Raw genomic sequence first — 115,343 nt, forward strand, 5'->3', positions numbered from 1 at the left:
GTATTAAAAGAGAACTATGAAGTATTATCTGTTCATAAAGGCGAAGAATTATTAAACACATCTTATACAGCGCCATTTCCGATGAAAGAAGTTACAAATGGTTACCGCGTTATTGCAGCAGATTTTGTAACGGGAGATAGTGGTACAGGACTTGTTCATATTGCTCCAGCATATGGAGAGGACGATTATAGAGTTGTCCAAAGTGAAGGATTGTCATTCTTGCACGTTGTAGATGAAAAAGGTGAGTATACAGAGGCAGTACCATTTTTGAAAGGGAAATTTGTAAAAGATTGTGACGTGGATATCGTTCGTTATTTAGCGAAGGAAGGTTTACTGTATCATAAAGAAAAATATGAACATAGCTATCCGCATTGCTGGCGTTGTGATTCACCACTACTTTATTATGCAGGAGAAAGTTGGTTAATCCGAACAACTGCAATTAAAGATACATTTTTACAAAATAATGATTCTGTTACTTGGTATCCGGATCATATGAAACATGGACGTTTTGGTAAGTTTTTAGAAAATATGGTAGATTGGAATATTAGCCGAAATAGATATTGGGGAACGCCATTGAATGTATGGGAATGTGAAAGTTGTGATCATCAGTTCGCACCGAAAAGCATTGCCGAATTAAGAAAGCATAGTACGAAAGAAACACCAGAAGATTTGGAATTGCATAAGCCTTATGTAGATGAAGTGCAAGTCTGCTGCGGGAAATGCGGAGGCACAATGAATCGTACACCAGAAGTGATTGATGTTTGGTTTGATAGTGGTTCTATGCCATTTGCACAATATCATTACCCATTTGAAAATAAAGAGTTATTTGAAGAGCAGTTTCCAGCGGATGTTATTGCAGAAGGAATTGATCAAACACGCGGCTGGTTTTATAGTTTATTAGCAGTATCAGCACTATATACAGGAAAAGTACCGTATAAACGAGTGTTATCACTAGGGCATGTTTTAGATGAAGAAGGGCAGAAAATGTCTAAAAGCAAAGGAAATGCACTAGATCCAGTTGATTTAGTAGATAAATTTGGTGCAGATGCGCTAAGATGGGCTTTACTTGTTGATAGTGCCCCGTGGAATGCGAAGCGTTTTTCTGAAAGAACAGTACTGGAAGCGAAATCTAAATTTGTAGATACATTAGTGAATGTGTATAGCTTCTACGTTTTATATGCAAATTTAGATGAGTATAATCCGAAAGAAACGTATGATGTAAAGCTTACGAAATTAGACGAATGGGTATTATCAAGATTGCATAGTACAACGAAAAAAGTGAGAACTGCACTTGATGATTATCAATTTACGAATGCAGCTCGTGAAATTGCAGCACTTGTAGATGAAGTGAGTAACTGGTATGTAAGACGCTCACGTAATCGTTTCTGGGAATCTGGTATGAACGCTGAGAAAGCAGCTGCGTATGAGACACTTCATGAAGTGCTTGTAACAATTAGTAAATTAATTGCACCATTTACACCGTTTGTTGCGGAAGACATTCATCTGAATTTAGAAGGAAGAAGCGTTCATTTAGCCGATTATCCAGTTGTAAATGAATCACTACTTCAACCGAAATTAGAAGCGGAAATGGATGCTGTTTTACAAGTTGTTGAACTTGGAAGAAGTAACCGTAATCAGCATTCTTTAAAAGTAAAACAGCCGCTAGCAGAACTTGTATTACTTGAGCATAACGAGAATGATATGGATTGGGAATCTTATCGTGATATCGTTATGGATGAGTTAAATGTAAAAGCGTTCCATGTTGAACTCGATGAAACAAAATACACATCATATCAATTGAAGCTTAATTTTAAAACAGCGGGGCCAAAATTCGGTAAAAATGTGAATGCAGTGAATGGTTGGCTAAAACAATTATCACAAGAAGAAGTACAAAACTTTGTATCAACAGGAAGAGCAGTTTACGAAGCAACACTAGGAGAAGAAGTAGTTGTAACTGCTGACGATGTGTTAGTTGAGAAAGTTGCAAAATCAGGATTCTCTAATACGACTAACGGACAATATACAGTTATGTTAGATACGAATGTAACGGAAGAATTGTTACAAGAAGGAGTAGCGCGTGAATTCATTCGTGCGGTTCAAGAATATCGTAAACAGTTGAATTTACCAGTTAATTTACGAGTCGATATTATTCTTGATACAGAAGAAGAACTACAGCGAACGTTAACGAACCATAAAGATTTATTGGAAGAAAACTTACTCGTTAAACAATTTACATTTGGTAACTTAACGAACGAAGACGATGAACTTTCTTTAGGTGAAACAAAACTTAGAATTAAATTAAGTGCAGCTAATTAAAGAAAAAAGGAAGTTGGAATGATTCCAACTTCCTTTTTTGTATGATTAGAATTTATTTGACTATACATTCGATAGGACCACTAGCAATTGTCTTTTTTCATAGCGTACCGAACACAATACCGTAGAAATATATTTCTACAGTATTGTGTTCAATTCATACATAAATATTGAGAAAATTTCACTTACTCTAAATGGAAAGGTAATAGAAGTGTTCATAGAGAATTACTCGTAGATTCAATTTTTATCCATCCGTTTTGCGGGGAATGATTGCCTAGTGGTAATGGGATAAGGTTGAGCTACTTTATTAGGGGGAGTGGTTCTATGTTTAATAAAAAAATGGTGGCAATGGCAATGACTGTGCCGTTAGTAATGGGGACAATTTCTACGGTTTCGGCATTGGAAAAACAACAGCAAGTAAAGTTAGAAGCTTATTCACCGCAGAAAAAAGCAACTGAATATTTAAAAGAAAATGCTGCGCAGTATGGATTGAAAACAGATCTTTCAGACTTGCAATATATTTCTACAACAGAAACATCAGTAGCTTCATATGTTAGGTTCCAACAAGTTGTTAATGGTGCACCTGTATTTTCAAAACAAATAACAGTTACGCTTAACGGAGAGGGAAAGGGAGTACTCGCTGTTTCTGATTATCAGCCTGTTACAGGTGTGAAGGAAGTAACGACAAAAATTAGTGAAAAAGATGCAATACAAAAATCAATGGCGTATGTTGGAGAAGCAAGTGAGCAAAATTTATGGGCTCCTACAGATAAAGAATTCGGATATATTGTTGAAGAAGGAATTGCTCGTCCAGTATACAAAGTTGTAGTCCATTCTAATAATCCATTTGGTGCGTGGGAAACATTTATTGATGCAGAAAATGGAAAGTTAATTAAAAAAGTTGATATAAACCGAAAAGTAGAAGGAACAGGAAAAGTATTTTTACCTAACCCTGTCGTATCAAGCGGGAGTTTAGTGGGATTAAAAGATAATAATGATGCAGATTCTACAGCGCTAACGAACCAATTAAAAACTGTTACTTTAAAAGGCTTAGATGGGACAGGTTTTTTAATTGGAGAGTATGTAACGATTTCTTCAAAAGCGAGAACAAAATCTACAAACTTACAATTCAACTATACACGTGCAAATGATAGCTTTGAAGATGTAATGTCATATTATCATATTGATACATTGCAACGTTATATTCAAAGTCTAGGGTTTAAAAATATTAATAATCGTTCGATTAAAGTGAATGTGAATGGAACAACAGCTGATAACTCATTCTATTCACCGACAACGAAAGCTTTAACATTTGGTACTGGCGGTGTTGATGATGCAGAAGATGCTGGAATTATCGCACATGAATACGGACATTCGATCCAAGATAACCAAGTTCCTGGCTTTGGTAGTTCAACAGAAGGCGGAGCGATGGGAGAAGGATTTGGTGACTTCTTAGGTGCTACGTATGAAGATGCTGTATCGACAACAGGATATGGAAAAGCATGTGTTGGAGAGTGGGATGCGGCAGCTTACTCTAGTTCAGATCCAACGTGCTTACGCCGATTAGATACGAATAAAGTGTATCCGAAAGATATAAAAAATCAAGTACATGCTGACGGTGAAATTTGGTCACAAGGTCAATACGAAATGGCACAAGCTTTTGGCCGTGATGTAGCAACAAAAATCATTTTACAATCACACTGGTCATTAACACCAAACTCTAAATTCAGTGATGGAGCGAAAGCGATTAAGCAAGCGGATGCTCTTTTATATGGCGGACAACATGCTGCTGATATCGATCGCATTTGGGCAGCGAGAGGCATTAGTACGAATTAATATAAAAAGTCGTGGCATTTATAAGCCACGACTTTTTAATTTGCTTAAGAGCTGGTACTAGTAAGTAAAGCTATATCAATGATAGTGTGAATATATCCGTATCCCATTTACTTTTTAGCTTCTTTAAAAACAAAATGCTCTTTAAATTTTCTAGATTCAACTTTTTGACCATTTCGCATCGATCGGAATGGGTGTTCTTGCCATGTAATAATAACATCAACTTCATCTGCTTTTGTAGCAACGGGTAAATTAGCGTGTTCAAATCCAGTTTTTCCACTTGCCAAACGACTTTCCTTTAGGGAAAAGAGTTCATATTTCGTTTTCTTATTTGGTTCGTTGCGGAATACTTCGACATTTACATTATATACTTCACTATTCCCGACATTCTTTACTGAAAAATGATATGTTTGAAATTCCTCTTTTTTAGCTTGAAGCATATTCTTGTTTGTTTTTTTCGGTTTATCAATATTCACTTGCCATTGATCAGAGTTTTGAGAGATTGGTAAAGATTTTGGTGAATAGGCATACGTTTCGTTTACTACAATTAAGCAAAACAAAAGGAGAAAGAAACTAATTGCTTTTTGCATATACACACCTCGCTTTAAAATTTTTATTAATATGCGTAAATGAATTAGTTTTTATGTAAAAATTGGAAAATATGAAAGGTGTAATTTTGGATTTAATACATAAGAATATGTATTACAAAATTAACTTTTCACACTTTAGAAGAAGTTAGGAGTTATAAAACCAGAATGTTTCAAAAAAAGCTTGCGTTTTATAAGGTAAGGAGTTAGAATACTCTGTAAATATAAAAAGTGATGATCAGGAAAAGTACATGGTGCAAAGGTCTACAGAGAGCAGCCGGTTGCTGGGAAGGTTGCGATACCGCATGATGGAAAGACACCTGTGAGTGTTGCTTTGAACGTGATTATTAGTAAAAGCAAACGGTACCTACCGTTATCAGGGCTAAGATGGTCAGTATGACAATTTGGGTGGTACCGCGGAAAAAATCCGTCCCTATTTATAGGGGCGGATTTTTGTATTCTTTGAAAGGGGGTGAGTGACCGTGGATGATGACGATGACAACAATAACGTAAATAAATATAAAATTACTGGAGGGAAAAATAATGGATTCAATAATGAAGCGTTCACTCACAAAAGAATGTACAAAGCAAAGTGGAAAGGTTGTATTACTTCAAGGATGGGTAAAAAAGATTCGACATCTTGGAAATGTTAGTTTTTTATTATTACGGGACAGAACAGGAGTAATTCAATGTGTATTAGAAAATGAATTGGCTGGATATAAAGTTGATGTAGAAAGTATCGTCCATGTAATTGGTGAAATAGTCGAGACGTCGAAAACAGAATTAGGTGTTGAAGTACTTGCTCATGAAGTGAAAGTAATAAACGGTGCAGAACCACTTCCATTTGAAATAAATAAAAAGAAGTTACAAGTTGGCTTAGATCAATTATTGAATGAGCGGGTACTCTCATTAAGACATGAGCGAACTGCAGCGATTTTTAAAGTAAAATCTACACTCGTTCAGAGCTTTAGTGAAGTTCTAATAGAGAACGATTTCACACGAATATTTACTCCAAAAATTGTTTCGCAAGGGGCAGAAGGAGGAGCGAATGTTTTTAAGCTTCCATACTTCCAAAGAGAAGCTTATTTAGCACAATCACCACAGTTCTATAAGCAAATGATGGTGGCTGGGGGACTAGAACGAGTTTTTGAAATTGCACCTGTATATAGAGCGGAACACCATAATTCTTCCCGTCATTTGAATGAATATATATCGTTAGACGTAGAGCTTGGATTTATTCATGATTTTTATGAAGTGATGCAACTAGAAACGGATGTTTTACGATATATGTTTCAACAAGTAGCAAAAAAATGTGAAAAAGAACTACAACTATTACAAATAGAAGTACCTGTTATTACTGAAATACCGAAAATCACATTGTTAGAAGCACAAGAAATTTTGAAAAGTAAGTATCGTAAAGAATCTCCTGTAGAGGATTTAGATACAGAGGGTGAGAAGTTACTAGGGAAATATGTGAAGGAAATATATAATAGTGAATTTGTTTTCATTACACATTATCCGAAAGAAGCGAGACCGATGTATACGATGCCGAATAAAGAGAATCCATCTATTACTGATTCGTTTGACTTATTATATAAAGGGTTAGAAATAACATCAGGGGCACAGCGGATTCATAATCATGAAATGTTACTCGCTTCGTTTAAAGAAAAAGGATTACATCCAGAGAAATTTCAATCTTATTTAAACACATTTCGATATGGTTGTCCACCACATGGAGGTTTCGGAATTGGGTTAGAAAGGGTTGTATATAAACTTTTAGAATTAACAAATGTACGAGAGGCTAGTGCTTTTCCGAGAGATTGTACTCGTCTTATACCGTAAAAAGAATCTTCGCGATTGTCGCGAAGATTCTTTTTTTATAGTTCGTTTGAAAAGGTGAAAATATAGACTATTTCTTTTGCTAATAAGCTTAGTAAAAGTCAGTTGAAATATGAACCATTTCGACAAAAAAATCAATATATCCCTTGACAGTTACAAATATAACAGATATACTTCATAGTAATTTCAAAAGAAAATATATTCTAAATATTAAAATGTGTTGAATAGGAGTAGTAAGGTCATGTATTTGTACAGAGAGCTATGGGTTGGTGCGACATAGTCAAATGACATCCTGAACTCGCCTAGGAGCAGTAAGGTGGAACGGAATCACATTCTTAGTAAATCTTAACGGTTAACCTTCGATATTAGGTTTGTAATCAAACGATTACTACTAAGGTGGATTCATAATGGAATCAATAAGGGTGGTACCGCGTTAAGTAAATGGCTTAGCGTCTCTTTATATAGAGATGCTAGGCCATTTTTTTATTATATGGAAGAAGAAATGGAGGGTTTATTTGAATAGGTTTATAAAATTTATTTATTTATATAAAAAGATTTAATTAGGAGGAAAATGAGATGAAACAGACGGAGCAATGGACTTCGAAATTAGGTTTTATAATGGCGGCAGCCGGATCAGCAATTGGACTTGGTGCGATATGGAAGTTCCCTTATATCGCTGGGAAGAGTGGGGGAGGAGCGTTCTTTTTAATATTTATATTATTTACTGTTTTAATTGGACTACCGCTACTTATAGCTGAATTTATGATTGGACGCAGTACGCAGAAACAAGCAGTTGGAGCATTTAAAAGCATCGCACCAAATACAGGATGGCATTGGATTGGACGCCTTGGTGTTGGAACTTGTTTTATACTACTTTCGTTTTATAGTGTTGTAGGTGGATGGGTATTAATTTATTTATTCAGAGGAATAACTGGACAACTGATTACTCCAGGACAAAATTACGGTACATTATTTACTGAAACAATTGGGAATCCTGCTTGGGCTATTATGGGACATTTCGCTTTTATGTTCATTACGATATGGGTTGTATCAAAGGGTGTACAAAACGGAATTGAAAAAGCAAGTAAATATATGTTGCCAGCATTGTTCGTTTTATTTGTCGCTCTTATTATTCGTTCGTTAACACTTGATGATGCAATGAAAGGTGTGAAGTTTTTCTTACAACCAGATTTCTCAAAGATTACTTCGGAAAGTATTTTGTTCGCAATGGGGCAATCATTCTTTGCAATTAGTATCGGGATTTCAATTATGGTTACGTATAGTTCCTATTTAAATAAAAAAGAAAGTTTACCAAAATCAGCAATAACAATTGTTGGATTAAATTTATTTGTTTCATTATTTGCAGGTCTTGCTATTTTTCCAGCCGTATTTTCATTAGGAATGGAGCCAACAGAAGGACCTGGATTACTGTTTATCGTATTACCATCTGTATTTAGTCAAATCCCATTCGGTGGATTTTTCTTAACAGTATTTCTTGCACTATTTACATTTGCGACATTAACATCAGCATTTTCTCTACTAGAAACTGTTGTTTCAGCATTAGCAAATGGTGAACAAGAAAGAAGAACGAAATTATCATGGATGATCGGCTTCTGCATTTTCTTAGTAGGTATACCATCTGCGTTATCATTTGGAGTATGGAGTGATATTACGATTTTTGGAAAGAATATTTTTGATGCAGTAGACTTTTTATCTAGTAATATATTAATGCCACTTGGAGCACTATTTATTAGTATTTTCGTTTCATTCAAAATGGAGAAGAAGGTACTAGAAGCAGAGTTTTTTGTAGGTGGAAATTATGGAAAGAAAGTATTTACTTGTTGGGTATTTTTACTTCGATTTGTAGCACCGCTCGCAATCATTATCGTCTTTTTAAATGTAATAGGGATTATTTAACAATAAATGTTATAATATTCAGTAAAAAAAGAAGATGGTGATGTTTATGGCGAATTTGATAGAAACAGGAGAGTATATGAATATTAGAGGGAAAAAGCTATACGTTGAAACACATGGAAATCCTAAAAATAAGCCAGTCTTATACTTGCATGGTGGACCAGGAGAGAGTTGTTATGATTTTTCATTTCATCAAGCGGAACGTTTAAAAGATTCTCTATATGTAATTATGATAGATCAAAGAGGTGTTGGTCGTTCAGAAGAAATTACTGAAGACGAAGCTTTTGGATTAAATGATTTGATTGAAGACTGTGAGGAATTAAAAAAAGTATTACAAATTGAGAAGTGGTCTATAATTGGACATTCTTTCGGTGGATATGTAGCATTGCTTTATGCGTCGATATATCCAAGTTCAATAGAGAAAATAATATTTGAAGGACCAACTTTTGATTTTGCATTAACAAGTAGAGCTTTGTTGCAAAAGACAGGGCATTTATTAAAAAAGTATGGAAAAGAAGAAGTAGCAAAAGAGTGCTTTGCTTATTCATCTAGCGATGCTAGTTCAGAAGAGTTGTTAGAAGCTTATATAAGATTAAGCGCTGAATTAGAAGAAAAAAGAATGGAGATTTACAATAATAAGGAAGATAGGACAGATGAGAGTTTATACAGTGATGAAGAGTGGGAAATATTTTCAAATCGCTCCAAAATGCACTTTGATAGATTAAAATTAGAGGGAGCATGTCATACATCATTATTATCAAAAATAAAAGATGTACAAAATCTAATGTTATTAATTGTAGGAAAACATGATGTAGTAACGTGTGAAGAACAAATTAAAACATTTAATAAAGATGCCCGAAACGGCAAGTATATCGTATTTGAAGAGAGCGGCCATTCACCTCATTATGAGGAAGCAGATAGATTTGCAGAAACAGTCATACATTTTTTGAAATGAAGAAAAGGGTGCTTCTATAAATGAGAGGCACCCTTTCTAAATTTCTGAATATGTGATTGTGATGTTAGGCCACTTACTTTGCCAATTCTTTTTTATAACTCTGTTTTTGTACATATGTAATCGTTCTTTCGATTCAAGAAAGTGAGCTGTTGGTTTCACTTGTAAGGAAAGGACATCTTCAATACCACATGGGGCTGTTAAGATAACGTTGTTTAGTTCATCAAGTGTAACTCCTAAAGCCGTTGCTGTTTCAGGGAATTTAGAAATAGCATTAACAGAAGAAGAATATGGTGGCATATTATTCACTACATGCATACGAGCTTGATTTTTTACAGACCAAGGGATAGTAGCATCAATATTCATTAATTTCGTTTCTAATGATTGTTCGTATATCTCATCTTGATGTAGACTATCATAATAAATCACATCAACATCAGGCATAGCCGTTTTCGCTTCATAGTCATGTAAAGTATCCCAAATTTTAGAACGAACAAATCCGGCACAAATCCACCAATCAGGTAGCTCTAGTGATTTTGCCATTTGTAATACATTCATCATCCATTCGTCGTTTTCTATTAAGCGAATGATATCTTGTTCTGTTTGTATAGTCATTTGTTATCTCACCTGCTTTTTTTTAGAGAGTAAATTTAATTCATAAGCTTTATAATCCATGTAATCCAGTAAGCACCTGGTATGAATAACAGTTGAGCTAGTAATGTACCAAAAAGTCTAGAAATCATTAGCCAAGCATACATTTTACTCATTGCTTCAGCACCTTCTTCTGATTGAAGAGCTCGCTCTGTTAAAAGAGCAATACGTGGATCTAGTAGCACTGTTAATAAAATAGTAGCAAAACCATTAATAAGACCGGAAGCTGTAGTGGCTTTTGTTGCGAAAGCTGGAATTAAAAAAGAAGCATATAGTGCGGAAAGAACTCCCGCTGTATAAATAGCAGTAGCAAACATGTTAATAAGCATAATACGCTTTGGAATACCACCGATACGCAGTCTATGAATCATTTCTAACTTTGGAAAGCGGACATATTTTTTTGTGTACTTTAATTTTTGAATGTTATTCGTTTTCATCATTCGAATGAAAGAACCGTCTGTTTCAAAGTTTTGAATGACATATCCAAATAGTTTTGTCAAAGTTGGATACAGTATAATCGCAAGCAATGTACCGATAGAAGCAGATAATAGTACAAGACGTATAATATGCTCTAAATTAATAGAAGAATCTAGTTTTGCTTCATCGACAATACCACCGATTAAAAAGGCTTGTAGTAAGTTTGATGTTCTTGAAATAAGTAACACCATTCCTACAACAGACAAGGCAACCGCAATCTTCTTTAAACGTACTCCAGCTAATCGAATACTATAAGAGCTTGTTTCAACTGCGTGAATCACAATTGTGAAAGCCATTATAAAAATTAACGTAATTGACATTTGTTTCACCAGTTTCTATTAAAATAATTGTAACTTTTTTACTTTATCATATCTATCGTATTTTGTAACTGAAAGTATGTGACATATGGAAATTGATTTTTCGAAAAATAGATAATGATAGTATAATAGGGAGAAGTGGAAGAGATGTTAGCACTTATTTATACCGTAAATTAAGTGGAGGAAAGAAGCATGTATAAAACATTTCTATTTGATTTAGATGGAACTTTAACGGATCCGAAAGAAGGGATTGTAAACTCGGTTTTATATGCATTAAAAAAAGTAGGAATTGAAGCAGTACATATAAGTGAGCTAGATTCATTTATAGGTCCTCCTATTCAGCAATCATTCATAGAGAGATATAATATGAGTGAAGGAGAGGTTGAGCGTGCTGTTTTTTACTTCCGTGAGTATTTAAAGCAGCGTGGATTGTTTGAAAATAATGTATACGAGGGGATTCTGAAGCTCTTGCAACAATTAAAAAGTTCAGGGAATCGCATATTCGTAGCAACTTCAAAGCCCACTGTATTTGCGAAACAAGTTATAGAGCATTTTCAATTAACGAATTATTTCGAAGACATCATTGGAAGTAATTTAGATGGTACGAGAATAAAAAAAGAAGAAATAATTGCTCATATTTTACAAACACATGAAGAACTAAATAAAGAAGAAATGATAATGATTGGTGATAGAAAGCACGATATAATAGGTGCAAATCAGAATGGAATTGCTTCAATTGGTGTTTTATATGGCTATGGCTGTGAAAAAGAACTGACTGAAGTTAGTGCGACCTACATAGTGAAAGATGTTGAAGAACTGTATCATTTTTGTGTAGAGAAAAATTTAATACAGCAGTAAATATAGATTCTAGCAATCCCTTTATAACGTATGACGATGAATTCGTTTCTGTTTAAAGGGATTTTTCATATGTAATCGAATAATTATAATTAGACATTTTTAGCATAAAAATTTGTATGAATAAGAGGAGGGATGTCAGAATTAAAAGGTTAGTAGAAATTTATCAATAAAATTTTGAATATTCTGTTTAATGGAGGGGTAAAATTGGAGTTAGTTATTATATTATTAGCACTAAGTTTACTTATGTTCGTAGCATACAGAGGTTTTTCTGTTATTTTATTCGCGCCGATATTTGCATTATTTGCAGTATTTTTGACAGAACCTAGTTATGTATTACCTTTCTTTTCTAATATCTTTATGGAGAAAATGGTTGGATTTATAAAATTATATTTTCCTGTGTTTTTATTAGGAGCAATATTTGGAAAAGTAGTGGAAATGTCAGGAATTGCAGATTCTATCGCAAAAACAATTATTGAGTTAGTTGGTGAAAAACGTACTATATTAGCGATTGTATTAATGGGGGCTATTTTAACGTATAGTGGTGTTAGTGTGTATGTAGTAGTGTTTGCTGTTTATCCGTTCGCAGCTAAGTTGTTTCGACAAGCTAATATTCCAAAGCGTTTAATCCCTGGAACGATTGTTCTTGGAGCAGTAACGTTTACAATGGATGCGCTACCTGGATCACCACAAATTCAAAATGTAATACCTACAACATTTTTTAAAACGGATATTTATGCTGCACCGATACTTGGGATTGTAGGAGCAATTTTTGTTCTTACATTAGGTTTACTATATTTAGAGAGTAGACGTAAGAAGGCAAAAGCAGCAGGTGAAGGATACTTTGGTTTTAATGATGGAAATACTGAAATGGCAGCATCTGTGCAATTAGAACAAAAAAATATGCCATTAATTAATAACATTGAAATTACAAGAGCACAACAACTTATTGCATTTATACCACTTATTTTAGTAGGTGTAATGAATAAAGTGTTTACTATTATGATACCGAAGTGGTATCCAAGCGGTTTTGATTTTTCTGCAATTGGTATGAAAGCATTTGGAAAAGTAGAATTAAGTGCAGTAGTAGGAATTTGGTCTGTAGAATTGGCACTTATTATAGGGATCTTAACAACGTTATTATTATATTGGAAGCGAGTAGTAACAGGTTTCCAAGCTGGATTGAATACAAGTATTGGTGGAGCGCTACTTGCAACGATGAATACAGGAGCTGAGTTTGGATTCGGTGGTGTCATTGCAGCACTTCCAGGCTTCGCAATTATGAGAGATGGCATCTCTGCTACTTTCACAAATCCGTTAGTGAATGGTGCAGTAACGACGAATATTTTAGCTGGAATTACAGGCTCGGCATCAGGAGGAATGGGAATAGTATTAAGCGCAATGGGAGATAAATTTATTGCAGCGGCCAATCAATTTGATATTCCATTAGAAGTTATGCACCGTATCGTATCAATGGCATCAGGAGGAATGGATACACTACCACATAACGGGGCTATTATTACTATTCTTACAGTAACGGGATTAACACATAAACAGTCATATAAAGATATATTTGCTATTACTATTTTGAAAACGGTTGCTGTATTTTTAGTTATTGCATTCTATACTTTAACAGGACTCTATTAAAAAATTTGAATCGTAAAGATTCATCAAATTGATAATTTATATTATGAAAAATTAATTTTGGTAAGAAGGGGTGGAGTACTTGCAACAAATTTCTGAGTTTCGTATGCCAAAGTCGGTATTATATGGAAGGAATTCGCTTGAAAAACTGGGAGAACAATCAAAAAAGTTAGGGAAAAGAGCTTTTATAGTTACTGATACAATTATGGAGAAATTAGGATATGTTGAAAAGTGTATGCAACAACTAAATAAGAAAGGTATTACTGTTAGTACATATAATAAAGTGGATGCTGAGCCTACAAATATACACGTATTAGAAGCGTTATCTCTTTGTAAAGAGGAAAAGTGCGATTTTATTATTGGTATTGGTGGTGGAAGTTGTATTGATGCTGCGAAAGCAGTAGCGGTTTTATATACAAATGGTGGAGAAGTTGAGGATTATGTCCAAAAGGATATTGAAATAGAAAACAATCCACTACCACTTATTGCAATTCCAACAACTTCTGGTACTGGTTCGGAAGTTACAAGTGTAGCAGTAATTACGAATAAAAAAACAGATGTAAAAATGATGATGAAGCATCCTAGTTTTATACCGAAAGTAGCAATTATAGATCCAGTTTTGACAAGTTCGTTACCACCACAAATTACGGCAGCAACAGGAATAGATGCGTTATGTCATGCGATTGAAGCTTATATTTCTAAATTTTCACAACCACTTACAGATGTACTTGCTCTTTCAGCTATTGAAAGTATTATGAAATATTTACGTATAGCATATGAAGATGGACATAACATGGAGGCAAGAGAAGCGATGATGATTGCTTCCTTACAAGCTGGAATTGCATTTTCTAATGCATCAGTTACATTAGTTCATGGAATGTCAAGGCCAGTGGGAGCATTATTTCATGTACCGCATGGAATATCAAATGCCATACTATTACCTACAGTGTTAGAGTTTACGAAAACAAGTGCAGTGAAAAGGTTAGCAAAAATTGGACGTAACTTAAATAAGGATTTGTATTCGAATTCTGATGAGGAAGTAGCAGACTATACGCTTTGGGAAATAAAAAAGCTTTGCTATGATCTTCGTATTCCAAATTTAAAAGAATACGGAATCGATGAAATTGAATTTGAAAATGCTATTTCTAAAATGGCATCAGATGCAATTGAAAGTGGTAGCCCAGCTAATAACCCACGTGTTCCATCATATGATGAAATCAAAGAGTTGTATCGAGAGTGTTTTAATTATAAGTATAAAGAATTTATAAAAATATCAGATCGTTAATTTCAGAATATTCTATAAAAATTTCCTTGGAAATGAAAGTACAATTATTCTATATTTACGTTAAAACAAGACCTTATATTCCAAACTTAAAGTCTTGTTTTATTGTGTATAATATACATAATAAAATGTTGTTATTAGTTTTATAAAAAAGTTTAGGTAGGTGTTGTTTATATGAAAACGATAGGTCTTATAGGTGGTATGAGTTGGGAATCAACTTCAGAATATTATCGAATTATTAATGAAGAAATAAAAGAGAGATTAGGAGGGCTACATTCAGCAAAATGTTTGATTAATAGTGTGGATTTTGAAGAGATTGAACGATGTCAGTCTAGCGGAGATTGGGATGGTGCTGGAGAAATTCTAGGGAATGCGGCATATTCATTACAAAAGGGAGGAGCAGACTTTATAATTATTTGTACAAATACAATGCATAAGGTAGTTGGAAAAATAAAGGCGAAAATTGATATTCCAGTCTTACATATTGCTGATGCAACTGCAAAAGAAATTAAAAGAAAAGACATTCAAAAGGTTGGTCTGCTTGGAACTAAATATACAATGGAGCAAGATTTCTATAAGTCACATATAGAAGAAAATAATATAAAAGTAATAGTACCATCAGAAAAAAATAGAAAAGAAATAAATAAAGTAATATATACAGAATTATGTTTAGGAAAAATAGTATCTCAATCTAGAGAATATTATAAAAGAGTCATCGAAGAGTTAGTGCAAAAAGGAGCACAGGGAATCATATTAGGTTGTACAGAAATAGGATTATTAATAAAGCAAGAAAACGTATCTGTCCCGATATTTGATACAACTCATATACATGCAATTGAAGCAGTCAAGGTAGCTCTAGATAGAGTATAATTATATTATGTAAACTTGATTCGTATATCTGGAAAACATTCAGAAAATATTTTATAATGTAAGTGGTTACATTTAAGGGGGAATGCGTATGTTTTCAGTTCAACCAATCGCATTTGTACATAATGAAAGAAAGGAAATAAAAGATGATGAGTGGGGGAAAGTAAGATCCCGTATAACTTTAACTGAAATGTATGCAGAAGAAAGTATACAAGGGATTGAAGATTTTTCTCATATTGAAGTTGTTTTTTATTTTCATAAAGTAACTGACGAGCAAATTCAGTATTTTGCTAGACATCCTAGAAATAATAAGGATTATCCTGAAGTAGGTATTTTTGCACAGCGCGGGAAAAATCGTCCGAATCGCATAGGTGTAACAATTGTCAAGATGATCAAAAGAGAAGGTAAATCAATTATTGTTGAGGGATTAGATGCTATTGATGGCACTCCTATATTGGATATAAAACCAATAATGAAAGGGTTTATGCCGACAGAAGAAATACACCAGCCTAAATGGGCAACGGATATAATGAGACAGTATTGGAAGGGGAATGGAGTAAAATGAGAATATATGAGGCAACAATTGCAGATTTAGATGGACTAGCATCAGTTTTTAATAACTATCGCATATTTTATAGACAAGATTCTGATTTAGAAGGGGCAAAAGTATTTTTACGAAATCGAATTGAGAGAAAAGAGTCCGTTATTTTCGTAGCAGTTGAAGACGGCGAATATATTGGGTTCACGCAACTATATCCATCATTTTCTTCCATTTCAATGAAAGAATTATGGATTTTAAATGATTTATTTGTACAAGCGGCGAAGCGTGGAGCCGGAACAGGTAAAAAATTATTAGAAGCTGCTAAAGAATACGCATTAGAAAATGGAGCAAAAGGTGTAAAATTGCAAACAGAGATTGATAATTTATCAGCACAACGATTATACGCTGAAAATGGCTATTTGAGAGATAATCGTTATTTCCATTATGAATTAACGTTTTAAATAATAATAGATTAAAAGAGGCGCTTTCATTTTGAAAACGCCTCTTTTAATTTGTATTATAGTTGATTTAAAATCCAGTTTGTTGCATCTTCAAAGTTATCTGCAATGTAGTTTGGTTCAATATGTGCCCATTTGTCTCGGTACGTATGCAAAGCATCATACCCAGCGCCTGTTCGGACTAGAATCGTTGTCGCATTTACTTTTGCCCCTGCAACAATATCAGTCCAGCGATCGCCAACTACAGCACATTGTGTTAAATCAAGTCCATGTTTTTTTGCTGCTTTAAGCAGCATGCCTGTACTCGGTTTACGGCATTCACAACCATCACCGTGTTTATGAGGACATACATAAACATCATCAAAACCGAAGCCTTCTAATTCTTGTACAAAATCGGCTACAGTTGCTATTCCATCTGCGATACCAGGTTGATTTGTGAAAGAGAAAATTTTTATATTTTTAGCTTTTAGTTTTTGCAAGGATGTTTTTGTGAATGGAAATAATGAAAAAGATCCTGGATAATGTATTGTAGTGTCACCACCAATTGTACCGTCACGATCAATGAAAATTGCTTTAATGTTTGTCATAGTTATAGTCCCTTCAATTTATAAGTAGTTTAAAAATGTTTTACAAATCGGTAGCCATTTACCTCATAGCCTAATTTTTTGTAAAAAGGATGAGCTTCTACTCTTTTTGTTCCACTAACTAGCCATGTGCCAATGCAATTATGTTTCTTTGCTAATTGTTCTGCATAATCCATCAAAACTTGTCCAATGCCTTTACGTCGTATGTTAGAATCAACGCTAATAATTGAAATCTCTCCATAACGTGTTACATCTTCTAAATTTTCACGTATACGAAATCCAAGTAATCCAAATATAGCTTCTTCTTCCTCGTAAACATATAAAAAATCAAACGGACTCATTTGTACGAATTGTAATCGATTGTTCATATCTTCATAGGAAATAGAGGAACCTTTTAATTCTTTCGTTAAAGAACAAAGTGCGTCTATATCATCTATCGTTGCTTCACGAATTTGAAAAGACATATTATCCACTCCAATAAAATGTAATCAAACATTTAATATTCTGTTAAAAAATGTTTTTTCCTGCCATAAAAATAAATATTTTATAATGATATATAGATAGTTATATGTTATTCTTTTCCTTGATTGTAACAGTTATATTTTTACAGTTTTATTTATTGCCAGCTGTGGTAGGCAGTGTTGTTTTTATTTTATTAATTGTATGGATTGTATTTCTACCATTAAAAAAGAGCCATTGACGGCTCTTTTTCTAGTCTGTAACACATTGATAAATAAAATATACTAAAACGAGTATACTTGCGGCGGAATACATGACATCTAAAGTCATCTGATCGCCTCCTTATTGTTGTTGTATTTTTATTGTATGAAATCTTACAATTTCATATTCAAGTGAAAAATATGTGAACGTTAACAAAATTGTAAAGTGCAAAAATTATAATCATTTTGTATAATAGAAGAAACCACCGTTATATAAAAAATAATGAGTGAAAGGGGAGGGAACATAAATGCCAAATTGGTTTAGAAAAACCTTAGTCGCATTAATTACCGTATTTACATTTGGTTTAGTGACGCCTCCTTCCATATTACTTGATAATGCCAAAGCTGCGGACAAGCCTACGAGCACAGCTGGGCAACAAAGTTTGGAGAGCACGTCCTATACATATGAAGAAACGAATGACAGGTTAACCACCGATACTTTTATTACTTATGCAATGCAAGAAGCAGAGAAGCAGTCGATGCAAAAGTTTGGTACTAAAATTGGTCCAGTAATTGAAGATGAATTTAAAGATGTAATATTACCAAAAATTGAAGAGGCAATTGCTGAGCTTGCTAGTGATGTACCAGAAGACTCACTACAATCATTAGCGATTTCTCAAAAACCAGCTGGTGGAAATAATGAAAAGATTTTTCACGTCTACGATACGAAATCAGGAAATGATTTATTGCGTTTCCATGTAAGAAGAGATCATCCACCACAAGATGGTTATTATTTTAATTTCCATTATCACCGTTTTGATGATGGATACTCTGGACATCATGAGTTAGGAAATATTTATTGGAATACAAATGTACCGCCGAAATGGTTGTCTTAAAAAGAACAAGAGAAAATCTTGTTCTTTTTTATTTTTATAGAAGGGACAGACAACTATGTTGTTGAATAACATAGGTTTAGAAAAAAGAAGCAAAAGGAGTATGGAGATGCAAAAATATATTGTTTTTGACTTTGATGGCACATTAGTAGATTCACAAAATATATTTGTACGGATTTATAATCAACTTGCTGAAAAACATGGGTATAAAGCAGTAAAGGAAGAAGAAATTGAGCATTTACGTAAATTAACGATGCCAGAGAGATGTAAACAACTTGATGTACCACTGTATAAATTACCGATATTAGCGTTGGAATTTTATAAATTATATCAGCCTGCTATAAAAAATCTCGTTTTGTTCCATGGAATGAAAGATGTATTAGATAAACTACATAAAAAAGGCTACGGAATTGCAGTCATATCATCGAACTCAGAAGAGCATATTCGGGCTTTTTTACACAAGAATGGTATCGAAAATATTCAAGAAGTGTATTGTTCTAAAAATTTGTTTGGTAAAGATAAAATGATAAAAAGGTTTTTAAAATCGAAAAAAGTAACAGAGAAAGATATGTTATACGTTGGTGATGAACAGCGAGATGTAGCAGCGTGTAAAAAGGCTGAAGTGAACGTAATTTGGGTATCTTGGGGATATGATGTTATTGAAACAGTGAAAAAAGATGCACCAGATTATATGGTTCATAAGCCGATGGAAATTGTGGAAGTAGTACAAGGAGCGTATTCTTAATATGAATACACTTCGAGCAGGCATTCATCATATTGAATTTTGGGTAGCGAATTTGGAGGAGTCCATTTGTTTTTATAATAAGTTGTTTTCCATAATTGGATGGAGAAAGTTAAATGAAGTAGCATATAGCACAGGAGAAAGTGAAATATATTTTAAAGAAGTAGATGAGGAAATCGTAAGGACGTTAGGGCCTAGACATATTTGTTATCAAGCTATTCATAGAGAGGTAGTTGATGAAGTAGCAGATTTTCTTTCTAGTACGAAAGTGAAGGTAATACGTGGTCCAATTGAAATGAATCATTATTCGGAAGGTTACTATACGATTGATTTTTACGATCCAAATGGATTTATTGTAGAAGTTGCCTATACACCAAATGCAGAAATGTAAGGGGAATAGATATGAAGATAATTACAGCACGGCAAAACAATATACAAATTGTAAAAGATGCAGTGGATATTAAAGAAATTTCTAAAGGTTTTTCGCCTGATAAGAAATATATAATTACGAGTGCGAATAATGAAAAATATTTATTGCGGACAGGCGATATAAAAGAGTATGAAAGAAAGAAAATAGAGTTTCAAATTTTAAATGAAATGCAAAACCGTAGTGTGCAAGCACAAAAACCAATTGAAATGGGTTTGTTGGCAGAAGAAGGTTTATGCTATGGTATCTTTTCATATTTAGAAGGGGAGGAGGCGAAGAAGCTATTGCCTACGTATTCACCAAAAGAACAATATGATATTGGTATAGAGGCAGGAAAAGATTTAGCAAAAATGCATACATATGAAGCTCCTAATGATATACTTCCATGGTATGAAAGAGCAATGAAGAAACATAGTAAATATGTAGAGGCATACAAAACATGTGGAATAAAAATAAAAAACGATGATAAAATCATAAAGTTTATAGAAGAAAATGAAAAATATTTAAAGAACCGCCCGAATCGATTTCAACACGATGATTTTCACTTAGAAAATATAATTGTACGGGATGGAAAATATGTAGGTGTTGTTGATTTTAATGGCTACGACTGGGGCGATCCACTTCATGATTTTGTAAAAATTGCACTGTTTGCAAGGGACATTAGTATTCCGTATTCAATCGGACAAATAGAAGGATACTTTAATAGGAAAATACCAGAGGAGTTCTGGAAATTATACACGGTGTATGTTGGCATGACAGTTTTCTCCTCGATTGTCTGGACATTACGAGCAGCGCCGCATATGTTAGATGATATGTTAGAGCGTCTTACTATAGTTTTAGAGGATCATAATAACTTTGAGTTATCGAAGCCAATTTGGTTTCAACTAGATAAGATTGATAAGGAATAGAAAAGGTAGGTGTAATTCGCACCTACCTTTATTTTTTACCATCAAAATACTTATTTAATTTTCTTAAATGTAAGCGGCTGAGTACTTAATGTAGCTGGTACATATAACTGAAGGGATGGGAATTCACCACTTACATTCATTTCATAAGCGAATAATAAGCTCATTTTCATTTGGAATAAGTCAACTTTTGCAGAGAAGATGTCGTAATGATGATGCCCTAATTGAATATCCATTTCCATAAATTGTACATATAACGAATCATCTCGTTTGTATACTTGTAATGTTCCGTATGCAGGATGTTCAAAAGTACCAGTATAATCCTCTAACTTGTGCGAAGGTGTAGTCCCTTTAATTTGTTCAGGGAGGGATTCAGTTGCTTCTTTCATCATTTCCTTCATTTTTTTAGTATCTTCTACAGCACGTTTATGCCAATCAATGGATTCTAATTCAAGTAGTTCGTCATAAATTTGATTAGCCAGATAAGTAGGAAGTAATGTTCCTCCAGCATTCGTTAAAATGACAAGGCCTATGTTTTCTGTTGGTATGAATGAAACAAGCGCTGAAAATCCATCGATATTACCGCCATGATGAATCACTTTTTTACCACGATAAGCGCTAATAAACCAACCAAGACCGTAACTATTTAATGGAGATTCAGGGAGTGATAAAACCGGTTGATCTGGAATTGAATTGTGTGGTGTATACATTTGTTGTAATAATTCAGAGGAGATTAATTCATGATCTCCAAATTTTCCTTCATTTAAGTGGAGAAGTACCCAATTTGCCATATCTTCAATTGTAGAATTAATACACCCAGCAGCGCCAACTGTATCGATGTTATGGAATGGAACTTCTTTTATTTCACCTTCATTTTCAACGTAAGGTAAAGCATAATCATCTGTAGTTTGTGAATCTGTAACAGAGAAGTTTGTTTGATTCATATTTAAAGGCTCTAAAATATGTTCTGTAGTGTATTGCTCCCACGTTTGATTTGTAATGTTTTCAACAATGTAGCTAATTGTTGCATACATTAAGTTGTTATATAGAAATGCAGTCCGGAACGGTGCATCAAGTGGTAAATGTTTTATTTTTTCAACGAGATCTTTTCGAGATAAGGAAGAACTGTACCAAAGGGCCTCATGACGACTCACTCCAGTTCGATGAGAAGCTAAATCCAGTCCTGTAACTTGTGAGCTAGCAAGTAGTTCAGATAAAGTAAAGTTAGGTATATAAGACTGGATAGGGGTATCCCAATTAAACTTTTTTTGCTGTGCTAACAAACTTAATGAAAGTGTGCCAAATGCTTTCGTTGAGGAACCGATTGCGAATCGAGTATTCGGTGTAACAGCCTCTTTTGTTACTATATTACGATAGCCAAAACCTTCTGAAATAATAACGTCACCGTCTTTTATAACAGCGACAGCAGCACCAGGAACATTTAAATCCTTCATCATTTTTTCAACCGTTGTTTGTAAAGAAGTCATAACAGGCGTTCCAAGTTTAGACATACTTCTAACCTCCAAATATAAATTTTGTTCTACCGCACTATACTTTCGGTAATAGAAAATGAAAACCTTTTAAAATATGGAAAGTTAATAATTTTGTAAGAATTAATGTAAGAAATTTTATTAATTAAGATTATTAAATTTACCATTTTTCATGTTATGATAAATTGCATATACGATTGAAAGAAGGTTTTCCTACATATGAAACATGCTGAAAATGAATACTTAAATTTATGCCGCCATGTAATGGAACATGGTACGAAGAAAGAAGACCGTACAGGGACAGGCACTGTATCTGTATTTGGATATCAAATGCGTTTTGATCTAAGTAAAGGTTTTCCTTTATTAACAACAAAGAGAGTACCGTTTCGCCTTGTAGCAAGTGAACTGCTTTGGTTTATGAAAGGTGATACAAATATTCGCTATTTATTGCAGCATAATAATAACATTTGGAATGAATGGGCGTTTAAGAGCTGGGTAGAAAGTGATGAGTATACTGGTCCTGACATGACTGATTTTGGTCTTCGCTCACAACAAGATGAAGAATTTAAAGTACAGTACGATGAGCAAATGGAATTGTTTAAAAAGAACGTTTTAGAAGATGATGAGTTCTCAAATAAATATGGTTATTTAGGAGACGTTTACGGTAAACAGTGGCGTGCTTGGAAAACGACAGCTGGTGAGACACTTGATCAATTAAAAGATGTAATTGAAATGATTAAAAAAACACCAGACTCACGTCGTTTAATCGTTTCTGCTTGGAATCCTGAAGACGTACCAAATATGGCATTACCCCCTTGTCATACATTATTCCAATTTTATGTAGCGGACGGAAAACTTTCTTGTCAGCTATATCAAAGAAGTGGTGACATATTCCTTGGAATTCCATTTAACATCGCAAGTTATTCACTACTAACACATTTAATTGCACATGAATGTGGTCTTGAAGTAGGAGAATTTGTTCATACAATTGGAGATGCACACATTTATACGAATCATTTTGAACAAGTAGAAAAGCAATTGGCACGTGAACCACGTCCATTCCCGAAACTTACATTAAATCCAGATGTGAAATCTGTTTTCGATTTTGAAATGGAAGATTTAACGATTGAAGGATACGATCCGCATCCAGCAATTAAAGCACCGGTTGCAGTATAATTGTAGAGGAGATGAAAAAATGATTGTTTCATTTATGGTCGCTATGGACGAAAATAGAGTAATTGGTAAAGATAATAATTTACCTTGGCGTTTACCGAGTGAATTACAATACGTGAAGAAAACAACGATGGGTCACCCGCTTGTTATGGGAAGAAAGAACTATGAAGCGATTGGTAGACCACTGCCTGGAAGACGTAATATTATTGTAACTCGTAATGAAGGGTATCATGTTGAAGGCTGTGAAGTTGTTCATTCTGTAGAAGAAGTGTTCGAACTATGTAAAAATGAAGAAGAGATTTTTATTTTTGGCGGAGCGCAAATTTACGATCTCTTTTTACCTTATGTAGACAAGTTGTATATAACAAAAATCCATCATGCATTTGAAGGAGATACATTCTTCCCAGAAATGGATATGACAAATTGGAAAGAGATTTTTGTAGAAAAAGGTTTAACGGATGAAAAAAACCCGTATACGTATTATTACCATGTATATGAGAAACAACAATAATAATAAAGATTGATGTGAGAATTCACGTCAATCTTTTTATTTATATTCACCAATATAAGTTTATAGATGAGATTCGATAGTGCTATAATGAGAGGTAGCATGTAAAAATGCTAAAATTTTCAAAAGTACTAATATAGAAAGAGGAGGAGAATCGATTGAGAAAGATATGGGGGATTCTTTTTCTTTGCTTAACATTCATGTTAGTTGGATGTGGTAAAGAAGAAAAACCACAAGAAGTGTTTGATACATATGTAAAAGCGTGGAATAAACAAAAATTTGCAGATATGTATGATCAACTATCAAAAAATGCAAAAAAAGATATTTCAAAGAAAGAGTTTACTGAAAAATATGAGAAAATTTATTCTGGTATCGAAGTGAAAGACTTAAAGGTAGAAACAGGGGAAGTAAAAGAAGATAAAAAAGATGAAGGCCCTGTTCCTTTTAAAGTAAGCATGGATACAGTTGGTGGTAAAATTACATTTGGTCATGAAGCAAAAATGGTGAAAGAAAAAGATGGAGATAAAGAATCTTGGAAAATAGATTGGACTCCTGATTTTATTTTCCCTGGCATGACGAAAGATAGTAAAGTGCGTATGCAGACAACACAGCCAAAACGTGGTGAAATATACGATCGTAATGGAAAAGGTCTTGCAACGAATGGGAAAGCTTCTGAAATCGGATTGATTCCTGAAAAGTTAGGCGATACTGCTCCGCAAACGAAAGAAACAGTAGCGAAGTTGTTAAATATGTCTGTAGAAGAAATTGATCAAAAATTAGCTGCTAAATGGGTAAAACCAGGGTATCTCGTACCAATTGGAATTTTGCCTGAAGGGGCAACACAAAATACGTACATTGATTTACCAGGTGTTTCAACAAAACCTGTAAATGTTCGTACATATCCGTTAGGGGAAGCGGCAGCTCATCTGACTGGTTATATTGGAAAGGTAAATGCTGAAGATTTAAAAACGCTACAAAAGAAAGGCTATCAAGCTGATGATCCAGTTGGTAAAGCTGGTTTAGAGCAAGTATTAGAGGAAAAGCTACGCGGTAAAAAAGGTGGCCGTGTCTTTGTAGAAGATGCGCAAGGAAAAGAAATTAAAAACTTGGCAAAAACAGATGCTGTTGATGGAGAAAATGTAACTTTAACTATTGATAGTGTTGTTCAAGAAAAAACGTATAATGAAATGAAGGGCGAAGCTGGTTCAAGTGCAGCAATTAATCCGAAAAGTGGAGAAACAATTGCACTAGTAAGTAGTCCAGCATATGATCCTAATATAATTGCACGAGGGACATCAAAGGCACAACGCGAAGCGTGGAATAATGATCCGAAAAAACCAATGACAAATCGCTTTACACAATTGTCGGTACCAGGTTCTGTATTTAAACCTATTACAGCTGCAATTGGTCTTGAAACGAAAACGATTGATTCAAAAGAAGAGTTGAAAATTGAAGGATTAAAATGGACAAAAGATTCTTCTTGGGGTAATTACTATGTAACGCGTGTGAAAGATGCAAATCCGATTGATCTTGATAAGGCGATGAAATACTCGGATAATATTTACTTCGCACAAGAAGCTTTAAAAATCGGAAAAGACAAGTTTATGAGTGAGGCAAAAAAATTCGGATTCGATGAGAAACTACCAATTGAATATGGATTCCCTGCTTCTAAAATTGCAAATGACGGTATTAAAAATGATATTCAAATGGCAGATACAGGATATGGACAAGGACAAGTATTAATGACTCCTCTTCATTTAGCTTTAACGTATGCGCCAATTGTAAATGATGGAGCGATTCCGTCACCGTATATTATTAAAACAGATAAACAACCAAAAGCTTGGAAAGAAAATGTAATTTCTAAAGGAAATCAGGATATATTAAAAACTGCAATGACGAAAGTAATTAATGATCCAGATGGTACAGGGAAAATTGCTAAAATTGATGGCATGACTCTTGCTGGAAAAACAGGTACAGCGGAATTAAAAGTATCAAAAGAGGCCGAAGGAAAAGAACTAGGTTGGTTCGCTGCATTTGATTTAAATTCACCAGATGTGGTCATTACAATGATGATTGAAGATGTAAAAGGTAGAGGTGGAAGTAACATTCCAGCTGAAAAAGTAAAACATGTTTTTCAAAAATAATATGTAATAAAAGACTATCTCTATAATTTATAGAGATAGCCTTTTTGTGTGAGAAGTCTTAATATCTGTATACTAAATTTTAAAGAAACAAAATAAATCATTAACTTACGAAAAAAAAGTAGCTATTTTTTATTGACATCGATTGAAACTTTTTGTATCATACTTACATAAGGTAAGTTATTAACTTTCGAAAAATAAATCTTGAATTAAAGATAAAGAGAAAAAAGGGAGAGAATACAATGACAAAAGTACTATTTATTACAGCAAATCCAAATTCAGCAGAAGGTTCTTTCGGAATGGCAGTAGGGGAAGCTTTCATCGAAGCTTATAAAAACGAACATCCACAAGACGAAGTTGTAACAATTGATTTATTCAACACTACAGTACCAGCAATTGATGCAGATGTATTTGCTGCTTGGGGTAAATTTGCAGCAGGTGAAGGCTTTGAAGCTTTAACTGAAGTTCAACAACAAAAAGTAGCAGCAATGAACACAAACTTAGAAACATTTATGAATGCAGATCGTTATGTATTCGTAACTCCAATGTGGAACTTTAGCTATCCACCAGTAGTAAAAGCATACTTAGATAACGTAGCAATCGCAGGTAAAACATTCAAATATACTGAAAATGGTCCAGTCGGCTTATTAGAAGGTAAAAAAGCACTTCACATTCAAGCAACAGGTGGTGTATATTCTGAAGGAGCATACGCAGCTGTAGACTTCGGTCGCAATCATTTAAAAACTGTATTAGGATTTGTTGGTGTAAATGATACTGAATATATTGCAGTTGAAGGTATGAATGCAAACCCTGAAAAAGCACAAGAAATTAAAGAAGCCGCAATTGCTAATGCTCGTGAATTAGCAAAACGTTTCTAATATAGAATGCTTAAAAAGTCCAAACACTTGCTGTTTGGACTTTTTTTCTTCTTTTTCCTTCGTTTGTCTAGTATAATGAAGGTCGGAATGATAATAGGTGGGGGTTCTGTATGATTCAAACGTTTTTTAAAATCTTTTATTTAATTTTAATTGTAATTGCGATTACACCAAGAATGTGGCGTCTTAAAAGACAAGTAAATATGATGGCGCCAAAAGAAAAAGATAATGCTGTGTACAAAACGACAAATTGGTTTGGTAAGAAAATGGTACGTGTAGCTGGAGGGACAGTAGAAGTTAAAGGACTTGAAAATGTTCCGAAAGACAAGCCGGTACTAGTTGTAAGTAATCACCAAAGTAATATGGATATCCCTGTTTTACTAGGTTACTTAAATAAACCAATTGGATTCGTGTCAAAAGCAGAGATTAAAAAGTTCCCAGTTGTACCAACTTGGATGGAACTGATGAATTGTGTATTTATGGATCGTAGCGATCGTCGTCAATCTCTTAAAGCAATTAAAGATGGAATCGAACTATTAAAGAATGGACATTCTATCGTAATTTTCCCAGAAGGAACGAGAAGTAAGGGTGGGGAAGTTGGAGAGTTTAAGGCTGGTAGTTTCCATCTTGCAGTAAAGTCAGGTGTAGCAATTTTACCTGTAACGTTAGATGGTACATATAAGATGTTTGAAGCGAATGGAAATCGTATGAAGCCAGCTCATGCAATAGTAACAATTTCTAAGCCGATTACACCTGAAGATTATGCGAATATGGATATTAAAGAATTAACGAAGCATACACAGGAAGTTATCGCATCACAATTACATAAGTAATAAAAAAGGTTTCAGCTTATAGTAAGCTGAAACCTTTTTTATTATGCTGTAGGTAAGACATAAAAGAGTACACAGAAGAACATCATCGCACTACCACCTAAAACGAAAAGATGCCATATGGCATGGTTGAAAGGTAGCTTTTCCCAAAGGAAGAATATAGCTCCGACAGAATATAAAATTCCTCCTGCTAAAAGTAGTGAAAAACCATGTCCAGTTAGATTTTCATAAAGTGGTTTAATGGCAACGATTATGAGCCAGCCCATAATGATGTAACATAAAGTTGATGCCTTTATAAAGCGACGTACAAAGAAAATTTTGAAGATGATACCTCCGATTGCAAGTGTCCATATAATAGCAAGCAACGTCCATCCTAATGGCCCACGAAGTGTAATAAGTAGAAAAGGAGTATACGTGCCAGCAATTAATAAGTAAATGGCTGAATGATCTAAAATAGTAAATACTTTTTCTACTCTAGGATGATGAATGCTATGTAGCAACGTTGAAAACAAGTACAGTAAGAACATGCTTACACCATAAACAGTAAATGCAACTACAGCTGATGCGGTACCATGCTTTGAAGCATGAATAATCAATATGATTAAGGCAGGGATGCTTAAAATGGCACCGATACCATGTGTAATTGCATTTGCAATTTCTTCTTTTACAAATTGGGTCATTCGTGTCATTTTTTCAGTCATAATGCAAATCCTTTCTACTATCATAAAGTGAAACTTTAATCAGTGGGGGGCATCCCCCACTGATTATTAGTTGAACCAATCGGGCTTTTACGGGCAGTTGAGCCCCCACGTAACTTCTTGGCTTGCATTGAATTTTGAGGTGGTGGTTCTTACTGCCCGTTAAAGCGGGATAAAATAATATGTCATTTCCCTTACCATATCATACACAAGAGCAATAGAAAATGAAATTTGTATAATTGATTATATTTTTGAATTTTTTTGACAAAAGACAATGGATTTGTTGACGTTTTCAAACTTTTTTGACAAAATAAAATTATGTAATAGTAGGACAAGGAAACTACTAATAAAGGGGATGGGGAAATGTTTTCAAATATTGGCTTTCCAGGGTTAATTTTAATTTTAGTAGCAGTACTCATTTTATTTGGACCTAAAAAATTGCCGGAAATCGGGAAGGCTTTAGGGGAAACGTTAAAAGAGTTCAAAAAATCAACGAAAGAATTGACAGATGACGCATTTCAAGAAAAGGAAAAGAAAGAAAAAATGTAGTGTATTTTCCTTGTAATGGATAAATAAAGTGTGGTGAACGAGATGGAAGATCGGGAAATGAGCGTAGTAGAACATATTGTTGAGCTTCGAAAAAGAGTAATATATACGGTGTTATCCTTTGTACTATTTTTAATTATTGGATTTACTTTTACAAAGGATATTTATTTTTGGCTTGTAAAAGATTTACCAATGAAATTAACTGTTCTCGGTCCAAGTGATGTATTGTGGATTTTTTTCTCGATTGCTACAGTATTTGCTATCGTTTGTACAATTCCTTTTGCTGCTATACAAATTTGGTTATTTGTAAAACCAGGTTTACATCCAAATGAACAAAAGTTGACAATAATGTATATACCGGTATTGTCTATATTATTTATTGCAGGTTTATGCTTTGGATATTTCGTTGTAATGCCGTTTTTATTTCATTTTTTAACTACGATAGGTAATGAAATGTTTAATACGATGTTTACGACAGAAAAGTATTTTCATTTTGTTCTTAATTTAACAGTTCCATTTGCTGTAATTTTTGAATTGCCTGTAGTAGTAATGTTTTTAACGAGTATTGGACTATTGACGGCGGAACTTCTAATAAAAATAAGAAGGTATGCTTACGTAGCATTGATTATCATTGCGTCGTGTATATCACCGCCAGATTTTTTATCTCATAGTTTAGTTGCGGTACCGCTTATTTGTATTTATGAAATTAGTATTGCTTTATCAAAGATTGTTAGTAAGCGAAAAAAGAAAAGAGAAGAAGAAATTCAGTCGAAAAGTGCCTCGTTATAAAGGCACTTTTTTTATTTATTTGTTATACTCTAGCTATAAACGTATACAATATAGAGAAGAAAAAAAATATAGAATCTCCAAAATTTAGACAAACTTTGCGCTTTTATAAGTTTATACTAAATATATTAAGCAATATACGGATAACGAGTCCTCGTCTTATTAGAAATTTAGGATGAGGGATGGATTAGGTGGAGATGAATAGAGTATAAATCTTCTAACCATAAGGACTACAGAGATTGTCTAAGGATACTTTTGTATTCATGGGAGTCGCCACTTTAAACAACGTGTTACAAGCGTAAAGTAGAAGTTCAAAAATCCAATGAAAAAGAGGATTGATATTGTGATTACGAAAAGTTTTTATTTCACTCATTCAACAGGGGATTGTATTAAAATATTTGAAATCCCTGTCCTACAGGCACAGCATCCATTATCGTTTCTAATTCAGTCTCGTCTTCAATTATTTATTGCAAAAATTCAAAAACAAAAACACCCAAGATTTTCATATTCTTTCCGTGAATATTTACAAAAATGTTTGAAGTGGAATGATTATTTAAATGTATATAAAACAAATACCCTTGAAAAAAATGCATGATACGAAGTACGGACAGGGTTAGTAAACTCTGTCTTTTTCATTTTAGGTATGAAAATATAATTAATTTGATGAAATTTCGTTCCAAATTGTTGAAAGCAATGGGAATACTAGTATAATAACAAGGAGAGCGTATTGGAAAGGGAAGAAGTATAGTATGCAAAAAATTAAAATTGTAACAGATTCAACGGCAGATTTATCACAAGACGTAATCGAAAAATATGACATTCATGTTTTACCATTATCAATCTCTGTAAATGGACAAACATATTTAGATCGCGTTGATTTACAACCTGACGAATTTATTGAAGAAATGATTAAATCAGAGGAATTACCAAAAACATCACAACCAGCTATGGGTACATTTGTAGAAATGTATGACAAGCTAGGGGAAGATGGAAGCGAAGTCCTTTCTATCCATATGACAAGTGGAATGAGCGGTACTGTAGCAACTGCAAATAGCGCTGCATCAATGACCGATACAAAAGTAACAGTTGTTGATTCTCAATTTATTACACATGCTTTAGCATATCAAGTAATTGAAGCTGCAAAAATGGCAAATGACGGACGCTCACTAGAAGAAATTTTAAAACGTGTAGATGAAGTAAGAAAGAATACTCGTTTATATGTAGTAGTGGATACATTAGAAAACTTAGTGAAGGGTGGACGTATCGGTAAAGGAAAAGCGTTTATCGGTTCGCTACTTAATATAAAGCCAATTGCTAGTCTTGAAGACGGTGTTTATAATCCTGTAACGAAAGTTCGTAGCCAAGGCCAAATTGTAAAAACATTAGCTAAGTTATTTGAGCAAGATACGGCTGGAAAAGTTGTAAAAGCTGTTGCAATTCCGCATGCGAAAGCAATTCCTTTAGCTGAAAGTATGAAAGCGGCGGTTGAAAAAGTGAGTGGATTTGCTCAATCAGAAATTTTCTATACAACGCCTATTATTAGTACTCATACAGGTCCGGGCGCAATCGGATTTATGTATTTAGCAGAGTAATAAAAAAGCTACTTGAAAATATATTTCAAGTAGCTTTTTTATGTAAATAGAAAGTAAGAAATAAGAAGAGCTACACAGGCACTACCGCTAATGATATAGCGAGTCTGTAAATATTCATTCATAGAAAACACCCTTTATCCCGCTATTTGCGGACAGTAAAACTCTCTACCTCAAAATTAGCTGGAGCAAAGAGGTAAGGTAGCGGGCTGCCCGTAAAAGCTTGATTATTTGCCTTCACTATAGGATTTTCTATATTATATGTTGGATATAGAAAATCAGTCATTACGTTACACATGTAAAGTTTCAATTTTTTCGTTTATTTGCTTATCATTTGTTGCGTTACTATAAATAAAAGTTTGGCCTAAAAAGAGTACATGCAGTTGTTCCCATGGTAACATGCGCAAATTCCAATTATTTCGAAGTCTAGTTATTGCCTCGCGGGGTGTTTCATCGGCGAGTGCAAAAGCTCCGTAATGCATCGGTATAAAATGCGTAGCGTTTAAATCTAAATAAGCTTGCACGGCCTCTTCAGGTGAAACATGAGATACTTTCATAAACCATTCTGGTTCATAAGCGCCAATGGGCATAAGAGCAATATCAATTAAAAAGCGTTCACCAATTTCTTTGAAACCTTGGAAATAGCCACTGTCGCCACAAAAATATATGGTTTCCATATTCGTTTCATTATCAATAATCCATCCGCCCCAGTGAGACGTATTCATATCAAATAAGAATCTTCTTGTCCAGTGCTGAGCAGGTACGAAGTGAAAAGAAACTTCGTTAATTATCGTACTTTCCCACCATTTATACTCTTCTACATGTTTAAATTTCTTACGAGTAAATAATTTTTTTAATCCAATAGGTACAAGATATAGAACATCATCATTCAACTGACGAAGAGTTGAAAAATCTAAATGATCATAATGACCATGTGAAATAAGGACAATATCAATTTTAGGTAGTTCTTCTATAGAGAGTCCAGGTTCGGTAAGTCTTGGAACTAGCTTTAATTTATTAGCCCATACTGGATCTGTTAATATATTAAGTCCATTCGTTTGAATAAGAAAAGTGGAATGCCCAATCCATGTGACAGTCGTTTTTTCAACATTGCTTTGCAAAAATGCACTTTGTTTAACGGGTGATTGTTCTACTAAGAAAGAAAAATCTTTTTTGTTTTGCTTTCGTTCTTTACGCCAGCGTAAAAAAGAGCGAATTGATTTTTTTGTACTAACATTATCCATATTTTCATAGCGCTTTGCCATGAACATCACCTCATTTAAAATCGTTGTATTTGTATTGTACCGAAATGTTGTTAAGGAATACAGTGTAAAACATGGATTAATGTTTAAGGAATTGTTAAAAAATAGGGAGAGGTATTTACAAAAGTAACAATAAAATTAGTTTTATCAATTCTATTTAGAGAAATAATAGTAAAAAAATATATTTTGTCTAGTAATTCGCTTGAAATAAAGAAGTAACATGCGTAAAATCGTACGATTTCGTGAACAAATGTAGTAAACAATTTTCTCGTAGTGTTAACTTTTGTTATTATAAACATAACCTATTTAAATTTAGGATAGAGAAAAGAGGTTTATAAATGAAGCGTTATCAAAAAATAATTGGTCTTATGGTTGTATTTTGTCTCTTTGTACTTGCCGGATGTAGTGAATCAGGTTCAAAGCTTCGTAAACCATTAAATTGGGATTTAGAAACTTTCCAATTTACAAATCAAGATGGAAAGCAATTCGGTACAAAAGATTTAAAAGGGAAAGTTTGGGTTGCAGATTTTATGTTCACAAATTGTCAGACAGTTTGTCCGCCAATGACTGCAAATATGGCCAAGCTGCAAAAGATGGCAAAAGAAGAGAAATTAGACGTTCAGTTTGTTTCATTTAGTGTAGATCCAGACCTTGATAAGCCAGAAAATCTGAAAGCTTTTATTCAGAAGTTTACAGAGGATACTAGTAACTGGAATTTATTAACAGGGTATTCGTTAGAAGATATTACAAAGTTTTCAAAAGATAATTTCCAATCACTTGTAGATAAGCCGGAGAACGGTCAGGTCATACATGGTACATCATTTTATTTAATTGATCAAAACGGAAAAGTAATGAAAAAGTATAGTGGCATTAGTAATACGCCATATGAAGACATTATACGTGATATGAAGCGATTAGTGGATTAAAAATAAGGGTGCATAGCACCCTTATTTTTTTGCATTAGTCTATGGATAAAATGTCATGTTGCTGGGGAAGTTTCGGCGCTCGAATTTCTAATACGCCGTTTTGATAAGAAGCTTTTGCCGCTTTTTTATTAATTGAATACGGTAACTTAATCAATCTTGATGCTTCTGAAATGGAACGTTCTCGGCGATAATAGTTATGGGATGTTTGTTCTTCTTCCTCTTCAAGTATCTCTTCTTTTACAGAGACTTTTAAGTATTCACTTTGTATTTCAATTTGAATTTGTTCTTTTTGTATACCTGGTAGTTCAGCTGTAACAACGAGTTCTTCACCAACTTCATATAAATCTACAGGGAATGTTAATAAACGGTTTCCTTTTTGGAAAAAATGATTTAAATCAGCGATTACATTGCGAAGAGGTGTTTGCTCGAAGAAATCATCAATTTGCTTTAAGTAATTACGAACCGGTGGGCGAGAAGAATCTTTTTTTTCTTCACTCATGGTATTCCCTCCTAGAAATCAATTTGCAATATCATATGACAAAAGCGGAGAAAGGTGAGTGCCTAGTTTTCATGTTTTCATAAAAAATTGTTAAAAATGTGAAATGGAGTGATTTTTTTATAGTTTTTGGTCGCCATATTCAGTTGATTATGCTAGTATAAATAGGGTTGATATAGTAGTATAGAGACAGAATGAAAACTGAAAGAGGGTAAGAAGTATGTGTGGTTTTGTAGGATGTTTATGTGAAAACCCTAGAGAGTTTTCAGAAACAGAAAAACATCAATTTGAAAATATGAACACGATGATTTTCCACCGTGGTCCAGATGACGAAGGATATTTTCGTGATGAACATGTACAATTTGGCTTCCGCCGTTTAAGTATCATTGACTTAGAGGCAGGACATCAGCCGCTAACTTATGAAAATGATCGATATGTAATTATTTTTAATGGTGAAATTTACAACTATGTAGAATTACGTGAAATGTTACTTGAAAAAGGTGCAACGTTTGCAACGCAATCTGATACAGAAGTTATCATTGCATTGTATGCACATATGAAAGAAAAATGTGTAGACTACCTTCGTGGTATGTTTGCATTTATGATTTGGGATCGTGAAGAAAAGAAACTTTTCGGTGCACGTGACCACTTCGGTATTAAACCTTTATACATCGCACAACAAGGTGATACTACATTCTTCGCATCTGAGAAGAAAAGTATTATGCATGTGATGGAAGATAAAGGCGTTAATCCAACGTCACTACAACATTACTTTACGTACCAATATGGTCCAGAGCCAGAAACGTTAACAATTGATGTTAATAAAATCGAGCCTGGTCATTATTTCGTAAAAGAAATCGGTAAAGAGATGGAAATCCATCGCTACTGGAAACCTTATTTCAATGCTTCAAGTGCAACGAAAGAGGAGCATATCCAAGCGATTCGTGATGTGTTATATGATTCAGTAAAAGTGCATATGCGTAGTGATGTACCAGTAGGTTCATTCTTATCTGGTGGTATCGATTCATCTATCATCGCTTCTATCGCAAGAGAAATGAATCCAAATCTTTTAACATTCTCTGTTGGTTTTGAGCAACGTGGTTTCAGTGAAGTTGATGTTGCGAAAGAAACTGCTGAGAAATTAGGCGTTAAAAACCATAACGTATTCATTTCAGCGAAAGAATTTATGGATGAGTTCCCAAAAATCATTTGGCATATGGATGATCCTTTAGCTGATCCAGCAGCTGTACCATTGTACTTCGTTGCGAAAGAAGCACGTAAACATGTAACAGTTGTTCTTTCAGGTGAAGGCGCAGACGAGCTATTTGGTGGTTATAACATTTACCGTGAGCCAAACTCACTAAAAATGTTCTCTTACATTCCTAGCCCAGGTAAGAGCGTTCTAAAAGCATTAAGTGGTGCTCTTAAAGAAGGGTTTAAAGGTAAGAGCTTCCTAGAGCGTGGATGTACACCAATTGAAGAGCGTTACTATGGGAATGCTAAAATCTTCCGTGAAGAAGAAAAAGCTGAATTAATGAAGTATTACAATGAAAGTGTTAACTATATGGATATCACGAAACCATTGTATAATGAGATTAAAGATTATGATGATGTAAGTAAAATGCAGTACATTGACATGTTCACATGGTTACGCGGTGACATTTTATTAAAAGCTGATAAAATGACAATGGCAAACTCATTAGAACTTCGTGTACCGTTCTTAGATAAAGAAGTATTCGATGTTGCATCTAAAATTCCAACTGAATTTAAGATTGCTAACGGAACTACGAAAGCTATTTTACGTGAAGCAGCACGCGGAATCGTTCCAGATCACGTATTAGATCGTAAAAAACTTGGATTCCCAGTACCAATTCGTCACTGGTTAAAAGACGAAATGCATGATTGGGCTATAAATATTATAAACGAAAGTAAGACAGAGCATTTAATCGACAAACAGTATGTATTAAACTTACTGGAAGCACATTGTGCAGATAAAGGCGATTATAGCCGTAAAATTTGGACTGTACTTGCGTTTATGGTATGGCACCAAATTTATGTTGAGCATAAATACGATACGAATAAGTTCCATGAAGAAACAAAACGTGCGTATAGCTTAGTTTAAATAGAAAAACCTTAAGATCGCATACGGTCTTAAGGTTTTTTTCATAAATAGGAAGTATTATTGATACAATAATAGTAAAAGGATGGACAACATATGATTACGTTTGAGAAAGTTACTGTAGAAAATGAAAGCGTTGTTAAAGAAATGTTTAAATCGCATAGTTTAGGTGAGAAAAAGGTACAGTACTGTGTAAAAGTTGATGATACATATATTGGTGTAATAGATTATAGTGTACAAGAGGAACAGGCTGTTTTATCACAGCTAATTATTCATTTTGATTACCAAGGTTACGGTTATGGTACAAATACGTATTTTACATTTGAAGAAATGATGAAACAAAGAAATGTGAAAGAAATAAAAGTGCTACAAGAGAAATTAACAGAAAAGGCGAAGTCTTTCATAGAGAGTTTTGGTTTTGCTTCAGAAGATGAAGAGTATGTAAAGAAAATATAACGATGATTATTTATGCGATACAATAAACATAAGGCAGGTGGATGTATGACGATGACTTCTGGTCTTGTATTAATTGGAGGGTGCTTTATAGTAGCAGAATTATGTCATATAATCATTCGGAAAAGAATGAGTAAGAAAAAAAAGCCGTATGAATTACAATACGTCTCTGTCTTTTTCATTATGTTTTGTATGCTTAGTACATTACAAAATCTAATGAACTTTCCACCACTTTTAAATGTTTTTTTAAAGTTCGGTTTACTTTATAGTGGTGTTGGAATAGCACTTTTATTTATTTTATTTTGCATACGTTATGTTCACTATCAATCGTATATATTTATTTTAAATTGGTTAAAGCAAGATGATAGAAACCGCCTTACATAAGGCGGTTTTTTTATTTGCAATTGTAACAGAACTTGTACATTTCACATAAAATAGGACGAGTAGAAATGCAAACATATTACAAGAAAGGGGCGGGGCAATAAAATGAAACTTGTTATAGACGCAGGGCACGGTGGATATGATTCTGGTGCTGTTGGTAATGGTTTAGTAGAAAAAAACTTAACACTTCAAATTGCTAGACGCGTTCGAGACATTTTAACGGTAAATTACCCAATTACAATTAAAATGACACGTGATAGTGATGTGTTTATTTCTTTATCGGAACGTGCTAATATTGCTAATGCTTTCAGTGCGGATTATTTTATTTCATTTCATATTAATAGCGGCGGGGGTACAGGTTTTGAAAGTTATATTTATAATGCGTTATCCAATACCAGCACTGCATATGCAAAGCAACAAAAAATGCATACAGCTGTCAATCCTGTATTAACAAAATACGGTCTTCGTGATCGAGGAGCAAAAAAAGAAAATTATGCGGTATTAAGAGAAACCACAATGGATGCAATTTTAACTGAGACTGCTTTTATTGATACAGCGTTTGATGCAAATTTATTAAAAAATCCACAATTTATTGAAGATCTAAGTCAAGCGTATGCAAATGGAATAGCAGCTATTTTTGGAGTAGATCCAAATCCACAACCGACACCTCAAACGAAGGGAATCGCTTATATTCTTGGGAAAAATGTAAATTTAAGAAATGGTCCATCAACTTCTTCCTCAGTTATTCGTCAATTAAATTCTCCAGAATCTTACGTTGTATATCAGGAAAGTAACGGATGGCTAGATTTGGGGAATGGACAATGGGTGTATAATGATCCTTCTTACATTAATTTTGTAAAGACAAGCAACAGTGATGGAAGCCCGATTGGGGTTGCATATATACAAGGGATGAATGTAAATTTAAGAAGTGGTCCATCAACTACATCTGCAGTTATTCGCAAATTAAATTCTCCAGAATCTTATTTAGTATATATAAATGAAAATGGTTGGTTAAACCTTGGTGGAAATCAGTGGGTATATAATGACCCAGCATATATTAAATATACTCAATATTAGGAATTAAAATGATAATGCAATATGGATGCGTATTCTTGTTATGTATAACAAGAATACGCATTTTAATAACAACATTTATTTTCATACTTATGCACTATGTTTTAAAAAGAAACATTAGAAAAGCGGATAGAATCTAAATAGTATATATTAAAAAAGTTTTCTGATATACATTGACAATGTATGTAACATCCATTAATCTTTAATTGTTAATGATAATCGATTTCATCTAGGGAGGACATATGATACATACTAAAAAACTAATTATGTTCTGCATTACGATACTCATGGTTGTAATTGCAGGATGTAGTAAAGAAGAGAAAAAAGAAAATAATATATCAGCGAAAGCAAAAGATTCATATACGATAAAGCATGCAATGGGTGAAACGATAGTAAATGGTACACCTAAAAAAGTTGTTGTTTTAACAAATGAAGGCGCAGAGGCTCTCCTAGCTGTGGGCGTAACGCCAGTGGGGACTACGAAACCACGTGCTGGTGATGAATGGTATCCTCATATAGCGAAAGAGTTAAAAAACACGGAAGTTGTAGGAACTGAACGTGATATTAATTTAGAGGCTGTAATGAAGCTTAAGCCAGATTTAATTATCGGAAATAAAATGCGTCATGAAAAAATATATGATCAGCTAAAAGAAATCGCACCAACTGTTTATGCAGAAACATTACGCGGTGATTGGAAAGAAAACTTTACACTTTATACAAAAGCTGTAAATAAAGAAAAAGAAGGGCAGAAAGCTCTTGATGATTATAAAAAACGTATTGAAGGAATGAAAGAGAAGTTAGGCGATAATTTGAATTCTAAAGTTTCTATTATTCGTTTCGTACCAGGTGACGTTCGTATTTATCAAAAAAACTCATTCTCGGGCGTTGTTTTAAATGATATTGGATTTAAACGACCACCATTACAAGATAAAGATGATTTTGCGATAAAAGGAATTACAAAAGAGCAAATTCCAAATATGGACGGAGACTACTTATTCTATTTCACGTCTGATAAAGATGCAGATAAGAATAATGAAGGAAATTCGTTAGCAAAGGAATGGATAGAAGATCCACTCTTTAAGCAACTACAGGCTTCTAAAAATAATAAAGTATTCCAAGTAGACGAGGTAATCTGGAATACAGCAGGCGGTATTAAAGCTGCGAACCTTATGTTAGATGATATTGAAAAATATTTCCTTAAATAAATGATAAAATACATCACTTTTACGAAGTGATGTATTTTTTGTTTGTGAAAATACAGAAAATTCCTTCTTTCAGGGTGTCATAAGTTGTACAATAAAATCAATCATGTGATAAAGGAGTGGGGAAGAATGAAAGCTACTCATAAAGATTGGATCTTGTTTAATGGGAGAATGATTAATACGAAGGAAGAACAGCCGATGGTCGCATTAGAAGAGCGAGGCTTCCAATTTGGTGATGGGATTTATGAAGTATTTAGACTATACGACGGCAAGCCTCATTTATTAGATTTACATTTGAAAAGATTCTTTAACTCTATGGCAGAAATAAAACTAATTCCACCATTTACGAAGGAAGAATTAGTAGAAGAGTTATATCAAATGATTGAAAAAAATCAATTTCAAGAAGATGGGAATGTATATTTACAAATATCAAGAGGTGCACAACCGCGCAATCATGTATATGAATCAGATTTACAACCGACATATTTTGCAAATCTTGTTTCGTTCCCAAGACCAGTTGCTTCAATGGAGGCAGGGATTAAGGTGACAGTAGAAGAGGACATCAGGTGGAAGTTTTGCCATATAAAATCTTTAAATTTGCTTCCTAATATCATGATCAAAAACAAAATAAATGAACAAGGTTATCAAGAAGCAATATTAGTACGAGATGGTATTGTGACTGAAGGATGTCATTCCAATTTCTTTATCGTGAAGAATAATAAGTTAATTACACATCCAGCGGATCATTTCATTTTACATGGTATTACACGTCACTACGTAATTACATTAGCGAAAGAGTTACATATCGATGTAGAGGAACGAGAGTTTTCATTACAAGAAGTATATGACGCTGAGGAGTGCTTCTTTACAGCGACGCCACTTGAAATATTCCCAGTCGTTCAAATTGGTGATGAACAGTTCGAGGCTGGTGAAAGAGGACCAATTACGAAAAAACTACAAGCTGCATACGAAGAGAGTATTCGTTTGTTTAAAGTGACAAATTAATCATGAAGAAAAAAGCTGGTATTCTTCCGGCTTTTTTTCATGATATAATTCAAGCATAGGACAAGTTTTGAAAACGCTGTAAAAAGGGGATTTAATATATGAATTATGAAGATTTTAAAGAAGTAATTCACGGAAGACGAAGTGTTAGAAAGTTTACAGATCAAGAAGTATCTACTAATGATATAAAAGAAATAATTGATTGTGCTCGTTACGCACCGAGTGATACCAATTCACAAACGTGGGAATTCTTAGTTATCATGAATCGAGAGAAGATTAAAGAAATTGAACAAATGACATGGGATGCATTACATAAACTTGCGGCAAAAGCAGCAGAAAATGGAGAAGAGAAAGCAGGGAAATTACTTACACGTTCTTTCGGACCATATGCAACAGCTTTCTCGGAGGCACCAGTATTAATCGTATGTTTGGCAACACCATATGAATCAAAGTTCCGTGAAAAGATATTTGATCCAATTGCTTTTGTTCCAAATTCAGTTTGGGAAGAAGAAGGCATTAAGAGTAGTTGTTTAGCGGCACAAAACTTAATGTTAGCTGCACATGCAAAGGGGCTTGGTACTTGTCCAATGACAGGGCCAGTATTGCTAGCTCAAGATGAACTGCGCCAATATTTACAAATTGAGCTTGAAAAACAAATAAATATGGTTATTTCACTCGGATTTCCGAAAGATAAACCGAAGAAACTTCCAAGAAAAGAAGTAGATGAGATTACAACGTTTGTTTTTTAATTGCTGTATAGAAAAGACATTGAACTAACAATGTCTTTTTATTTTTGAGGGTATGTAATTCATATGTTGGGCTAAAATGATAGATAAGAGGAAATTACTATTTATTTCATAAAAAAAATTAATGTTCTATTAAGGAAAGTATGATACATTAATCGTGAGCAAGATTCTATTTGTTCATGAAAGTGTTGAAAGTAGTCTCAAAATTTAAAAGTTATTTTTGTATAATAAATTATAATGAAGTTACAGGGGGGATGAATTTTGAAAAAATTCATAATCACTGGATTGTCTGTATTGTTATTAGTTGGTTGCGGTGCTCCACAGGAAAAAGAGGACGCGCAATCAAAACAGGAAGAACAAGTTGTAAACGCAAGTGATGAGAATATGGTTGAATTTCCTGAAGGAGCAATGTCAATTGGAGAAGGGAAAGTAAAAGTTATTACTCCAGATGGTACTTCAGAAAACGGCAATATACCGACTGTATTCATCAAAAAGGATACGTTAATTCAGCAAGTTGAATTAGAACTTTCTAATTTTCAAAGTGATAAAGAAACATTCGTATTTGTAGATCAAATGTATACGGATAAACATCAAGTAACTAGTACAACGCAGACAACAGTGCAGTTAAAAGAAAAAACGCTGGAAACAGGTAGTCATACAATTACTGCAGTTCAGTATGAAAACAATGACCCGAAAGGAAAGGTTATTAGTTTTAATCAAGCAACATTTGAGACAAAACCAGCGTCTTAATATGAATAAAAAGTACATTACTCAAAAAGTAGTGTGCTTTTTTGTTTGGACTAGAGTGTGCAAGAGTGAATAACTTATTTCATTTTCTAATACGATTAAATAGGAAGTAATCACTTGTTACTACTATGACAGAGAAAGAGGTTGAAGATGTGAATCGGTGTATTCGTATCATTTTGATTAGCCTAATGATGGCAGTAATTTGGTTTACGATACAAGAGATGATTCAAGCTACGCTCAATTATCAAATTCATGACTTGTTAATAGGAGCTATTTGTTTTACCATTGTTTATCTATTATATGATAAACTCGGACTAAGGTAAGTTTCAGAAGAAAAATGTAGGTATTTCATTTAAAATGTCGAATAGTACACATGATGTCGTAATAACAAATTTTCTATTGTTTACTGTGAAACAGAAGAAGGAGAGATGGTGGTTATGAAACGAGCTCTTATTAATATTGATTATACATATGATTTTGTAGCGAAAAAAGGTGCTTTAACTTGCGGAAAACCAGGACAGGAAATTGAGAAGGAAATTGTACATATAACGAAGCAATATATTGAAAATGGAGATTACGTTGTCTTTGCTATTGATAAACATGAAGAAAATGATGTATATCATCCAGAATCAAAGTTATTCCCGTCTCATAATATAGCTGGTACAAGTGGAAGAGATTTGTTTGGTGAATTACAAGATGTGTACGAAACATATAAAAATGCAGAGAATGTATATTACATGGATAAAACACGGTATAGTGCATTTGCTGGAACGGATTTAGAGATGAAGCTAAGAGAAAGAGGAATTGAAGAGGTTCATCTTGTAGGGGTATGTACTGATATTTGTGTTCTTCATACAGCAGTAGATGCGTATAATAAAGGGTTTAAAATTGTTGTTTATGAAAAGGCAGTTGCATCTTTTAATGCGCAAGGACATGAATTTGCACTTGGACATTTTAAATCTTGTTTACATGCAGAAGTGAAATAAAAAAAAGGCCTTTAAAAAGGTCTCTTTTATTTGTCCTTGTTCATTGAAAACAGCTACCGCAACGCCTAATAAATTGAGTGGTCTTGATCCGACAACTTTTCTAAGTTCTTCAATATATCCCATTGTATGTAACCTCCGTAAGAAAAAATAAGAGCAAATAAACTATTCGTTATTATGTAAATATATTCCTCTTTATAAGGGGAGAGATGACATATAACTTATTTGTGTTATTTGGTAAAATATACATCAAAAAAGGTCAAACAAAATCTTTGACCTTTTTTGACCAATTGTTATAATAAAGGCAGAAAGAGATAATCTTTCATTCATAAATAATAAGGAGGAAAAAATATGCGTAATTTATTTCCAGAGATAACAAAACGTCAAAATGGTATTTTTGATTTTGGGCCTTCTTTATTAGAAGGGATGACAGATGCTTTCTTTAAGCCACTGAACATGGATACTTTTAAAGTAGATGTTCATGAGCAATCTGATAAATATACTGTGAAAGCAGATTTACCAGGTTTTCAAAAAGAAAACATTCAAGTTGATTTTGAACAAGATGTATTAACGATTCAAGCAACTAACCATAATGAAGTAGAAGAAAAAAATGAGAATGGCACATATATTCGTAAAGAACGTTCTATAGGTTCTGTAACTCGACGCTTTAGTTTTAAACAAGTTGAGGCAGAAAATGTTAGAGCAAATTATAAAGATGGCGTACTGACAATAGAATTACCAAAATTGAAAGAAGAAAAAAACAGTAAGACAACAATTAACATCGAATAAAAGAGCTGATGATTTCAGCTCTTTTTTGTACTTAGTTAATAAATTAATTGAAATCTTAATGAGTAGAATAAAGTTGTAATATTAAAAAAATCACTATTAGCTCCCTTTAGATTATTAAAAAGGGTATATTTAAAGGGAAAGGAAAAAGAACACCTAGACATACTGTTTAAAGTGAATTAGTAATAGAGTCAAAATACATAGTAAGGGTAGTGGCATTTAAGATTAGGATAATAGATTTTTCTAGAACAAACTTAGGCGATTACGAATTTTTTAATTAGTAAGGAAGTGGTTAAATGAGCTTATTAACGCATACTGAAGAATTTTTTAATTATGTAAGAGAGTTTTTACTTTTAAGATTTTTACTATTTGCTTTAGTTTTAATCATTATTTCTTTTGTAATAAACCGTATTATTGATTGGTTTTTTAGGAAATCAAGCTTTTTTGATGAAGAGGTAGAGCAGACGATTCAAAGTGTAATTCGATCTATTTTTAGATATATCATTATCATCAGTCTTATCATATATTTAATTAGCCAATTTGTAGATATAAAAAGTATTATTGCAGGTGCAGGGATAGCTGGAGTTGTCATCGGTTTTGCTGCACAACAGATGCTAAAAGATGTTATATTAGGCTTTGCAAGATTAGCGGACAAAGAGTTTCGGGTTGGTGATTTTGTAACTTTTAACGGAACAAATTCAGGAACTATTGAAGAGATTAGTATTCGTTTTATGCAAATTCGTGAATGGTCAGGAAAACTACTTACCATCCCGCACGGAGAGATTAGAACGATACAAAATTTTAATAAAGGATGGATGCGTGTAATTGAACGCATCACGGTAAGTTATCAGGAAGATCCAACAAGAGTGAAGGAATTATTAGAAGAAGTATGTGTTATATGCAATGAAAAATTGAATCAAACTCTTTATAGAGTAGAGGATGAGGCTGTTGAACCATTTAAATACGTCGGTGTTACAGACTTAAATCCTAACTTGAAATATGTTGGGTATGAATTTTGTATTACAGGTTTAATAAAGCCAGAAGATTATTTTGAAACTTCTAGACAAGTAAGATTTGAATTAATGTCTATGTTCCATAAAAATCAAGTGCAAATGCCAGCAGCGAATATGGTTGTTACTACTGAAGGCTTACAGCATATCCATGGTGGACAATCTTTATCGGACAGCTAAAGTAGAATCATTTGTTAACAAAAATTTTGCTTCCAACATTGGATAGAATAACAATAATAAAATGATTGATATAAAGAAAGGGCTGAAGGAATTCGGTTCTTTTTTTATTTATAGAATTTAGAAATTTCTTAATGTTATAATTGTAGTTGGTGATGAGAATGAGCTTTGAAGAAAAAGAGATGCATCGTTTAGAAGCATTAAAAGAAATTGCTGAATTATTAAATGAAGCAACAAACTTACAGGATATGTTAGAAAAAGTGTTGCATACATTGTTACAAGTTATGAATTTACAAACAGGGTGGATATTCTTTATTGATGAAAGTGGAAAGCACAGCATGCTTGTAGACGAAAATTTACCAGAGGCTCTTACGTGGCAAGAGAAGAAGCCGATGTGTGAAGGAAACTGTTGGTGTGTAGAACGTTTTGTGAATGGGAGATTGGAAAAAGCGACTAATATTATTGAATGTAAGCGAATAGAAGATGCAATTGAATGTAATTGGGGAGAGACAGAAGATGTTACACATCATGCGACAATTCCGCTTAGGTCTGGATTGGAAAAATTTGGTATACTAAATGTGGCTGCACCTCACAAGACTCATTTTTCAGAGGAAGAGTTAGCGTTATTAGAATCAATTGCATTTCAAATTGGAACGACAATACAACGTATTCAATTAGTTGAGAAAGAACGTAAATATGTAGTGGTAGCGGAAAGAAATCGACTTGCACGTGATTTACATGATTCAGTAAAACAATTGTTATTTTCTATTATGCTAACAGCGAAAGGTACTCTGAATATGACGCAAGATAGAGAATTGCAAGAGATGTTAAGTTATATTGGAGAATTATCACAAGAAGCATTACAAGAGATGACGCTATTAATTTGGCAATTAAGACCTGAAGGATTAGAGAAAGGATTAGCAGAAGCAATTCAAAATTACGGGAAGTTATTAGGAGTTCAAGTGGAAGTTCGAATTGATGGGATGGTTTTAATTGGGGATGAAATAGAAGAAGTTTTATGGCGTATTAGCCAAGAGGCGTTACATAATTGTAAAAAGCATGCTTCGTGTGAAAAGGTACATGTTCTTTTAAAAATAGAAAATAACCAGTTACATTTTTACATAGAAGACAATGGAATAGGATTTATACAAGAACAAGTAAGGGAATCAGCACTTGGTCTGAAAAGTATGAAGGAACGTATTCAGTTAATGAAGGGATCGTTTCAAATTACAACAGAGCTGAAAAAGGGTACAAAAATAGAAATTCAATTGCCGATTTGAAGGGGAGAATAAGGTTGAAGATTAAACTGCTACTAGTTGAGGATCATCATATCGTTCGAAGAGGACTTGTATTCTTTTTGAAAACGAGAGAAGAATTTGAAATTATTGGGGAAGCGGAAAATGGCGAAGAGGCATTACATTTCGTGCAAAAAGAAAAACCGGATGTCGTACTAATGGATGTATCGATGCCGAAAATGGATGGAATTGAGGCAACAAAACGTCTAAAGCAATACGATGAGACGATAAAGGTACTTATATTAAGTAGTTTTTCAGAGCAAGATTATGTTATACCAGCACTTGAAGCTGGAGCAGATGGTTATCAATTAAAAGAAGTACAACCTGAACAACTTGTCGCTTCTATTATTGCAGTATATCAAGGAAATGCGAATTTTCACCCGAAAGTAACACCTGCATTAATAGGGCGTTCCGCAGTAAAGAAGGAAATAGAAAATCCTTTTTCAATGTTAACGAAAAGAGAGCAAGAGGTACTTCGCGAAATTGCGAAAGGAAGAAGCAACAAGGAGATTGCAGCAGAACTTTATATTACAGAACAAACTGTGAAAACACACGTTTCAAACGTTTTAGCTAAATTGGAAGTGGACGATCGTACGCAAGCCGCATTATACGCAGTTAAACATGGGGAGAATTATTCATAAGTATGAATAATTCTATTATATCGTATGACAGAATACATAGGAGCAATTAAATTTATAGTAATCCCTAATATAGGTTTTTCTTCTTTCAATAATTAGGTACAATAAAGTGAAACTCTAATCAGTGGGGGACCATCCCCACTGATGATTAGTTTAACTAATCGGTTTTTACAGGATAAAGCTACGATGGAAGGGGAGGATATGCTATGCCTGATACAAGAAGTGGGATTGGAAAGATTCAGGCTTCGTTAAATGGTTTATCACCGAAATTGCGAAGTATTGCCGAACATATTTTGAAACATCCACAAGATGTTGTACATAAATCTATTACAGAATTAGCTGAAGTTACGAGTAGTTCCGAAGCTACGATATTCCGCTTATGTAAACACCTTGGTTTGCAAGGTTTTCAAGATTTAAAGATTACATTAGCTCGTGAAATTGTACATACACCGATGCAAAATATTCATGAAGAGGTATCAGCAGAAGATAGTATGGTAACTGTTGCTAAAAAAGTTTTTCATTCGCATATTACAGGACTGCAAGATACTTTACATTTGCTAAATGAAACGGTACTTGAGCAGGCTGTACGAGCCTTGCAAGAAGCAAGTCGAATTGAGTTTTATGGAAATGGTGGCTCTGGTATTATTGCAATGGATGCGTATCATAAGTTTATGAGAACGGGTATTTCTTGTATCGCTCATACTGATTCGCATTTTCAAATTATGGGAGCAGGTTTACTCTCAAAAAACTCAGTTGTTATTGGTATTTCTCATTCTGGTAGCAATAAAGGATTACTTGAAGCATTAGAAGTAGCGAAAGCAAGAGGGGCCAAAATTATTGCGATTACGAGCTATAAGAAATCAGCATTAAGTCAACTTGCTGATATAACGTTATATACATCAACACGTGAGACTGAATTCCGCACAGAAGCAAGTTCATCCAGATTAGCACAGTTAAGCTTATTAGATACTTTGTATGTAGGGTTGTCGTTGCAGCGACAAGAGGAAACTCTAAAAAATTTACAAAGTATACGTGAAACGATTTCGATGAAGCGAATATAAAAAAGCTCTTCAAATGAAGAGCTTTCAGACTGTAGACAAACTATTTTTGGAGAGTTCAAATGCTAAAAGTAGTTTGTTTCTTATTTTAGGGATAATTTATCCAATGACATTTATATGTAGTGCTTTCTATACTATAATTTACTATAAGTGAGGAAGGTGTCTTATGAAAATATCTGTTTATGTTGCAAGTGCATTTAGCAAGGATCATAAAGGCGGAAATAAAGCAGGAGTGGTATTTATTGAGGATACATTGACCACTACTCAAAAAATGGAAATAGCCAAACAACTGGGCTATGCGGAAACCGCATTTATATCAGAATCTGAACTTGCTGATTATAAATTTGAGTATTTTACACCGAAAGAAGAAGTTGATTTATGTGGTCATGCCACAATTGGCTCTTTCGCGATACTAATGCATTTAAATAAACTTTTCAGGAATCGCTATACGATTGAAACGAACAGCGGTGTTCTTACTATTACTATAAAAGATGACATTATATTCATGGAACAAAATAAACCGATATTCTATGATGTTGTATCTCCAAACGAGTTCACCGACTGTTTTGATAGTAAAGATATAGACAATAAATACCCAATTCAAATTGTCTCCACGGGCTTAAAAGATATTTTAATTCCTATAAAAAGCGAAACACAATTACATGCACTGCAACCTAATTTTGAAAAAATTAAAGAAATCAGCAAGTATTATAATGTTGTCGGGATGCATCTATATACTTTTAATGACAATCGAATTATATGCAGAAATTTTGCTCCGCTATACGACATCAATGAAGAAGCAGCGACTGGAACTTCGAACGGTGCATTAGCTTGCTATCTTTATGAACAGGACTACTTGAAAAAAGAAGTCTATGTATTTGAACAAGGTTATTCTTTACACTCGCCTTCTGAAATATTAGTTAAATTAGCAACCAATAGCAAAAATAAAATAGAAAAAGTTTATGTTGGTGGCAAAGGATATTACTGTGAAACTAAGTGTTTACATGTAGAAAATATTGAGTGAAGAGCTTTTTTATCGGTGAGAAGTTTGTTAATTTATTTTGTTTTAGAAATATGTGACTTACTTATAGTCAATGATAAACTCTCATTTTTAAAAATTTAAAATAAAGACCGATTTGTGTAATAATTCAAATATTGTTCATAATTTCACAAGCTGTTTATGAAGTGTCATGTTATGATGAAGATGTAATGATGATTGAACACTTAAATTTGGTACAATAACTAGCCAAAGTAGTGAAGAAAGTAGTTGTGAGATAAACTCATTAAAATGCTAAAACACTAAAGGGGAGATCACATATGAAAGCAGTAGTGGTTAATAAAAACAGCAAAGCAAACATCGAAGTGATTGAAAAAGAATTACGTCCGTTACACTCAGGTGAAGCGTTAGTAGATGTAGAGTATTGTGGAGTTTGCCACACTGATTTACACGTTGCAAATCATGATTTTGGTAACACTGATGGCCGTATTCTTGGTCATGAGGGTGTAGGTATTGTTACGAAAATAGCTGATGATGTTACTTCACTAAAGATAGGTGACCGTGTAAGCATTGCATGGATGTTCCAATCTTGTGGACGTTGTGAATATTGCGTAACTGGTAGAGAAACATTTTGCCGTGAAGTTAAAAATGCTGGTTATTCAGTGGATGGTGGTATGGCTGAACAATGTATCGTTACAGCTGATTATACGGTAAAAGTACCAGAAGGATTAGATCCTGCTCAAGCATCATCAATTACTTGTGCTGGTGTAACTACATATAAAGCTATTAAAGTATCAGATATTAAACCTAGTCAACCTATTGTAATCTATGGCTGCGGTGGATTAGGTAACTTAGCTATCCAATATGCTAAAAATGTATTTGGTGCAAAGGTAATCGCAGTAGACATTAATGATGACAAATTAGCCTTAGCAAAAGAAGTTGGTGCTGATATGACTATCAATCCAATTTCTCAAGGTCCTGCTGATAAAATTGTGCAAGAGGAGTTTGGTGGCGCTTATGCTGCGGTAGTAACAGCAGTCTCTAAAGTAGCCTTTAACTCAGCAGTTGATGCAGTACGTGCTTGCGGTAAAGTAGTTGCAGTAGGGCTACCAGTAGAAACAATGGACTTAAACATCCCACGACTTGTACTGGATGGAATTGAAGTAGTTGGTTCTCTAGTTGGTACTCGTAAAGATTTGGAAGAGGCGTTTATGTTCGGGGCAGAAGGAAAAGTAGTGCCGGTTGTTCAAACTTGTTCTCTAGATAAAGTACAAAATGTATTCGAAGAAATGGAACAAGGTAGAATTCAAGGGCGTATGGTAATTGATTTTAAAAAACATAATAATTGTGATTGCAAATAATTCACTTTAAATATAAAAAGCATGAGTCTAGCAAATACATGTAAAAAAGTTAGACAGCATAAGAAGATGATCCCTGTATTTAATAGGAATCATCTTCTTTATTTTCTAATAATATCAATGCAAATTAATACTTGATTAATGAGAAATGATTAAAGGTTTACTTTATTTGCAAACGAAAAAGAATCTTTATGTTTAACAAATTTTTTATGATCTGGAACGTTTTGAATTGCTACAATTTGCGAATCTCTTGCTTTCAGTGAATCTTGAATCCCGATGGTCATAAGCTTAATAAATAGAATGGTAATAAAGAATGAAGCGAGAGTATAAAAAATAATCCACCATGAAAGATTCATTTCATTACGATTTAATCCAATAAGGCCTGCCCAATCATTAGATAGAGAAACAGGTTTGAGCACTCCGTCATAGAGTTCACGCATTTGTATGCCGCCAATTACAATGTTAAGCAACGCTAAATGGATAACGAGTATGAGTGTTTGGACGATATGTTCCATAAATAATACAAATAAGCGGTCAAGTAATAAGACTCGTAAGTGTTTTTTAATAATATGAAAACGACTAGCCCCCAGTAATTGTGAACTTAAGATGTAATCTTGTTTCATAAATTCATCAACCTCTGAGGATATGTATAAAGAAAGTGTAGGCAGAGCGACAAAAATAAGTACGAGTACTTGATAAAACGTAAATGAAATATTTGGATCTACCCCATCAGCATTTGATGTAATTATAATATTAACGGGCGTGATGAGTATGAATGCGATAAATAGAGTTGGAATATAATAAAAAACTTCTGAGCATGACTGGAAAAATCTCTTGAGTTTTGGAGCAAATAAACTTAAGAGGATTCCTATACATGTTCCGCATAAAATTCGAAAGAAGCTAATTGCCACGGCTAATAAAATAGTGAATTTTGCTCCTTCTACAATTTGTAAGAAAACAGACTCTCCAAAACGATCAGATCCAAAAGGTGGAATTAACGATGGCGGAAAGGGGGCCTTTCCAAGTAATTCGTTATTGTCATTGTAAAGTAACTGAGGAGGTTTTGGGATGTTATCTTTAAAGAACCAACTATAAATAAAACTAGCTGAAATAAGTATGAATAGATAAGCAAAGCCGATTAAAAAGCGTTTTGATTTCCAAATAGATTTCATAATGATACTCCTTTCAATTGCTTTTTCCATCTATTCATCATGAATGAGGCTATTTGGAAAATGGCGTAAAATGGTAAAATTATCATAACAAGTATGATAAATGCAGCTGGAGGTGAAACAAACGCCTTATTAAATAAAAATTGAATAATGCCTTCCATATTAAAAACAAATTCTAAAATGAATAAATTAGAAAGTAAGAAAACAAAAATTGTTTTTAAATGGTGGAAGAAGTGGATAGATATATTTTTGAATAAATGGATGCATAGTATATAACTTGAGGTAAGGCCTTTTCCATATGCAACCTCTACGTAATGTTTTCCTTGCTCTTCTTTTATGTATAACACCATCATCCGAAACATTTGTAATGTAGGTAAGACAGCTAATGATAAAATAGGGAGTAAATAAGCTCGATTTTCATTAAAAGAAATAATAGTGACAGGAGATTCCCCAAATTTCTGAAGTACCCATATGAAAAATATTTGCAAACAAATCATCATCATCATATCAGGGACAGCTTCTAATATGAACACAATTCGGTTTATCCATTTTTTTATATAATCTTTTGCTAAAAAATAAAAAAATGCCATGCTAGATGATAAAAAGAGAGCAAGAAAAAAGGCTGAAAATAATATAGTAAATGAATATAGGTAAGGTTCTAAAACAGTTGGAAATAATGGTGTTTTTTTGAAATGGCCAAACTTCGGGTCTGATCCTATAATCACTAATGATTCAGGGGAAAAAACCTGTTTTAACATAGTAACGGTCTGATTAAAAAAATAAATTGGTTGAAAGGTAAATCCTTGTTGGGTGATAAATAAATAAGGTAAATTTAATAATAGTAAGAGTGATAAAAGAATTGATGAAAGCTTAATTGTGAATTGAGATATTTTATTTAACATTAAATCCCTCCGACATCTTTTTACAACATTATACAATAAATTCCGTGTTATTGTTTTTATTTTTCTGAAAAATAAAAATACTTTTGGTTTTATAGTATGCAAGATATATTTACAAGATAAAAAAGGGTTAGTAGGGGGCCGCGCTCTATGTTTATCAAGATAAAAGACTAGTGAACCTAAAACAATAAATAAGAGCAAAATGCACAGAATTCTCATTCTGCGGTTAGTTACTTTTCTTGGCTTGATGGTGATGTTACGTGACCGCTAAAAATGAATATTGTTTTTCAACTCTTTCTTCAAGCAAATAAGTAGAACGTATGGAGGACTATGTATGTGTTGTTAATGAGAGGAAAGAGTGTATTGCGTAACGAATATAACGTAATTTTACCGCATGGAAAAGCTAAATTTAGTATATAAGTGAAATGGAATGAGGGGATTTATTTTTCGATATGAAAAAAATTTTCTTTTTATAACTTGATAAATGAAAAAATATTTTATATACTAATTCATGTAAACGGTTTACTAAATCGTATTTTGCTAGAAATGAAGGGAAGATTCGCATGGAAACAAGGGGGAGAGTAATCGGGATTGATATCGGTACCACAAGTACAAAAACGGTTGTGTTCACAGAAAAAGGAAAAGTCATTGCATCACATGCAATCGATTACCCAATTATTCAACCGAATGTAGGATGGGCTGAGCAAGATCCTGATGTAATATGTGCCGCTGTATACAAAAGTGTAAGCGTTGCCATTGAAAAGGGTAATGTATTACCAGAAGATATTTCTTCAATCGGTATTAGTACAGCTATGCACGCATTAATTGCAGTAGATGAAAATGGTGCGCCATTAACGCGTTCTATCATTTGGGCAGATAATCGAAGTACGAAGCAATCAGAAAAATTATTACAACAAATGAATGGGCATGAAATTTATAGACGTACAGGTACACCGATTCATCCGATGTCACCACTTTCTAAATTGTTATGGATGAAAGAAGAGGAACCAGAGTTATATACAAGTGCCTATAAATTCATTTCCATTAAAGAGTATGTGATTTACCAATTATTTTCACGCTACGTAGTTGATTATTCGATTGCTTCTGCTACGGGGTTATTTAATTTAGAAACATTAAACTGGGATGAAGATGTTTTAACTATGTTACATATGTCACCAGAACAATTATCAACCCCTGTACCAACTACATATATTTTATCAGGTATGAAGCCAGAATTAGCACAGAAGATGGGGATAAGTGCAGAAACACCAATTGTCATCGGAGCAAGTGATGGGGTTCTTGCAAATGTAGGAGTTGGTGCGATATCACCGGGTGCGGCTGCAATTACGATTGGAACGAGTGGTGCGGTTCGAACAATCTCATCAAATATAAATACAGATGAGAAAGGGAGAACGTTTTGTTACGCATTAACAGATGAGCACTGGGTAATCGGTGGTCCAACGAATAACGGTGGAATATTACTGAGATGGTTACGTGATGAATTTGGTAGTCCAGAGCAAGAAGTAGCAAGAAAGCTCGGCATTGATCCTTATGATTTATTAATTAAATATGCAGAAAGCGTACCAGCTGGAGCGGATGGACTATTGTTCTTACCTTTCTTATCTGGAGAACGCGCACCTTACTGGAATGCAAATGCTCGTGGTACATTCTTTGGAATCAATCTTCAACATAAGCGAGAACATTTTATACGTGCAGTGATGGAAGGTGTTTGTATGAGTGTATATTCAGTAGCACTCGCAATCAGGGATTGTACAGGGCCACTTACTGAAATACGAGTTTCAGGAGGGTTTGCAAAATCTGCATTTTGGAGACAAATGTTGTCCGATATGATGGGAAAAGAATTGCTTGTACCTGAAAGTCATGAAGCATCTGCGCTTGGGGCAGCAGCAGTTGCTTTGTATGCTGTAGGAAAAATTGATTCTCTTGAAGAGGTAAAGGATTGGATTGATATTGTCCATCATCATGTACCGAATAAAGAAAATACGGCTATATATTTAGAAATGTTTTATATGTATGAACGACTTTACAATCGCTTGAAAGAAGAATTTGATTGTATAGCTGCTTTCCAACGTAAACAATAGGGGGATTGGGAGAAATGGTAGTTGGGATCGTACTAGCGGCAGTTGTCATACTACTTTTACTTATTACGGTAGTAAAATGGCATCCATTTGTCGCATTAATTTTAACAGCAATTGGTGTAGGATTAGCAATGGGAATGCCTTTAATTGGAACTTCACCAAAAGATCCAGGGATTATTGATTCTATTAAACTAGGGCTTGGTAATACGTTAGGATTTTTAGCAATAGTTTTAGCACTAGGAACGATGCTTGGAAAAATGATGGCCGAATCTGGTGGTGCTGAACGTATCGCTAACACATTAATTAATCGTTTTGGAAAGAAACGAGTTCATTGGGCGATGATGTTCGTTGCATTTTTAGTAGGGATTCCGGTATTTTTCCAAGTTGGATTTGTACTATTAATTCCGTTAGTATTTACAATTGCGTTAGAAACTGGGGTATCACTTATTACAATTGGTATTCCGCTAGTAGCAGGACTGTCAGTCGTACACGGACTTGTTCCACCGCATCCAGCGGCAATGGCGGCAGTTGGTATTTTTAAAGCAGATGTAGGGAAGACAATTTTATATGCGTTAATTGTCGGACTTCCAACTGCAATTATTTCAGGTCCACTTTACGGGAAATGGATTGGTGCTCGTATACATAAGGAAGTACCATTAGATATAGCGGAGCAATTTATTGAAAAAGATAATAAAAAAGAGCTTCCTAGCTTTTGGAATACATTGTTTACAATTTTACTTCCAGTATTTCTTATGCTTGGTGCATCAATAGCAGAAGTTGCATTAAATAAAACGAGTCAACTAGCACAAGTATTACACTTTATTGGAGATCCGATTGTGGCTTTATTAATTGCAACCATTTACTCTTTCTTTAGTCTTGGATATGCAAAAGGTTTCTCAAAAGATAAAGTGTTACAATTTACAAATGATTGCCTTGGACCTATTGCAAACATATTGTTAGTGATTGGTGCAGGCGGTGCATTTAATAAAGTATTATTAGATTCTGGAATTGGAACGACAATTGCAGATATGGCGAAAGAATCACATATTTCACCGATATTATTAGGGTGGGGAATTGCGGCACTAATCCGAATCGCAACTGGATCGGCAACTGTTTCTATGATGACAGCAGCTGGTATTGTTGCGCCGATTGCAGCAAGCACACCAGGTGTAAATGTTGAATTATTAGCACTTGCAACTGGTGCAGGGTCATTAATTTTATCGCACGTGAATGATTCAGGATTTTGGATGATTAAAGAGTATTTCGGAATGACTGTGAAAGAAACGTTATTAACATGGACTGCAATGGAGACTATATTATCTGTAGTAGCACTTGGGCTAATTTCGATATTAAATATATTTGTATAGAATAGGAGATTGATTAATATGAAACTAGGTTTAATTGGATTAGGAAAAATGGGATTCCCATTAGCTGAACACTTACATGAAGACAAGCATGAAGTAGTAGTATACGATGTAAATAAAGAGCTTGTTGAAAAGGCAGGAAAACTAGGAATTACTGCACGTCATACATTAAAAGAAATGATTGCTGAACTAGAAGCTCCTCGTACAATTTGGGTAATGGTGCCTGCAGGAGAAGTTGTAGAGTCAGTATTAAAAGATGTTTATCCGTTATTAGATGAAGGTGATATCGTTATTGAAGGCGGAAATTCATTCTATAAAGATACGTTACGCCGTGCTGAAGAAGCAAAAAGCTTCGGATTACATTATGTAGATATCGGTACATCAGGCGGTGTAGAAGGAGCTAGATACGGTGCTTGCTTAATGGTTGGTGGAGAAAAAGAAATTTACGACCAATTAGAACCTTTATTTAAAGATTTAGCAGTAGAAAATGGCTATTCTTATGCTGGCCGTGTTGGTAGTGGTCATTTCTTGAAAATGGTTCATAACGGTATTGAGTACGGCATGATGCAAGCAATCGCTGAAGGATTTGAAGTACTAGATAAGAGTGACTTTGATTTTAATTATGAAGATGTTGCAAAAGTATGGGCGAACGGATCAGTTATCCGTGGTTGGTTAATGGACTTAACTGAAAAAGCATTTGCAGAAGATCCGAAACTAGATGGCATTAAAGGTGTAATGAACTCTTCAGGAGAAGGAAAATGGACTGTTGAAACTGCACTTGAACTTCAAGCTGCAGCACCAGTTATCGCTATGTCATTATTTATGCGCTATCGTTCTCAGGAAGATGATACATTCCATGGAAAAGTAGTTTCAGCACTACGTAATCAGTTCGGTGGACATGAAGTTGTGAAAAAATAAGGATGTTTTTGAAAAGAAACTTGTGCATAAGCGCAAGTTTCTTTTTTATAGTTTAAGAAATTACTAATTTAAAAATACCAATTAATCATCGTTTTTTTGTCACAAATGACAGCTTCAACGTTCATTGAATGAACAATATATTCTATATTTTCTTCTTTAGCTAATAATAAGGTTGTAAAGGAATCGAATATACTCATAAACGCATACTCATTGTCTTCGCCATTAATAATTAACTCATTATTGCTAATGTCCCAAATATCTAATGGAGTAGTATTATTTACCTCTAATAATCCGTTTGTATCAAGAATTGGTTCAGAGAAATATAAATTTTTTGCACCTTTAGAACCGAGGAGTTTAAGTAATTTATGTAATAAAAATATAGACGTATAATCTTCTGTTGGATAATAAAGATCTTTTTTTAAGTTTGAATACAGCTTTTCAGCTAAATCCTCTCTTTTATATTCTTCTGTAAAAGCACCAATGGAAGTCAACATGGCCATTGCTAATTCTGCGTATGAATGTAATCCACTATAAGACATCATTTCCTTCCAAGAAACGGATTTCCCATTATGAATGATTTCTTCAGCGCTAGGATAGATGTGCTCATATGGTCTTTTTCTCACAGACTTTTCCCATCCTAAAGGCATTTGGACAAAAGGGTGTAGCAATATAGCTGCAGATTTAAAGGTGCTTGGTAGTTGTTCTAAAATTGGTGATTTGTCATCTAGCCAAATGTAATCCAACAAAATATAACCTCCTCTTAGACTTTGAAATGTACGGATTCCCGCATTATGTTTTTTGTATTGATTGTATCAAATATAAAGCGCTGCATGAAATATGTCCCAACATAAAAGTAAGAATAAATAAAATGAAGTTTTCATAAATAGTAAAAGGGTGCTTATGTCATCAGTATAGCTAGGAAATGTTGTTACATATGAGAAGAGCGTGTTAATAAAATATGAGGTGGTTAAATGGGAAATGAGAAAGTGAAGTCCGTAAAGGAAGAAAAAAAGTTATGCCTTTGTATGATCGTCAAAAATGAGTCTAGAATTATGGAAAGATGTTTAAATGCAACAAAATCAATTGTAGATTTTGTTTCTATTTGTGATACTGGATCGACGGATAATACGCCTGAAATTATTGAAAATTGGTGTAAGGAAAATGAGATACCTGGGACGGTTCATCATGAGCCGTTTAAAAACTTTGGTTATAACAGAAGCTTAGCTGTTTCGTTAGCGCAAAAAACATACCCAGAAGCAGATTATTTATTAATATTAGATGCAGATATGATTTTAGAGGTTGGTCCGAATTTCGATAAAACGAGCTTAACGGAAGATCATTATCTTACACTGCAATATGATGTTCATATTAAATATTGGCTTACACGTCTTTTAAAAGCTTCTTTACCATGGAAATCTGTCGGTGTTACTCATGAGTATTGGGATATAGATCGTTCAAAAGTTGGAGCGAATTACAATACGAGGGTAGCTCGGTTAGAGACTCTTGTCGTAAATGATCCCGGAGATGGCGGGAGCAAAGCTGATAAATTTGAAAGAGATGAGAGGTTGTTGTTACAAGGAATAAACGACCCAGAAACAACGCCAGATTTGCATATAAGATATTTATTTTATTTAGCTCAGACTTATTTTCATTTAAGTCAATTTGAGAATTCAATTAAATGGTATAAAAAACGAGTGGAAGCAGGGGGATGGGTTGAAGAGGTATTCTATTCGTTATTGCGAATAGGATTTTGTTATGAGCAGTTAGCAAATCGTTCAGCAAATAAACAAAATGAAGTGACAGATGCTGATGAAAAAGAAACTGTTAAAGGGCAAGAAGAGCAATATTTAGCATTAGCTGTTTTTTATTTTCAAAAAGCTTGGGAATATAGACCAACCCGGGCTGAACCATTATACCAACTTGCAAGGTTGTATCGATTACGATCTCAAAACAATATTGCTTTGATGTATGCTCTGCAAGGGAAGGAAATTCCTTTTCCAAAGGATGATCTACTATTTGTAGATTATCATGTGTATGATTACTTATTTGACTATGAAATTTCTATTAGTGCTTTCTATATACCTCATAAAAAACATTTAGGGGCGGTGTCGCAAAAGTATTTGGAATCGATAAAAGAAAAGATTCCATTTCATATAGCAAATATAGTAGAGAATAATGCGAAATTTTATTAAATACATTTTCGGTTAAAGGAGTAGTGGAGTAATCATGGAATTAATGCGATGGGCGATTGAACTAGGAGAATCGGTGCATGGAAATACGTATGAAGAATTGATGCCACTACTAGACTATTATTATGATCGTGATCATTTAAAAGCGTATTGTATCGCAAATCTTCTTTTAAACATGGATGTATTAGATGAGGATCGGGAAAGAATCGAATTAAGAAGATGCATCGCTGCTTATTATGCTGGATTATATAAAGTAGCAAGAAAACATGCAAATGAGTTGGTACTTAAACATCCAGATGTAGATTTATATAAAAATAATTTAAGATTAATGGAAGTTTATTTGAATAAAGAATATGATTATTGTCTTTTTATATGCCCAAAGACATACGGTAGTTTCATAGATGTTGCGCGAGCTTTAAAGTGGCGGTTGGAGCAGGAGGGAAATACCGTAATTATATCAGAAACAATACTGGAAAATGTAAAGAATACAGTTGTTTTTGGAGCACATACATACGCATATAACCCGAACCTTCTTCCGAAAGATGCAATTATTTATAATTTAGAACAGCTATACGAAGGAAGTCCATATGCGCACCCCCTTTATTTAATATTATTAAAAGATAGAGTGATTTGGGATTATAGTAAACAAAATATAGAATGGCTTAAACAAAAAGGGGTAGGAAAAGAAATAAAACATGTAGAAATGAACTATGCTCCCACTTTGGAAATAAAAAAAGATGCATTTGAAGATGAGATTACTGAAGATATTGATATTCTGTTTATAGGTGCTCTTAATCCGAGGCGGCAAGCTATTTTTGACCACCTAAAAGCGGTTGCGCCGAATTTAAATATAGTTTTTAAAAATAATGCGTGGGGAATTGTTAGAAATGAATTGATTGCTAGAGCTAAAATTATATTAAATATTCATTTTTACTTATCAGGAATTCTTGAAACACCTCGCGTGTCTTATGCAGTCGCAAATAAGAAATTTATTATTTCCGAAAATAGTAATCCAGAAGATGAGGTAGAGTGGCCAGGAATTGTATTTACTCCGTACGAAAAAATAATTGAAAACGTAATGAAATATATAGAATTACCAGAAGAACGGAAAAAATTAGCGGAAAAAGCATATAATCATTTTGAAGCAAATGAAAGTTTAGGTACGTTGAGTCTGAGAGATGAAACAAAGTAATTGTACGAAACTCATACGAAAGTATGAGTTCTTTTTTGTTTATCATACTATTTTATGAAGCAAGTTAACTCTTTATATTGTGTTTTGTATAGAAATTTCTGATAATATATAAGTAGAACTTGAAAACAAAGGGGAGAAATAATCATGAAACTAGTCGTTATTAACGGTACACCAAGAAAATTTGGTAGAACTCGCGTGGTGGCGAAATATATTGCGGATCAATTTGAAGGGGAATTATATGATTTAGCAATTGAGGATTTACCTTTATACAATGGAGAAGAGTCACAACGTGATTTAGAGGCAGTAAAAAAATTAAAAACGTTAGTGAAAGCTGCGGATGGGGTTGTATTATGTACACCAGAATATCATAATGCGATGAGCGGTGCGCTGAAAAACTCTTTAGATTACTTAAGTAGTAGTGAATTTATTCATAAACCAGTTGCGTTGTTAGCGGTTGCTGGTGGCGGTAAAGGTGGAATAAATGCATTAAACAGCATGCGAACGGTCGCTAGAGGTGTTTATGCAAATGCAATTCCAAAACAAGTTGTGCTTGATGGATTACATGTGCAAGATGGTGAACTTGGGGAAGATGCAAAACCATTAATTCATGATGTAGTTAAAGAATTGAAAGCATATATGAGCGTATATAAAGAGGTGAAAAAACAACTAGGAGTGGAGTGATATGTCCTCACTTTATCATGATTCTCGCTTGTATTACATTCTAGGAGCCAATAGTCTATCTGCTATTGGTTCCGGGATTGTTATGATAACGATTCCTTGGCTGTTAATTAAAGAGAGTGGAGGAGAGACAACATTTGGTTATGTTTCTATCATTGCAACCCTCATTATGTTTTTATTAACACCATTCATTGGGCAAAGTATTGATCGTTTTTCAAGAAAATCTTTATTGCTATGTAACGAAGGAATCGGAATAGCCGTAATCGGAATAATGGTTATATGGGGATTTGCTGGGCAACCTTATCATTCTATTCACTATATTCTTATTTATATAGCCGGATCATTCTACTATTTATTATTTTATCCTACAATATTTGCGTTCAACCAAGAGATATTTCAAGCAGAACATTATAAAAGTTTAAGTGGAACGATGGAAATACAAGGACAGTTAACACAAGTTATTTCTGGAGCGGCCGCGAGCTTCTTAATTGAAATTGTATCTTTGAAGTGGATTTTATTAGTAGACATGTTAACTTTTGCTGGAGCATTTTTTCTTTTCTTATGTATACCGTACGTAAAGAAAAAAGAAGTGAAAAGAAAAATAACATTTAAGAAGCAATTGTTTGAAGGAATTCACTTTATGAAAAAATGTCCTAAGCTCTTTTGGTTCTTACTGGCCACTTATATGCCGTTTATAGGTGTCATGATGGCAAATTATTTAATACCAGTGTATATTTCGGATATACTAAAAGCCAATGCCTCTGTATACGCAATAGAGGGCACGATGTACGGTGTCGGAGCGGTTGTTGCAGGGATCTGTATTCCACTCATAATGAAATATATCAAAACAGAAGTTTCAATCGTTATGACGATGTTCATTTATGTAATTTCAATTACTGCAATGAGTATTGAACCTTCTGTATTGTTTTTATATGGACTAGCGATTTTTCATGCAATTGGAAATGCGGGTACAAGAGTGGCGAGAAATGTATTGATGATGGAGGAAATTCCAAATGAAGTAATGGGACGTGTAGACAGCTTATTTCGCCTAATTGGTACTGGAATACGAATTGTATTATTAATGTTGTTTACAGCGGGTGTATCTAAAGCCGGAGTAATGCTTCCATTTTACGTATTAAGCTGCATATTGATCTTCTCATTAGGAATAGCTATTTATTATGTACTATCACAACGTAAAGTAGCGGCGAATGTTTCTAATAAATCAATCGTTTAAAAAAACACTTCTGCCTCCCTTTCTTTTTTTATATAATAAAAAGAAAGGGAGTGCAAACTTATTTATGAACAAATGGATCTTTCTTATAATTTTATTATTACCGCCACTATATATCATTTATATGACGTTTAGAATGAACAAAGTTGCTCGTGAAAAGTTGAGCTATCACTCTCCGTACGTTCTTATACTGGGTGCAAAGTTATTTGGAGATAGACCGTCTTTATCTCTTCAAAATCGTTTGGATGTAGCGTTGGAGTATTTATTTTCCCATCCTGAATCGAAAGTAATTGTTTCAGGTGGTCAAGGAGAAGATGAAGATATACCGGAAGCTCACAGCATGAGAAACTATTTAATGGTACACGGTATAGATGAGAGTCGTATTTTAATAGAAGATCAATCTACAAATACGTATGAAAACTTAAAGTTTAGTATGGATTTATATAATGTGAAACATGCAGTAGTTGTAAGTAATACGTATCATTTATATCGAACGAAAATAATTGCAAAGCGTTTAGGCATGAAGATGGAGGCACTAGCTGCTGAAACACCAATTCGTTCTAAGAGAAAAATGTATGTTCGCGAATATGCTGCTATTATGAAAACAATATGGTTCGACCGTTAGAGCTCAAATGTGAGCTCTTTTTTAATTTAAAAGCGTATCATTTGAAATGAATGCCATATTCCATCAAAATAAAGGAAACAACAGTAAAGGAGTTGTATTTGTGATTCAATTTAATCATGTGTCAAAATCGTATGAAGATGGCACGAAAGCAGTGGATTCATTGCATTTAGAAATTAAAAAGGGAGAATTTTTTGTTCTTATCGGTCCGAGTGGTTGCGGGAAAACAACGACAATGAAGATGATTAATCGTTTAATCGAAACGACTGAAGGATCGATTTTAATCGATGGAAAAGATATTCAACAATATAATATAAACGAATTACGTTGGGATATAGGATACGTGTTGCAACAGATTGCTTTGTTTCCTCATATGACAATCGCTGAAAATATTGCAGTTGTTCCTGAAATGAGGCAATGGAGCAAAAAGGAAATAAAAGCACGCGTCGATGACTTGTTACATATGGTTGGATTAGATCCGGATATATATCGAGATCGTATGCCTGATGAATTGTCAGGAGGACAAAAACAACGTGTCGGTGTCGTGCGAGCATTAGCCGCAAACCCGAAAATCGTTCTTATGGATGAACCATTTAGTGCGTTAGATCCATTAAGTAGGGAACAGCTTCAGAAGGATATTGTACAGTTGCAAAAAAAGATTCAAAAAACAATCGTGTTCGTAACACATGATATGCAAGAAGCATTATCACTTGGAGATCGCATTTGTATTATGAAAGAAGGAAAAGTTGTTCAACTAGATACACCAGAAGGAATTATACATAATCCGAAAAATGAATTTGTAGAGGAGTTCATTGGAAATCGTGGGCGAACTTGGTATGAGGGGAAAAGTGTAGCAGATGTATTGCCACTTGATCAAAGTGTGCAATTAGAAGGGCAGGCGCTATCATTACATTCTTCCTTACAAGAAGCACTAGTTCGTGTGCGTGATGAAGAGGTCGTTCCAGTTGAAGAAAACGGTCAATATATTGGAGCGTTAACAAGTCGTCATATTGTCAATTACATTGTTGAACAAATGAAGGAAAGAGGCTAAACAGTGACTAATTTTATACAAACGTTCCAAGAACGAAAAATAGAATTACTAACTGCATTAAGTGAGCATTTACAAATATCGCTTATTTCATTATTTTTTGCAGTAATTATAGCAGTGCCACTTGGCATCTTATTAACAAGAAAAGAACGAATGGCTGAATTTATAATAGGAACTTCTGCAGTAATGCAGACAGTGCCATCACTTGCATTGCTTGGACTCTTAATTCCGTTAGTAGGAATCGGAAAACTTCCAGCGATTATCGCATTAGTTGTGTATGCACTATTACCTATTTTACGAAATACATATACAGGAATAAGGGAATTAGATGAATCTCTAATAGAAGCCGCGAAAGCTATGGGGATGAATAGTTGGAGAAGATTGTGGAAGGTAGAACTTCCTCTTGCATTGCCAATTATTATGGCCGGTATTCGTACAGCGATGGTATTAATTGTTGGAACGGCTACATTAGCAGCTCTCATTGGTGCTGGTGGGCTCGGTAAGCTTATATTATTAGGTATAGATCGAAATGATCATGCACTTATCATTTTAGGGGCCGTACCAGCCGCGTTACTCGCTTTATTCTTTGATATAGTACTTCGCATACTTGAACGACCGAAAAGCTCTTCTAAGCGTGTTATATTGATGATATGTATTGTTTGTATAATGATTGCTTCTCCATTTCTTTGGAGTACAGAAAAGAAAGATATTGTTATTGCGGGCAAACTTGGATCAGAACCTGAAATTTTAATTCAAATGTATAAGCAGCTTATTGAACAAGATACAGATTTACACGTACAATTAAAACCAGGTCTTGGGAAAACAGCATTTGTATTTGAAGCGTTGAAATCAGGGGAAGTAGATATATACCCAGAATTTTCAGGAACAGCTTTATCTACTTTCGTGAAAGAAGAACCAAAGAGTACAAATCGTGATGAAGTATATGAGCAGGCTCGCGTTGGAATGGAAAAGAAATATAATATGATTATGTTGAAGCCAATGGAGTATAACAATACATATGCACTAGCCATGCCGAAAAAAATAGCAGATCAAAAGAATATAAATACAATTTCTGATTTAGGGAATGTTGCGCAGGAAGCCAAAGTAGGATTTACATTGGAATTTGCTGATCGTGAAGATGGTTATAAAGGAATGCAAAAATTATATAACTATAAGTTCTCGAATGTTAAAACGATGGAGCCGAAGCTGCGTTATAGCGCAATTGAATCTGGAGATGTTAACGTAATTGATGCATATTCAACAGATAGTGAATTGGAGCAATACGGACTGAAAGTGCTAAAAGATGATAAAGGGCTATTCCCACCTTATCAAGGAGCACCATTATTAAGAAAAGAAACGTTACAGAAATATCCTGAACTTGAAAAGGTATTAAATAAATTATCTGGAAAGATTACAGATGAAGAAATGCGAAAAATGAATTATGAAGTTAACGTAAATGGTAAAAGTAGTGAAGAAGTCGCAAAACAATTTTTACAAAAAGAGAATTTACTTCGTTAAATTTACAAGGAATATACAAATTTATATGTTTGAAATGACCGTTCATTACAAAATGAGCGGTTTTTTGTGCATACTTATACATTTTTTCAAAAAAGTATTCCATTTTTGCTCATTTTCTTTTAGAATAAGTAATGTTTTCCTGAAAAAATATAAGAGAAACGTCTATTAGAGAAAAAGGTGACTTTAATAGTTGAACGAACATAACACCTAGAATGACAGATGGGGTGGTACAAATAGAAAAGAAGTTAGGATTTTTTCCATTAATCGCATTAGTAGTTGGAACAATGGTTGGTGGCGGTGTTTTTAGTTTACCGCATGATTTAGCAGTAGGAGCAAACAGTGGTGCAATAATAATTGGCTGGTGTATTACAGCGATGGGAATGATTCCCCTTGCGCTCGTATATCAAACGTTAGCAAGACAAAAACCGGAACTTGAAGGTGGAATTTATAGTTATGCACGTGCTGGTTTTGGTGAATATATTGGATTTAATAGTGCTTGGGGATATTGGCTAGCAGGAATCTTAGGTAATGTCGCAACAATTATGTTACTGTTTAGTACATTAGGTTATTTCTTTCCAATTTTCAAGGGAGGAAATAATGTTGCGTCTATCGTTGGGGCATCACTTTTATTATGGACACTTCATTTTCTAATTTTATTTGGGATCCGTGAAGCTTCTATTATGAATGTTATCGCAACAATAGGGAAGTTAGTTCCAATCGTTTTATTTATTGTTGTAATGGTAACAGCCTTTCGCTGGGACACATTTACACATGATTTTTGGGGAGAAGGAACGATCTCACTTTCCGCTATACTTGGTCAAGTGAAAAATACAATGCTTGTAACACTTTGGGTTTTCATTGGAGTTGAAGGAGCGGTTGTATTATCTGGAAGAGCGAAGAATAGTCGAGATGTTGGTAAGGCAACAGTATTGGGACTTATTTTAGTAATGTCCATTTATATTTTAATTTCTGTCCTGTCAATGGGAGCTATGACAAGAGGCGAACTTTCTGTGTTAGAAACTCCGTCAATGGGACATGTATTAGAGCACGTTGTTGGTCCATGGGGTGCAGTTGCGATTAACATCGGATTAGTTGCTTCACTTGTCGGTACATTAATTGGCTGGTTTTTACTTGTTTCTGAAATTTCTCATGTAGCAGGAAAAGATGGCGTATTTCCGAAAGTCTTTACGAAAACAAATAAAAAGCAAACACCGCACATGGCATTATGGATTTCAAATGGTGTTGCCCAAATTATATTTATCATCGTTTTGTTTTCGGAATCAACATATCAAATTATGTATTTCATTGCATCAACATCAATTTTATTACCATATTTATTATCAGCGTTATTCCAATTTAAATTAGTCATTACAAACGAGCTAAGGGACGCTAAATTCAAAAACGGAGCGTTAGCTTTAATTGCTTCTATTTACTCTGTATGGCTTCTTTATGCAGCTGGTTTAAAGAATTTACTACTCGTTTCAATTGTGTATGGAATTGGAATTATTGTTTACACGTTTGCAAGAAAAGAACAAGGGAACCGTTGCTTTGCAGGTGCAGAGAAATATGTGATGTGGGCAATTATTATTGCGGCTATCACATCACTGTATATGTTATTAACTGGAAATATAAAAATGTAAAAAGTCCTTTTCATTTAAAGGGCTTTTTTCTTCGTTTAGAGAATATTTACTACATAAGATATTCAGGAGGGATGAGAATGGAAAAAAAAGAACAGTTGTCTAGAATAATTGATTTAGCTAGTGAGTTAAGGAAAGTATTAGTGCAAGAATCTTTTTTTAATCATCATCCTGAACTGAGAGGAGTCATTGAAAATTTAGCAAGTTCTGTTGAAAATTTGGCGGAATTACAAACAAGTAAAGATGAAAACGCTGAAGATCGATTACGTTACGTACTTGCGAAAATGAAAATTGCTCATAATGCAATTTTACAAGAGAAAAAAGCATTTCCTTCTCATTAATATAAGTTTTCATTTTGAACCTGGCGGATAATGTCAGGTTTTTTATTTCTAGTTTTTCGTTTCTTTCATACACTAAGAATAGTATGAAAAAAGAAGGTGACTATGGTGAAATTACATAAAGCTCTTCAACCAAGTTTTATAAAACGAATGTACTATATGAGATTTTTAGGGAAATTTACAAAAGCTGAGAAAGAGAAGAGTGGAGAAAATTTCTTTGTACAATGCTTATCGCCAATACCATTCACTTTACAGGAACAATTTGCAAATGAACTATATGTATTTGAAGGGTTATGTAGCAATAAAAAGAATGAAAAAATCTTTTCGGAATTAAAGAAGAGGAAATTAGAAAAGCAACTAGTAATGTTTCGTCTTTATTATGAAAGAGGAAATGTATACGTGGAGTTAATATGTACAGAAGAACCGAAAGAAATAGCAAGTAGCTATAAAATGATTCCGGCACCTAAAGTTACAAATAATAAAAAAAGAGAATCTTTAGAACGAAAACTTAGCAACGGTTATTTATCATTTCTTATGCCAAAATTTCCGAAAGACTTTGAGTCTCCCGAATTATTGTGGCACGATGGAAGACTGTATGGAAACATATCTTTAAAGTCATCAATTAGCTCAATTGCCTATTTTGAACAGAAACGTGAATGTAAATATATAAACTGCAGTGACTGGACGAAGTATGTAGAAATAGCGGTAGAGGATCAATTATATTTTGTAAGTGATCATGTGTATGAGCACTTACAAAAACGAATGCATGAAGAAGGTAAGCTAGTTGAAGTAGAGGATATAAAAGTGCAAAAAGATGAATGGGAATGGGATGAGCGTGAATCGTCTTTTTTACAGTATGTACAAAGTATGGTGCATAATAAAGGGTTATATTTGGATGAAACGGATATTTATAATTTCCATATAAGTGTAAAAACAAATATGTTAACGATTCTTGGTGGTATACCGGGTGTTGGGAAATCGCGTTTTGTGCAAACTTATGCAGAAGCATTAGGGTTACAGTATGGGGAAGAGTTGGTTTGGATTCCAATTTCGCCATCGTATCAAGAACCACATGATTTACTTGGTTACCTTCATCCAAATGGTACTTTTATTGAAAGTGACACGAAGTTAGTTAGGACGTTAATGAAGGCGAAAGAAAATCCAAATCAACTGTATATAATCGTTTTTGATGAAATGAACATGTCTCATATTGAGCATTGGTTTACTCCGTTTCTATCTGTTCTTGAACTTGAAACAAAAAATCGTATTTTAAACTTGTATGAGGGTGTACAGGACATAGAGAGTTCAATTCCATCAACAATTGAAATTGGAGAAAATATTATATTTGTAGGTACTGTGAATTTTGATGAAACAACGAAAGAGCTCTCTGATCGATTATTAGACCGAACGAACCTAATAACGTTACAGAAAATTCCGTTTTGTGAGATGGGCCTGGAACAGGGGAAAGTCGTATTACATCCACCTTTGAAAGTAACAGCGGGAGAATTTCGGATAAATTGGATGAGAAATAAAGCGATGATTGAAGTATTTTCTGAAGAAGAATTAGAGCTATTAGATAAGTTGCATGTCGTATTGTCATCACATGACGCGTCTAAGGGAATTTCTTTCCGATGTGCAAATGCAATTGCGACTTATTTGCAAAACATACCGTTCCAAAATAACCATACCTATATGATCAGTAGAGAAGAGGGGTTTGATTTACAAATAAAGCAGCGTGTATTGACGAAAATCAGAGGGACCGAAATGATGGTTGGGCCTTTACTTTCTGAAGAAGCAAAAAGGGGGGCGACCTTAGTACCTCTTTTGCAATCTGCACTTGCTAACAGAGTATCTACATTTGAACACTCTTTAGCATATATACGAGAAAAACGTAGAGAACTGGAGTTGTATGGATATGCAAAATGAAGGGCGTTACGAAACAAAAATCGTTGATACGAATGAAACGCTCCCTTTTGTATTAAAGCTAATCATTGGAAATGAGGGGAAAGGAGATTATATTTTATTAAATCGTCTTTGTACATCTACTACAGCATTAGTTCAATGTATTTATAAAGTACAAGAATTAAAACCAATAAGATTGCAGTACAATTATGAAATCCCAATGAATATTACTTTTATATGGAATAAAGTATATGAGGGACAGAAAAATATAAAAGAGGCTCAATATGAAATAAATGAAAAAAAACAAAGAGTATTAATATATGAACATGGGAAAACAGAATTCTTTTATCCATGGCGCTGTGGTCTATACCATTTTGAAGTGCGTATAGAAGATACAACGTATTATGGCGCATTTCAAATCGTACCGAAAAATTTTTTTGATGATCAATTTGAAATGATTCAAGACTATGTGAAGTCAATTTTAAATGAGTTGATTTTGGATAGAGGTTACTATAAAAAGACTTTCTCTGCACTTAGCGATATTGAGGATTCTTCTTATTTAGTGTTACTTAGAAAGTTACCCCAAAAAATGAAAATGATAAAGCCAATTTTTAAGAAAATAGAATCAAGCTCAAAATTTATAAATGAATATAAATGGGAAGGAAAAGAGCGAAAGCCAACAAGAAAAGGAACTATAGTGGCAGAACGAAAACCTTATGCCAAACATTATAATCGTAAGTTTATGGAACAAAAAAATAGTAAGGAAAATGCATTTCTTAAATATAAAGCGATGCAATTTTATCATTATTTAATTGAAGCTAAAAGCTTTTTACGTCAAACAATTGAAATCTTAGAAAGAGAAAAAAAGAAAAAATCAGAAGAGTTTCAAGCTGTAAAAACGATTATACAAACAATTGAGCGTAATGGATCAGTAACCGATAGAGAGAAGCAAAAATATAAAAATATACATTTACTAAAAGAAGCCGATTTACGAAAGAGCTCAATGAAAATACAAGAATATAAAATATTGGCGCATATTGTGCATGAAAATGTACAATACTTTCAAATGTTAATGCACTCTTCGTTTTGGAGGGAAGTTACTGAAACAAGTAATATGAACTTACATGATTTACCGATACCACATCAACAATTACTACATCATTTAGAAGTACTCCCGCAATATACGGATCAATCTCCATCGTTATTATTTGTTTATAAGCCAACGTTTTTAGTGTATGAATATTACGCTTTTTTTATCGTTATTTCAATTTTAGAGCAAATTGGTTTTGAGGCTAGAAACTCCATTCGTGAACAAATACAAGAACATTTTTATGTAGATGGATTACAAGATGGAACGACAGTAGTTTTAGAACGAGATGATATAAAGGTGCATGTCGCATTTAATGACTTAATTGAAACACATCCTCTTATTGCATTAAGTAAAGGTAGTAATTTTTACAATGGTGAGGATACGAAGAAGCCAGATATTCGCTTAGACTGTTATGTAAAAGAAGGTGGGAAATACGTATATAAATCTTCTATTATTATTGAAGTGAAGTATAGTCCAATGTACAATATTTTTCAGCATGTCGGAAATACGAAAGCAACTGAGCAAATGTATAAGTACTGGTCTATAAAGTATGTAGAAGAACAGGATGGAAAGCGAGTCTATTATCGAAGGTCAATTTATGAAGTCATTTGTGTATATCCAGGAAGCCATATGCATAGTAAAAAAATTGAGTCTGGATGCGGTGTTTTCTTGCAGTTATATCCATATAAGACGAAACAAGGGGAAGAGAAATTAGCTGGAAAACATGGGATGGTACAAATTTTTGAAAAATGGTTAAAAAGCATTAAGAAGTAAAAGAAATCCTTTTTCATAAAGGATTTCTTTAGATTAAGAAGAATTATATGCTGTATAGAAAGAAACATAATGTAATTTAGATTTGAAAAGTGATACAAATGTGTTATTAAAAGGAATGTGAGCGCGGGATAAAAGTCGATTAAATTGGAATCTAATTCATTTTGCAGAATATAATAAGTCATAAATATTTTTAGTTGCATACGAAGATTTGTTCTTATATGATAGATAGTGAAAGCGTTATCAAAAAACAGAGCGGCGATGGGAAAGGCGGTTAAATATGTTCCAGCGTGTTCAAACAAAGGAAGAACATTTTGGGTTCGAACAACTATGGGGAGATTTTTGTGAAGAAAGAAACTTAATGTTCGTAGAACGTAATTTAAATCCATCACGATTTTTATTAATAGAAGATGAACATCCTATTGGTACAGTAGAATGTATTAAGTATACGGTACCTGAGCAATCGAATTCTGAGTTTTTCTATCCGTTTTCTAAAAATGATTTAGTAAAAGATTTGAAGAATGTGTATGAAATAGGCAAGTTAAGTATTTCGAAAACGTCTCGTGGGAGAGGACATTTCAAAAGGCTAACAGCTATTTTATTTATACATGCGTTAGAAACAAAAGCTGAATGGTACATTGCAGCAGTAACAAAAAGAATGTATATGTATTTACTTACACTTGGTTTTCCAATTGAACCGATAGATAATCCATTTCAGTTTCATGATACTTTACAAGGTGTACCAGTAAGAATTCATGCTCGAAAAGGGGTTACGCATTTGTATTCTTTAAAAGAATTTCGTGATGTGATTCAAGGGAATGCTCATGCACAGGCATTAATTGCAGAATACAGTAAAAATATTATGTTAACGAAATAAAGCGAAGTGAATATGTATAATAAAGAGAATAATATTTGTATAGGATATAACTCTTCATTAAAAAAGACCCTTATTATTTTAATAAGGGTCTAAAAATTATAATCCAAATATACTAAAAATCATTTTGCGGCGCTTCGGTTTCTTTTCTCGTTCATATGTTGGTTTTGAATCAGGAGTAATATAAATGGGTTCTTCTTTCGTTAGGGCAGCTTCTAACTTTTGAATTCGCTCTAACATTTCCTCCATTTCACGACGGTGTTGTAAAAGTTGGTACGTGACGACATCATTTGCCTTATCTTGCATTTGTTCTTCCATTCGATCAAGTCTTCTCGTAATAGTGTTTAATTGATTAGTTAATTGCTCAAAATCATTCGATGATATGTTTTGAACAATTGTATTAACTTGAGTTTTTAATTCCTCAACCTCATCTGAGGAAGCTTTTTGAGTAGATTGAGAATTTTGAGATTGCTCTATTTGAAATCGATGGTGTTCTAACATTTGATCGACATCCTCTTGTGTGAAAATAAAGTGGCCATATTTGTTTTTCTCTATCGTAAGATTTAATTGTTGCGCGATCCGAACAACAGCCTTTGGGCTAACACCTAATTTCTTTGCGATAAATGGTGTTTTATATTCCAAAATAATCCCTCCTATATATATCCTGTTGAATGATTTCGAGCTATAAAGTAAGTTCCCTTCTAGTGCGACAAAAGAAGTGTGGAATCGGCAAAGAAAGTGTTTTTTCACGAAATTGAGTTAAGAAGAATAGTTCGTTTAAATAAAAATGTCTTATCGTAGCATTTAGAATAATTTGACGAGTGTAAATGAATTAGATTATCATAATGATAAATATCTTTTTTATGTATGCATATAATATATAAAAAGGTGGTTGCTAATGTAGAATTTTGTTAGAGTATTAGAATGCTTACTTCACTTGAATAAAATTAAGTAGGAGGTGGCTTCCTTGCTTACAATGTAAGTAAGGAAAAGTATTTGGACATATATAGTATAAGTATAGTGATTGTTTTAATTGCCTTAACGGCATTTTTCGTTGCAGCAGAATTTGCAATTGTTAAAGTGAGAAGTTCACGAATTGACTATTTAATTGCAGAAGGAAATAATCGTGCAACATCGGTCAAAACAGTCATTACAAACTTAGACGAATATCTATCTGCTTGTCAGCTGGGAATTACTGTTACAGCTTTAGGAATTGGGTGGTTTGGTAAACCTGCGTTAAAGCAAATGTTTGATACGCTTTTTGCAAATTGGAATATCTCTACTCAACTAGCAGACATTTTTGCTGTAATTTTAGTGTTTTTGTTAATTACTTTTTTACATGTTGTAATAGGGGAATTGGCCCCAAAAACATTTGCAATTCAAAAATCTGAACAGGTGAGTTTACTTGTTTCTAAGCCGTTAATTTTCTTTTATCGTATTGCATTCCCATTCATTTGGCTATTAAATGGTTCAGCTCGAATCATTACGAAGCTGCTAGGGCTGAAACCGCCGAAGGGGCATGATGAGGTACATTCAGAAGAAGAATTACGGTTGTTAGTTTCAGAAAGTTATAAAAATGGTGAGATTAATCAATCTGAATATAAATATGTGAATAAAATTTTTGAATTTGATGATCGGATTGCAAAAGAAATAATGGTACCTCGAACTGAAATGAATATTATAAGTAAAGAGATGCCTGCTGAAGAAGCTTTGCAAAAAATGTCTCGTGAAAAATATACAAGGTATCCAGTTGTTGATGGCGACAAAGACCATGTAATAGGTTTTGTGAATTTTAAAGATATTTTTACTGAATTTGTACAACATAAAGCTGCTAATAAGAAGACAGTAGAGCAATATATGAGACCAATTATTTTAGTTATCGATTCTATTCCAATTCATGATTTGTTTTTAAAAATGCAAAAAGAAAGAACACATATTGCTATATTGATAGATGAATATGGTGGAACATCTGGACTTGTTACTGTTGAAGATATTCTGGAAGAAATTGTTGGAGATATTCAGGATGAGTTTGATACGGATGAGCAGCCAGAAATTCAAAAGGTTAGTGAAACGAAGACGATACTAGAGGGAAAAGTACTTGTTAGTGAAGTGAATACGTTATTTGGTTTAGGGATTGATGATGATGGTGTTGATACAATCGGTGGTTGGATTTTAACGAAGAATATAGAGATTGCTGAAGAAGATTCCATTGAAATTGAAAATTATAAGTTTTGTGTGAAAGAATTAGATGGACGATATATAAAAAGATTAGAAGTTACAAAGATAGTAGAATCGATTGTTATTTTAGAAGATGAAAAACAAATTTCGTTACAAGAGCAAATTAGCTCGTAAACTCTGCTATATAGCAGAGTTTTTTTGAGCATAATGTTTTTTGAGGGATAGGGGCTATGATACAATGAAATAAGTCAGTTCTTTCACTAGGTGAAATATTGTTGTATACATATATTTGGAAGGAGAAGAAGTATGAAAAAGCATTTATATATAAATGGAGATTGGAAAACTGTAAACACGTATAAACCATTATACGCACCATATTCTGAAGAAACATTAGCGGAAATTGCACAAGGAACGGAAGAAGATGTAAAAGAGGCTGTTACTGCTGCAAAAAATGCAATGACAAAAATGAATAAATTATCTGCATATGATCGTGCGACTATTTTAGAGAAAGTTGCACAAAAAATGGATGAAAGAAGAGAAGAATTTGCAGAGATTATTGCAAAAGAAGCTGCCAAACCAATACGTGCTGCAAGGGGAGAAGTAGATCGTACTGTTCAAACGTACAAATTTGCAGCTGAAGAAGCGAAGCGTATATATGGTGAAACATTGCCATTAGACGCCGCACCTGGTGCGAATGGGCGTATTGCATATACAATCCGAAAGCCGATTGGGGTTATAGGGGCTATTACACCATTTAATTTCCCATTAAATTTAGTAGCGCATAAAGTTGGACCAGCAATTGCTGCCGGAAATACAGTTGTATTAAAGCCAGCTGATCAAACGCCATTATCATCTTATGCATTAGTTGAGTTATTTAAAGAGGCAGGATTGCCAAATGGAGCTTTAAATATCATTTCTGGCCCTGGCTCCACGGTTGGTGAGGCAATCGTCAAAAATGATTATGTTGCTTCTATTACTTTTACCGGAAGTCCAAAAGTTGGAATCGGAATAAAACAAAAGGCTGGGCTAAAACGAGTTACGTTAGAACTAGGCTCAAATGCTGCTGTTATTATTGATGAAGATGTAGAGTTAACAGATGAAATAATTGAACGTGTAAAATGGGGAGCATTTGTTAATAATGGGCAAGTTTGTATTTCCGTACAACGTGTTTTTGTACATGAAACGAAAATACATGAATTTCTTTCGAAGCTAAAGAAAGCGATGGAATCAGTTGTTGTTGGTGATCCACTGCTTGAGGAAACGGATGTATCAGCTTTAATTTCAAAAAAAGATGTAGAGCGAATTGATATGTGGGTTCAAGAAGCAATTAAGGAAGGAGCAACTGTTTTATGCGGTGGTAAAAAGCAGGATGCAAGAATTTTTGAACCAACTGTATTAACAAATGTTCCAGATCATGTATCTGTGCAGTGCCAAGAAGTATTCGGTCCACTCATGACAGTAAATACATTTAAAGAATTTGATGAAGCGATTGAGCAAGTAAATAATTCGCGTTACGGCTTACAGGCAGGGGTATTTACAAATAATTTATTTAAAGCAATGCGTGCAATTGATGAGCTAGAGGTTGGTGGTGTCATGATTAATGATATTCCAACGTTCAGAGTAGATCATATGCCTTATGGTGGCGTGAAAGAAAGTGGCACGGGGCGCGAAGGAATTAAATATGCAATAGAAGAAATGACAGAAATGAAATTAGTATGTATTAAAAAATAAAGTAGAAAAACTTAAAACTTGCGCTAAAAAACGAGTAGGAAATGTTTACGATTCCATACTCGTTTTTTACGCTTCTAGTAACTATTTAATTAAGTGTAACTTTTACTTCATTTCTTGTTTGAAAATAGTATCTTCTACATAAATTTGTTCTTTATCTACAGCAGTAGCATGAGTTAATACTAAACCGATTGGTGTTTTTGTATCTTTATTTTGAACAATTGTAAAAGGAACATTTTTTTCGTTTGCTAATTTAATGTATTTTGATAAATGTGGGTAAGCAATGCCACCATTTAGGAGGAGTTGTAATGATTGAGAAGAGCGCATGCTACCCGCCACTTCAGAGTATACATTACTTTGCATTACTTGACCGATCGTTAAAGCGATTTCCACACGCTCACGTAATGTAGTTAAATACATATTACGTTCTTCTGGTTTGTTTTGCTTTTGGCCGTAAATGCCTTCTTGGAGATAATCTTCCACATTTTTATTTACCATATTTTTCACACCTTTCATTTTCTATTGTACGCAAGAATTAAAAATGATGCAAAAAAAAGTCGTTTTGACTAAGGAAATAATGAAAATATGTGAAGGAAAAAGGGGATTTACATACAATTAGTTAAATAAGAAAGAAAAAAATAATTTTATCAACAGAAATTAACAAAATGTGACAAAAATCTATTAACGAATCTTATTTTTTGTGTTAATATTCAAAATATAAAGGGTATTCGTCGTATGGAAATGGAGGGAATGGAGGTTTTTCCAATCGATAAGGATATTAAAGAAATATTTTGTTCACACTTGAAAAACAATAGGCACCAATTCGTAGAGAACTGGAAAAACAAAATGATAATTTCCGAAAAAGATCCATTTAAACTAGAAGTAGTTCAAAATGGAGAGGATTTACTAGAGTTAATTATCGAACTTACTATGGAAGATAAAGATATAAATTATCTTCAACCGTTATGCGAGAAAATTGCTATTGAACGTGCTGGAGCAGATGCGAATATTGGAGATTTTGTTTATAACGCAAACGTGGGAAGAAATGAACTTTTCGAAGCGATGTGTGAATTAGATGTTAGTGCTCGTGAATTGAAACCAATTATGGCAAAAATACATACTTGTTTTGACAAATTAATTTATTATACCGTTTTAAAATACTCGGAAATTATATCGAAGAATTTAGAGGAAAAACAGCAATATATTAACGAAACACATAAAGAAAGACTGACGATTTTAGGACAAATGTCAGCTAGTTTTGTACATGAATTTCGTAATCCGCTTACTTCCATTATGGGGTTTGTCAAATTATTAAAGGCAGATCATCCGAGTTTATCGTATTTAGATATTATTTCGCATGAATTAGACCAATTAAATTTTCGTATTTCGCAATTTTTACTCGTATCGAAAAAAGAAATGTGGAATGAATCGGAACGGTTTTGGCTTAATGACTTGTTTCAAGACATTATACAATTCTTATATCCGAGTTTGGTCAATGCGAATGTTTTGATTGAAAAGAACTTACCGTATCCAATTCCGCTTGTTGGTTATCGAAGTGAAGTGAGACAAGTATTTTTAAACATATTAATGAATTCAATTGATGCTCTTGAATCAATGAAAGAAGAACGAAAAATTATCATCGATGTATTTGAAGAAGATCAAGCTATTCGAATTGTGATAAAAAATAATGGACCAATGATTCCAGCTGAAAATGTAGAAACGATTTTTGAACCATTTGTAACTACTAAAAAGTTAGGAACTGGTATTGGATTATTTGTATGTAAACAAATTGTGGAAAAACATAATGGGTCCATTATGTGTCGATCAGATAACGATTGGACAGAATTTCAAATTGCATTTCAAAAATAAACAGTCTACACCAAATGAATGGTGTAGACTGTTTTAATTTGTGAGTATGACGGCTTCTAATTTAGGATCTTTAGTTGAATAACCTACTATTGAAATTGTATAAATAACATTTGGTTCAACATTGAATTTCGGTATAGTCAGTAAAACGTTTTTATTATCTGCGAGTGAAATTTCAATATCTGCTGTACCAGGGCTAACTTGCAAAAAATCTGTTATTTGTTTAAAGAGTACATTTTCAAATAAATGATCCCCATCTTTTAAATCTACATTTACAACAGGGGTATCTGGAGAGAAATGTGCAAAGCGTATTTTGGCTTGACCAGCTGGTAAATGTGTATTATCAAGTATAGGTTGTAATTGTAGGTGATTGTCACTATTTATTGCAGCAAGAGTATAAGTATGATTTCCCATTATTGGTACCAGCGCTGAAAAGATTGGAGTTTCATTTCCGACAGGAACAATATCTATACGGTATTTACCTTGTACTAATGATAAATAAGGGCTGAATTGCTTAAATGAAATATTTTTAATAACTTTTTGTTCGTTTACTAAAATGTCAACAGCCGGTATATTTGGATTGGCATGAAAAATTCTTATATGTGAAGGTAAAGCAGCTTCTTGTGAATCTCTTGTTTCATACGCCTGTACAAGTTTTGATAGTGCATCGTAATATTTCATATATAATTCTATATATTTTTTAGGATTACGAAACTGATAGTAACGTGCGAGCTGTTCGTATTGTGTAACTTCTTGTCCATATTTTTCGATTTCAGATTGAGACATGAACATTCCTCCTTTGTCATCATTAAAACTATATGCGAAGCAAGAAAGCGGTTATGCGAAAAAAATGATTTTATAGAGGGGAAATTAAAAATTGACAACAAATATGTTGTCATAAAGAGGTGCTGGTGCTTATGAGTATTTCGCAGAGTAAAGCAGTACATATGACTGTATGAAAGTAAAATAAATGCCAAATTGTAAGTGCATTTCAATTAACATATAGAATACATGTCCAAAAATCGCTAGAAAACTAGGGATTTTTTTAATTATAGGCAAATACACATACAAAGTGATAATTGTCCTACATAAATTATAAAGGAAAGATAATTTAAATCTGAGAAAAGGAGTGCCACTTCGGGATAGGGATATCCCGATAGTAATTGTGAATGAAGTTATGAAAAGATTTTGTGTTATAAGCTGTAGGATGAATTTGTAAACTTCATTTTTCTATTTATTTTAGCAATTGACAGTATTAACCCATAAGAGAGCGTCATGACGAACTGATTAGTGTGGTTAATCGGTTCTTTTTTTATAGTTTAAAAATGAAAAGTTTACATAATAAATAGGAATTTGAATTGATTAGTAAGGTGGGGTGTCGAAATTTGTTTTAAAATATGCAATTTAAAGTAGGATAATAGGAAGGAGTTTAACGGGAGTTCCGTCGAAGTGTACAGAATGTCGGCATTTAAGGACAGCTGACATTATGCTATAAAAACATTTGGTGATGTAGTCATTTCATATAAAAGGGAGGGTTATTTGGGCGTATAGAAAAGGATTGGTCTTCGTTTAGAGTTCTGAATTTTCTGTTTTATAAATATTTTTAAGCACTCATTTGTATATTTTATAATAGTTTTTTGATAAATTCACTGCTTTTGCAGAGGATTCTTTTTTATGAAAGAAACGTCAATTTTCTTCATATATATATACAAATTGGAGAAATGGGGGAGCGCTATGCGCGATTACTTAATTAAACCACTTGTTGGTCAGCCGTATCCAATGATTTCACATGGAAAAGGTGTTTATTTGTATGATCAAAATGGCAATAAATATTTTGATGGTTCGTCAGGAGCAATTACGGCAGGTATTGGGCATGGCGTAAAGGAGATTGCAGACGTTATTAAAAAGCAAGCTGAGGAGATTGCTTTCGTTTATAGATCACAGTTTACGAGTGAACCAGCTGAAAAATTAGCGAAGAAGTTAAGTGATTTAAGTGTAGGAGATTTGAACTGGAGTTTTTTTGTAAATAGTGGTACGGAAGCGAATGAAACAGCTATGAAAATTGCAATTCAGCATTTTCAAGAGCGAGGTATTCAAGGGAAACATAAAATTTTATCAAGATGGATGAGTTATCACGGCATTACGATGGGTGCTTTATCGATGTCTGGTCACCCACTACGTAGACAACGTTTTGTATCTATTTTGGAAGACTATCCTACTATACCAGCTCCATATTGTTTCAGATGTCCTGTTCAAAAGGTATATCCAACTTGTCAGCTGGCATGTGCGACTGAACTAGAAAGATCAATTGAAAGAATTGGTGCAGAGCATATTGCTGCTTTTATTGCTGAGCCGATTATCGGAGCAGCTGGAGGCGCGGTTGTTCCGCCGAAGGACTATTATAAAGTCATTAAAGATATTTGTAATCATTACGATATTTTATTTATTGCGGATGAAGTAATGACTGGGCTTGGTCGTACTGGAGCATGGTTTGCGATGGAGCATTGGGGTGTAGAGCCGGATATTATGACACTTGGTAAAGGGTTAGGAGCGGGATATACACCGATGGCAGCGACAGTTGTAAGTGATCGTGTTATGGAACCAATATTACGTGGATCACGTTCAGTAATGAGCGGTCATACGTTAAGTGCAAATCCCTTGTCTGCAGCAACGGCTTTAGCTGTTATTGAATATATGGAGAAACATAATCTCCCTGAAAAAACAGCAGAAAAGGGAGAGTATTTAATAAAAGGCTTACAGAAAGTTCAGCAACAATCGACAATCATTGCTGATGTGCGCGGAAAAGGGTTGCTAATCGGAGTAGAATTGCAACCGTTTACAAAAGCGTCAGAGCTTATTTCAGTTGCAGCTAAAAATGGGCTACTTTTATACCAAGCCGTTTCAGGGCAAGCAGGAAAAGAAGATAGTGCACTGCTTGTAGCACCGCCAATGACAACTACATATTCCGAGTTAGATGAATTACTTTCAATTTTCTCTAAAAGTGTGGAAGAGATGATGCAAAAAGGAGGGCATAGTATCGCATGACAACTATTACAAATACATTCGGTAAATTAAAAGAAATTGAGGAAGTAATTTCTTTGTTCCATGATGATATGACATTAATGTTTGGGGGATTTGGAGGGATTGGATCCCCTCCATCTTTAATACAGGCAATTTTAGAAAAAGGCATTACAAATTTAAATTTGGTTGGAAATGACACTGGATTTCCTGATGTAGGTATCGGTCGTCTTGTTACAAATGAAAGAGTTAAATCACTAATTACTTCTCACATTGGCTCCAATCCAAATGCAGGAAGGCAACTAAACGAGGGAAGATTACAAATTGAGTTTTCTCCGCAGGGAACATTAGCAGAGCGCATTCGCGCTGGTGGCGTTGGTCTTGGTGGTGTTTTAGTTGATGTTGGTGTTGATACGATTGTGGAAGAGGGAAAACGAACAGTTGAAATGGATGGTAAGACCTACTTAGTTGAAACAGCGTTAACTGCTGAAGTTTCAATTGTATATGCGAAAAAGGCAGATCCGTTTGGTAACCTTGTATTTGACAAAAGTGCACGAAATATGAATCCTCACGTAGCTATGGCTGGGGATATAACAATTGTAGAAGCAGAAGAAATAGTTCCGCTTGGAAGTTTAGATCCAGAGGAAATTGTCGTTCCAGGTGTTTTCGTAAATTATATTGTACCGTCGGAAGGAGTGAACTGGAAATGGGTATGGGCGTAGAAGTGAGGGATAAGATTGCTAGGCGAGCGGCGAAAGAAATACAAAATGGCATGATTGTAAATTTAGGTATTGGCATACCATCGCTTGTACCAAATCATTTGCCTGACGATATAAATGTTATGTTTCATGCGGAAAATGGAATCGTCGGCATGGGACCAACGCCAAGTAAAGGGAATGAAGACGAAAATTTGTGTAACGCAGCAGGTTTACCAACTTCTCTTATAACAGGAGCGAGTTATTTCGATAGTTGCACAGCGTTTGGTATGATTCGAAAAGGTTTGCTAGACATAACGATTCTTGGTTCATTACAAGTAAGTGAAAATGGTGATTTAGCAAACTGGATTGTACCTGGAAAACGTGTTCCAGGTATTGGTGGAGCAATGGATTTAGCACAAAAAGCGAAGCGGGTCGTTGTTGTGATGAATCATGTTGATAAGTACGGAAATGCAAAAATTGTTTCAGAGTGTACATTGCCATTAACTTCAAAGAAATGTGTAGATTTAATTATTACTGATATGGCAGTCATGGAGGTAACTCCGAGTGGACTTATATTACTAGAATTAATGAGCCCATACACAGTAGAAGATGTAAAACGACATACAGAAGCTGATTTTCAAATTAGTTCTAACTTACTAGTAATTGAATGAAGGGAGATGTAATATATGGAGCAATTAAAAAAGCAAGTTTGTGATTATATTGAGAGCCATGAAGAGGAAAGTGTGAAATTTTTAAAACGATTAATTCAAGAAAAGAGCGTATCTGGTGATGAAAGCGGAGCGCAGGCAATTGTGATTGAAAAATTACGTGAATTAGGTTTAGACCTTGATATATGGGAGCCTTCTTTTTCTAAAATGAAAGATCATCCTTATTTTGTATCACCCCGTACAAGTTTTTCAGATAGCCCAAATATTGTAGCAACTTTAAAAGGAAGTGGCGACGGGAAATCTATGATATTAAATGGGCATATTGATGTAGTTCCAGAAGGGGATGTGAATCAGTGGGAACATCATCCTTATAGCGGTGAGAAAATAGGAAATCGTATATATGGCCGTGGAACGACGGATATGAAAGGCGGAAATGTCGCACTTATGCTTGCGATGGAAGCGATTATTGAATCTAACATTGAATTAAAAGGAGACATCTATTTTCAAAGTGTAATAGAAGAGGAAAGTGGCGGAGCTGGGACATTAGCAACTATATTACGAGGATATAAGGCAGATGGTGTCATTATTCCAGAGCCTACTAATATGAAGTTTTTCCCGAAACAACAAGGTTCCATGTGGTTTCGTCTACGTGTAAAAGGGAAAGCTGCACACGGTGGAACGCGCTATGAAGGGGTTAGTGCAATTGAAAAAAGTATGTTTGTTATAGAACATGTAAGAAAGCTAGAGGAGAAAAGAAATAGTCGAATTACAGATCCGTTATTTAAAGGAATTCCGATTCCGATTCCAATTAACATTGGGAAAATTGAAGGAGGGAGTTGGCCAAGTTCTGTTCCCGATGAATTAATTTTAGAAGGAAGATGCGGTGTTGCGCCGAATGAGACTATAGAGGCGGCAAAAGAAGAGTTTGAGAATTGGATTGCTGAATTAAATGATGTGGACAATTGGTTTGTTGAAAATCCAGTAGAAGTAGAATGGTTTGGAGCGAGATGGGTTCCTGGTGAACTAGAAGAGAATCATGAACTCATTACGACACTTCATCACAACTTTGTTGAAATCGAAGGGAACGAACCGATTATTGAAGCATCTCCGTGGGGGACTGATGGAGGTTTATTTACACAAATTGCAAACGTACCAACAATAGTATTTGGTCCAGGAGAGACGAAAGTAGCACACTATCCAAACGAATATATAGAAGTTGATAAAATGATAGCTGCCGCAAAAATTATTGCATGTACATTACTAGATTGGTGTGAGGTGAAAAAATGAAATACTATGAATCTTTTAGAGAACAGACGAATTGTTATACAGTAGAAGGCGTTTTAGATTATTTTAATAAACGTATCCGGGTAGATCACTATACAGGAAATGTTGAAAGTATTATACAGACAATTGACGAACTAGCAGAGAAACATTCTTTCACTAAATGCATTATTAAAGGAAAGGGAGAGCATGTTTCAACATGGCTCTCTTTCGGTTTTTTGTTGGAAGCAACGATACCTCATTATTTTCAAGGACACGATGCATACTTTTTCGTGAAATATAATAATGATGAAAGACGAAATAGTATGTATTGGACTGAGGAAGATACTATATTAAGCGGTGTAAAAGCAAAAGAAATAAAAGAAAAAGTAGTTCCAGAGGAATTTTTGCTGAGAAAAGCGACTGAAGAAGATGCAGAAGAATTAGCAATTGTATTCGGAAAAGTGTTTGAAGTGTATCCGACACCTTTAAATGAAGCGAGTTATGTATTACAGACGATGAAAGAAGACGATACAATTTACTACGTATATGAATTTGAGGGGAAAATTATTAGTACAGCATCTGCAGAAATGAACATAAAGGAAGGGAATGCAGAATTAACAAATTGTGCTACTTTACCTGAATATCGTAAACATGGATTTATGAAAAGTTTACTAATTAAATTAGAGGAAGAGCTTCGAGAAAGATCTATTTTCTGCTCCTATACAATTGCTCGATCGCTTTCTTTCGGAATGAATGCTGCCTTTCATCAGTTAGGCTATACGTATACAGGAAGACTGGCGAATAATTGTTACATTTTCGATAAGTTGGAAGATATGAATATATGGGTGAAAAATCTATCTAGCTATTCGAAAGCAGTAAAAATTTCGCCTCAAAATTTGGCTGTAAAGCAAAACAGTTAGGTGGAGCTGGGTGTTCGAAAAGCCGTACTAATTAGAGTCTCGAGTTATCTAATGAAAATATAAAATTGATCAAAATTATAGAACGGAATCGTCATGCTTACAATCGCACATAGGTATGCCGAAAATTCGGCATATAATTGCTGAATTTTCGGCAAGAGGGGGGATGACATTGCTAGCAGTTTCGACACAAGAAGTCATTGAAGCGATTTTGGGCAGTATTGATGAGGCTATACACGCTGTAGATGAGAATGGAATTACAATATTTTATAATTCTGTAGCTGCAAAACACGATGGATCGAAGATTGAAAAAGTGTTAGGGAAACATCTGTTAGAAGCGTTCCCGTCTTTATCAAGGGAAACGAGTACATTGATGAAAGTACTAGATACAAAAAAACCTATCGTACATCAAGTACAGCATTATCAAAATTTAAATGGTGAAGATGTTTGTACAGTAAATACGACATTACCTATTTTTATAGATGGGAATATTGCTGGGGCTGTTGAAATTGCAAAGGATTACTCTACAATTCAAAAACTTACTGACACAATTGTTGATTTACAGTCGAAAATAAAGCGATCATCTAGAAAAAAAGTGATTAAAAAGCACGCTGCATTTGAGACGATAGTGACAAATGATACGCGGTTTAAACAGACGAAAGAGTTAGCACAAAAAGTAGCACCAACAGACGCGAATGTTTTAATATATGGTGAAACAGGAACAGGAAAAGAACTGTTCGTACAAGCAATTCATGAAGCTTCTAAAAGAAAAAATAAGCCATTTATTGCACAAAACTGTGCAGCTTTACCAGAGTCGCTACTAGAAAGTTTATTGTTTGGAACGACAAAAGGAAGCTATACAGGAGCGATTGAAAGAGCTGGGCTATTTGAACTGGTTGATGGTGGTACATTATTTTTAGATGAACTGAATTCAATGCCTCTTGATTTGCAGGCAAAAATGTTACGAGTGTTAGAAGATGGAGTCATTAGAAGAATTGGTGATAATAAGACGAGAAAAGTAGATGTTCGTGTTATTACCGCGATGAACCAGCCTCCAGAAATATGTTTACGAGAGAATAAAATTCGCACGGATTTATATTATCGCTTAAACGTATTTTCATTATATATCCCACCGCTTCGTGAAAGAACTGAGGATGTACTATTATTAGCATCTTATTTTTTGAAAGAATATAATAAAAGTTATAAAAAAGGTGTACTTCAAATTGATGAGGAAGCGAAAGATAGACTGCAAGCTTATCAGTGGCCTGGAAATGTCCGGGAGTTAAAACATACGATTGAACATGCTGTTATTATTGCAGAAGGAAATACATTAACAGCCAATTGTTTACCACGTATATTTCGGAAAGAGACGTTTTCGAAGAAGAAGGGTATAATGCCACTTAGAGAAGCACTTCATCAAACAGAAAAAGAATTGATAGATCAAGCGTTGATTGAAACGGAAGGGAATATATTACAAGCCGCAAAAATGTTGGGTATCCCTCGTCAAACGCTTCAATATAAACTGAGCAAGTACGACAAAACCGCCGAATAATCGGCGGTTTTTATGTGTTTGCACGAATAAAAGAGCGTTTACATATATAAATAGTAATGAATATGATGTTAAGTATTGATTTCATACAACGCTTAAAAATATTTTTTCGCTTATGTAATAGGGTTCTCCGCACAATTACTTATCAACAATGTAAAGTTGGCATAACTATTGCTTATATAAAGAATGAGCGTATAAAAAGGGGGAATAGCAATGTTACATGATGTATACAAACCAAATCGTCACTGGAAGGATATCGAATTATGGAAAGATGTTACTGAAGAGCAATGGAATGATTGGGTTTGGCAATTAACGAATACGATCAAAACGTTAGATGACTTAAGAAAAGTGATTAACTTAATACCTGAAGAAGAAGAGGGCGTTAAAATTTCAACGAAAACGATCCCGTTAAACATTACACCATACTATGCTTGGCTAATGAATCCTGATGATCCACGCTGTCCGATTCGGATGCAATCAGTACCGATTTCGGAAGAGTTATATAAAACAAAATATGATTTAGAAGATCCACTTCACGAAGATGAAGATTCACCAGTTCCAGGGCTAACACATCGTTATCCAGACCGTGTACTATTCCTAGTAACAAATCAATGTTCTATGTATTGTCGTTACTGTACACGCCGTCGTTTTAGTGGACAAATTGGAATGGGTGTACCGAAGAAACAATTAGATGATGCAATTACTTATATTCGTGAAACGCCACAAGTACGAGATGTATTAATCTCAGGTGGTGACGGACTTCTAATTAACGATAAAATTTTAGAATATGTATTAAAAAATTTAAGAGAGATTCCGCATGTTGAGATTATTCGTATCGGAACGAGAGCACCAGTAGTATTCCCACAACGTATTACAGAAAATTTATGTAACATTATTAAAAAATACCATCCAGTATGGTTAAATACACATTTCAATACATCTATTGAAATTACTGAAGAATCGAAAAAGGCATGTGAAATGTTAGCGAATGCTGGTGTTCCAGTCGGAAACCAAGCAGTAATTTTAGCTGGTATTAACGACAGCGTTCCAATTATGAAAAAACTTATGCATGACTTAGTAAAAATCCGTGTACGTCCATACTACATTTATCAATGTGACTTATCTGAAGGTATCGGTCACTTCCGTGCACCAGTATCTAAAGGTCTTGAAATTATTGAAGGTTTACGTGGACACACATCTGGTTATGCTGTTCCGACATTCGTTGTTGATGCGCCAGGTGGAGGCGGTAAAATTGCACTTCAACCAAACTATTTAATCTCACAAAGTGCAGATAAAGTTGTACTTCGTAACTTTGAAGGTGTTATTACGACGTATCCAGAGCCAGAGAGCTATATTCCAGGAAGAGCGGAAGGATACTTTAAAGAGATTTATCCGAACTACGAAGAAAAACGTTCAGATGTTGGTATCGCAGGTCTTATGAGCGATAAGAAATTTAACCTCGTTCCAGACGACTTACAGCGTATGAACCGTCGTAAAGACTACGAAGATAATGATACTCATGCATCTTTAAAAGATAAACGTGATAAGCGCGATCAATTAAAAGATAAAAAATACCAAGCACAAATGGCTAAATTAGAAGAAAACGACAAAAAAACTGAGGGTGATGCAGTATGAATTGTATGTGGTGTGACAGTACAGAAGCGAAAGAAAGCTTGAATACTGTATATTGGGAATTACCAGATGGTACGAAAGCCATTGAAATCCAAGAGACACCATGTATTTCTTGTTCCTCGTGCGGGATGGACTATCAATCAGACCATACAGTAAAAGAAATTGAAGATCAATTATTCTTAATTTACACGAAAGATTTACCAAAACAACTAACATATGAAGAATTAATGGGAAGACCACGTCTATTAAAAAGAAATTATTTCGACTTTTAACCAGCTTTTATGCTGGTTTTTTTCTTTTTTGCCTTGTATAATGTACCCAAGTTAGAAAGGTAGGGAATATTTTTGAAAAAGACATTTTACCATTATATGATGAAGCATCGTGCAGCTTTATTTAGAAATGAAATTTCAGATTTAGCAGAGGCGATGTATGATGATTTAAGTTTTCCGAAGCAATCTGAAGACTATGATGAAATTAGTTCATACTTAGAGTTGAGCGGAATGCTAGAAAGTATGTCTATATTTGATGAAGCCTGGGATTTATACATACAAGATAGATAAAAACTATTTGAAAACATACAGAATACATTACTTTATTTAAAGTGAAGTATTCTGTATGTTTTTTATTATGAAATTTGTTGATTTGAAGCTAGTCTAGTTACTAGCTTTTTTTTTGAGTGTAATGTAAATTTTATAAGATTATATTTTTTATTGAAAAAATTTATGAATATAAGCTTCTGTGATAAGCGTTTTTATGTAGGTTGCATATACTGATATCAAAATCACGACGTCAAAAAAAGGAGAGATAGAGATGGCAAGAAAAAAACAACCTAAATACAACGTAGGGGACATAGTCGTGATTACGCTATATGGAACCGTTGGGAAAATCACAAATATGAAGGTTTTAGATGGAGTTTATGTATACGAAGTCAATAATCACGATGGCTTTTACGTAGAGCAAACATTGCAGCACGTTACAGAGCAAGATATGAAAAAGGGCGATACGGAGTGGATTGAATTAAATTATAATTTTACGTTTGGTGATCTTGTGCAAGTAACTGGATATGATAAAGATGTTTTCCGTATTGTTGGTTTTCGTACAGAAGTATGGAGATATAAGAATGACGCATGGGAAGATACAATTTATGAATTGTCACGGATTACGGATGGTGAATGGTTAGAAGCGGATGAATCAGATTTAACGTTACTCGCCAATGCTCAAACGGCAAATGCAATTTTGAAGAAAATGAAACAAGATAAAGCAGGTATGAATAAATTAGATTTAGGGAAGTTAAAGTCAATTAACAACTCGAAAAAAGTGAGTGTTAAGACGAATCGTCAAGAAATCATTGATGGATTACTTGATATTTATAACGATTATCAATTATTGTTCGATACATTTAAAGATGAAGAATATAAAATTGTAATGGATGTTGTTCATAATTATTTAGTTAAATTGACAGAGAAAAAATAGTTAACTAGAAAGAGAGAATAAATTGAACAACAACATATGCAGTATAAGGTATGCCTACAACTATTAAAAAAATAAAAAGCCACTTTATAAGAGAGTCTGCCCATTGATCTTCATGCATGAACTCTTCTTTTGTTTGTCCTACTTCATATTGATTTTCCATTATTATTTCCCCCTTTGAATAGCTTGTACTACAATCGTATGTATCTCGTCCAAAGGTTATGACCTATAAAAAAATAAAATCTATTTTTCTAATCTCATATACATAATTTTGAGATTTTTTCATAAAACAGAAATAAAGGAGTGATGCTCATGAAGGAAATTGAAGTCGTGATTGATACGGAAGAGATTGCGGAGTTTTTTTATGAGCAACTAATTGAAAGAGGGTACGTCCCAAAACGAGAAGAAATTGAAGATCTCGCAGATATTACATTTGAGTATTTATTAGAGAAATGCATGATTGATGAAGTTTTTGATGAAGAGGATGAATGAAAGTAACGACGGGCATAACTCGTCGTTTTTTACTCTTTACAAACCTGTCACAAATATAGTCAATAATTATTGGTATAATGAAAAGGAAATTTTACTCAAGAGGTGAAGGAATGTTCAAAAAAATTATTGATTCTTTATTAGGAAAGAAAAAATATCGTTCGTATTCAAGTAGTGATTATCGTCGTAGAGGGCGCTCGTATTCAAGTAGCGATTATAAACGACGTTCATCTGGTTATGGACATCAACATTATAAAAGAAAACGTAAAAGCCGTAGCTTCTTTTCAAGCAGCTGATGAAATGGCGTCGTGTACTAGCATTATTTGATAGACCACTGCGAAAAAATACAATTGTTGCAGAGCGTTATAAAATTGAATCAGTAATTGGAATGGGCAGTTATGGGGTTACATATGTCGTTAATGATTTACAAATAAATAGATATAAAGTCTTAAAACAATTAAGACAAAGTAAACAAAGATATGAGTCTGGTAGAAGATCATTTGAACAAGAGAAAATGATTTTACAAACATTAAATCATCATGCAATTCCTAGTCTATATGATCATTTCCTATGGGAGAAAAAGAGCTTCTTTGTGATGGAGTACATGCCTGGTAAAAATTTTGAAGATTATATTTTCATAGATGGGTATGTATATACAGAACGTGAAGTTTTTGAGATTTTATATGAAATATTAGAAATTGTATCGGTGTTTCATAGTGAAGGCATTATTCATCGAGATTTACGCATTCCAAACATACTAATGAAAGAAAATCAAATTAGTATTATTGATTTTGGATTGGCTAAATGGAAAGGTGAGGATGATGAGCGAGCTACAACTTACGAAGGTGAACAAGCTTTGATGCGAGAAGTTCACTTTCGTAGCGACTTTTATGCGCTCGGTCATTTCTCATTATTTTTATTATATGCAGGATATGAATCTAATGAAAAACAGGAAAAACCATGGTACGAAGAATTAACTTTGGAACATTATACTCGCGAAATGCTTATGCGAATGTTACAAATAAAAACGCCGTACTATGAGAATGTACAAGATTTAAAACAAGATGTAGCTTCTGCTTTAGAAAGGATGGAGACTCCATGTTTCAAAAGTTTTTAGCAAGCGTTGGTATTGGAAGGGCAAAGGTAGATACTGTTCTTGAAAAAGATGAGTATATTGTTGGGGAAGAAATAGTTGGAAAAGTTCATATAACTGGAGGTTCAGTTAGCCAACAAATTGAAAGCATTTACTTAACATTATCGACGTCGTATGTACGAGAAGTGGATGATAAAAAAGTAACAACAACATATGATTTAGAGCGAGTACGCTTAACCGAACCTTTTTCTGTAGAACCGAATGAAACAGTTGACATTCCATTTTCTTTTCCAATGCCAATTGAAGCACCACTTACACTTGGTATGAAAACGGTTTGGATTCATACAGGTCTTGATATTAAACGTAGTATAGACCCAAGTGACCGCGACTACGTTCAAGTGTTACCCAATGCATTATTAAGTAGTGTTTTAGATAGTGTAAATGAATTAGGGTTTAAAGCACGTCATATAGAATGTGAAGAATTACCGCATCGATTACGTAAGCAAGTTCCATTCGCACAAGAATTTGAGTTTATTCCGGTTTCTGGAGAGTACTATGGGAAATTAGATGAATTAGAATTATTAATCTTGCCACGTGCATACGACCGATTAGAAATAATTATGGAAGTAGATAGAAAATCACGTGGATTAGCTGGTTTATTCGCTGAGGCACTTGATCTTGATGAGAAGGTGATTCGTTTTACCGTAACAAGAGAAGATATCCCTGAGATGAAGCAAAAAATTAATAATTATATTTTTTAATAAACTATGCATAAAAAAGAAATGGAGAGGAAAACTAAAACAACCGCTCCATTTTTTTGCATAGTGAGGTTATGTATGTGAAACGATATCGACATTTATACTTGCTAAGTTTTACGTTACTCATTTGTTTTGTCGTATTATCACTTTCGTATCATACCGCTTGTATTGAGAACTTTGACAATATAGTCGCACATTTTATTCAAAGCTTTCGAAACGATTATTTGACGACCTATTTTACTTGGGTGTCTTTTATCGGTTCCAAAAGAATATATTTTCCATTACTCATTATTCTTGTAATGTATTTTCTCGTTAGAAAAAAGTTGCTTAGTGCGTTGCTTCTAACAATTAATTACTACGGATCTCGTTATTTAAACAGTATGCTTAAACTATGGTACGAACGAGCAAGACCTGATGTCACGCAGCTTGTTACTGCAACTGGATATAGTTTTCCGAGCGGTCATACGATGAATGCTACTGCTTTTTTAGGATTTATTGCATACGTCACAATTACTGAAGAGCGTATTTCGTTGCATAAAAAATTGTTAATTATTCTTATAGCAAGCTTTGTTGTATTATCTATTTCAGTTAGCCGAATATATCTTGGCGTGCACTATCCATCTGACATATTAGCAGGATGGGCAGCCGGCGGTAGCTGGCTCGTTTTATGTGTTATATTCCATAAAACGTTTATAAAAAAAGAACCTATGTCATAATAGGTTCTTTTTTCATTGGCTCAACATGAATGTGTGCATGGTAAATTCCAAACTTTTTGCGAAGCATAGCTTCGATGTTGTCGGTAATACAGTGACTTTCTCCAACATCCATACGAGCATCTACTTCAATTGTAATATCAACGTACGTTTGATTCCCGTACATACGTGCTCGAATATCTACAATGTTTTCCACACCGCCAATATGCTCAATAGCATCAGCGTATTCTTCCATTTTATCAGGATCAATTCCATCTGTAAGCATATGAGAAGATTCTACGAAAATCTCCCATGCAGTTTTACAAATAATAAGACCGACAATTAAAGCGGCAATAGGGTCTAAAATAGGCATTTGGAACTGAGAACCGACAATACCTACTACAGTACCAATACTTACGAGTGCATCTGATAAGTTATCCTTTGCAGCGGCTTCTAATGATTTACTTTTTGTTCGTGCTGCAATTTTTTTCGTATACAAATACACGCAATACATAACGACAGCAGAAAATAAAGCAACCCATGCAGCGAGTACATTAGGCGCTGCGTGTTTCGGATTTAAGAAAGATTGAATGGCACTAATAACAACTTCTAATCCGACTGTTGCCATAATGAAGGAAGCAACAAGTGATGCGATTTGTTCGGCCCGCGAATGCCCATACGGATGATCTGGGTCACGAGGTTTACGAGATATTTTTAGACCAATTAATATTGCTAAAGAAGCACCGATATCCGTTAAGTTATTTAAACCGTCAGCACGCAATGCGCTAGAGAGGGTAATATAACTGATGATGATTTTCATAGAGGATAAAAATATGTAGGCCATAATGCTGACAATAGCACCTTTATCAGCTTCTTTATGAGAAAGAGTATCCATTTTAATCACTCACCTTTCTTTAAAGGAATTTCTTTCTATAAATAGAGTATCAAACGAAAGTCGTGTGGGTCTATACAAACATTGTTGACGTTTTATAGCTTTTTAAGAAGGGGATAACAAAGTTTCGTGAAGGAAAAATATGTTGAAAAGTACAAAGTCAGGGTGTGAACCTAATTAGAGTTTATTTACTAAAGAGATAGGAGGGTAGATGGATGAAGAAGCGAATACTTTTCTTACTATGTACTATTCTTATAATGACAGGGTGTAATTCATTAAACGATGAAAAACATCAAAAGATAATTGTGAAAACAGATGAAAGCCCTCTGAAAAATATTTTCCAGAGGGCTTTTATTTTAGTATGCTTCTAAAAACTCAGTAACTTGCTCTTCAGTTTTTGCATTAGCACTATGTAAGTGGCCTAGCTTCTCACTATTTTGGTATACAAGTAAACTTGGAATACCCATTACTTGATACTCTTCAGCGATACTTGGAAACTCATCTTTATTAATAGAATACCATTCAAATTTATTGAACTCTTCCATTACATCTCCGATAAAGTTGTCCATACGTACGCAATCTGGGCACCATGTAGTAAAGAACTTAACAATTACAGGCTCCTCGCTTGCGATGATGTCTTTGAATTCTTGTTCTGTTTTAATTTCTTTCATAAGTAAAACTCCTTTCAATATTACACGAATTTATATGCAAAATTCGTATTTGCAAACATGTTGCAAACTTATTATTTGTTTTTTAGTTTTGTAGTTCGTTCACACTTATAAAACTGTATTTTAAATTGTATATAACATGACTGCACTTCTAAGTGTGAAAATAACGGAACCTCACTTTTCTTTATAAGCTTTTTCCAGGATTGTGTCAAACTTCTGAATTTTATACAGCAATTAAAGAAGCCCACACTTTGATTGAGTGTGGGCAGAGTGACTAAAATTAATCGCTTATTAATTTCGAATAGATATTTAAATCGATAAGCTTTCCAGCTGATTTTTCGCTCTTTCTCAGAGTCCCTTCAAAAGTAAAGTTTAATTTTTCTAATACCTTTATGGAATTTACATTTGCAGGTTCAACTTTTGCTTCAACACGATATAGTTTTAAATGTGTAAAAGCATAATCTAATAAAGAGGATATTGCTTCAGGGGCATATCCTTTACCCCAAAATTTTTTTGAAATATCATAACCAATCCCAGTCTTTGAGTTTTCAAAATCTAAGGAATTATAGCCACATGAACCGATAATGTGATTAGATTCTTTTTCAATAATAGTAAAACGTATAGCTTTATTATTTTGAGCGAGTTCGTTAAGAAATTGAATCATATCTTTTGCCTGGCTTTCATCGGTGAAATTACTTATATTCATGAATTTAGTAATATCAGGATCAGACCATATTTTAAACATACTTAATGAATCAGATGCTTTCATTTGCCTTAAATATAATCGTTGTGTGTGTAGTTCAGTAATCAATACTTTTACCTCCGTTATGTTGTAAGAATAGGTAGTTTAAAAATATTGATATCTGCGCATAATTCAGTCCCTTCTAGATTAATTAACTTTTATTATACAAGAAAATTACTACAGTGAACAAAGGCGTTAATTGGTTTAGCTATTTTCTATAATTGATGGAATCAGAGAGACAAAGGAACATGGTTTCAGTGGATTTAAAGATTTTAGCCCGCTATTTGTGAGCAGTAAGACCCCACCTTAAAATTCAGCAGAAGCAAAGAAGTTAGGTGGGGGTCGGGCTGCCCGTAAAAGCCCGATTGGTGAGGGCTAATAATCAGTGGGGGATGAACACCCCCCATTGATTAGAGTTTCACTTTATTCAATTCTTTAACAAACCCCTTATCTGGAAATTAAAGAACGCCTTGGGAGAAAGGCGTTCCATGACCAAGGAATGTATGGAAAATGATACTAAATGATTCATAATGAGATGATCATAAGTATTGTATGTATTTCTCTAATGTATGTGAAGTCTTTATTTCATAATATCGAAAAAGAACATGCATATAAGCATGCTCTTTCACAAGAAAGATAGATTTCTATGAGTGGATGCCTCCATACAATAATATATGCTTGTCCAGTTAAAAGGTGAAAAGTTTTATTAAAATCGTTATTTCAATGGAGAAGCCCTAGGATTAGGAGGCTAGGGCTTCAAGTCATGGTATATCTCACACGAAATTATAAAAAGAAAAGAACGTATTGAAGATAACACATGAATATTTCATATTTTATTATAAAAACTGTATAAGGCTAGAATTTATATAAATGTAATGGAAATTAATTAATAAAAAACTTTATTAGGGATTTGCCTTAATCATTTATAACAGTCAAGAATATTTATAAAATATGACTGTAGAAACAGGTCCGATTTTTATAACGATGGAGGGAATTGGTGTGGACATAACTCAAAGTATGGCCAGAATAGTGGTTAATGGGAAAGATATTCCGTTTACTTCAGTTAGAACTTCAATATGGAATCAAGGACCTGTAAATGATTTAATTGTTTCGACAAATCGGAGAGTCGAGGAGTTTTATCAATTTATGTGGTCACAAGTGCCAGTTACGCTCACAATGTATTTTCTTCAGGGAGCGGACTTGATGAGATTTGCTAGAATTGTTGGAATCGATCAAAGTGTAACGGGAGAATATATATATCATTTCTTTTGGGGATAAAATGAATTTAAAGCAGTTTAATAGCTGTTTTTTTATTTTATAGAGACATGATTCGAAGGCGAAGAATATGTATGGCTAGGAAGAGTAGTTTAGATCGTGATATAGATAAATTATTATCGCTTCTAAGTTTTTAAAAAATTTTCAAGAAAATCGGGAGGTTCTAATTGGATATATATCAACGCTTAGTTATTAATAGGAAATATAATGAAGGTTAAAAAGTTTAATGGGAATTTATTTATTTTTTCCAATCATAAAATGCGCAATTTATGTGAAGAGAATAATGACTAGTAAGTGGTTTAATACATTTAAAGATAGGAACATAAAAAAAGCGGTGTTAGTAATATGTATTATACAAAACAATGTAGAGAAACGATCAATATATAGGTGTTATTTTTAAGGATGTTTGTTTTTATAAGACAATATAATAAAGAAGGAACAGGTTAAGGGACAGTTTGAATTTCTAACAGAGAGCTGTGTGATTAAATAGGATAAAAGTAATTATTTAATGTTGGGATAGGTTATAAATGGAGAACCAATTAAAAGAAATATTTGGTGCATTGATAGCAGCTATAGGTACAATAACTTCCGCTATTGGAAGTACACCGTTCTATTTTATAAGCAGTAATGTAAGGGAGAATCTGAATATATATGGAAACACATTGCAAGCAGTTGGTAACGCTTTAGAGGCTGATGGTCAAGGGGAAATTTCCTTTGAAAAAATTGGAAACGAAATCCAATCAATTGGTAATGTAACTGTAATATCAGGGTTAGTTATTGATTTTACAGATGAAACAAAAGTTAAATTAGTTATTTCTGGAAATTGGGCGCAGGCTTTAGGAGGACTTACAGCATTAGCAGATGAATTTGAAGATACTTCAGATAAAGATGAGTCTTTTAATGTTGTAGGAAACTTATTGCAAGCTATAGGAAATTCCTTGCAAGCGATTGGAGGGATATATGAGCTAAAAAGTATTAGAACAGATCGGCAGGATAGTAAAGAAAATCTAGTAAATGATACAGGGGAAAATTTAGACAATCAAGCAAATAGTGAACCGGATAAAAAGAAAGAAGGCCAGTCAATAGATATCATAGGAAGTTGGATCCAAGCCGTAGGTTCTGTATTTTCATTAATTGGACAAATACGTGAAGAAAGTGAGGAGTTAGAAGGGGATGATAAATAGACTAGTTTTAAAAGAACCTCATATAGTGCGCATATTTAATGGTAAGAAACTTTTTTATTGAATTCTAAGTTTAAAATTATATGATGCAGTAGGTAAAATGGGTTTAAGGAGTATTATTAGTTTAATAAAAAAGAGCTGTTAGTAAAAACTAAAAGATTTCATAAAAACTGGTAATAGAAACTGCTTTTTAGAAAATAACTTATACTTATTAATAATGGAATAGTAAATTTAAATTGAGAGAATGAAAGAGAGCTCCTATGGAAAGAGGCTCTTTAATTAATAAATTATTGTAATGGAACCAACGCTAAAATCAAATTAATTCCGCTATTTGCGGGCAGTAAGATCCCTACCTCAAAATTAAGCGCAAGCAAAGAAGTTAGGTGGAGATCAGGCTGCCCGTAAATGCCCAATTGGTGAGGACTGATTAAAGTTTCACTTTATTAATACATTTTAGTGTTATCACTATATTTTTGAAAAGACATATGAATAACCTTGCTTTTTGAAGAATGATTTCTATATAAAAACCATATGCTATTTTGTAAGAAAAGAAAATAGCTTATAATTTATTAAATGCTCATTAAGAGTGCCTTTTGTATATGTTTGCAACCTCGGATGTGACTGCTTTTTTATTGAACATAATGACCGTTTAAATAGAAGGTTAATAGTGCGGAAGACATTAGAAGAATTAGAAAAATGTTATTAAATGAAGGAGTAGAATATGTAGCTGTTCAGATTAGAATGGATGGATTTTCTAGTGATGAAGTAATTGTTAACGACAAATATAACATATATTCGAAACTAGCATATTACAAGGAAACGTACAATGAGGATTTAGAACATAGATGGAATCCAGGAGTTCGTATTGTAGGTTTTGCATATGGCTATTCGTTCTCAGGAATTAAACGTGAATTAGTAGGATTGTTAGTTTAGTAGTAATGAAACTTATGACGAATATTTCGATAGATACCATTATCCAAGTGGTGTCTTTTTTATTGTTAAGGAATAAATAAAAAAGAGAGTTTAAACCCTCTTTTTTATAATTATCTAACTATTATGCGCAAATTGGAATTCCTAATGCTATTAGAGTCAATGCTACTTGAAGAGAAAGCTCTAATCTAGCAATTTCGATTCCAGCAACTGAAACCACTAAAAGAGGTTGTCCATTAACGAACAAAACACAACTTTCCATGCTTACGCCTCCTTTCTAGTAATCTAATATAGTATATGGATTAAACTTTAAAAGTGTAATAGTTAAATGTATGAATTTAATATAATTAATAAATTAAACTATTATATTTAATAAATTAAAATTGACCTAACAGCTGCTTTTTTGTCACTTTATAAGAAGGGTCAGAATATATTAGAAGTATAAAAATTATAGGAGTGATAGATATGTTCTTTGCAAAATTGCGTGGTAGAAATGAAGTTCCACCAGTAGAAACAGATGCTCGAGGAGAGGGTTTCTTTAAATTAAGTCGGGACGAGCTTAGCCTAAGGTTCAAGTTAGATTTATTCAATATAGAGGATGTAGTAGCTGCCCATCTGCATCTTGGATTAAAAGGAACGAACGGCCCTGTTGTAGCTTTTTTATTTGGACCGATAACAAATCCAGTTTCAATAGAGTGCGCAACTCTTACGGGAATGATTACTCAAGAAGATTTGGTTGGACCGTTAGCGGGTCAAACATTAGGCACTCTTGTAAATGAGATTATATCTGGAAACATATATATTAATGTTCATACAGTACAACATCCTAATGGTGAAATTCGTGGACAACTAAATTATTGCTAATGAATAATGGTAGTAGGAAAATTTAGCGAGAAACAAAAAGCATCCGTTGAGGGTGCTTTTATTTGGAGAATGATATTTAGATTAAAAATGTTTAAACTTAATAAAAGCTAGTGAATTAGCTTTCAGCACTCACTGAAATATAGAATCATAACATACTTTGTAATAACTTATACGAAAGTGAGTTGAAAATCATGTTTTATTCATATTTTAATTCTGAAACTGGTATGCGACCAGCGTATGGTACATCTATAACGTATAGTGGAGCACAAAGTACAGTCCAAGCTATTCAACAAGCATTGCAAATGCAACAACAATTGCAAATGCAGCAAGGTGTACAACCGTATTATTCATCCGTAGAGTATTTTTACCCAGTACATCAAGTTACACCGTACGGAAGTTCTTTTCTGACTATTCCATATGGAGCTGTATACAACTTATAACTAGTAAGGAATGAAGTGATGTATATAAATAAGGGTGCAGGTTAATAGCGCCCTTATGAATAATAAGAATAGCTAGTCCAAACCTTATAAATCAATCTTACATAATATGTAGTAATAAGTTTGAAAGGGGAATTAGTATGTCTTGTTATTACTACTGTAAGCATTGTAAGGAGTATAAAAAGAAGCATCATGATTGTTGTAAGAACACTAGTAAGTGTCATGATAACAAGGACAATCTTGTTAGAGCATCGGCATTTAGAGCTAGAAATACTGTGAATCAAAATGTTCCTGCTAATACTTTTGTGAAAGTGTTATTTCAAAATGAACAATTTGATTTAGCGAATGAGTATAATCCAGCAACATCTATTTTTATGCCGAAGACTAAAGGTGTATATTCTATTATTGGAACGATTGGTTTCTTTCCAAACAATCCAACTTTAAATTATAGAGCGCGTGTAGAAATTCGTGTGAATGGAAACGCAGCGATAGCTATAGATAATGACTTTTTTGGTCCAATCAGTTTTGGAAATGTAGTAAGTGTTTCGACGATTGTTCAATTGAATGCAGGGGATGAAGTTGAGATTTATGCACAAAGTAGTATAGATGGGGTTTTAAGTCCTTTAGAAGATGGGGCACATTTTGAAGCAGCAAGATTTCCTTCGCCGATTAAATAAAGTCATTAAACATTGAGTTTACAGAAGCTTAAAGGTAAATCCTCACCGAAATGGTGAGGGTTTTTTACTCTATTAAAAATAGTAACAGGTCGTCCAAGCTATTCTAATCTATATAGCATACTATATAAAAATAAGTGTAAAGGGGGACTAACTATGTCTTATTATTACTGTAAGTATTGTAAAGATTACAAAAAGGAAAGTCATGATTGTTATAGAAAAAGTAGTAAATGTGATAGGAAGTATGTAAAGGTGAAGTGTTGTGATGATAAGAAAGAGGAGCTTGTAAGGGCATCGGCATTTAGAGCTGTGAATACAGTTAATCAACCTGTTCTAGCAAATACTCCTGTTAAAGTATTATTTCAAAATGAACAATTTGATCTAGCGAATGAATATAATCCAGTAACATCCATTTTCACTCCGAAAACTAGAGGGGTATATAGTGTATTAGGAAATATAACATTTTCTCCAAATGATTTTAATGTGAATTACAGAGCTAGAGTAGAAATTCGTGTAAATGGAAATCCAGCAATAGCGATAGATAATGATTTCTTTGGAACAGGAGTATTTTTTAATAATGATGTTTCAGTAACTACTATTCTTCAATTAGAAGCAGGAGATTCAGTTGAAGTTTTTGCAGAAAGTAGTATTGCGGGCGTAATTGTACAAAATGTTAATGGTTTAAATACGGTTCACTTTGAAGCGGCAAGATTTCCTTCTCCAATTAAATAAAACAGATCATTAAATGTTTTTTAGTAGGTTTAGTTAATCCCCTTACCAAATGGTGGGGGATTATTATTGTTTTTCTAAAATATATAAGTAAACAGGTAAAGTGTAGTTTAATTTGTAGAGGCTTTAACCTTATTCAGATAATGAAAAAAATAATATGTAAATAAGTAACATGCTTCTGAAAACTCAGTGTTAGTAAGTTTACTAGTTTTTTTATAGAACAAGAAAGACGAAATACATAAAAGATCGTATCATTACGTTTTTTCTTTACTATATAGAAATTACATATTGAACATAAATTTGTGTAGGGAATGCTAGTACACTGAAAAGAATAACATAAAGGCGATTACACTATATAAAAACAAAATCAATCCTATTGGATGCAGCTTGAACATATTTGACCTCCTTGAGTACATAAAGAATTTTAATATATTGTTGGTCAATTTAGAAGGGGACGGTTACATAAAAAAAGAGCATACATAATAAGTACGCTCCAAAGAAAGATAGGTTTTATGAGTGGATAATCTCCATACGATAATATATGTCCTTTTAATAAAAACGTGTAAAAAATCAATGAATTATCAATGGAATATCATAAAATGAGTAATTTTAGTCTAGGAATGCAGTCATTTTCTTTCTCAGTTATTTTAGGTAACAAAGTTGTGAAAATCGTGCATTATGCGGACTAACAACGGGATAACAATCGTACTTCAGTTACATATTTCTTAAAGTCTGGATATTGCGTGATAGTTTGACATTTTGGGGTGCATAGTTGATTAATAATAGACACATTTGTAATTACTTCGTTACAAGGACCGAAAAATGTAACTTTTAGCTTTGAATTTGGTGGGATTTTGAACACGATAGGCTTTTTTTCCATGAAATCAGCTCCTAATATTGAGTATTATAATTTAATGGATATAGAGTCGTATTAGTATAATATGAAATTTCAGTGGATTTGCTTATAATAAAGAATTTCATAGTAGTAAAAGTGCTTAAAGATGTAAAAGGGAAATTGAGAATGCGAAATAAAATGTTTAATTAATATAATCAATAAATACGAAAATAGTTAATATAACTAATACATTTTTTAATTTGTTACATATTATGTTAGTAAGAATGGTATAAGGAGGTAATATAAAGTAGTGGAAGAAAATGTACAAGCTCAGCTTTCGCCACCGTGGATCACATATTTTAATGAATTGAAAAATTCAATAGGTGCTGATCCAACTGTTACAGTTGGGCCACTTATTCCTGTTGGTGGTAATTATATTATTTTAGTGCATGCGTTAAGCAACGAAAAAGCGAGAGCATTAGCAACGCTTTTAAAATCTTTTGTACAATTTGGGAATGTAAGTGTGACAGTTATTGTAACGAATAATGAGAATGAAATTGTAAATCCATTTCCTTGTCCACTAGATGCATTTGAAATAGCTCATTTATTTCAAGTAGCACTAGAAAATAATCCTTATTTTGAACAAGTTGTGGTACAGCCTCAGTTCCCTGGCGGACCGAATGTTGTCTTTCCGGTTTTCGCTGCGGAAGTCATTCAGTTTTTCAATGACGATATTTCTAACTTATGTCAAACGTTTACAGGTGTTGCTGCCAATGTATTTCGTGATGTAATGAATGATGAGATTTGTGGTATCCCAATTCTATTTTCCACAAGTTGTGTTATGAGCAGTGAAAATCAAGAATTACAAAATACAGATTTAGCACCAAAGTTGTTTTATTAAACTGTAAAAAGACATTTTCATTAATAGAAAATGTCTTTTTTTATGCACCAATAGTTTTCAGGTTGGAAAATTGTGATTTAAAAGGAGTAAACTTCAATTAATTAAAATTTTTCTAAATCTCAAATTTCATGTAGAGGTAGTAATTTTGACTTAAGAATATATAGAAAATGAGGGATGAAATTTTTTAGTTGAAAGGAAATCGATACTGAAAGTTATAACTTAATAATATAGGGGATTTTTTCTAATATATGTAAAAATGATTGGTAGGACGAGATTACATAATAAATGAATAGTAGGGTGTATTTCGAATATTTTATGTGGCATACATGTTAAAGTTTATAGAAATATTTCTGAAAGAGAATATATTTTGAAAAACGGTAAAGATTCTTTTTACTTATATTATAGATAGCTAGTTTTAGAGAGCTGAGGCTTACAATAAAACTAGCTATGAATAGGACATTCAAAAGGAGCTGGAATGTATGGGGTATATTGTAGACATTTCAAAATGGAATGGAACTATCAATTGGGATATTGCAGCATCTCAGCTAGATTTAGTGATTGCTAGAGTTCAAGATGGCTCTAATACGGTGGATTTTATGTATCAAAATTATGTTAGTGAAATGAAAAAGCATAGTATCCCATTTGGTAATTATGCTTTTTGCCGTTTTATATCTATTGCTGATGCGAAGAAAGAGGCGCAAGATTTTTGGAATCGTGGTGATCAATCTGCTAAGTTTTGGGTAGCGGACGTAGAAGTTCAAACGATGGCAGATATGCAAGGCGGGACACAGGCATTTATTGATGAATTACGCCGTTTAGGTGCGGAAAAAGTAGGATTATATGTAGGGCATCACACGTATCTATCATTTGGAGCACGTAATATTGAAGCTGATTTCGTATGGATCCCTCGTTATGAAGGGAATAAGCCAGCATATTCATGTGATATGTGGCAATATACGGATTCAGGGAATGTTCCTGGGATTGGGAAATGTGATCTGAATCGATTAGTAGGAAATAAGTCACTTTCTTGGTTTATAGATTCCAACAAAGCAAATCAATCTAACATAGTGTATACACAGCAACCGAATGGCATTGGTATTGCAGTTTCGAAATATCCTGATGGATATGGAATAAATTTATATGAAAACCCCATGAATCCCCAATTTACAGGTACACTCACTCAGAAAATTCCATATTTAATCTTAGCAGGTTATTGGGGAGGCGGTGAGCAAGATATGATTTGTTTAGGGAACGATAAGCAGTGGGTATATTTAAAACATTTTAATGTGAAATGGTTTTATGCAACTTCAAAATATCCTGTCGGTTACGGAGTAAATTATTATGAAGAGCCTGAATGTATGAATTATAAAGGAAACATAGATGGATCGAAATCTTTTCGAGTGTGGGGTAGAGTGGGAAATGCGGTAGATATCGGGCAGAATAGTTGGATACCTGAAAAACATGTAATTATTAAGCAACTATAGAAGCTATATTTTTTTGAGAATTATATAAAGAGTCTTCTTACTATGCATAGTAAGAAGACTCTTTATATTTAAAAATGAAAATACATGATACATAGTCAACTCATATGAAATGAATTACATGTAGAAAACACACTGTTTTCACAATGACTGTGTATAGTTAATTTGCATAATGATAAAAGTGAGGTATTTGAATTGAAAAAGAAGAAAATATTTATTGGAACAATTATTTCATGCATGATGCTAGCATTATCTGCATGTGGTTCCTCAGACAACGTAGTAACATCAAAAGTAGGAAATGTTACAGAGAAAGAATTAAGTAAAGAATTACGACAACAATATGGAGAAAGTACTTTATATCAAATGATGTTAAGTAAGGCATTGTTAGATAAATATAAAGTTTCAGATGAGGAAGCAAAAAAGAAAGTAGAAGAAGCAAAAGATAAAATGGGCGAGAACTTTAAATCGACTTTAGAACAACTTGGGTTGAAAAATGAAGATGAATTAAAAGAAAAAATGAAGCCAGAAATTGCATTTGAGAAAGCGATTAAAGCAACAGTTACAGATAAAGATGTGAAAGATAACTATAAACCAGAAATGAAAGTAAGTCACATTTTAGTGAAAGATGAAAAAACGGCTAAAGAAATAAAGGAGAAAGTAAATAATGGTGAAGATTTTGCTGCCTTAGCAAAACAGTATTCAGAAGATACTGGTTCAAAGGAACAGGGTGGGGAAATATCTAGTTTTGCTCCTGGGCAAACAGTGAAAGAATTTGAGGAAGCTGCGTATAAATTAGATGCAGGCCAAGTAAGTGAGCCGGTTAAAACAACTTACGGTTACCATATTATTAAAGTGACGGATAAAAAAGAATTGAAGCCATTTGATGAAGTAAAGGATAAAATTCGTAAAGATATAGAACAACAAAGACTACAAGATACGACAGGTAAATGGAAACAACAAGTAGTCAATGATTTATTGAAAGATGCTGATATTAAAGTGAATAATAAAGAATTTAAAGATACATTTAAATTTCTAGAAAAGAAATAATGACTGTAATCATAATTAGAAAAGGGAACTCATATAGAGTTCCCTTTTTCTAATTAGTGTGTGAGTTATAAATAGATAGTAAGACAATACAATATTACATTTAAATATTAAGAATTACAATGGGAAATTATGGATTATAATTATTTCAACGAAAGTGAATATTCTACGGTTTTCATTATGCAAGTTTATTACATATATTTACTCTTTAATAATGGATATCGAACATAATTTAAAAAATAATACATATAATGTTTTTGAATAAATATTTAACATGGATAATTAGTAAAAAGCTGAGCATTCGATTGGAAAGGATGTTCTTTTTCATATGAAAATTTTAGGATAAAGAATGAATTGTTTTAAACGCGTCATTTACCACATCAATAAATTAAGGTGGTGGAGAATATATGAAAGTAATCTTTCAAGGAGAGGGCGGCGCGAAAATTTTTGAGTCATATGATGAAAATGTAAGTGATTTATTAGCTATATTAAAAGAAACGAAAGGGATTAAAATCGGGATGGTTGAGTATAAAGTGTTAAAGTACGAACTTAATTATTTTCGTCATCCGAAAAAAGCGGATACAGAGAGAGAGTTACATATAATAGTACAACCTAAGTATATGTAATAAAATATAATAATAAAAATCATTGATTCAGTTTTGTAAAGTTCCATAGAGTATGTAAGAAAAGAGAGTGTTGTAAATGCTCTCTTTTCTTATGCTTTGTGAGTTCGTTCATCATAGTATATGTTTTCAGTTATAGATGGTTAATAAACGATAAAAATTTAAAACTTTTTCGTTTAGGCAGGGATTTTATATTTGAGTAAATAAATATACTATGAAGTATTTTTTATACGAATACTGGAGGAGTATAAAATGAGTTTAGCAAGTTACATAGGCTGTAATATAGAAATTCCGTTAACGGATCCGGATTCTAATAATCTAATTGTTTTTGGACCGTGTTTTTCAGATGAAAGTATGCTTGAAATTGTACAAGATTATCAATTCCAAACAAATTACACATATGAGGTTTCAACTAGTTGGGGAATTGAACTTGTCGAGTGGCAAAATGTAAAGGAAAAAAAGAAGCGAAAGAAAAACTTTTAACTTTATGCAAGATTATGGAAGGTTATTTGGAAGATGGAGACTATTTCGAATTATGTAGTTGTTGGGTTGGTGATGAAGATAAGGAACGAGTAGGGGAATTGAACTTAAAAATAAATCATTTTAATATAGATGAATTATGTATTCCAGAAAGAACATTAGTTAGGATAGAAAAATAAGCTTTGAAATATTTTTTAGAAAAAGGCGATTTCACTTTGGGTGAAGTCGCCTTTTAGTTGTTATATGCATGTTATATAAGAAATGAGAAGTTTATTTGATAAAGGAAAAAAGTATGGAGATAAATAAAATTATGTTTTTTGTTAAGAAATAATAAGTATGGCTCTTCTCAAAAGAACGTAAGTTCGTGTATAATAAGAACGAATGTTCTTTTAAGAGGTAACCTAATTATAGTTTAGAAGTAAATCCGAGTTTAGTGAGTATTAAAAATAACTAAGGGATAGTATGGCTAAATAAATGTATAAATGATCAAGGAGATAAAAAATGAACGATGTAAAGATACAAAAAGAAGAAAGAGAGTGGGTTCCGTTTACAGTAATGTCCGAACAACTTTTAAATATGAGAAAGATTATTGGAGAGAAATTAAAAGTACAAAAACCGCTTTTAACAAATGAAGCAAAAGAGAGAATTTCTGATAAATTATTAACGTCATTATTGTCTGAGAAAGAAATATTGGTAACATATTTTGAAGATGGTTACATACTAACAAGCTACATGACTGTTGTACATATCAATCCGGTAAAACAAATTGTAATTTGTACAGACGCCTTTTATAAAACTTACGTATTTAACGCTATGGATATTATTGAAATAACGTAAAAGAAGCTGAATATTAAATGGCAGCTTCTTTTATTTCTGATTTATGAGACAAATAATACAAGAAAAAGCAGCTAGCTTCGTGCTAGCTGCTGAGCCCCAGGGAAAGGGAGAAAAAGATAGGGTACTCCAAAATCAACAAGAGCTGTCAAACAGCCTGATTATAGTATAGACAAATTAAAATTTTCTATACAGAAAGTTGAACATAAGATTAGGCTGTACCCACTTGGTTTTGATCTGCAAGGTCAGAATCAAATGTATTGGTCGCGCTAACACCGCTAAAAGTATTAACAACAAAACCAACGTTTGATGCGCCGGAACCATTATAAGCTTTCGTATTTTCTTTCGGAGATACGTTGTAGAAATCACCTAAGTTAAATGATCCATTGCTATTTTGTACAACTAAATTTCCTACAACTGAGGGCATAATTTTCACCTGCTTTATAATAAGTTGTTAACATTACTATATGGAGTTATAGTCCAGATGGTTCATACAATAAAAATTGTGGAATAGTAAAACGTTTGGAGCGTGGATTTCAATAAAAGTGTGTTAAAATTAATATAATAAAGTTGAGTAATTTTTTTTAAAATTTTGTATAATTGATATATATGAAAATAAAGGAGGCAAAATGTAATGAAAGATATTATGAAAAAAGTTGATTTAACAGATGCCAAATCAAGTAATCTTGTTGCATTAATTTATAGTAATGAAGTTATATTAGTTGAAGACGCATTTTGTCCAAATGAAATAAAATTAAAGTTTAATGAAATTGCAATTTTATCTGCAATTAAAACAGCTCATATTGCGAAAGTGTCTATTAGGAAAGAACTTGAAGCGCTTTTTCATGACACGGGTGTTATATTAGTGAAACAAAATGTTGATTATGGCAGTAGCCAATCTATTACCATGCATTTTGAGCAATTTAAAAAATTGCAAGATGAGATTGAACATTTAAATAAAAGTATGTAATAAAGCAGCTAAATAAAGGTTCTATCATAAAGGTGGAATGTGTTGTGTTGAAAAAGTGGTTTAAAAATTATTTGGGTGAATCGCATTGTAAACATAAATATATTTTTATTAAGAGGCAGGATAATGAGGATTTTAAAAAAGGATTTACCAGTGTGAGAAATGTGAAAAAGAGAAGTTGAAATGTAAAAACAATAATGAAATAAACAATGAATTTTTAGATATATAGCAAAAAGTAACCATGATGGTTACTTTTTTTGCTTATGTATGCAATATCAAAACCATTACTAAAGTATGAGTTGAGTTGATACTATAGTAAATCGCTGAATAAAAATGAAGAGAGTAAGATATAGGGAAGGAGGATGAGAGAAATGAAGCGAAAAGAAATTAGTAAATCTGTAATTATTACAGGCGTGACACAAGGGTTAGGACGTGCGATGGTTGATCGATTTCATGAATTAGGGTGGAACATATATGGTTGTGGACGTTCAAAAAATAAAATTGAAGAACTAAAAAAACAGCACAGTAAAATACATGATTTCCAAGTAATTGATGTTTCAGATTCTCAGCAAGTTAATAACTGGGCAAATTATATACTTAATAGACATACGGCTCCCGATCTGATAATAAATAATGCATCGATTGTAAATCAAAATGCACAACTTTGGAAAATTACGGCTCAAGAATTCGAAAATGTAATGAATGTAAACGTGAATGGTGTAGTAAATGTAATAAGAGCGTTTGTTCCCGCAATGGTATCTAGGAAAGAAGGAATTATCATTAATATGAGTTCTAGTTGGGGGAGAGAAGGTGAAGCTGAGCTTGCGCCATATTGTGCCTCGAAATTTGCAATTGAAGGTATCACTAAATCTATGGCCCTGGAATTACCCCATGGCATGGCTGTAGTTGCTTTAGATCCTGGAGGGAGTATTAGTACTCCAATGCTGAAGTCATGTGCGCCACAATATATAAATGAATCGCCTACACCTGAAACTTGGTCACATAAAGCAATTGAATATATATTGAATATAACAATAGATAAAAATGGAGATTCATTGACATGCCCAGCATGCATATAAAAAGCACCTTTAAGGTGCTTTTTATATTAGTAGCACATTATATCATTCACAAAATTACATCTGAAAAATAAAATAAAAGATTAAGGGTGAGATTTGTTTGTTTTGAAAGCTTTAGAAAATATTTGAATAGGTGATAAAAATGAATCCAAGCAGTTTAAAAGTGACAGGGGCATGGTTTCAAGTAGGGGGGAATCTTACAGCTGCTATTGGAACGACAAGAGGATTTATTGGAGAAGAGAAAGTTGAATCGGAACTTGTTATTGTAGGAAGCTCATTACAAGCCCTCGGGTATATATTACAAATCATTGCGAGCAATTATGATGATGGGGAAGAAAAAAGAGAGAATCAAAGTAAATTACTTGATCAAATAGGAATTGAGTTATTAGCATTAGGAAATATATCAAATGTAATAGGAATATATTTTAATATAAATGAACAATTGAAAGAAAATGATTATCTTATCATTACAGGGAACAGTTTACAATCGATTGGTGCTTTTCTAGGAGTAGAAGCAGCTTTGGTGGATATAAATGTATTACAGAAAATTATTATACTGGGTAACTCCATGCAAAGTTTAGGAGCTGGATTACAAGCGTATCAAGGTGTTTTAAATGTATTGAAAGATGAGAAAGAAAATAAAGATAGTATTTTTGATAAGAAGGATGAGAGAATCATTGCACTCATTGGTATTTGGATACAAGCGACAGGAACGTTAATTTCCGCAATTGGAATAACTGCAATAGAGGAAGAAAATAGGCTAGAAAACAATGAAAAGTCTGAAATACTTATATAAATAGAAGGAGATACATTGATTTTAGAGGCAGGTTAAGATTAAAATGGTAGTAGGTTTTTTTGCGTATATTTTGAAAAGTGATATATAAAATACAAAATAAGGAGTTTTCAAGGGATGATGTATTTATTAGCAATTTTTCTTCCACCTGTTGCTGTATTATTTTGTGGAAAACCAATTCAGGCAATCATAAATTTCATATTAACATTAATATTTTGGGTTCCAGGGGTTATACATGCAATTCTTGTAGTGCATGATAAAAAAGCTGATCGGCGTTTGAAAAAACAAATTCAAGCATATGATGAAATTAATAAGAGGAATCGAAGATAATTCATCTGCAAAATGTTTTTAAAAGAAAGGAGGATTAACCTCCTTTCTTTTTTAGTGGGTGTTAAGTTTAAATTTTTGTGTGGCGGAAAGAATTTTTAATGTAAGTATTATGATAATAACTTTTAGATTGTGCATGTAATAGGCCAGTATAAATGCTTTCTGGTACATTAAAGAAATCATACATACCATTCTTTAATTGGATTCGCAAAATCATAGAAAAAGGATTATAACCAACAGCAACTATATTTTTTGAGGTAACCGGAGATAGCCTCATTATTATGCAACTCCTTATTTTTCATTTTTAATAATTCTTTGTAGGCAACGGTATTGTGGTGTTGAAATCTTTATAATTAAAGAGGTATTATACTTATATGCAATATATTAAATATTTGTTATACGTAATTATAAGGAAGTTCACACGAAGTACATATCGTTGTGCTATTTTTATTTCACCTTTGATTTATAAATAAGAAAATATTGACCATTTGAAAAAAAGGTATATTATTTATACGAGGTATTAAAAATTCACTTTTTACATTCTATGCTTAGAGGGGCAGCGTTATTAGGAAAAATAGAAGTGAAAATAGTTTGTATAAGAAGTATTCTAAAATTTATAATCTGTGAATTAGGAAAATATTGAATGCTCCAGGTCAATATACTTTCTTAATCAAATTCATTTTAGAAGGTGACCTCAATATTTTTAAGTAAATCAACGGGAGAATTGAAAGGCAGGAGAAAGTAACATGTCAGAAAATTATCGTTCTCGAGAGGAACGACGACAAGTTAAAAAGAAAAAACAGCCAGCTTCTAAAACACAAAAACCAAAAGGTAAAACATCATTCTTTCGCAAGTTTTTAATTACTTGTTTATTACTTGGTATTGTTGGTTTAGTGGCGGGGGTTGCTACCTTTTTCGTAATGATTAAGGACGCACCAAAACTGGAAAAAGCAAAACTTGTTAATCCGTTATCCTCAAAAATTTATGATAAAAACGGGGATTTGGTATATGAATATGGAAAAGAAAAAAGGACGAATGTTACGTATGATCAAATACCTAAATTAGTAGAAAATGCATTTTTAGCGACAGAAGATTCACGTTTTTATGAGCATAGCGGAGTAGACTTTAAAGGTACTGCCCGTGCTGTTTTAGTGAGTCTTAAAGGAGATTATGGCTCTCAAGGTGGAAGTACGATAACGCAGCAAGTTATTAAAAACTACTTCTTATCAATGGATAAAACACCAAAGCGTAAGGCGCAAGAAATATATCTAGCTTATAAACTAGAACAACAGTATTCAAAACATGAAATATTAGAGATGTACTTAAATAAAATTAACTTAGGTAATCGTTCATATGGTATCGCAACAGCAGCACAAAACTACTATGGTAAAGAATTGAAGGACTTAACATTACCAGAAGTTGCGATGCTTGCAGGTTTACCGAAAGCACCGAATAACTATGATCCAACGAAAAAAGAAAATGTTCAAAAAGCAACAGAAAGAAGAAATGTTGTTCTAAGTTTAATGAACCGACATGGATATATAACAAAACAGGAAATGGAAGAAGCATCAAAAGTTGACGTAGAAAAGGGGCTTAAGCCTGCAGCTCAACTACAAACAATGCCATACCCTGCATTTATGGATGCAGTTGTGAAAGAAGTAGAAAAAGAATTACCAGATGCTAATATCGGTTCTGACGGTTTAGAAATTTATACAACGTTAGATCCGAAAGCACAGAAACTTGCTGATAATATTTTAAATAATAATATCATTGATTATCCGAACGATAAATTCCAAGGTGCATTCACATTTATGGATACGAAAACAGGAGAAGTTCGTGCTATAGGTAGTGGCCGTGGAGAAAATAAAGCTGTATTTAAAGGGCATAATATGGCAATTGAATTAGATCGTGCAGCTGGTTCAACGATGAAGCCGATTTTCGATTACGCTCCTGCAATTGAATATTTAAAATGGGCTACGTACCATCAAATTGATGACTCTCCATTTAAGTATTCAACGGGTCAAGAAGTTCGAAATGCAGATAGAAGTCATATGGGCCCTATTACAATGCGTGTAGCATTAGAAAAGTCACGAAATATCCCAGCAATTAAGACTGCGAAAGAAGTGGGAATTAATAAATCAAAAGACTTCTCTGAGAAATTAGGAATTACATTTAATGCAGCACCGACTGAATCAACAGCGATTGGTACAAATGAAGTATCACCAACTGAAATAGCGGGCGCTTATGCGGCATTTGGTAATGAGGGTAAATATACGAAACCGCATTTTGTTAAGAAAGTCGTTTATCCAGATGGTAAGTCACAAAGTTTTGGACAAAAACCAAAACAAGTTATGGCAGACTCTACAGCATATATGATTACAGATATGCTTCGTTCTGTAGTTACATCAGGTACTGGTACAGCTGCAAATATAGCATCTTTAGATGTAGCTGGTAAAACGGGTACGACAAACTACTCATCAAAACAATTAGCTCAATATAAAATTCCAGAAAGTGCAACTCGTGATAGTTGGTTTGCTGGATATACACCGCAATATACGATGGCAGTATGGACTGGGTATATGAAAGATGGCAAAGACGAGTATATTAGTAGTAAAAATACGAAAATTGCACAGTTGATTTTTAAAGAAATGATGAGTGAAATGGCTACAGATAAATCACGCTTTAAAATGCCAAGTAGCGTTATTCAAGAAGGTAGTGAGCTACGTATAAAAGGTGAAAAACGTGATTCATCGCCAAATACTAGCGTACCGGATACAACGGAGCAACCAAAACAAGATCAACAGCAAAAAACTGAAGAAGAGAAAAAGCAAGAAGAATTAAAGAAACAAGAAGAACTGAAAAAACAAGAAGAACAAAAGAAACAAGAGGAACTTAAGAAGCAAGAAGAACAAAAGAAACTAGAAGAGCAAAAGAAACAAGAAGAAGAAAAGAAACAAAATGAACAAAATAACGGAAATGGTCAAGGAACGACACCTCCAGCGAATAACGGAGGAGGCCAAGGAACGACACCTCCAGCGAATAACGGAGGAGGCCAAGGAACGACACCTCCAGCAAATAACGGAGGAGGCCAAGGAACGACACCTCCAGCGAATAACGGAGGAGGTCAAGGAACGACACCTCCAGCGAATAATAATGGAGGTCAAGGAACTCCAACCCCACCTGCAACAGTACAACCAAATAATGGTGGAAATGCAGGAGAGGTTCCTGCCAATAATGGACAATAAGAAAAATTTATAGAAAAGTTTTCAAAAAGCACTTAAGATTTGTGGAAATTTACAATCTTAAGTGCTTTTTTCATTTTGCTACAGAAAATGTAATGTTAAGGGCTGGATAGAAGAAAAAGAGTGAATTAACGTAAAGAGAGAAAAGTCTACTTGCAAATGATGGTATGTGTTGGTTATCCTGCAAAGGGACTAACTATGATGAATCATATAAAGTATTAAATAAGTAAAAATTATATTCAAATCTTTAATAAATGTCTTTCTTTAACGGTTACTTTAGTTTGAAAAACAATTAAAAAGTCGAATTTCTTATTTAAGGAATTCGACTTTGTTATGTTGAAACTGGATTAAAGGTTCGCCTTATTAAAATGTAGGGGTAATACAGTGATAGCTATTAAATGTTAAACGTACCATGAAAATTTTGAAAAAAAATTGAAGGGAAATGATAAAAGACTTGAGTCGGAGGTAGTGGAGGATAACTATGGCTATGAATGGGAGTACTACTGGGGTGTGTACCATGATGCCAAAATGATGGGATAACTTGACCGGGAATTTGATATTGCTGCCAAGTTGCGGGAAGTTCAATTCCTACATCGGAGCTAGCTGTATGAACTGCAGGAACATGTATCCCAGGAGTCGAAGGAACTACGGCAGTTACTCTTAATAATACCCACATAAAATATTCACTCCTAAGTTGTGTTAATAAATTAGTATATTCTTTTCACACGTATAAAGGTACATATATAGGACTTTCGTTTAAAATATGCGTACAAAGTCTTAAGACTAATGTAAGCTGATGGTGGACTATTTAATATGAAAAGATACGTCTATTTGAGGAGGGAAAAGAGATAAAAAAAATATACAATGAGGGTGTTAATCGTAATATTTTACGAGTGTATGGAGGTATTTTTATGGAACGATTATGGACGAAATCATTTATTCAAATGACTTTCGCAATGTTATTTTTATTTACAGGATTTTATTTACTTGTTCCAACGCTCCCGCTCTTTATTAAAGAGATAGGCGGCAATGAATCGCAAGTTGGACTTATGATGGGGATGTTTACAATAGCTGCTGTTGTAATACGACCGATTATTGGAGGAATGTTAGATCAATATGGTAGAAGATCCTTTATTATTTTCGGACTCATCTTTTTTGGCTTAACGATGTACTCCTATAATATAGCATCGACTATTGTCCTTTTAGTTGTTTTACGTGTTATTCACGGAGTAACATGGGCTGTTTCTACAACAGCTGTTGGAACAGCAATAACGGATATTATTCCAGATTCACGCCGCGGTGAAGGTATGGGTTGGTATGGGATGGCGATGACAATTGCAATGGCGATTGGACCTATGATTGGATTATGGGTTGTGCAAAATTATTCATTTGATGGTCTATTTTTATTAGCGACGTTGTTATCTTTTATGGCAGTTGTATTATCATTAATAACGAAGATCCCATTTACGCCACAAAAAGAAAAAGGGAAAATTCAGCTATTTGAGAAATCCGTATTAACAATCACGATTGTAGTATTCTTTTTATCGTTTGCATATGGAGGAATAACAACCTTTTTACCGTTATTTGCATCATCAATTCATGTAAACCCGGGAACTTTCTTTCTTGTATATGCAATTGCATTAACAATTGTAAGACCAATTTCAGGGAAACTATTAGATAAGTATGGAGAAGTATTCATCATACTTCCAGCATTATGTATTACTATTTTAGCTATAGTTGTTTTAACTATCTCAAATGGTTTGATAGGTGTAATTATCGCAGCAACATTATACGGTATTGGATTTGGTTCAGCGCAGCCAGCTTTGCAAGCGGCAATGCTTACAATTGTCGATCCGAGTAAAAGAGGAGTTGCAAATGCTTCATTTTTTACAGCGTTTGATTTAGGAATCGGGTTAGGTGCTATTTTACTTGGAGTTGTTTCACAAATGTTTGGTTATCGTATTTTATTTTCAGGGAGTGCAATTTCAGCATTGATAGCCTTAATTATTTTCGTCTTCTTTGTAAAACAACGATTAGGAAAAAAAGAGTTTGCGTAAACTGGAGGAATAAAGATGAGAATTTCAATTGATCGTAAAGCTCTGCAATGGTTCCAGGAAGAATTACGTATAAAGCACGGTGAATCTGTACGTTTTACTGTAAGGTACGGAGGGGATAGTTCAATTCAGCCCGGATATTCTTTAGGGGTTGTTGCTGAGAAACCCGATGGCGAAATAGTGTCAGTTGAGAAGGAAGGTATTATATTTTTTGTAGATTCTGATGATCTTTGGTATTTTCAAAACTATGATTTATTTGTAAGTTATCATGAGGAAATGGAAGAAATTCAATTTAATTATGTAAAATAATAACTTTATTAAAAATGAATAAGTTTTATATAAAAATTATATTTAAGAGATAGTGAAATAAATATCATATAGTAACGAGCTGTATTTATGTACAGCTCGTTTTTTCTATTTCTCAAATAAAATTAGAATAATTGTATATTTGGCGGTGTTATATGAAAAATCTTTATATCTTGTTTTTGAAAATACGCAAAGAAGTCTATCCTTTCTTTATAAAATATAAGAATTATTTTCAAAAAATTGTATTGTTACAGTAAGAAAAGTGTAGGAAACTTATCATTATAAAATAAATTGAAATCTTCTAAAAACTCTGATACATTGAAATAGAAATGTAGTTTCACAAT

118 protein-coding genes, 3 pseudogenes and 2 other annotated features (1 of these 123 only partly in view) are annotated in these 115,343 nt (G+C 33.6%); of the genes and pseudogenes, 96 read left to right on the forward strand and 25 right to left on the reverse strand.

Annotated elements, in window-relative coordinates; genetic code table 11:
- Together ileS and CGQ22_RS06865 are read left to right on the forward strand one after the other, a co-directional pair.
- Nucleotides 1-2,316, forward strand: partial view of an isoleucine--tRNA ligase gene (gene ileS, locus CGQ22_RS06860; protein WP_089148435.1) — the 3' portion only. 786 nt of this gene lie to the left of the window's left edge; only the last 2,316 of its 3,102 coding nucleotides appear in the window; its start codon lies off the left edge, out of view; it ends in the stop codon at nucleotides 2,314-2,316.
- A 321-nt stretch (nucleotides 2,317-2,637) separates the two neighbouring features.
- Entirely contained in the window at nucleotides 2,638-4,149 is a 1,512-nt protein-coding gene (locus CGQ22_RS06865) for a M36 family metallopeptidase (protein ID WP_000482279.1), read from the forward strand.
- A gap of 107 nt (nucleotides 4,150-4,256) precedes the next feature.
- Here the strand turns inward: CGQ22_RS06865 and CGQ22_RS06870 are convergent, their stop codons facing one another.
- Nucleotides 4,257-4,736 (reverse strand): hypothetical protein, encoded by a 480-nt coding sequence (locus tag CGQ22_RS06870; RefSeq protein WP_001167917.1) that lies wholly within the window; start codon nucleotides 4,734-4,736, stop codon nucleotides 4,257-4,259.
- Between the two features lie 222 nt (nucleotides 4,737-4,958).
- Nucleotides 4,959-5,171, forward strand: a binding site (T-box leader).
- Between the two features lie 105 nt (nucleotides 5,172-5,276).
- Here CGQ22_RS06870 and aspS point away from each other — a divergent pair.
- The 3 genes from aspS (at nucleotide 5,277) to CGQ22_RS06890 (ending at nucleotide 9,441) form a co-directional block, all read left to right on the forward strand.
- Nucleotides 5,277-6,575 (forward strand): aspartate--tRNA(Asn) ligase, encoded by a 1,299-nt coding sequence (gene aspS, locus CGQ22_RS06880; protein WP_000377337.1) that lies wholly within the window; start codon nucleotides 5,277-5,279, stop codon nucleotides 6,573-6,575.
- Between the two features lie 208 nt (nucleotides 6,576-6,783).
- Nucleotides 6,784-7,032 (forward strand) — a binding site (T-box leader).
- 116 nt (nucleotides 7,033-7,148) lie between these two features.
- A complete protein-coding gene (locus CGQ22_RS06885) occupies nucleotides 7,149-8,489 on the forward strand; it encodes a sodium-dependent transporter (RefSeq protein WP_000814540.1) in 1,341 nt (446 codons plus the stop codon).
- A 46-nt stretch (nucleotides 8,490-8,535) separates the two neighbouring features.
- Complete coding sequence (locus CGQ22_RS06890) at nucleotides 8,536-9,441, forward strand: alpha/beta fold hydrolase (RefSeq protein WP_074594794.1); 906 nt, start codon at nucleotides 8,536-8,538, stop codon at nucleotides 9,439-9,441.
- A 36-nt stretch (nucleotides 9,442-9,477) separates the two neighbouring features.
- On the opposite strand, the gene CGQ22_RS06895 is transcribed toward CGQ22_RS06890, so the two are convergent.
- On the reverse strand, nucleotides 9,478-10,053 hold the full coding sequence (locus CGQ22_RS06895) for a nucleotidyltransferase family protein (RefSeq protein WP_046946357.1): 576 nt from the start codon (nucleotides 10,051-10,053) through the stop codon (nucleotides 9,478-9,480).
- A 35-nt stretch (nucleotides 10,054-10,088) separates the two neighbouring features.
- A complete protein-coding gene (locus CGQ22_RS06900) occupies nucleotides 10,089-10,886 on the reverse strand; it encodes a lipid II flippase Amj family protein (protein WP_089148436.1) in 798 nt (265 codons plus the stop codon).
- A gap of 189 nt (nucleotides 10,887-11,075) precedes the next feature.
- On the opposite strand from CGQ22_RS06900, the gene CGQ22_RS06905 reads away from it, so the two are divergent.
- The 6 genes from CGQ22_RS06905 (at nucleotide 11,076) to CGQ22_RS06930 (ending at nucleotide 16,533) form a co-directional block, all read left to right on the forward strand.
- Complete coding sequence (locus CGQ22_RS06905; RefSeq protein WP_089148437.1) at nucleotides 11,076-11,741, forward strand: HAD family hydrolase; 666 nt, start codon at nucleotides 11,076-11,078, stop codon at nucleotides 11,739-11,741.
- Nucleotides 11,742-11,945: 204 nt separating this feature from the next.
- Entirely contained in the window at nucleotides 11,946-13,385 is a 1,440-nt protein-coding gene (locus CGQ22_RS06910) for a GntP family permease (protein WP_000424329.1), read from the forward strand.
- A gap of 79 nt (nucleotides 13,386-13,464) precedes the next feature.
- Nucleotides 13,465-14,667 (forward strand): iron-containing alcohol dehydrogenase, encoded by a 1,203-nt coding sequence (locus CGQ22_RS06915; protein ID WP_089148438.1) that lies wholly within the window; start codon nucleotides 13,465-13,467, stop codon nucleotides 14,665-14,667.
- Nucleotides 14,668-14,838: 171 nt separating this feature from the next.
- The gene (locus CGQ22_RS06920) at nucleotides 14,839-15,534 is read left to right on the forward strand and encodes an aspartate/glutamate racemase family protein (protein ID WP_089148439.1); all 696 of its coding nucleotides are present in this window, start codon (nucleotides 14,839-14,841) and stop codon (nucleotides 15,532-15,534) included.
- Nucleotides 15,535-15,622: 88 nt separating this feature from the next.
- The gene (locus tag CGQ22_RS06925; protein WP_000493266.1) at nucleotides 15,623-16,096 is read left to right on the forward strand and encodes an SAM-dependent methyltransferase; all 474 of its coding nucleotides are present in this window, start codon (nucleotides 15,623-15,625) and stop codon (nucleotides 16,094-16,096) included.
- The gene (locus tag CGQ22_RS06930; RefSeq protein WP_001223853.1) at nucleotides 16,093-16,533 is read left to right on the forward strand and encodes a GNAT family N-acetyltransferase; all 441 of its coding nucleotides are present in this window, start codon (nucleotides 16,093-16,095) and stop codon (nucleotides 16,531-16,533) included. Before CGQ22_RS06925 ends, CGQ22_RS06930 begins: the two co-directional genes overlap by 4 nt.
- Nucleotides 16,534-16,589: 56 nt before the next feature.
- On the opposite strand, the gene CGQ22_RS06935 is transcribed toward CGQ22_RS06930, so the two are convergent.
- Nucleotides 16,590-17,117 (reverse strand): HAD-IIIA family hydrolase, encoded by a 528-nt coding sequence (locus CGQ22_RS06935; RefSeq protein WP_000181773.1) that lies wholly within the window; start codon nucleotides 17,115-17,117, stop codon nucleotides 16,590-16,592.
- 29 nt (nucleotides 17,118-17,146) lie between these two features.
- Nucleotides 17,147-17,578, reverse strand: a complete 432-nt coding sequence (locus tag CGQ22_RS06940) for a GNAT family N-acetyltransferase (protein WP_000009776.1) — start codon at nucleotides 17,576-17,578, stop codon at nucleotides 17,147-17,149.
- Between the two features lie 503 nt (nucleotides 17,579-18,081).
- On the opposite strand from CGQ22_RS06940, the gene CGQ22_RS06945 reads away from it, so the two are divergent.
- The 4 genes from CGQ22_RS06945 to CGQ22_RS06960 all read left to right on the forward strand — a co-directional run bounded on the left by CGQ22_RS06945 (nucleotide 18,082) and on the right by CGQ22_RS06960 (nucleotide 20,743).
- Nucleotides 18,082-18,669 carry a YpjP family protein gene (locus CGQ22_RS06945; RefSeq protein ID WP_001134421.1) on the forward strand — a complete coding sequence of 196 codons (588 nt, stop codon included), beginning with the start codon at nucleotides 18,082-18,084 and terminating at the stop codon, nucleotides 18,667-18,669.
- A gap of 106 nt (nucleotides 18,670-18,775) precedes the next feature.
- The gene (locus tag CGQ22_RS06950; protein ID WP_139032740.1) at nucleotides 18,776-19,411 is read left to right on the forward strand and encodes an HAD family hydrolase; all 636 of its coding nucleotides are present in this window, start codon (nucleotides 18,776-18,778) and stop codon (nucleotides 19,409-19,411) included.
- A gap of 1 nt (nucleotide 19,412) precedes the next feature.
- On the forward strand, nucleotides 19,413-19,799 hold the full coding sequence (locus tag CGQ22_RS06955) for a VOC family protein (protein ID WP_001094649.1): 387 nt from the start codon (nucleotides 19,413-19,415) through the stop codon (nucleotides 19,797-19,799).
- Between the two features lie 11 nt (nucleotides 19,800-19,810).
- Complete coding sequence (locus CGQ22_RS06960) at nucleotides 19,811-20,743, forward strand: aminoglycoside phosphotransferase family protein (RefSeq protein WP_000692076.1); 933 nt, start codon at nucleotides 19,811-19,813, stop codon at nucleotides 20,741-20,743.
- Nucleotides 20,744-20,793: 50 nt separating this feature from the next.
- On the opposite strand, the gene CGQ22_RS06965 is transcribed toward CGQ22_RS06960, so the two are convergent.
- On the reverse strand, nucleotides 20,794-22,251 hold the full coding sequence (locus CGQ22_RS06965; RefSeq protein WP_000040029.1) for a serine hydrolase: 1,458 nt from the start codon (nucleotides 22,249-22,251) through the stop codon (nucleotides 20,794-20,796).
- Between the two features lie 198 nt (nucleotides 22,252-22,449).
- On the opposite strand from CGQ22_RS06965, the gene CGQ22_RS06970 reads away from it, so the two are divergent.
- From CGQ22_RS06970 to CGQ22_RS06990, 5 genes are all read left to right on the forward strand, one after another.
- A complete protein-coding gene (locus tag CGQ22_RS06970) occupies nucleotides 22,450-23,406 on the forward strand; it encodes a thymidylate synthase (RefSeq protein WP_000679607.1) in 957 nt (318 codons plus the stop codon).
- Nucleotides 23,407-23,425: 19 nt separating this feature from the next.
- On the forward strand, nucleotides 23,426-23,914 hold the full coding sequence (locus CGQ22_RS06975; RefSeq protein WP_000637212.1) for a dihydrofolate reductase: 489 nt from the start codon (nucleotides 23,426-23,428) through the stop codon (nucleotides 23,912-23,914).
- A 155-nt stretch (nucleotides 23,915-24,069) separates the two neighbouring features.
- Complete coding sequence (pbpC, locus tag CGQ22_RS06980; RefSeq protein WP_001227260.1) at nucleotides 24,070-26,055, forward strand: penicillin-binding protein 3; 1,986 nt, start codon at nucleotides 24,070-24,072, stop codon at nucleotides 26,053-26,055.
- A 239-nt stretch (nucleotides 26,056-26,294) separates the two neighbouring features.
- Nucleotides 26,295-26,930: an FMN-dependent NADH-azoreductase gene (locus CGQ22_RS06985; RefSeq protein WP_000170025.1), complete on the forward strand. Its 636-nt coding sequence runs from the start codon at nucleotides 26,295-26,297 to the stop codon at nucleotides 26,928-26,930.
- A gap of 110 nt (nucleotides 26,931-27,040) precedes the next feature.
- Nucleotides 27,041-27,760, forward strand: a complete 720-nt coding sequence (locus CGQ22_RS06990) for a lysophospholipid acyltransferase family protein (protein WP_000616574.1) — start codon at nucleotides 27,041-27,043, stop codon at nucleotides 27,758-27,760.
- A gap of 41 nt (nucleotides 27,761-27,801) precedes the next feature.
- On the opposite strand, the gene trhA is transcribed toward CGQ22_RS06990, so the two are convergent.
- On the reverse strand, nucleotides 27,802-28,458 hold the full coding sequence (gene trhA, locus CGQ22_RS06995) for a PAQR family membrane homeostasis protein TrhA (RefSeq protein ID WP_002163996.1): 657 nt from the start codon (nucleotides 28,456-28,458) through the stop codon (nucleotides 27,802-27,804).
- A gap of 360 nt (nucleotides 28,459-28,818) precedes the next feature.
- Between trhA and CGQ22_RS07000 the strand changes: the two genes are divergently transcribed.
- From CGQ22_RS07000 to CGQ22_RS07020, 4 genes are all read left to right on the forward strand, one after another.
- The gene (locus CGQ22_RS07000; protein ID WP_000492443.1) at nucleotides 28,819-29,004 is read left to right on the forward strand and encodes a twin-arginine translocase TatA/TatE family subunit; all 186 of its coding nucleotides are present in this window, start codon (nucleotides 28,819-28,821) and stop codon (nucleotides 29,002-29,004) included.
- 42 nt (nucleotides 29,005-29,046) lie between these two features.
- On the forward strand, nucleotides 29,047-29,790 hold the full coding sequence (tatC, locus tag CGQ22_RS07005; protein WP_000390118.1) for a twin-arginine translocase subunit TatC: 744 nt from the start codon (nucleotides 29,047-29,049) through the stop codon (nucleotides 29,788-29,790).
- A gap of 340 nt (nucleotides 29,791-30,130) precedes the next feature.
- Nucleotides 30,131-30,382: a DUF2535 family protein gene (locus CGQ22_RS07015; protein ID WP_000629011.1), complete on the forward strand. Its 252-nt coding sequence runs from the start codon at nucleotides 30,131-30,133 to the stop codon at nucleotides 30,380-30,382.
- A 154-nt stretch (nucleotides 30,383-30,536) separates the two neighbouring features.
- The gene (locus CGQ22_RS07020) at nucleotides 30,537-31,379 is read left to right on the forward strand and encodes a DegV family protein (protein WP_001169470.1); all 843 of its coding nucleotides are present in this window, start codon (nucleotides 30,537-30,539) and stop codon (nucleotides 31,377-31,379) included.
- 287 nt (nucleotides 31,380-31,666) lie between these two features.
- Here CGQ22_RS07020 and CGQ22_RS07025 read toward each other — a convergent pair whose 3' ends face one another.
- A complete protein-coding gene (locus CGQ22_RS07025; protein ID WP_001129635.1) occupies nucleotides 31,667-32,641 on the reverse strand; it encodes an MBL fold metallo-hydrolase in 975 nt (324 codons plus the stop codon).
- 335 nt (nucleotides 32,642-32,976) lie between these two features.
- On the opposite strand from CGQ22_RS07025, the gene CGQ22_RS07030 reads away from it, so the two are divergent.
- Nucleotides 32,977-33,564: an SCO family protein gene (locus CGQ22_RS07030; protein WP_000833333.1), complete on the forward strand. Its 588-nt coding sequence runs from the start codon at nucleotides 32,977-32,979 to the stop codon at nucleotides 33,562-33,564.
- A 34-nt stretch (nucleotides 33,565-33,598) separates the two neighbouring features.
- Here CGQ22_RS07030 and CGQ22_RS07035 read toward each other — a convergent pair whose 3' ends face one another.
- Nucleotides 33,599-34,063: an Hsp20/alpha crystallin family protein gene (locus CGQ22_RS07035; RefSeq protein WP_001288085.1), complete on the reverse strand. Its 465-nt coding sequence runs from the start codon at nucleotides 34,061-34,063 to the stop codon at nucleotides 33,599-33,601.
- A gap of 217 nt (nucleotides 34,064-34,280) precedes the next feature.
- Between CGQ22_RS07035 and asnB the strand changes: the two genes are divergently transcribed.
- The 10 genes from asnB (at nucleotide 34,281) to CGQ22_RS07085 (ending at nucleotide 42,770) form a co-directional block, all read left to right on the forward strand.
- Nucleotides 34,281-36,182 (forward strand): asparagine synthase (glutamine-hydrolyzing), encoded by a 1,902-nt coding sequence (gene asnB, locus CGQ22_RS07040; RefSeq protein WP_000333816.1) that lies wholly within the window; start codon nucleotides 34,281-34,283, stop codon nucleotides 36,180-36,182.
- Between the two features lie 93 nt (nucleotides 36,183-36,275).
- Complete coding sequence (locus CGQ22_RS07045; RefSeq protein ID WP_000627518.1) at nucleotides 36,276-36,635, forward strand: GNAT family N-acetyltransferase; 360 nt, start codon at nucleotides 36,276-36,278, stop codon at nucleotides 36,633-36,635.
- 51 nt (nucleotides 36,636-36,686) lie between these two features.
- Nucleotides 36,687-37,016, forward strand: coding sequence for a hypothetical protein (locus tag CGQ22_RS07050; RefSeq protein ID WP_000200462.1), 330 nt, complete (start codon nucleotides 36,687-36,689; stop codon nucleotides 37,014-37,016).
- 102 nt (nucleotides 37,017-37,118) lie between these two features.
- A complete protein-coding gene (locus tag CGQ22_RS07055; RefSeq protein WP_000779898.1) occupies nucleotides 37,119-38,090 on the forward strand; it encodes an N-acetylmuramoyl-L-alanine amidase in 972 nt (323 codons plus the stop codon).
- Nucleotides 38,091-38,329: 239 nt separating this feature from the next.
- The gene (locus tag CGQ22_RS07060; RefSeq protein ID WP_000581996.1) at nucleotides 38,330-39,292 is read left to right on the forward strand and encodes an ABC transporter substrate-binding protein; all 963 of its coding nucleotides are present in this window, start codon (nucleotides 38,330-38,332) and stop codon (nucleotides 39,290-39,292) included.
- A 126-nt stretch (nucleotides 39,293-39,418) separates the two neighbouring features.
- Nucleotides 39,419-40,294, forward strand: coding sequence for a D-amino-acid transaminase (gene dat, locus CGQ22_RS07065; protein ID WP_000648388.1), 876 nt, complete (start codon nucleotides 39,419-39,421; stop codon nucleotides 40,292-40,294).
- A gap of 98 nt (nucleotides 40,295-40,392) precedes the next feature.
- Nucleotides 40,393-41,040, forward strand: coding sequence for a nitroreductase family protein (locus CGQ22_RS07070; protein WP_001105286.1), 648 nt, complete (start codon nucleotides 40,393-40,395; stop codon nucleotides 41,038-41,040).
- A 258-nt stretch (nucleotides 41,041-41,298) separates the two neighbouring features.
- Complete coding sequence (locus tag CGQ22_RS07075; RefSeq protein ID WP_000713492.1) at nucleotides 41,299-41,787, forward strand: putative periplasmic lipoprotein; 489 nt, start codon at nucleotides 41,299-41,301, stop codon at nucleotides 41,785-41,787.
- Between the two features lie 125 nt (nucleotides 41,788-41,912).
- Complete coding sequence (locus CGQ22_RS07080) at nucleotides 41,913-42,107, forward strand: hypothetical protein (protein WP_000136532.1); 195 nt, start codon at nucleotides 41,913-41,915, stop codon at nucleotides 42,105-42,107.
- A gap of 114 nt (nucleotides 42,108-42,221) precedes the next feature.
- The gene (locus CGQ22_RS07085) at nucleotides 42,222-42,770 is read left to right on the forward strand and encodes a cysteine hydrolase family protein (protein WP_000816794.1); all 549 of its coding nucleotides are present in this window, start codon (nucleotides 42,222-42,224) and stop codon (nucleotides 42,768-42,770) included.
- Here CGQ22_RS07085 and CGQ22_RS31870 read toward each other — a convergent pair.
- Nucleotides 42,750-42,893, reverse strand: a complete 144-nt coding sequence (locus tag CGQ22_RS31870) for a hypothetical protein (protein WP_002163998.1) — start codon at nucleotides 42,891-42,893, stop codon at nucleotides 42,750-42,752. The two genes, CGQ22_RS07085 and CGQ22_RS31870, sit on opposite strands and share 21 nt — an antisense overlap.
- Nucleotides 42,894-43,118: 225 nt before the next feature.
- Between CGQ22_RS31870 and CGQ22_RS07090 the strand changes: the two genes are divergently transcribed.
- The 7 genes from CGQ22_RS07090 (at nucleotide 43,119) to adhP (ending at nucleotide 50,089) form a co-directional block, all read left to right on the forward strand.
- Complete coding sequence (locus tag CGQ22_RS07090; protein ID WP_001245051.1) at nucleotides 43,119-43,556, forward strand: Hsp20/alpha crystallin family protein; 438 nt, start codon at nucleotides 43,119-43,121, stop codon at nucleotides 43,554-43,556.
- A 293-nt stretch (nucleotides 43,557-43,849) separates the two neighbouring features.
- Complete coding sequence (locus CGQ22_RS07095; protein WP_000055370.1) at nucleotides 43,850-44,743, forward strand: mechanosensitive ion channel family protein; 894 nt, start codon at nucleotides 43,850-43,852, stop codon at nucleotides 44,741-44,743.
- Nucleotides 44,744-44,901: 158 nt separating this feature from the next.
- Complete coding sequence (casK, locus tag CGQ22_RS07100; RefSeq protein ID WP_089148440.1) at nucleotides 44,902-46,020, forward strand: two-component system sensor histidine kinase CasK; 1,119 nt, start codon at nucleotides 44,902-44,904, stop codon at nucleotides 46,018-46,020.
- A 14-nt stretch (nucleotides 46,021-46,034) separates the two neighbouring features.
- Nucleotides 46,035-46,676 (forward strand): two-component system response regulator CasR, encoded by a 642-nt coding sequence (gene casR / locus CGQ22_RS07105; RefSeq protein WP_000694627.1) that lies wholly within the window; start codon nucleotides 46,035-46,037, stop codon nucleotides 46,674-46,676.
- A gap of 203 nt (nucleotides 46,677-46,879) precedes the next feature.
- The gene (locus CGQ22_RS07110) at nucleotides 46,880-47,734 is read left to right on the forward strand and encodes a MurR/RpiR family transcriptional regulator (protein WP_089148441.1); all 855 of its coding nucleotides are present in this window, start codon (nucleotides 46,880-46,882) and stop codon (nucleotides 47,732-47,734) included.
- Between the two features lie 163 nt (nucleotides 47,735-47,897).
- The gene (locus CGQ22_RS07115; protein WP_046946347.1) at nucleotides 47,898-48,755 is read left to right on the forward strand and encodes a PhzF family phenazine biosynthesis protein; all 858 of its coding nucleotides are present in this window, start codon (nucleotides 47,898-47,900) and stop codon (nucleotides 48,753-48,755) included.
- A 293-nt stretch (nucleotides 48,756-49,048) separates the two neighbouring features.
- Entirely contained in the window at nucleotides 49,049-50,089 is a 1,041-nt protein-coding gene (adhP, locus tag CGQ22_RS07120; RefSeq protein ID WP_046946346.1) for an alcohol dehydrogenase AdhP, read from the forward strand.
- 149 nt (nucleotides 50,090-50,238) lie between these two features.
- Here adhP and CGQ22_RS07125 read toward each other — a convergent pair whose 3' ends face one another.
- Nucleotides 50,239-51,258, reverse strand: coding sequence for an ABC transporter permease (locus tag CGQ22_RS07125; RefSeq protein WP_000836556.1), 1,020 nt, complete (start codon nucleotides 51,256-51,258; stop codon nucleotides 50,239-50,241).
- A complete protein-coding gene (locus tag CGQ22_RS07130; protein ID WP_046946344.1) occupies nucleotides 51,255-52,157 on the reverse strand; it encodes an ABC transporter permease subunit in 903 nt (300 codons plus the stop codon). Before CGQ22_RS07130 ends, CGQ22_RS07125 begins: the two co-directional genes overlap by 4 nt.
- A 560-nt stretch (nucleotides 52,158-52,717) precedes the next feature.
- Between CGQ22_RS07130 and gntK the strand changes: the two genes are divergently transcribed.
- The 3 genes from gntK to gnd are packed head-to-tail and all read left to right on the forward strand — an operon-like array spanning nucleotide 52,718 to nucleotide 56,535.
- A complete protein-coding gene (gene gntK / locus CGQ22_RS07135; RefSeq protein ID WP_000449999.1) occupies nucleotides 52,718-54,256 on the forward strand; it encodes a gluconokinase in 1,539 nt (512 codons plus the stop codon).
- A 14-nt stretch (nucleotides 54,257-54,270) separates the two neighbouring features.
- Nucleotides 54,271-55,620 (forward strand): GntP family permease, encoded by a 1,350-nt coding sequence (locus CGQ22_RS07140; RefSeq protein WP_000260203.1) that lies wholly within the window; start codon nucleotides 54,271-54,273, stop codon nucleotides 55,618-55,620.
- A gap of 18 nt (nucleotides 55,621-55,638) precedes the next feature.
- A complete protein-coding gene (gene gnd, locus CGQ22_RS07145) occupies nucleotides 55,639-56,535 on the forward strand; it encodes a phosphogluconate dehydrogenase (NAD(+)-dependent, decarboxylating) (protein ID WP_000765982.1) in 897 nt (298 codons plus the stop codon).
- 68 nt (nucleotides 56,536-56,603) lie between these two features.
- Here gnd and CGQ22_RS07150 read toward each other — a convergent pair.
- A pseudogene (locus tag CGQ22_RS07150) lies at nucleotides 56,604-57,367 on the reverse strand (DUF2711 family protein).
- 139 nt (nucleotides 57,368-57,506) lie between these two features.
- On the opposite strand from CGQ22_RS07150, the gene CGQ22_RS07155 reads away from it, so the two are divergent.
- From CGQ22_RS07155 to CGQ22_RS07210, 12 genes are all read left to right on the forward strand, one after another.
- On the forward strand, nucleotides 57,507-58,727 hold the full coding sequence (locus tag CGQ22_RS07155; protein WP_089148443.1) for a glycosyltransferase family 2 protein: 1,221 nt from the start codon (nucleotides 57,507-57,509) through the stop codon (nucleotides 58,725-58,727).
- 34 nt (nucleotides 58,728-58,761) lie between these two features.
- Entirely contained in the window at nucleotides 58,762-59,916 is a 1,155-nt protein-coding gene (locus CGQ22_RS07160) for a CgeB family protein (RefSeq protein ID WP_000422329.1), read from the forward strand.
- Between the two features lie 144 nt (nucleotides 59,917-60,060).
- Entirely contained in the window at nucleotides 60,061-60,597 is a 537-nt protein-coding gene (locus CGQ22_RS07165) for an NADPH-dependent FMN reductase (protein WP_000780352.1), read from the forward strand.
- A 1-nt stretch (nucleotide 60,598) separates the two neighbouring features.
- Entirely contained in the window at nucleotides 60,599-61,828 is a 1,230-nt protein-coding gene (locus CGQ22_RS07170) for an MFS transporter (protein WP_000097158.1), read from the forward strand.
- 64 nt (nucleotides 61,829-61,892) lie between these two features.
- Nucleotides 61,893-62,450: a YdcF family protein gene (locus CGQ22_RS07175; RefSeq protein WP_089148588.1), complete on the forward strand. Its 558-nt coding sequence runs from the start codon at nucleotides 61,893-61,895 to the stop codon at nucleotides 62,448-62,450.
- Between the two features lie 100 nt (nucleotides 62,451-62,550).
- Nucleotides 62,551-63,498 (forward strand): ABC transporter ATP-binding protein, encoded by a 948-nt coding sequence (locus CGQ22_RS07180; RefSeq protein ID WP_089148444.1) that lies wholly within the window; start codon nucleotides 62,551-62,553, stop codon nucleotides 63,496-63,498.
- A 3-nt stretch (nucleotides 63,499-63,501) separates the two neighbouring features.
- Nucleotides 63,502-65,013: an ABC transporter permease/substrate-binding protein gene (locus CGQ22_RS07185; RefSeq protein ID WP_089148445.1), complete on the forward strand. Its 1,512-nt coding sequence runs from the start codon at nucleotides 63,502-63,504 to the stop codon at nucleotides 65,011-65,013.
- Nucleotides 65,014-65,225: 212 nt separating this feature from the next.
- Nucleotides 65,226-66,653 (forward strand): basic amino acid/polyamine antiporter, encoded by a 1,428-nt coding sequence (locus CGQ22_RS07190; RefSeq protein ID WP_000129445.1) that lies wholly within the window; start codon nucleotides 65,226-65,228, stop codon nucleotides 66,651-66,653.
- A gap of 77 nt (nucleotides 66,654-66,730) precedes the next feature.
- Nucleotides 66,731-66,991: a LemA domain protein gene (locus tag CGQ22_RS07195; RefSeq protein ID WP_089148446.1), complete on the forward strand. Its 261-nt coding sequence runs from the start codon at nucleotides 66,731-66,733 to the stop codon at nucleotides 66,989-66,991.
- A 105-nt stretch (nucleotides 66,992-67,096) separates the two neighbouring features.
- Entirely contained in the window at nucleotides 67,097-68,914 is a 1,818-nt protein-coding gene (locus CGQ22_RS07200) for an AAA family ATPase (RefSeq protein ID WP_139032741.1), read from the forward strand.
- Nucleotides 68,904-70,754 carry a hypothetical protein gene (locus CGQ22_RS07205; RefSeq protein ID WP_001178723.1) on the forward strand — a complete coding sequence of 617 codons (1,851 nt, stop codon included), beginning with the start codon at nucleotides 68,904-68,906 and terminating at the stop codon, nucleotides 70,752-70,754. Before CGQ22_RS07200 ends, CGQ22_RS07205 begins: the two co-directional genes overlap by 11 nt.
- A gap of 277 nt (nucleotides 70,755-71,031) precedes the next feature.
- Nucleotides 71,032-71,628: a hypothetical protein gene (locus tag CGQ22_RS07210; RefSeq protein ID WP_000487795.1), complete on the forward strand. Its 597-nt coding sequence runs from the start codon at nucleotides 71,032-71,034 to the stop codon at nucleotides 71,626-71,628.
- Between the two features lie 96 nt (nucleotides 71,629-71,724).
- Here the strand turns inward: CGQ22_RS07210 and racA are convergent, their stop codons facing one another.
- The gene (gene racA / locus CGQ22_RS07215; RefSeq protein WP_000456019.1) at nucleotides 71,725-72,267 is read right to left on the reverse strand and encodes a chromosome-anchoring protein RacA; all 543 of its coding nucleotides are present in this window, start codon (nucleotides 72,265-72,267) and stop codon (nucleotides 71,725-71,727) included.
- A 354-nt stretch (nucleotides 72,268-72,621) separates the two neighbouring features.
- Here racA and CGQ22_RS07220 point away from each other — a divergent pair, with 354 nt between their 5' ends.
- Both CGQ22_RS07220 and CGQ22_RS07225 read left to right on the forward strand, forming a co-directional pair.
- Nucleotides 72,622-73,977 carry a hemolysin family protein gene (locus tag CGQ22_RS07220; protein WP_000356249.1) on the forward strand — a complete coding sequence of 452 codons (1,356 nt, stop codon included), beginning with the start codon at nucleotides 72,622-72,624 and terminating at the stop codon, nucleotides 73,975-73,977.
- A gap of 132 nt (nucleotides 73,978-74,109) precedes the next feature.
- Entirely contained in the window at nucleotides 74,110-75,534 is a 1,425-nt protein-coding gene (locus tag CGQ22_RS07225; protein ID WP_000716477.1) for an aldehyde dehydrogenase family protein, read from the forward strand.
- 102 nt (nucleotides 75,535-75,636) lie between these two features.
- On the opposite strand, the gene CGQ22_RS07230 is transcribed toward CGQ22_RS07225, so the two are convergent.
- Entirely contained in the window at nucleotides 75,637-76,029 is a 393-nt protein-coding gene (locus CGQ22_RS07230) for a YueI family protein (RefSeq protein WP_000247560.1), read from the reverse strand.
- Between the two features lie 237 nt (nucleotides 76,030-76,266).
- Here CGQ22_RS07230 and CGQ22_RS07235 point away from each other — a divergent pair, with 237 nt between their 5' ends.
- Nucleotides 76,267-77,400, forward strand: a complete 1,134-nt coding sequence (locus tag CGQ22_RS07235) for a BA2291 family sporulation histidine kinase (protein WP_000425086.1) — start codon at nucleotides 76,267-76,269, stop codon at nucleotides 77,398-77,400.
- 33 nt (nucleotides 77,401-77,433) lie between these two features.
- On the opposite strand, the gene CGQ22_RS07240 is transcribed toward CGQ22_RS07235, so the two are convergent.
- Entirely contained in the window at nucleotides 77,434-78,183 is a 750-nt protein-coding gene (locus tag CGQ22_RS07240) for a DUF4397 domain-containing protein (RefSeq protein ID WP_089148448.1), read from the reverse strand.
- Between the two features lie 948 nt (nucleotides 78,184-79,131).
- Between CGQ22_RS07240 and CGQ22_RS07245 the strand changes: the two genes are divergently transcribed.
- The 10 genes from CGQ22_RS07245 to CGQ22_RS07290 all read left to right on the forward strand — a co-directional run bounded on the left by CGQ22_RS07245 (nucleotide 79,132) and on the right by CGQ22_RS07290 (nucleotide 88,615).
- Nucleotides 79,132-80,442 carry an aspartate aminotransferase family protein gene (locus CGQ22_RS07245; RefSeq protein ID WP_001205879.1) on the forward strand — a complete coding sequence of 437 codons (1,311 nt, stop codon included), beginning with the start codon at nucleotides 79,132-79,134 and terminating at the stop codon, nucleotides 80,440-80,442.
- Nucleotides 80,439-81,137, forward strand: a complete 699-nt coding sequence (gene atoD, locus CGQ22_RS07250) for an acetate CoA-transferase subunit alpha (RefSeq protein WP_000208101.1) — start codon at nucleotides 80,439-80,441, stop codon at nucleotides 81,135-81,137. Before CGQ22_RS07245 ends, atoD begins: the two co-directional genes overlap by 4 nt.
- On the forward strand, nucleotides 81,122-81,784 hold the full coding sequence (locus tag CGQ22_RS07255) for a CoA transferase subunit B (protein WP_000525274.1): 663 nt from the start codon (nucleotides 81,122-81,124) through the stop codon (nucleotides 81,782-81,784). Before atoD ends, CGQ22_RS07255 begins: the two co-directional genes overlap by 16 nt.
- Nucleotides 81,785-81,799: 15 nt before the next feature.
- Nucleotides 81,800-83,068 carry a peptidase gene (locus tag CGQ22_RS07260; RefSeq protein WP_000436690.1) on the forward strand — a complete coding sequence of 423 codons (1,269 nt, stop codon included), beginning with the start codon at nucleotides 81,800-81,802 and terminating at the stop codon, nucleotides 83,066-83,068.
- Nucleotides 83,065-83,964, forward strand: a complete 900-nt coding sequence (ablB, locus tag CGQ22_RS07265; RefSeq protein WP_000878604.1) for a putative beta-lysine N-acetyltransferase — start codon at nucleotides 83,065-83,067, stop codon at nucleotides 83,962-83,964. Before CGQ22_RS07260 ends, ablB begins: the two co-directional genes overlap by 4 nt.
- A 163-nt stretch (nucleotides 83,965-84,127) precedes the next feature.
- Nucleotides 84,128-85,513, forward strand: coding sequence for an arginine utilization transcriptional regulator RocR (gene rocR / locus CGQ22_RS07270; RefSeq protein WP_080029637.1), 1,386 nt, complete (start codon nucleotides 84,128-84,130; stop codon nucleotides 85,511-85,513).
- 210 nt (nucleotides 85,514-85,723) lie between these two features.
- Nucleotides 85,724-87,145 carry a lysine 2,3-aminomutase gene (gene kamA, locus CGQ22_RS07275; protein ID WP_089148449.1) on the forward strand — a complete coding sequence of 474 codons (1,422 nt, stop codon included), beginning with the start codon at nucleotides 85,724-85,726 and terminating at the stop codon, nucleotides 87,143-87,145.
- Nucleotides 87,142-87,414 carry a YokU family protein gene (locus CGQ22_RS07280; protein WP_000995763.1) on the forward strand — a complete coding sequence of 91 codons (273 nt, stop codon included), beginning with the start codon at nucleotides 87,142-87,144 and terminating at the stop codon, nucleotides 87,412-87,414. The genes kamA and CGQ22_RS07280 overlap by 4 nt, the downstream gene beginning before the upstream one ends.
- Before the next feature lie 72 nt (nucleotides 87,415-87,486).
- Nucleotides 87,487-87,702, forward strand: coding sequence for a YozE family protein (locus tag CGQ22_RS07285; RefSeq protein WP_000750717.1), 216 nt, complete (start codon nucleotides 87,487-87,489; stop codon nucleotides 87,700-87,702).
- A 250-nt stretch (nucleotides 87,703-87,952) separates the two neighbouring features.
- A complete protein-coding gene (locus CGQ22_RS07290; protein ID WP_000101499.1) occupies nucleotides 87,953-88,615 on the forward strand; it encodes a hypothetical protein in 663 nt (220 codons plus the stop codon).
- A 4-nt stretch (nucleotides 88,616-88,619) separates the two neighbouring features.
- Here the strand turns inward: CGQ22_RS07290 and CGQ22_RS07295 are convergent, their stop codons facing one another.
- Entirely contained in the window at nucleotides 88,620-88,775 is a 156-nt protein-coding gene (locus CGQ22_RS07295; RefSeq protein WP_000431486.1) for a DUF3930 family protein, read from the reverse strand.
- A 149-nt stretch (nucleotides 88,776-88,924) separates the two neighbouring features.
- Between CGQ22_RS07295 and CGQ22_RS07300 the strand changes: the two genes are divergently transcribed.
- The 5 genes from CGQ22_RS07300 to CGQ22_RS07320 all read left to right on the forward strand — a co-directional run bounded on the left by CGQ22_RS07300 (nucleotide 88,925) and on the right by CGQ22_RS07320 (nucleotide 91,668).
- Complete coding sequence (locus CGQ22_RS07300) at nucleotides 88,925-89,104, forward strand: YozD family protein (protein ID WP_000658451.1); 180 nt, start codon at nucleotides 88,925-88,927, stop codon at nucleotides 89,102-89,104.
- A gap of 110 nt (nucleotides 89,105-89,214) precedes the next feature.
- Nucleotides 89,215-89,397, forward strand: coding sequence for a hypothetical protein (locus CGQ22_RS07305; RefSeq protein ID WP_000473371.1), 183 nt, complete (start codon nucleotides 89,215-89,217; stop codon nucleotides 89,395-89,397).
- Complete coding sequence (locus CGQ22_RS07310) at nucleotides 89,397-90,218, forward strand: serine/threonine protein kinase (protein WP_000872068.1); 822 nt, start codon at nucleotides 89,397-89,399, stop codon at nucleotides 90,216-90,218. The genes CGQ22_RS07305 and CGQ22_RS07310 overlap by 1 nt, the downstream gene beginning before the upstream one ends.
- A complete protein-coding gene (locus tag CGQ22_RS07315; protein ID WP_000486610.1) occupies nucleotides 90,200-90,955 on the forward strand; it encodes a sporulation protein in 756 nt (251 codons plus the stop codon). The genes CGQ22_RS07310 and CGQ22_RS07315 overlap by 19 nt, the downstream gene beginning before the upstream one ends.
- 77 nt (nucleotides 90,956-91,032) lie before the next feature.
- Complete coding sequence (locus CGQ22_RS07320; protein ID WP_000833370.1) at nucleotides 91,033-91,668, forward strand: phosphatase PAP2 family protein; 636 nt, start codon at nucleotides 91,033-91,035, stop codon at nucleotides 91,666-91,668.
- Here the strand turns inward: CGQ22_RS07320 and CGQ22_RS07325 are convergent.
- The 3 genes from CGQ22_RS07325 to CGQ22_RS07335 form a co-directional block, all read right to left on the reverse strand.
- Nucleotides 91,658-92,539, reverse strand: coding sequence for a cation diffusion facilitator family transporter (locus tag CGQ22_RS07325; RefSeq protein ID WP_000380379.1), 882 nt, complete (start codon nucleotides 92,537-92,539; stop codon nucleotides 91,658-91,660). The genes CGQ22_RS07320 and CGQ22_RS07325 overlap by 11 nt on opposite strands.
- 353 nt (nucleotides 92,540-92,892) lie before the next feature.
- The gene (locus CGQ22_RS07330; protein ID WP_089148450.1) at nucleotides 92,893-93,207 is read right to left on the reverse strand and encodes a thioredoxin family protein; all 315 of its coding nucleotides are present in this window, start codon (nucleotides 93,205-93,207) and stop codon (nucleotides 92,893-92,895) included.
- Nucleotides 93,208-93,484: 277 nt separating this feature from the next.
- A complete protein-coding gene (locus tag CGQ22_RS07335; RefSeq protein ID WP_089148451.1) occupies nucleotides 93,485-94,015 on the reverse strand; it encodes a GNAT family N-acetyltransferase in 531 nt (176 codons plus the stop codon).
- A gap of 882 nt (nucleotides 94,016-94,897) precedes the next feature.
- On the opposite strand from CGQ22_RS07335, the gene CGQ22_RS07340 reads away from it, so the two are divergent.
- From CGQ22_RS07340 to CGQ22_RS07350, 3 genes and pseudogenes are all read left to right on the forward strand, one after another.
- On the forward strand, nucleotides 94,898-95,224 hold the full coding sequence (locus CGQ22_RS07340) for a hypothetical protein (RefSeq protein WP_002164002.1): 327 nt from the start codon (nucleotides 94,898-94,900) through the stop codon (nucleotides 95,222-95,224).
- A gap of 524 nt (nucleotides 95,225-95,748) precedes the next feature.
- Entirely contained in the window at nucleotides 95,749-96,405 is a 657-nt protein-coding gene (locus CGQ22_RS07345) for a DUF6944 family repetitive protein (protein ID WP_089148452.1), read from the forward strand.
- Between the two features lie 661 nt (nucleotides 96,406-97,066).
- Nucleotides 97,067-97,335, forward strand: a pseudogene (locus CGQ22_RS07350) (hypothetical protein).
- Between the two features lie 121 nt (nucleotides 97,336-97,456).
- On the opposite strand, the gene CGQ22_RS07355 reads toward CGQ22_RS07350, so the two are convergent.
- Nucleotides 97,457-97,594, reverse strand: a complete 138-nt coding sequence (locus CGQ22_RS07355) for a DUF3956 family protein (protein ID WP_000443219.1) — start codon at nucleotides 97,592-97,594, stop codon at nucleotides 97,457-97,459.
- Nucleotides 97,595-97,797: 203 nt separating this feature from the next.
- On the opposite strand from CGQ22_RS07355, the gene CGQ22_RS07360 reads away from it, so the two are divergent.
- From CGQ22_RS07360 to CGQ22_RS07375, 4 genes are all read left to right on the forward strand, one after another.
- The gene (locus tag CGQ22_RS07360; RefSeq protein ID WP_000464545.1) at nucleotides 97,798-98,196 is read left to right on the forward strand and encodes a CHRD domain-containing protein; all 399 of its coding nucleotides are present in this window, start codon (nucleotides 97,798-97,800) and stop codon (nucleotides 98,194-98,196) included.
- A 191-nt stretch (nucleotides 98,197-98,387) separates the two neighbouring features.
- Complete coding sequence (locus CGQ22_RS07365) at nucleotides 98,388-98,636, forward strand: DUF3947 family protein (protein ID WP_089148453.1); 249 nt, start codon at nucleotides 98,388-98,390, stop codon at nucleotides 98,634-98,636.
- Between the two features lie 137 nt (nucleotides 98,637-98,773).
- Nucleotides 98,774-99,310 (forward strand): C1q-like domain-containing protein, encoded by a 537-nt coding sequence (locus CGQ22_RS07370; RefSeq protein WP_089148454.1) that lies wholly within the window; start codon nucleotides 98,774-98,776, stop codon nucleotides 99,308-99,310.
- 153 nt (nucleotides 99,311-99,463) lie between these two features.
- Complete coding sequence (locus CGQ22_RS07375; RefSeq protein ID WP_000122944.1) at nucleotides 99,464-100,039, forward strand: complement C1q domain-containing protein; 576 nt, start codon at nucleotides 99,464-99,466, stop codon at nucleotides 100,037-100,039.
- 682 nt (nucleotides 100,040-100,721) lie between these two features.
- Here CGQ22_RS07375 and CGQ22_RS07380 read toward each other — a convergent pair.
- Complete coding sequence (locus tag CGQ22_RS07380; RefSeq protein WP_089148455.1) at nucleotides 100,722-100,916, reverse strand: hypothetical protein; 195 nt, start codon at nucleotides 100,914-100,916, stop codon at nucleotides 100,722-100,724.
- A 265-nt stretch (nucleotides 100,917-101,181) separates the two neighbouring features.
- On the opposite strand from CGQ22_RS07380, the gene CGQ22_RS07385 reads away from it, so the two are divergent.
- From CGQ22_RS07385 to CGQ22_RS07410, 6 genes are all read left to right on the forward strand, one after another.
- Entirely contained in the window at nucleotides 101,182-101,772 is a 591-nt protein-coding gene (locus CGQ22_RS07385; protein WP_000392280.1) for a hypothetical protein, read from the forward strand.
- A gap of 479 nt (nucleotides 101,773-102,251) precedes the next feature.
- Nucleotides 102,252-103,256: a glycoside hydrolase family 25 protein gene (locus CGQ22_RS07390; protein ID WP_000540657.1), complete on the forward strand. Its 1,005-nt coding sequence runs from the start codon at nucleotides 102,252-102,254 to the stop codon at nucleotides 103,254-103,256.
- A gap of 192 nt (nucleotides 103,257-103,448) precedes the next feature.
- Nucleotides 103,449-104,300 (forward strand): peptidylprolyl isomerase PrsA, encoded by an 852-nt coding sequence (locus CGQ22_RS07395; RefSeq protein WP_000727343.1) that lies wholly within the window; start codon nucleotides 103,449-103,451, stop codon nucleotides 104,298-104,300.
- 404 nt (nucleotides 104,301-104,704) lie between these two features.
- Nucleotides 104,705-104,923, forward strand: a complete 219-nt coding sequence (locus CGQ22_RS07400) for a hypothetical protein (RefSeq protein WP_000864279.1) — start codon at nucleotides 104,705-104,707, stop codon at nucleotides 104,921-104,923.
- A 249-nt stretch (nucleotides 104,924-105,172) separates the two neighbouring features.
- On the forward strand, nucleotides 105,173-105,403 hold the full coding sequence (locus CGQ22_RS32880; protein WP_000050497.1) for a KH domain-containing protein: 231 nt from the start codon (nucleotides 105,173-105,175) through the stop codon (nucleotides 105,401-105,403).
- A gap of 498 nt (nucleotides 105,404-105,901) precedes the next feature.
- Nucleotides 105,902-106,237 carry a YolD-like family protein gene (locus CGQ22_RS07410; protein ID WP_001999741.1) on the forward strand — a complete coding sequence of 112 codons (336 nt, stop codon included), beginning with the start codon at nucleotides 105,902-105,904 and terminating at the stop codon, nucleotides 106,235-106,237.
- A 208-nt stretch (nucleotides 106,238-106,445) separates the two neighbouring features.
- Here CGQ22_RS07410 and gerPF read toward each other — a convergent pair whose 3' ends face one another.
- On the reverse strand, nucleotides 106,446-106,661 hold the full coding sequence (gene gerPF, locus CGQ22_RS07415) for a spore germination protein GerPF (RefSeq protein ID WP_001141569.1): 216 nt from the start codon (nucleotides 106,659-106,661) through the stop codon (nucleotides 106,446-106,448).
- Between the two features lie 207 nt (nucleotides 106,662-106,868).
- Between gerPF and CGQ22_RS07420 the strand changes: the two genes are divergently transcribed.
- From CGQ22_RS07420 to CGQ22_RS07440, 5 genes and pseudogenes are all read left to right on the forward strand, one after another.
- A complete protein-coding gene (locus CGQ22_RS07420) occupies nucleotides 106,869-107,204 on the forward strand; it encodes a hypothetical protein (protein WP_000651907.1) in 336 nt (111 codons plus the stop codon).
- A gap of 44 nt (nucleotides 107,205-107,248) precedes the next feature.
- A pseudogene (locus CGQ22_RS07425) lies at nucleotides 107,249-107,430 on the forward strand (hypothetical protein).
- A gap of 142 nt (nucleotides 107,431-107,572) precedes the next feature.
- Nucleotides 107,573-108,280 carry an SDR family oxidoreductase gene (locus CGQ22_RS07430; RefSeq protein ID WP_000823067.1) on the forward strand — a complete coding sequence of 236 codons (708 nt, stop codon included), beginning with the start codon at nucleotides 107,573-107,575 and terminating at the stop codon, nucleotides 108,278-108,280.
- Between the two features lie 139 nt (nucleotides 108,281-108,419).
- Nucleotides 108,420-109,073 (forward strand): DUF6944 family repetitive protein, encoded by a 654-nt coding sequence (locus CGQ22_RS07435; RefSeq protein ID WP_001070042.1) that lies wholly within the window; start codon nucleotides 108,420-108,422, stop codon nucleotides 109,071-109,073.
- A gap of 114 nt (nucleotides 109,074-109,187) precedes the next feature.
- Nucleotides 109,188-109,400: a YqaE/Pmp3 family membrane protein gene (locus CGQ22_RS07440; RefSeq protein ID WP_000990219.1), complete on the forward strand. Its 213-nt coding sequence runs from the start codon at nucleotides 109,188-109,190 to the stop codon at nucleotides 109,398-109,400.
- Between the two features lie 67 nt (nucleotides 109,401-109,467).
- On the opposite strand, the gene CGQ22_RS07445 is transcribed toward CGQ22_RS07440, so the two are convergent.
- Nucleotides 109,468-109,674, reverse strand: a complete 207-nt coding sequence (locus CGQ22_RS07445; protein WP_089148456.1) for a KTSC domain-containing protein — start codon at nucleotides 109,672-109,674, stop codon at nucleotides 109,468-109,470.
- Between the two features lie 469 nt (nucleotides 109,675-110,143).
- Between CGQ22_RS07445 and CGQ22_RS07450 the strand changes: the two genes are divergently transcribed.
- Nucleotides 110,144-112,642, forward strand: a complete 2,499-nt coding sequence (locus tag CGQ22_RS07450; protein WP_001293948.1) for a transglycosylase domain-containing protein — start codon at nucleotides 110,144-110,146, stop codon at nucleotides 112,640-112,642.
- Nucleotides 112,643-113,033: 391 nt separating this feature from the next.
- Here CGQ22_RS07450 and CGQ22_RS07455 read toward each other — a convergent pair whose 3' ends face one another.
- Nucleotides 113,034-113,315 (reverse strand): hypothetical protein, encoded by a 282-nt coding sequence (locus tag CGQ22_RS07455; protein ID WP_089148457.1) that lies wholly within the window; start codon nucleotides 113,313-113,315, stop codon nucleotides 113,034-113,036.
- Between the two features lie 235 nt (nucleotides 113,316-113,550).
- Here CGQ22_RS07455 and CGQ22_RS07460 point away from each other — a divergent pair, with 235 nt between their 5' ends.
- Both CGQ22_RS07460 and CGQ22_RS07465 read left to right on the forward strand, forming a co-directional pair.
- Nucleotides 113,551-114,696 carry an MFS transporter gene (locus CGQ22_RS07460; RefSeq protein WP_000440667.1) on the forward strand — a complete coding sequence of 382 codons (1,146 nt, stop codon included), beginning with the start codon at nucleotides 113,551-113,553 and terminating at the stop codon, nucleotides 114,694-114,696.
- A gap of 15 nt (nucleotides 114,697-114,711) precedes the next feature.
- On the forward strand, nucleotides 114,712-115,002 hold the full coding sequence (locus tag CGQ22_RS07465) for a HesB/YadR/YfhF family protein (protein ID WP_001222842.1): 291 nt from the start codon (nucleotides 114,712-114,714) through the stop codon (nucleotides 115,000-115,002).
- Nucleotides 115,003-115,343 lie beyond the last annotated feature (341 nt).

It is taken from the genome of Bacillus sp. M13(2017), assembly GCF_002218325.1.
Classification (GTDB): Bacteria; Bacillota; Bacilli; order Bacillales; family Bacillaceae_G; genus Bacillus_A; species Bacillus_A thuringiensis_K.

Coding starts and splice junctions, on each gene's coding strand:
- CGQ22_RS06865 (WP_000482279.1), top strand. CDS start 2,638: ATGTTTAATAAAAAAATGGTGGCAATGGCAATGACTGTGCCGTTAGTA.
- CGQ22_RS06870 (WP_001167917.1), bottom strand. CDS start 4,736: ATGCAAAAAGCAATTAGTTTCTTTCTCCTTTTGTTTTGCTTAATTGTA.
- aspS (WP_000377337.1), top strand. CDS start 5,277: ATGGATTCAATAATGAAGCGTTCACTCACAAAAGAATGTACAAAGCAA.
- CGQ22_RS06885 (WP_000814540.1), top strand. CDS start 7,149: ATGAAACAGACGGAGCAATGGACTTCGAAATTAGGTTTTATAATGGCG.
- CGQ22_RS06890 (WP_074594794.1), top strand. CDS start 8,536: ATGGCGAATTTGATAGAAACAGGAGAGTATATGAATATTAGAGGGAAA.
- CGQ22_RS06895 (WP_046946357.1), bottom strand. CDS start 10,053: ATGACTATACAAACAGAACAAGATATCATTCGCTTAATAGAAAACGAC.
- CGQ22_RS06900 (WP_089148436.1), bottom strand. CDS start 10,886: ATGTCAATTACGTTAATTTTTATAATGGCTTTCACAATTGTGATTCAC.
- CGQ22_RS06905 (WP_089148437.1), top strand. CDS start 11,076: ATGTATAAAACATTTCTATTTGATTTAGATGGAACTTTAACGGATCCG.
- CGQ22_RS06920 (WP_089148439.1), top strand. CDS start 14,839: ATGAAAACGATAGGTCTTATAGGTGGTATGAGTTGGGAATCAACTTCA.
- CGQ22_RS06925 (WP_000493266.1), top strand. CDS start 15,623: ATGTTTTCAGTTCAACCAATCGCATTTGTACATAATGAAAGAAAGGAA.
- CGQ22_RS06930 (WP_001223853.1), top strand. CDS start 16,093: ATGAGAATATATGAGGCAACAATTGCAGATTTAGATGGACTAGCATCA.
- CGQ22_RS06935 (WP_000181773.1), bottom strand. CDS start 17,117: ATGACAAACATTAAAGCAATTTTCATTGATCGTGACGGTACAATTGGT.
- CGQ22_RS06940 (WP_000009776.1), bottom strand. CDS start 17,578: ATGTCTTTTCAAATTCGTGAAGCAACGATAGATGATATAGACGCACTT.
- CGQ22_RS06945 (WP_001134421.1), top strand. CDS start 18,082: ATGCCAAATTGGTTTAGAAAAACCTTAGTCGCATTAATTACCGTATTT.
- CGQ22_RS06950 (WP_139032740.1), top strand. CDS start 18,776: ATGCAAAAATATATTGTTTTTGACTTTGATGGCACATTAGTAGATTCA.
- CGQ22_RS06955 (WP_001094649.1), top strand. CDS start 19,413: ATGAATACACTTCGAGCAGGCATTCATCATATTGAATTTTGGGTAGCG.
- CGQ22_RS06960 (WP_000692076.1), top strand. CDS start 19,811: ATGAAGATAATTACAGCACGGCAAAACAATATACAAATTGTAAAAGAT.
- CGQ22_RS06965 (WP_000040029.1), bottom strand. CDS start 22,251: ATGTCTAAACTTGGAACGCCTGTTATGACTTCTTTACAAACAACGGTT.
- CGQ22_RS06970 (WP_000679607.1), top strand. CDS start 22,450: ATGAAACATGCTGAAAATGAATACTTAAATTTATGCCGCCATGTAATG.
- CGQ22_RS06975 (WP_000637212.1), top strand. CDS start 23,426: ATGATTGTTTCATTTATGGTCGCTATGGACGAAAATAGAGTAATTGGT.
- CGQ22_RS06985 (WP_000170025.1), top strand. CDS start 26,295: ATGACAAAAGTACTATTTATTACAGCAAATCCAAATTCAGCAGAAGGT.
- CGQ22_RS06990 (WP_000616574.1), top strand. CDS start 27,041: ATGATTCAAACGTTTTTTAAAATCTTTTATTTAATTTTAATTGTAATT.
- trhA (WP_002163996.1), bottom strand. CDS start 28,458: ATGACTGAAAAAATGACACGAATGACCCAATTTGTAAAAGAAGAAATT.
- CGQ22_RS07000 (WP_000492443.1), top strand. CDS start 28,819: ATGTTTTCAAATATTGGCTTTCCAGGGTTAATTTTAATTTTAGTAGCA.
- tatC (WP_000390118.1), top strand. CDS start 29,047: ATGGAAGATCGGGAAATGAGCGTAGTAGAACATATTGTTGAGCTTCGA.
- CGQ22_RS07020 (WP_001169470.1), top strand. CDS start 30,537: ATGCAAAAAATTAAAATTGTAACAGATTCAACGGCAGATTTATCACAA.
- CGQ22_RS07025 (WP_001129635.1), bottom strand. CDS start 32,641: ATGGCAAAGCGCTATGAAAATATGGATAATGTTAGTACAAAAAAATCA.
- CGQ22_RS07030 (WP_000833333.1), top strand. CDS start 32,977: ATGAAGCGTTATCAAAAAATAATTGGTCTTATGGTTGTATTTTGTCTC.
- CGQ22_RS07035 (WP_001288085.1), bottom strand. CDS start 34,063: ATGAGTGAAGAAAAAAAAGATTCTTCTCGCCCACCGGTTCGTAATTAC.
- asnB (WP_000333816.1), top strand. CDS start 34,281: ATGTGTGGTTTTGTAGGATGTTTATGTGAAAACCCTAGAGAGTTTTCA.
- CGQ22_RS07045 (WP_000627518.1), top strand. CDS start 36,276: ATGATTACGTTTGAGAAAGTTACTGTAGAAAATGAAAGCGTTGTTAAA.
- CGQ22_RS07050 (WP_000200462.1), top strand. CDS start 36,687: ATGACTTCTGGTCTTGTATTAATTGGAGGGTGCTTTATAGTAGCAGAA.
- CGQ22_RS07055 (WP_000779898.1), top strand. CDS start 37,119: ATGAAACTTGTTATAGACGCAGGGCACGGTGGATATGATTCTGGTGCT.
- CGQ22_RS07060 (WP_000581996.1), top strand. CDS start 38,330: ATGATACATACTAAAAAACTAATTATGTTCTGCATTACGATACTCATG.
- dat (WP_000648388.1), top strand. CDS start 39,419: ATGAAAGCTACTCATAAAGATTGGATCTTGTTTAATGGGAGAATGATT.
- CGQ22_RS07070 (WP_001105286.1), top strand. CDS start 40,393: ATGAATTATGAAGATTTTAAAGAAGTAATTCACGGAAGACGAAGTGTT.
- CGQ22_RS07080 (WP_000136532.1), top strand. CDS start 41,913: ATGACAGAGAAAGAGGTTGAAGATGTGAATCGGTGTATTCGTATCATT.
- CGQ22_RS07085 (WP_000816794.1), top strand. CDS start 42,222: ATGAAACGAGCTCTTATTAATATTGATTATACATATGATTTTGTAGCG.
- CGQ22_RS31870 (WP_002163998.1), bottom strand. CDS start 42,893: ATGGGATATATTGAAGAACTTAGAAAAGTTGTCGGATCAAGACCACTC.
- CGQ22_RS07090 (WP_001245051.1), top strand. CDS start 43,119: ATGCGTAATTTATTTCCAGAGATAACAAAACGTCAAAATGGTATTTTT.
- CGQ22_RS07095 (WP_000055370.1), top strand. CDS start 43,850: ATGAGCTTATTAACGCATACTGAAGAATTTTTTAATTATGTAAGAGAG.
- casK (WP_089148440.1), top strand. CDS start 44,902: ATGAGCTTTGAAGAAAAAGAGATGCATCGTTTAGAAGCATTAAAAGAA.
- CGQ22_RS07110 (WP_089148441.1), top strand. CDS start 46,880: ATGCCTGATACAAGAAGTGGGATTGGAAAGATTCAGGCTTCGTTAAAT.
- CGQ22_RS07115 (WP_046946347.1), top strand. CDS start 47,898: ATGAAAATATCTGTTTATGTTGCAAGTGCATTTAGCAAGGATCATAAA.
- adhP (WP_046946346.1), top strand. CDS start 49,049: ATGAAAGCAGTAGTGGTTAATAAAAACAGCAAAGCAAACATCGAAGTG.
- CGQ22_RS07125 (WP_000836556.1), bottom strand. CDS start 51,258: ATGAAATCTATTTGGAAATCAAAACGCTTTTTAATCGGCTTTGCTTAT.
- CGQ22_RS07130 (WP_046946344.1), bottom strand. CDS start 52,157: ATGTTAAATAAAATATCTCAATTCACAATTAAGCTTTCATCAATTCTT.
- gntK (WP_000449999.1), top strand. CDS start 52,718: ATGGAAACAAGGGGGAGAGTAATCGGGATTGATATCGGTACCACAAGT.
- CGQ22_RS07140 (WP_000260203.1), top strand. CDS start 54,271: ATGGTAGTTGGGATCGTACTAGCGGCAGTTGTCATACTACTTTTACTT.
- gnd (WP_000765982.1), top strand. CDS start 55,639: ATGAAACTAGGTTTAATTGGATTAGGAAAAATGGGATTCCCATTAGCT.
- CGQ22_RS07155 (WP_089148443.1), top strand. CDS start 57,507: ATGGGAAATGAGAAAGTGAAGTCCGTAAAGGAAGAAAAAAAGTTATGC.
- CGQ22_RS07160 (WP_000422329.1), top strand. CDS start 58,762: ATGGAATTAATGCGATGGGCGATTGAACTAGGAGAATCGGTGCATGGA.
- CGQ22_RS07165 (WP_000780352.1), top strand. CDS start 60,061: ATGAAACTAGTCGTTATTAACGGTACACCAAGAAAATTTGGTAGAACT.
- CGQ22_RS07170 (WP_000097158.1), top strand. CDS start 60,599: ATGTCCTCACTTTATCATGATTCTCGCTTGTATTACATTCTAGGAGCC.
- CGQ22_RS07175 (WP_089148588.1), top strand. CDS start 61,893: ATGAACAAATGGATCTTTCTTATAATTTTATTATTACCGCCACTATAT.
- CGQ22_RS07190 (WP_000129445.1), top strand. CDS start 65,226: ATGACAGATGGGGTGGTACAAATAGAAAAGAAGTTAGGATTTTTTCCA.
- CGQ22_RS07195 (WP_089148446.1), top strand. CDS start 66,731: ATGGAAAAAAAAGAACAGTTGTCTAGAATAATTGATTTAGCTAGTGAG.
- CGQ22_RS07205 (WP_001178723.1), top strand. CDS start 68,904: ATGCAAAATGAAGGGCGTTACGAAACAAAAATCGTTGATACGAATGAA.
- CGQ22_RS07210 (WP_000487795.1), top strand. CDS start 71,032: ATGTTCCAGCGTGTTCAAACAAAGGAAGAACATTTTGGGTTCGAACAA.
- CGQ22_RS07225 (WP_000716477.1), top strand. CDS start 74,110: ATGAAAAAGCATTTATATATAAATGGAGATTGGAAAACTGTAAACACG.
- CGQ22_RS07230 (WP_000247560.1), bottom strand. CDS start 76,029: ATGGTAAATAAAAATGTGGAAGATTATCTCCAAGAAGGCATTTACGGC.
- CGQ22_RS07235 (WP_000425086.1), top strand. CDS start 76,267: ATGGAAATGGAGGGAATGGAGGTTTTTCCAATCGATAAGGATATTAAA.
- CGQ22_RS07240 (WP_089148448.1), bottom strand. CDS start 78,183: ATGTCTCAATCTGAAATCGAAAAATATGGACAAGAAGTTACACAATAC.
- CGQ22_RS07245 (WP_001205879.1), top strand. CDS start 79,132: ATGCGCGATTACTTAATTAAACCACTTGTTGGTCAGCCGTATCCAATG.
- atoD (WP_000208101.1), top strand. CDS start 80,439: ATGACAACTATTACAAATACATTCGGTAAATTAAAAGAAATTGAGGAA.
- CGQ22_RS07255 (WP_000525274.1), top strand. CDS start 81,122: ATGGGTATGGGCGTAGAAGTGAGGGATAAGATTGCTAGGCGAGCGGCG.
- CGQ22_RS07260 (WP_000436690.1), top strand. CDS start 81,800: ATGGAGCAATTAAAAAAGCAAGTTTGTGATTATATTGAGAGCCATGAA.
- ablB (WP_000878604.1), top strand. CDS start 83,065: ATGAAATACTATGAATCTTTTAGAGAACAGACGAATTGTTATACAGTA.
- rocR (WP_080029637.1), top strand. CDS start 84,128: ATGACATTGCTAGCAGTTTCGACACAAGAAGTCATTGAAGCGATTTTG.
- kamA (WP_089148449.1), top strand. CDS start 85,724: ATGTTACATGATGTATACAAACCAAATCGTCACTGGAAGGATATCGAA.
- CGQ22_RS07280 (WP_000995763.1), top strand. CDS start 87,142: ATGAATTGTATGTGGTGTGACAGTACAGAAGCGAAAGAAAGCTTGAAT.
- CGQ22_RS07290 (WP_000101499.1), top strand. CDS start 87,953: ATGGCAAGAAAAAAACAACCTAAATACAACGTAGGGGACATAGTCGTG.
- CGQ22_RS07295 (WP_000431486.1), bottom strand. CDS start 88,775: ATGGAAAATCAATATGAAGTAGGACAAACAAAAGAAGAGTTCATGCAT.
- CGQ22_RS07300 (WP_000658451.1), top strand. CDS start 88,925: ATGAAGGAAATTGAAGTCGTGATTGATACGGAAGAGATTGCGGAGTTT.
- CGQ22_RS07305 (WP_000473371.1), top strand. CDS start 89,215: ATGTTCAAAAAAATTATTGATTCTTTATTAGGAAAGAAAAAATATCGT.
- CGQ22_RS07310 (WP_000872068.1), top strand. CDS start 89,397: ATGAAATGGCGTCGTGTACTAGCATTATTTGATAGACCACTGCGAAAA.
- CGQ22_RS07315 (WP_000486610.1), top strand. CDS start 90,200: ATGTTTCAAAAGTTTTTAGCAAGCGTTGGTATTGGAAGGGCAAAGGTA.
- CGQ22_RS07325 (WP_000380379.1), bottom strand. CDS start 92,539: ATGGATACTCTTTCTCATAAAGAAGCTGATAAAGGTGCTATTGTCAGC.
- CGQ22_RS07330 (WP_089148450.1), bottom strand. CDS start 93,207: ATGAAAGAAATTAAAACAGAACAAGAATTCAAAGACATCATCGCAAGC.
- CGQ22_RS07340 (WP_002164002.1), top strand. CDS start 94,898: ATGACTGTAGAAACAGGTCCGATTTTTATAACGATGGAGGGAATTGGT.
- CGQ22_RS07345 (WP_089148452.1), top strand. CDS start 95,749: ATGGAGAACCAATTAAAAGAAATATTTGGTGCATTGATAGCAGCTATA.
- CGQ22_RS07355 (WP_000443219.1), bottom strand. CDS start 97,594: ATGGAAAGTTGTGTTTTGTTCGTTAATGGACAACCTCTTTTAGTGGTT.
- CGQ22_RS07360 (WP_000464545.1), top strand. CDS start 97,798: ATGTTCTTTGCAAAATTGCGTGGTAGAAATGAAGTTCCACCAGTAGAA.
- CGQ22_RS07365 (WP_089148453.1), top strand. CDS start 98,388: ATGTTTTATTCATATTTTAATTCTGAAACTGGTATGCGACCAGCGTAT.
- CGQ22_RS07370 (WP_089148454.1), top strand. CDS start 98,774: ATGTCTTGTTATTACTACTGTAAGCATTGTAAGGAGTATAAAAAGAAG.
- CGQ22_RS07375 (WP_000122944.1), top strand. CDS start 99,464: ATGTCTTATTATTACTGTAAGTATTGTAAAGATTACAAAAAGGAAAGT.
- CGQ22_RS07380 (WP_089148455.1), bottom strand. CDS start 100,916: ATGGAAAAAAAGCCTATCGTGTTCAAAATCCCACCAAATTCAAAGCTA.
- CGQ22_RS07390 (WP_000540657.1), top strand. CDS start 102,252: ATGGGGTATATTGTAGACATTTCAAAATGGAATGGAACTATCAATTGG.
- CGQ22_RS07400 (WP_000864279.1), top strand. CDS start 104,705: ATGAAAGTAATCTTTCAAGGAGAGGGCGGCGCGAAAATTTTTGAGTCA.
- CGQ22_RS32880 (WP_000050497.1), top strand. CDS start 105,173: ATGAGTTTAGCAAGTTACATAGGCTGTAATATAGAAATTCCGTTAACG.
- CGQ22_RS07410 (WP_001999741.1), top strand. CDS start 105,902: ATGAACGATGTAAAGATACAAAAAGAAGAAAGAGAGTGGGTTCCGTTT.
- gerPF (WP_001141569.1), bottom strand. CDS start 106,661: ATGCCCTCAGTTGTAGGAAATTTAGTTGTACAAAATAGCAATGGATCA.
- CGQ22_RS07420 (WP_000651907.1), top strand. CDS start 106,869: ATGAAAGATATTATGAAAAAAGTTGATTTAACAGATGCCAAATCAAGT.
- CGQ22_RS07430 (WP_000823067.1), top strand. CDS start 107,573: ATGAAGCGAAAAGAAATTAGTAAATCTGTAATTATTACAGGCGTGACA.
- CGQ22_RS07435 (WP_001070042.1), top strand. CDS start 108,420: ATGAATCCAAGCAGTTTAAAAGTGACAGGGGCATGGTTTCAAGTAGGG.
- CGQ22_RS07440 (WP_000990219.1), top strand. CDS start 109,188: ATGATGTATTTATTAGCAATTTTTCTTCCACCTGTTGCTGTATTATTT.
- CGQ22_RS07445 (WP_089148456.1), bottom strand. CDS start 109,674: ATGAGGCTATCTCCGGTTACCTCAAAAAATATAGTTGCTGTTGGTTAT.
- CGQ22_RS07450 (WP_001293948.1), top strand. CDS start 110,144: ATGTCAGAAAATTATCGTTCTCGAGAGGAACGACGACAAGTTAAAAAG.
- CGQ22_RS07455 (WP_089148457.1), bottom strand. CDS start 113,315: ATGTGGGTATTATTAAGAGTAACTGCCGTAGTTCCTTCGACTCCTGGG.
- CGQ22_RS07460 (WP_000440667.1), top strand. CDS start 113,551: ATGGAACGATTATGGACGAAATCATTTATTCAAATGACTTTCGCAATG.
- CGQ22_RS07465 (WP_001222842.1), top strand. CDS start 114,712: ATGAGAATTTCAATTGATCGTAAAGCTCTGCAATGGTTCCAGGAAGAA.